This window comes from Bradyrhizobium sp., from assembly GCF_016219575.1.
Lineage (GTDB): Bacteria > Pseudomonadota > Alphaproteobacteria > Rhizobiales > Xanthobacteraceae > Bradyrhizobium.
This window is the reverse complement of record NZ_JACRMG010000005.1, coordinates 110,821-223,658: the sequence shown is the minus strand read 5'-3', so window position 1 is coordinate 223,658 and position 112,838 is coordinate 110,821. Positions and strand designations below refer to the sequence as shown.

Annotated in this window: 112 protein-coding genes, 1 tRNA gene and 3 pseudogenes (2 of these 116 only partly in view); 91 read left to right on the top strand and 25 right to left on the bottom strand. The window is 64.4% G+C overall.

Going from position 1 to position 112,838, the window contains the following annotated elements; genetic code table 11:
- Positions 1–55, bottom strand: the 5' portion of a protein-coding gene (locus HZB49_RS03170; protein ID WP_291609027.1) for a TetR/AcrR family transcriptional regulator. Its footprint begins 617 nt before the window's first position; 55 of the gene's 672 nt are visible here — the first part of the coding sequence; it begins with the start codon at positions 53–55; its stop codon lies off the left edge, out of view.
- Between the two features lie 174 nt (positions 56–229).
- On the opposite strand from HZB49_RS03170, the gene HZB49_RS03165 reads away from it, so the two are divergent.
- The 5 genes from HZB49_RS03165 (at position 230) to HZB49_RS03145 (ending at position 7,133) form a co-directional block, all read left to right on the top strand.
- On the top strand, positions 230–1,465 hold the full coding sequence (locus tag HZB49_RS03165; RefSeq protein ID WP_291609026.1) for an acyl-CoA dehydrogenase family protein: 1,236 nt from the start codon (positions 230–232) through the stop codon (positions 1,463–1,465).
- A gap of 63 nt (positions 1,466–1,528) precedes the next feature.
- Positions 1,529–2,587 (top strand): phosphotransferase family protein, encoded by a 1,059-nt coding sequence (locus HZB49_RS03160; RefSeq protein ID WP_291609025.1) that lies wholly within the window; start codon positions 1,529–1,531, stop codon positions 2,585–2,587.
- 179 nt (positions 2,588–2,766) lie between these two features.
- Positions 2,767–3,684 carry a DMT family transporter gene (locus HZB49_RS03155; protein ID WP_291609024.1) on the top strand — a complete coding sequence of 306 codons (918 nt, stop codon included), beginning with the start codon at positions 2,767–2,769 and terminating at the stop codon, positions 3,682–3,684.
- A 21-nt stretch (positions 3,685–3,705) separates the two neighbouring features.
- Positions 3,706–4,620: a DMT family transporter gene (locus HZB49_RS03150; RefSeq protein ID WP_291609023.1), complete on the top strand. Its 915-nt coding sequence runs from the start codon at positions 3,706–3,708 to the stop codon at positions 4,618–4,620.
- Positions 4,621–4,880: 260 nt separating this feature from the next.
- Positions 4,881–7,133: an NADP-dependent isocitrate dehydrogenase gene (locus HZB49_RS03145; RefSeq protein ID WP_291609022.1), complete on the top strand. Its 2,253-nt coding sequence runs from the start codon at positions 4,881–4,883 to the stop codon at positions 7,131–7,133.
- A gap of 789 nt (positions 7,134–7,922) precedes the next feature.
- On the opposite strand, the gene HZB49_RS03140 is transcribed toward HZB49_RS03145, so the two are convergent.
- Positions 7,923–8,708 carry an SDR family oxidoreductase gene (locus HZB49_RS03140; RefSeq protein WP_291609021.1) on the bottom strand — a complete coding sequence of 262 codons (786 nt, stop codon included), beginning with the start codon at positions 8,706–8,708 and terminating at the stop codon, positions 7,923–7,925.
- Between the two features lie 128 nt (positions 8,709–8,836).
- Here HZB49_RS03140 and HZB49_RS03135 point away from each other — a divergent pair, with 128 nt between their 5' ends.
- Together HZB49_RS03135 and HZB49_RS03130 are read left to right on the top strand one after the other, a co-directional pair.
- Entirely contained in the window at positions 8,837–9,541 is a 705-nt protein-coding gene (locus tag HZB49_RS03135) for a histidine phosphatase family protein (RefSeq protein WP_291609020.1), read from the top strand.
- A 45-nt stretch (positions 9,542–9,586) separates the two neighbouring features.
- On the top strand, positions 9,587–10,354 hold the full coding sequence (locus tag HZB49_RS03130) for an SDR family oxidoreductase (RefSeq protein WP_291609019.1): 768 nt from the start codon (positions 9,587–9,589) through the stop codon (positions 10,352–10,354).
- Positions 10,355–10,510: 156 nt separating this feature from the next.
- On the opposite strand, the gene HZB49_RS03125 is transcribed toward HZB49_RS03130, so the two are convergent.
- Complete coding sequence (locus tag HZB49_RS03125) at positions 10,511–11,734, bottom strand: serine hydrolase domain-containing protein (protein WP_291609018.1); 1,224 nt, start codon at positions 11,732–11,734, stop codon at positions 10,511–10,513.
- Positions 11,735–11,882: 148 nt separating this feature from the next.
- On the opposite strand from HZB49_RS03125, the gene HZB49_RS03120 reads away from it, so the two are divergent.
- A tRNA-Trp gene (locus tag HZB49_RS03120) sits at positions 11,883–11,958 on the top strand.
- A gap of 60 nt (positions 11,959–12,018) precedes the next feature.
- On the opposite strand, the gene HZB49_RS03115 is transcribed toward HZB49_RS03120, so the two are convergent.
- The 3 genes from HZB49_RS03115 to HZB49_RS03105 are packed head-to-tail and all read right to left on the bottom strand — an operon-like array spanning position 12,019 to position 13,312.
- Complete coding sequence (locus HZB49_RS03115; protein ID WP_291609017.1) at positions 12,019–12,246, bottom strand: hypothetical protein; 228 nt, start codon at positions 12,244–12,246, stop codon at positions 12,019–12,021.
- A gap of 7 nt (positions 12,247–12,253) precedes the next feature.
- Positions 12,254–12,445, bottom strand: coding sequence for a hypothetical protein (locus tag HZB49_RS03110; protein WP_291609016.1), 192 nt, complete (start codon positions 12,443–12,445; stop codon positions 12,254–12,256).
- 30 nt (positions 12,446–12,475) lie between these two features.
- A complete protein-coding gene (locus HZB49_RS03105) occupies positions 12,476–13,312 on the bottom strand; it encodes a universal stress protein (RefSeq protein ID WP_291609015.1) in 837 nt (278 codons plus the stop codon).
- Positions 13,313–13,471: 159 nt separating this feature from the next.
- Between HZB49_RS03105 and HZB49_RS03100 the strand changes: the two genes are divergently transcribed.
- Together HZB49_RS03100 and HZB49_RS03095 are read left to right on the top strand one after the other, a co-directional pair.
- Positions 13,472–13,873 (top strand): hypothetical protein, encoded by a 402-nt coding sequence (locus HZB49_RS03100; RefSeq protein WP_291609014.1) that lies wholly within the window; start codon positions 13,472–13,474, stop codon positions 13,871–13,873.
- An 8-nt stretch (positions 13,874–13,881) separates the two neighbouring features.
- On the top strand, positions 13,882–15,690 hold the full coding sequence (locus HZB49_RS03095) for an alpha/beta fold hydrolase (RefSeq protein WP_291609013.1): 1,809 nt from the start codon (positions 13,882–13,884) through the stop codon (positions 15,688–15,690).
- Here HZB49_RS03095 and HZB49_RS03090 read toward each other — a convergent pair.
- Together HZB49_RS03090 and HZB49_RS03085 are read right to left on the bottom strand one after the other, a co-directional pair.
- Positions 15,669–17,225: a bifunctional aminoglycoside phosphotransferase/ATP-binding protein gene (locus HZB49_RS03090; protein ID WP_291609012.1), complete on the bottom strand. Its 1,557-nt coding sequence runs from the start codon at positions 17,223–17,225 to the stop codon at positions 15,669–15,671. The two genes, HZB49_RS03095 and HZB49_RS03090, sit on opposite strands and share 22 nt — an antisense overlap.
- Complete coding sequence (locus HZB49_RS03085; RefSeq protein ID WP_291609011.1) at positions 17,222–18,205, bottom strand: zinc-dependent alcohol dehydrogenase family protein; 984 nt, start codon at positions 18,203–18,205, stop codon at positions 17,222–17,224. Before HZB49_RS03085 ends, HZB49_RS03090 begins: the two co-directional genes overlap by 4 nt.
- Positions 18,206–18,342: 137 nt before the next feature.
- On the opposite strand from HZB49_RS03085, the gene HZB49_RS03080 reads away from it, so the two are divergent.
- Entirely contained in the window at positions 18,343–18,825 is a 483-nt protein-coding gene (locus HZB49_RS03080) for an Hsp20/alpha crystallin family protein (protein ID WP_291609010.1), read from the top strand.
- 62 nt (positions 18,826–18,887) lie between these two features.
- Here the strand turns inward: HZB49_RS03080 and HZB49_RS03075 are convergent, their stop codons facing one another.
- Positions 18,888–19,091: a DUF2892 domain-containing protein gene (locus HZB49_RS03075; RefSeq protein ID WP_291609009.1), complete on the bottom strand. Its 204-nt coding sequence runs from the start codon at positions 19,089–19,091 to the stop codon at positions 18,888–18,890.
- A 403-nt stretch (positions 19,092–19,494) separates the two neighbouring features.
- Between HZB49_RS03075 and secE the strand changes: the two genes are divergently transcribed.
- The 5 genes from secE (at position 19,495) to HZB49_RS03050 (ending at position 22,560) form a co-directional block, all read left to right on the top strand.
- Positions 19,495–19,686 (top strand): preprotein translocase subunit SecE, encoded by a 192-nt coding sequence (gene secE / locus HZB49_RS03070; RefSeq protein WP_291609007.1) that lies wholly within the window; start codon positions 19,495–19,497, stop codon positions 19,684–19,686.
- A 20-nt stretch (positions 19,687–19,706) separates the two neighbouring features.
- The gene (nusG, locus tag HZB49_RS03065; RefSeq protein WP_291609006.1) at positions 19,707–20,237 is read left to right on the top strand and encodes a transcription termination/antitermination protein NusG; all 531 of its coding nucleotides are present in this window, start codon (positions 19,707–19,709) and stop codon (positions 20,235–20,237) included.
- 160 nt (positions 20,238–20,397) lie between these two features.
- Positions 20,398–20,826, top strand: coding sequence for a 50S ribosomal protein L11 (gene rplK / locus HZB49_RS03060; protein ID WP_291609005.1), 429 nt, complete (start codon positions 20,398–20,400; stop codon positions 20,824–20,826).
- 6 nt (positions 20,827–20,832) lie between these two features.
- Positions 20,833–21,525, top strand: a complete 693-nt coding sequence (gene rplA / locus HZB49_RS03055) for a 50S ribosomal protein L1 (RefSeq protein WP_291609004.1) — start codon at positions 20,833–20,835, stop codon at positions 21,523–21,525.
- Between the two features lie 81 nt (positions 21,526–21,606).
- Positions 21,607–22,560 (top strand): 2-hydroxyacid dehydrogenase, encoded by a 954-nt coding sequence (locus HZB49_RS03050; protein WP_291609003.1) that lies wholly within the window; start codon positions 21,607–21,609, stop codon positions 22,558–22,560.
- A gap of 816 nt (positions 22,561–23,376) precedes the next feature.
- Here HZB49_RS03050 and HZB49_RS03045 read toward each other — a convergent pair.
- Positions 23,377–23,976 (bottom strand): hypothetical protein, encoded by a 600-nt coding sequence (locus HZB49_RS03045; protein ID WP_291609002.1) that lies wholly within the window; start codon positions 23,974–23,976, stop codon positions 23,377–23,379.
- Between the two features lie 633 nt (positions 23,977–24,609).
- Between HZB49_RS03045 and rplJ the strand changes: the two genes are divergently transcribed.
- The 6 genes from rplJ (at position 24,610) to HZB49_RS03015 (ending at position 38,823) form a co-directional block, all read left to right on the top strand.
- Complete coding sequence (gene rplJ, locus HZB49_RS03040) at positions 24,610–25,128, top strand: 50S ribosomal protein L10 (protein WP_291609102.1); 519 nt, start codon at positions 24,610–24,612, stop codon at positions 25,126–25,128.
- A 53-nt stretch (positions 25,129–25,181) separates the two neighbouring features.
- Entirely contained in the window at positions 25,182–25,559 is a 378-nt protein-coding gene (gene rplL, locus HZB49_RS03035) for a 50S ribosomal protein L7/L12 (RefSeq protein WP_061876888.1), read from the top strand.
- Between the two features lie 444 nt (positions 25,560–26,003).
- Entirely contained in the window at positions 26,004–30,131 is a 4,128-nt protein-coding gene (gene rpoB / locus HZB49_RS03030) for a DNA-directed RNA polymerase subunit beta (protein ID WP_291609001.1), read from the top strand.
- Between the two features lie 119 nt (positions 30,132–30,250).
- A complete protein-coding gene (gene rpoC, locus HZB49_RS03025; protein WP_291609000.1) occupies positions 30,251–34,450 on the top strand; it encodes a DNA-directed RNA polymerase subunit beta' in 4,200 nt (1,399 codons plus the stop codon).
- A 190-nt stretch (positions 34,451–34,640) separates the two neighbouring features.
- Positions 34,641–36,698, top strand: coding sequence for an FAD-dependent oxidoreductase (locus HZB49_RS03020; RefSeq protein ID WP_291608999.1), 2,058 nt, complete (start codon positions 34,641–34,643; stop codon positions 36,696–36,698).
- Positions 36,699–36,825: 127 nt separating this feature from the next.
- On the top strand, positions 36,826–38,823 hold the full coding sequence (locus HZB49_RS03015; protein ID WP_291608998.1) for an ABC transporter ATP-binding protein: 1,998 nt from the start codon (positions 36,826–36,828) through the stop codon (positions 38,821–38,823).
- A gap of 6 nt (positions 38,824–38,829) precedes the next feature.
- Here HZB49_RS03015 and HZB49_RS03010 read toward each other — a convergent pair whose 3' ends face one another.
- Positions 38,830–40,029: an NAD(P)/FAD-dependent oxidoreductase gene (locus HZB49_RS03010; RefSeq protein WP_291608997.1), complete on the bottom strand. Its 1,200-nt coding sequence runs from the start codon at positions 40,027–40,029 to the stop codon at positions 38,830–38,832.
- Between the two features lie 149 nt (positions 40,030–40,178).
- Between HZB49_RS03010 and HZB49_RS03005 the strand changes: the two genes are divergently transcribed.
- The 33 genes and pseudogenes from HZB49_RS03005 to hisC all read left to right on the top strand — a co-directional run bounded on the left by HZB49_RS03005 (position 40,179) and on the right by hisC (position 62,278).
- The gene (locus HZB49_RS03005; RefSeq protein ID WP_291608996.1) at positions 40,179–41,300 is read left to right on the top strand and encodes a GNAT family N-acetyltransferase; all 1,122 of its coding nucleotides are present in this window, start codon (positions 40,179–40,181) and stop codon (positions 41,298–41,300) included.
- A gap of 620 nt (positions 41,301–41,920) precedes the next feature.
- Positions 41,921–42,292, top strand: coding sequence for a 30S ribosomal protein S12 (gene rpsL, locus HZB49_RS03000; protein WP_006611834.1), 372 nt, complete (start codon positions 41,921–41,923; stop codon positions 42,290–42,292).
- A gap of 15 nt (positions 42,293–42,307) precedes the next feature.
- Positions 42,308–42,778: a 30S ribosomal protein S7 gene (rpsG, locus tag HZB49_RS02995; RefSeq protein ID WP_291608995.1), complete on the top strand. Its 471-nt coding sequence runs from the start codon at positions 42,308–42,310 to the stop codon at positions 42,776–42,778.
- Between the two features lie 30 nt (positions 42,779–42,808).
- Positions 42,809–44,881 carry an elongation factor G gene (fusA, locus tag HZB49_RS02990; protein ID WP_291608994.1) on the top strand — a complete coding sequence of 691 codons (2,073 nt, stop codon included), beginning with the start codon at positions 42,809–42,811 and terminating at the stop codon, positions 44,879–44,881.
- A gap of 39 nt (positions 44,882–44,920) precedes the next feature.
- Positions 44,921–46,111: an elongation factor Tu gene (gene tuf / locus HZB49_RS02985; RefSeq protein ID WP_291608993.1), complete on the top strand. Its 1,191-nt coding sequence runs from the start codon at positions 44,921–44,923 to the stop codon at positions 46,109–46,111.
- An 85-nt stretch (positions 46,112–46,196) separates the two neighbouring features.
- Complete coding sequence (gene rpsJ, locus HZB49_RS02980; RefSeq protein WP_002712302.1) at positions 46,197–46,505, top strand: 30S ribosomal protein S10; 309 nt, start codon at positions 46,197–46,199, stop codon at positions 46,503–46,505.
- A 53-nt stretch (positions 46,506–46,558) separates the two neighbouring features.
- Positions 46,559–47,275, top strand: coding sequence for a 50S ribosomal protein L3 (gene rplC, locus HZB49_RS02975; RefSeq protein WP_291608992.1), 717 nt, complete (start codon positions 46,559–46,561; stop codon positions 47,273–47,275).
- A 1-nt stretch (position 47,276) separates the two neighbouring features.
- Complete coding sequence (gene rplD / locus HZB49_RS02970; protein ID WP_291608991.1) at positions 47,277–47,897, top strand: 50S ribosomal protein L4; 621 nt, start codon at positions 47,277–47,279, stop codon at positions 47,895–47,897.
- Positions 47,894–48,193, top strand: coding sequence for a 50S ribosomal protein L23 (locus HZB49_RS02965; protein WP_291608990.1), 300 nt, complete (start codon positions 47,894–47,896; stop codon positions 48,191–48,193). Before rplD ends, HZB49_RS02965 begins: the two co-directional genes overlap by 4 nt.
- A gap of 12 nt (positions 48,194–48,205) precedes the next feature.
- A complete protein-coding gene (rplB, locus tag HZB49_RS02960; protein ID WP_291608989.1) occupies positions 48,206–49,039 on the top strand; it encodes a 50S ribosomal protein L2 in 834 nt (277 codons plus the stop codon).
- Positions 49,040–49,051: 12 nt separating this feature from the next.
- Positions 49,052–49,330, top strand: a complete 279-nt coding sequence (gene rpsS, locus HZB49_RS02955; protein WP_108518089.1) for a 30S ribosomal protein S19 — start codon at positions 49,052–49,054, stop codon at positions 49,328–49,330.
- 10 nt (positions 49,331–49,340) lie between these two features.
- On the top strand, positions 49,341–49,727 hold the full coding sequence (gene rplV, locus HZB49_RS02950) for a 50S ribosomal protein L22 (RefSeq protein WP_291608988.1): 387 nt from the start codon (positions 49,341–49,343) through the stop codon (positions 49,725–49,727).
- 16 nt (positions 49,728–49,743) lie between these two features.
- Positions 49,744–50,445 carry a 30S ribosomal protein S3 gene (gene rpsC, locus HZB49_RS02945; protein WP_291608987.1) on the top strand — a complete coding sequence of 234 codons (702 nt, stop codon included), beginning with the start codon at positions 49,744–49,746 and terminating at the stop codon, positions 50,443–50,445.
- A gap of 30 nt (positions 50,446–50,475) precedes the next feature.
- The gene (gene rplP, locus HZB49_RS02940) at positions 50,476–50,889 is read left to right on the top strand and encodes a 50S ribosomal protein L16 (protein WP_291608986.1); all 414 of its coding nucleotides are present in this window, start codon (positions 50,476–50,478) and stop codon (positions 50,887–50,889) included.
- A gap of 5 nt (positions 50,890–50,894) precedes the next feature.
- Entirely contained in the window at positions 50,895–51,101 is a 207-nt protein-coding gene (gene rpmC, locus HZB49_RS02935; RefSeq protein WP_291608985.1) for a 50S ribosomal protein L29, read from the top strand.
- A 9-nt stretch (positions 51,102–51,110) separates the two neighbouring features.
- A complete protein-coding gene (gene rpsQ / locus HZB49_RS02930) occupies positions 51,111–51,359 on the top strand; it encodes a 30S ribosomal protein S17 (RefSeq protein ID WP_291608983.1) in 249 nt (82 codons plus the stop codon).
- A gap of 83 nt (positions 51,360–51,442) precedes the next feature.
- A complete protein-coding gene (rplN, locus tag HZB49_RS02925) occupies positions 51,443–51,811 on the top strand; it encodes a 50S ribosomal protein L14 (protein WP_011441195.1) in 369 nt (122 codons plus the stop codon).
- On the top strand, positions 51,811–52,125 hold the full coding sequence (gene rplX / locus HZB49_RS02920; protein WP_291608982.1) for a 50S ribosomal protein L24: 315 nt from the start codon (positions 51,811–51,813) through the stop codon (positions 52,123–52,125). The genes rplN and rplX overlap by 1 nt, the downstream gene beginning before the upstream one ends.
- Positions 52,118–52,675 carry a 50S ribosomal protein L5 gene (gene rplE, locus HZB49_RS02915; RefSeq protein ID WP_291608981.1) on the top strand — a complete coding sequence of 186 codons (558 nt, stop codon included), beginning with the start codon at positions 52,118–52,120 and terminating at the stop codon, positions 52,673–52,675. Before rplX ends, rplE begins: the two co-directional genes overlap by 8 nt.
- 44 nt (positions 52,676–52,719) lie before the next feature.
- Positions 52,720–53,025 (top strand): 30S ribosomal protein S14, encoded by a 306-nt coding sequence (rpsN, locus tag HZB49_RS02910; protein ID WP_291608980.1) that lies wholly within the window; start codon positions 52,720–52,722, stop codon positions 53,023–53,025.
- A 12-nt stretch (positions 53,026–53,037) separates the two neighbouring features.
- Positions 53,038–53,436: a 30S ribosomal protein S8 gene (gene rpsH, locus HZB49_RS02905; protein ID WP_291608979.1), complete on the top strand. Its 399-nt coding sequence runs from the start codon at positions 53,038–53,040 to the stop codon at positions 53,434–53,436.
- Positions 53,437–53,450: 14 nt separating this feature from the next.
- A complete protein-coding gene (rplF, locus tag HZB49_RS02900) occupies positions 53,451–53,984 on the top strand; it encodes a 50S ribosomal protein L6 (RefSeq protein WP_291608978.1) in 534 nt (177 codons plus the stop codon).
- 11 nt (positions 53,985–53,995) lie between these two features.
- On the top strand, positions 53,996–54,358 hold the full coding sequence (gene rplR, locus HZB49_RS02895; protein ID WP_291608977.1) for a 50S ribosomal protein L18: 363 nt from the start codon (positions 53,996–53,998) through the stop codon (positions 54,356–54,358).
- 56 nt (positions 54,359–54,414) lie between these two features.
- Complete coding sequence (gene rpsE, locus HZB49_RS02890) at positions 54,415–54,990, top strand: 30S ribosomal protein S5 (protein ID WP_291608975.1); 576 nt, start codon at positions 54,415–54,417, stop codon at positions 54,988–54,990.
- 21 nt (positions 54,991–55,011) lie between these two features.
- Positions 55,012–55,206, top strand: coding sequence for a 50S ribosomal protein L30 (gene rpmD, locus HZB49_RS02885; protein WP_291608974.1), 195 nt, complete (start codon positions 55,012–55,014; stop codon positions 55,204–55,206).
- Between the two features lie 75 nt (positions 55,207–55,281).
- Complete coding sequence (gene rplO, locus HZB49_RS02880) at positions 55,282–55,767, top strand: 50S ribosomal protein L15 (RefSeq protein ID WP_291608973.1); 486 nt, start codon at positions 55,282–55,284, stop codon at positions 55,765–55,767.
- Positions 55,768–55,917: 150 nt separating this feature from the next.
- Positions 55,918–57,249 (top strand): preprotein translocase subunit SecY, encoded by a 1,332-nt coding sequence (gene secY, locus HZB49_RS02875; protein ID WP_291608972.1) that lies wholly within the window; start codon positions 55,918–55,920, stop codon positions 57,247–57,249.
- A 70-nt stretch (positions 57,250–57,319) separates the two neighbouring features.
- Positions 57,320–58,210 (top strand): adenylate kinase, encoded by an 891-nt coding sequence (locus HZB49_RS02870; RefSeq protein WP_291608971.1) that lies wholly within the window; start codon positions 57,320–57,322, stop codon positions 58,208–58,210.
- A 208-nt stretch (positions 58,211–58,418) separates the two neighbouring features.
- A complete protein-coding gene (gene rpsM / locus HZB49_RS02865; RefSeq protein ID WP_291608970.1) occupies positions 58,419–58,787 on the top strand; it encodes a 30S ribosomal protein S13 in 369 nt (122 codons plus the stop codon).
- A 128-nt stretch (positions 58,788–58,915) separates the two neighbouring features.
- Entirely contained in the window at positions 58,916–59,305 is a 390-nt protein-coding gene (gene rpsK / locus HZB49_RS02860) for a 30S ribosomal protein S11 (protein ID WP_291608969.1), read from the top strand.
- A 135-nt stretch (positions 59,306–59,440) separates the two neighbouring features.
- The gene (locus HZB49_RS02855; RefSeq protein WP_291608968.1) at positions 59,441–60,460 is read left to right on the top strand and encodes a DNA-directed RNA polymerase subunit alpha; all 1,020 of its coding nucleotides are present in this window, start codon (positions 59,441–59,443) and stop codon (positions 60,458–60,460) included.
- A gap of 144 nt (positions 60,461–60,604) precedes the next feature.
- Positions 60,605–61,024: a 50S ribosomal protein L17 gene (gene rplQ, locus HZB49_RS02850; RefSeq protein WP_291608967.1), complete on the top strand. Its 420-nt coding sequence runs from the start codon at positions 60,605–60,607 to the stop codon at positions 61,022–61,024.
- 178 nt (positions 61,025–61,202) lie between these two features.
- Positions 61,203–62,278: pseudogene (hisC, locus tag HZB49_RS02845) on the top strand (histidinol-phosphate transaminase).
- 170 nt (positions 62,279–62,448) lie between these two features.
- On the opposite strand, the gene HZB49_RS02840 reads toward hisC, so the two are convergent.
- Positions 62,449–63,462, bottom strand: coding sequence for a zinc-binding alcohol dehydrogenase family protein (locus tag HZB49_RS02840; RefSeq protein ID WP_291608966.1), 1,014 nt, complete (start codon positions 63,460–63,462; stop codon positions 62,449–62,451).
- 106 nt (positions 63,463–63,568) lie between these two features.
- Between HZB49_RS02840 and HZB49_RS02835 the strand changes: the two genes are divergently transcribed.
- The 3 genes from HZB49_RS02835 to HZB49_RS02825 all read left to right on the top strand — a co-directional run bounded on the left by HZB49_RS02835 (position 63,569) and on the right by HZB49_RS02825 (position 66,745).
- On the top strand, positions 63,569–63,946 hold the full coding sequence (locus HZB49_RS02835) for a helix-turn-helix domain-containing protein (protein ID WP_291608965.1): 378 nt from the start codon (positions 63,569–63,571) through the stop codon (positions 63,944–63,946).
- Between the two features lie 73 nt (positions 63,947–64,019).
- Positions 64,020–65,414 carry a DegQ family serine endoprotease gene (locus HZB49_RS02830; RefSeq protein ID WP_291608964.1) on the top strand — a complete coding sequence of 465 codons (1,395 nt, stop codon included), beginning with the start codon at positions 64,020–64,022 and terminating at the stop codon, positions 65,412–65,414.
- Positions 65,411–66,745, top strand: coding sequence for a replication-associated recombination protein A (locus HZB49_RS02825; protein WP_291608963.1), 1,335 nt, complete (start codon positions 65,411–65,413; stop codon positions 66,743–66,745). Before HZB49_RS02830 ends, HZB49_RS02825 begins: the two co-directional genes overlap by 4 nt.
- On the opposite strand, the gene HZB49_RS02820 is transcribed toward HZB49_RS02825, so the two are convergent.
- Complete coding sequence (locus tag HZB49_RS02820) at positions 66,742–66,942, bottom strand: hypothetical protein (protein WP_291608962.1); 201 nt, start codon at positions 66,940–66,942, stop codon at positions 66,742–66,744. The two genes, HZB49_RS02825 and HZB49_RS02820, sit on opposite strands and share 4 nt — an antisense overlap.
- Positions 66,943–66,969: 27 nt before the next feature.
- Complete coding sequence (locus HZB49_RS02815) at positions 66,970–67,911, bottom strand: alpha/beta hydrolase (RefSeq protein WP_291608961.1); 942 nt, start codon at positions 67,909–67,911, stop codon at positions 66,970–66,972.
- Positions 67,912–68,211: 300 nt separating this feature from the next.
- On the opposite strand from HZB49_RS02815, the gene HZB49_RS30030 reads away from it, so the two are divergent.
- The 7 genes from HZB49_RS30030 (at position 68,212) to HZB49_RS02780 (ending at position 76,114) form a co-directional block, all read left to right on the top strand.
- Complete coding sequence (locus HZB49_RS30030) at positions 68,212–68,376, top strand: type II toxin-antitoxin system RelE/ParE family toxin (protein WP_365856435.1); 165 nt, start codon at positions 68,212–68,214, stop codon at positions 68,374–68,376.
- Positions 68,376–68,666 carry a Fis family transcriptional regulator gene (locus HZB49_RS02805; RefSeq protein ID WP_291608960.1) on the top strand — a complete coding sequence of 97 codons (291 nt, stop codon included), beginning with the start codon at positions 68,376–68,378 and terminating at the stop codon, positions 68,664–68,666. Before HZB49_RS30030 ends, HZB49_RS02805 begins: the two co-directional genes overlap by 1 nt.
- Before the next feature lie 67 nt (positions 68,667–68,733).
- Positions 68,734–69,930, top strand: a complete 1,197-nt coding sequence (locus HZB49_RS02800) for an RluA family pseudouridine synthase (protein WP_291608959.1) — start codon at positions 68,734–68,736, stop codon at positions 69,928–69,930.
- Positions 69,931–70,034: 104 nt separating this feature from the next.
- Positions 70,035–71,252 carry an amidohydrolase family protein gene (locus HZB49_RS02795; protein WP_291608958.1) on the top strand — a complete coding sequence of 406 codons (1,218 nt, stop codon included), beginning with the start codon at positions 70,035–70,037 and terminating at the stop codon, positions 71,250–71,252.
- 374 nt (positions 71,253–71,626) lie between these two features.
- Positions 71,627–73,723, top strand: coding sequence for a methyl-accepting chemotaxis protein (locus HZB49_RS02790; protein WP_291608957.1), 2,097 nt, complete (start codon positions 71,627–71,629; stop codon positions 73,721–73,723).
- 114 nt (positions 73,724–73,837) lie between these two features.
- Positions 73,838–74,143 (top strand): hypothetical protein, encoded by a 306-nt coding sequence (locus tag HZB49_RS02785; protein WP_291608956.1) that lies wholly within the window; start codon positions 73,838–73,840, stop codon positions 74,141–74,143.
- Positions 74,144–74,350: 207 nt separating this feature from the next.
- Positions 74,351–76,114 carry a caspase family protein gene (locus tag HZB49_RS02780; RefSeq protein ID WP_291608955.1) on the top strand — a complete coding sequence of 588 codons (1,764 nt, stop codon included), beginning with the start codon at positions 74,351–74,353 and terminating at the stop codon, positions 76,112–76,114.
- A gap of 10 nt (positions 76,115–76,124) precedes the next feature.
- Here the strand turns inward: HZB49_RS02780 and HZB49_RS02775 are convergent, their stop codons facing one another.
- Entirely contained in the window at positions 76,125–76,571 is a 447-nt protein-coding gene (locus HZB49_RS02775) for a hypothetical protein (RefSeq protein ID WP_291609101.1), read from the bottom strand.
- A gap of 76 nt (positions 76,572–76,647) precedes the next feature.
- On the opposite strand from HZB49_RS02775, the gene HZB49_RS02770 reads away from it, so the two are divergent.
- The 5 genes from HZB49_RS02770 (at position 76,648) to HZB49_RS02750 (ending at position 81,324) form a co-directional block, all read left to right on the top strand.
- Complete coding sequence (locus HZB49_RS02770) at positions 76,648–77,424, top strand: ATP12 family protein (RefSeq protein WP_291608953.1); 777 nt, start codon at positions 76,648–76,650, stop codon at positions 77,422–77,424.
- 123 nt (positions 77,425–77,547) lie between these two features.
- Positions 77,548–79,116, top strand: a complete 1,569-nt coding sequence (locus HZB49_RS02765) for a flagellar hook-length control protein FliK (RefSeq protein ID WP_291608952.1) — start codon at positions 77,548–77,550, stop codon at positions 79,114–79,116.
- Positions 79,113–79,376 carry an EscU/YscU/HrcU family type III secretion system export apparatus switch protein gene (locus HZB49_RS02760; RefSeq protein WP_291608951.1) on the top strand — a complete coding sequence of 88 codons (264 nt, stop codon included), beginning with the start codon at positions 79,113–79,115 and terminating at the stop codon, positions 79,374–79,376. Before HZB49_RS02765 ends, HZB49_RS02760 begins: the two co-directional genes overlap by 4 nt.
- Before the next feature lie 94 nt (positions 79,377–79,470).
- Positions 79,471–80,289, top strand: coding sequence for a penicillin-binding transpeptidase domain-containing protein (locus HZB49_RS02755; protein WP_291608949.1), 819 nt, complete (start codon positions 79,471–79,473; stop codon positions 80,287–80,289).
- Positions 80,290–80,481: 192 nt separating this feature from the next.
- Positions 80,482–81,324: a PilZ domain-containing protein gene (locus HZB49_RS02750; protein ID WP_291608947.1), complete on the top strand. Its 843-nt coding sequence runs from the start codon at positions 80,482–80,484 to the stop codon at positions 81,322–81,324.
- A gap of 82 nt (positions 81,325–81,406) precedes the next feature.
- Here the strand turns inward: HZB49_RS02750 and HZB49_RS02745 are convergent, their stop codons facing one another.
- The gene (locus tag HZB49_RS02745; RefSeq protein WP_291608946.1) at positions 81,407–81,817 is read right to left on the bottom strand and encodes a DUF4260 domain-containing protein; all 411 of its coding nucleotides are present in this window, start codon (positions 81,815–81,817) and stop codon (positions 81,407–81,409) included.
- A 166-nt stretch (positions 81,818–81,983) separates the two neighbouring features.
- On the opposite strand from HZB49_RS02745, the gene HZB49_RS02740 reads away from it, so the two are divergent.
- Positions 81,984–83,516 (top strand): acyl-CoA carboxylase subunit beta, encoded by a 1,533-nt coding sequence (locus HZB49_RS02740; protein WP_291608945.1) that lies wholly within the window; start codon positions 81,984–81,986, stop codon positions 83,514–83,516.
- A gap of 177 nt (positions 83,517–83,693) precedes the next feature.
- On the opposite strand, the gene HZB49_RS02735 is transcribed toward HZB49_RS02740, so the two are convergent.
- The 4 genes from HZB49_RS02735 to HZB49_RS02720 all read right to left on the bottom strand — a co-directional run bounded on the left by HZB49_RS02735 (position 83,694) and on the right by HZB49_RS02720 (position 87,843).
- Positions 83,694–84,185, bottom strand: coding sequence for a hypothetical protein (locus HZB49_RS02735; protein ID WP_291608943.1), 492 nt, complete (start codon positions 84,183–84,185; stop codon positions 83,694–83,696).
- 421 nt (positions 84,186–84,606) lie between these two features.
- Positions 84,607–85,989, bottom strand: coding sequence for a TRAP transporter large permease subunit (locus HZB49_RS02730; protein WP_291608942.1), 1,383 nt, complete (start codon positions 85,987–85,989; stop codon positions 84,607–84,609).
- A gap of 112 nt (positions 85,990–86,101) precedes the next feature.
- On the bottom strand, positions 86,102–86,662 hold the full coding sequence (locus tag HZB49_RS02725) for a TRAP transporter small permease subunit (protein ID WP_291608941.1): 561 nt from the start codon (positions 86,660–86,662) through the stop codon (positions 86,102–86,104).
- Positions 86,663–86,769: 107 nt separating this feature from the next.
- Positions 86,770–87,843 (bottom strand): TRAP transporter substrate-binding protein, encoded by a 1,074-nt coding sequence (locus HZB49_RS02720; protein ID WP_291608940.1) that lies wholly within the window; start codon positions 87,841–87,843, stop codon positions 86,770–86,772.
- 277 nt (positions 87,844–88,120) lie between these two features.
- Here HZB49_RS02720 and HZB49_RS02715 point away from each other — a divergent pair, with 277 nt between their 5' ends.
- Positions 88,121–88,915: a protein-L-isoaspartate(D-aspartate) O-methyltransferase gene (locus tag HZB49_RS02715; protein WP_291608939.1), complete on the top strand. Its 795-nt coding sequence runs from the start codon at positions 88,121–88,123 to the stop codon at positions 88,913–88,915.
- A gap of 235 nt (positions 88,916–89,150) precedes the next feature.
- Here the strand turns inward: HZB49_RS02715 and HZB49_RS02710 are convergent, their stop codons facing one another.
- A complete protein-coding gene (locus tag HZB49_RS02710; protein ID WP_291608938.1) occupies positions 89,151–89,528 on the bottom strand; it encodes a hypothetical protein in 378 nt (125 codons plus the stop codon).
- A gap of 228 nt (positions 89,529–89,756) precedes the next feature.
- On the opposite strand from HZB49_RS02710, the gene HZB49_RS02705 reads away from it, so the two are divergent.
- The 5 genes and pseudogenes from HZB49_RS02705 to HZB49_RS02685 all read left to right on the top strand — a co-directional run bounded on the left by HZB49_RS02705 (position 89,757) and on the right by HZB49_RS02685 (position 93,188).
- Positions 89,757–90,710, top strand: a complete 954-nt coding sequence (locus HZB49_RS02705) for a dihydrodipicolinate synthase family protein (protein ID WP_291608937.1) — start codon at positions 89,757–89,759, stop codon at positions 90,708–90,710.
- A gap of 66 nt (positions 90,711–90,776) precedes the next feature.
- The gene (locus HZB49_RS02700) at positions 90,777–91,739 is read left to right on the top strand and encodes an aldolase/citrate lyase family protein (RefSeq protein ID WP_291608936.1); all 963 of its coding nucleotides are present in this window, start codon (positions 90,777–90,779) and stop codon (positions 91,737–91,739) included.
- Positions 91,740–91,756: 17 nt separating this feature from the next.
- Positions 91,757–92,074, top strand: a pseudogene (locus HZB49_RS02695) (hypothetical protein).
- A 120-nt stretch (positions 92,075–92,194) separates the two neighbouring features.
- Positions 92,195–92,629, top strand: coding sequence for a hypothetical protein (locus HZB49_RS02690; RefSeq protein ID WP_291608935.1), 435 nt, complete (start codon positions 92,195–92,197; stop codon positions 92,627–92,629).
- Positions 92,630–92,858: 229 nt separating this feature from the next.
- The gene (locus HZB49_RS02685; protein WP_291608934.1) at positions 92,859–93,188 is read left to right on the top strand and encodes a twin-arginine translocation (Tat); all 330 of its coding nucleotides are present in this window, start codon (positions 92,859–92,861) and stop codon (positions 93,186–93,188) included.
- A gap of 89 nt (positions 93,189–93,277) precedes the next feature.
- Here HZB49_RS02685 and HZB49_RS02680 read toward each other — a convergent pair whose 3' ends face one another.
- Positions 93,278–93,976 (bottom strand): metalloregulator ArsR/SmtB family transcription factor, encoded by a 699-nt coding sequence (locus tag HZB49_RS02680; protein WP_291608933.1) that lies wholly within the window; start codon positions 93,974–93,976, stop codon positions 93,278–93,280.
- Between the two features lie 73 nt (positions 93,977–94,049).
- Here HZB49_RS02680 and HZB49_RS02675 point away from each other — a divergent pair, with 73 nt between their 5' ends.
- Together HZB49_RS02675 and HZB49_RS02670 are read left to right on the top strand one after the other, a co-directional pair.
- A complete protein-coding gene (locus HZB49_RS02675) occupies positions 94,050–94,358 on the top strand; it encodes an NIPSNAP family protein (RefSeq protein ID WP_291609100.1) in 309 nt (102 codons plus the stop codon).
- 65 nt (positions 94,359–94,423) lie between these two features.
- On the top strand, positions 94,424–95,239 hold the full coding sequence (locus tag HZB49_RS02670; protein WP_291609099.1) for an isocitrate lyase/phosphoenolpyruvate mutase family protein: 816 nt from the start codon (positions 94,424–94,426) through the stop codon (positions 95,237–95,239).
- A gap of 223 nt (positions 95,240–95,462) precedes the next feature.
- On the opposite strand, the gene HZB49_RS02665 is transcribed toward HZB49_RS02670, so the two are convergent.
- Positions 95,463–95,864 (bottom strand): hypothetical protein, encoded by a 402-nt coding sequence (locus HZB49_RS02665; RefSeq protein ID WP_291608932.1) that lies wholly within the window; start codon positions 95,862–95,864, stop codon positions 95,463–95,465.
- 166 nt (positions 95,865–96,030) lie between these two features.
- Between HZB49_RS02665 and HZB49_RS02660 the strand changes: the two genes are divergently transcribed.
- Entirely contained in the window at positions 96,031–96,672 is a 642-nt protein-coding gene (locus tag HZB49_RS02660) for a trimeric intracellular cation channel family protein (protein ID WP_291608931.1), read from the top strand.
- 29 nt (positions 96,673–96,701) lie between these two features.
- Here the strand turns inward: HZB49_RS02660 and HZB49_RS02655 are convergent.
- A pseudogene (locus HZB49_RS02655) lies at positions 96,702–97,475 on the bottom strand (cytochrome c); the annotation flags it as partial.
- Positions 97,476–97,750: 275 nt separating this feature from the next.
- Between HZB49_RS02655 and HZB49_RS02650 the strand changes: the two are divergent.
- The 10 genes from HZB49_RS02650 to HZB49_RS02605 all read left to right on the top strand — a co-directional run bounded on the left by HZB49_RS02650 (position 97,751) and on the right by HZB49_RS02605 (position 109,343).
- Positions 97,751–101,242 carry an indolepyruvate ferredoxin oxidoreductase family protein gene (locus HZB49_RS02650; RefSeq protein ID WP_291608930.1) on the top strand — a complete coding sequence of 1,164 codons (3,492 nt, stop codon included), beginning with the start codon at positions 97,751–97,753 and terminating at the stop codon, positions 101,240–101,242.
- Between the two features lie 248 nt (positions 101,243–101,490).
- Positions 101,491–102,639: a thiolase domain-containing protein gene (locus tag HZB49_RS02645; RefSeq protein WP_291608929.1), complete on the top strand. Its 1,149-nt coding sequence runs from the start codon at positions 101,491–101,493 to the stop codon at positions 102,637–102,639.
- Complete coding sequence (locus tag HZB49_RS02640; protein ID WP_291608928.1) at positions 102,639–103,028, top strand: OB-fold domain-containing protein; 390 nt, start codon at positions 102,639–102,641, stop codon at positions 103,026–103,028. The genes HZB49_RS02645 and HZB49_RS02640 overlap by 1 nt, the downstream gene beginning before the upstream one ends.
- Before the next feature lie 198 nt (positions 103,029–103,226).
- Positions 103,227–104,087: a MaoC family dehydratase gene (locus HZB49_RS02635; RefSeq protein ID WP_291608927.1), complete on the top strand. Its 861-nt coding sequence runs from the start codon at positions 103,227–103,229 to the stop codon at positions 104,085–104,087.
- A 16-nt stretch (positions 104,088–104,103) separates the two neighbouring features.
- Entirely contained in the window at positions 104,104–104,985 is an 882-nt protein-coding gene (locus HZB49_RS02630) for an SDR family oxidoreductase (RefSeq protein ID WP_291608926.1), read from the top strand.
- Positions 104,986–105,081: 96 nt separating this feature from the next.
- Positions 105,082–106,038, top strand: coding sequence for a dihydrodipicolinate synthase family protein (locus HZB49_RS02625; RefSeq protein ID WP_291608925.1), 957 nt, complete (start codon positions 105,082–105,084; stop codon positions 106,036–106,038).
- Between the two features lie 124 nt (positions 106,039–106,162).
- Positions 106,163–106,963, top strand: coding sequence for an NUDIX hydrolase (locus HZB49_RS02620; RefSeq protein WP_291608924.1), 801 nt, complete (start codon positions 106,163–106,165; stop codon positions 106,961–106,963).
- Positions 106,964–107,063: 100 nt separating this feature from the next.
- Complete coding sequence (locus HZB49_RS02615; RefSeq protein ID WP_291608923.1) at positions 107,064–107,987, top strand: alpha/beta hydrolase; 924 nt, start codon at positions 107,064–107,066, stop codon at positions 107,985–107,987.
- Entirely contained in the window at positions 107,984–108,904 is a 921-nt protein-coding gene (locus HZB49_RS02610; RefSeq protein WP_291608922.1) for an EamA family transporter, read from the top strand. The genes HZB49_RS02615 and HZB49_RS02610 overlap by 4 nt, the downstream gene beginning before the upstream one ends.
- Positions 108,905–109,025: 121 nt before the next feature.
- Entirely contained in the window at positions 109,026–109,343 is a 318-nt protein-coding gene (locus HZB49_RS02605; protein ID WP_291608921.1) for a hypothetical protein, read from the top strand.
- Here HZB49_RS02605 and HZB49_RS02600 read toward each other — a convergent pair.
- Positions 109,330–110,376: a cytochrome c peroxidase gene (locus HZB49_RS02600; RefSeq protein ID WP_291608920.1), complete on the bottom strand. Its 1,047-nt coding sequence runs from the start codon at positions 110,374–110,376 to the stop codon at positions 109,330–109,332. The two genes, HZB49_RS02605 and HZB49_RS02600, sit on opposite strands and share 14 nt — an antisense overlap.
- A gap of 60 nt (positions 110,377–110,436) precedes the next feature.
- Between HZB49_RS02600 and HZB49_RS02595 the strand changes: the two genes are divergently transcribed.
- Positions 110,437–112,838, top strand: the 5' portion of a protein-coding gene (locus HZB49_RS02595; RefSeq protein WP_291608919.1) for a PAS domain S-box protein. 280 nt of this gene lie beyond the right edge of the window; 2,402 of the gene's 2,682 nt are visible here — the first part of the coding sequence; its start codon is at positions 110,437–110,439; its stop codon lies off the right edge, out of view.

Below are 112,838 nucleotides of genomic sequence, written 5' to 3'. Positions count from 1 at the left end.
CGTAAAGCCGCTCGGCGGCGGCGAGGATTGCAGAGCGGGTCTGATCTGAGGCCATGGGTCGCCCCCGCATCGGGAGTTGCAATTCAAACAGTTGTATGAAACTATCGTTTGAAGGCGGCGAAATGTCAATGCTGCTGCGAACGATCGGCAAGTTCCGGCTTGCCGGTGCGGGGCGGCGGGCGGACAGTGCGGCCAACGATTTTGAAAAGTGAAAAGCGAGGAGCGTCCGATGGATTTCGAATTGTCCAGCAAGCAGAAGGAATGGCTCGACCGGGTCCGGTCGTTCATGACCAAGCACGTCCGCCCGGCGGTGCCGGTCTACAAGAAGCAGGACGAGGAGGGCGGGCGCTGGAAGGTGATCCCGATCCTGGAAGAGCTCAAGGCCAAGGCCAAGGCAGAAGGCCTCTGGAACATGTTCATGCCGCCGAACGAGCATGAGGACGATGAATTCCGCGGCGCGGGATTGACCAATCTCGAATACGCGCTGCTGGCGGAGGAGATGGGGCACATCTCCTTTGCGTCGGAAGTGTTCAATTGTTCCGCACCTGATACCGGCAACATGGAAGTGTTCATGCGGTATGGCACCAAGGAACAGAAGCGCAAATGGCTGAAGCCGCTGATGAACGGCGAAATCCGCTCCGCCTTCCTGATGACCGAGCCCGCGGTCGCCTCCTCGGACGCGACCAATATCGAGACCAGCATCAAGCGCGACGGCGATCACTACGTCATCAACGGCCGCAAATGGTGGTCGTCCGGCGTCGGCGACCCCCGCTGCAAGATCGCGATCCTGATGGGCAAGACCGATCCCAACGCGGCGCGCCATCAGCAGCAGTCGCAGATCCTGGTGCCGCTCGATACCCCCGGCATCAAGGTGGAAAAGATGCTCCCCGTGTTCGGCTTCGACGATGCGCCGCACGGCCATGCCCAGGTGCTGCTCGAAAACGTCCGCGTGCCGAAGGAAAACATTCTGCTCGGCGAGGGCAGGGGTTTTGAAATTGCGCAGGGCCGCCTCGGTCCCGGCCGCATCCATCACTGCATGCGCACCATCGGCGTGGCCGAAGAGGCGCTGGAGAAGATGGTGCGGCGGTTGTCGTCGCGCACCGCGTTCGGCAAGAAGATCATCGAGCACTCGGTGTGGGAACAACGCATCGGCGAGGCCCGCGCCGACATCGAGATGAACCGGCTGTTGTGCCTGAAGGCCGCCGACATGATGGACAAGGTCGGCAACAAGACCGCGCAGCTCGAGATCGCCATGATCAAGGTAGCTGCGCCCAACATGGCACTGCGGATCATTGACAATGCCATCCAGGCCTATGGCGGAGGCGGCGTCTCCGACGATGCGGGGCTCGCCAAGGCCTACGCCGGCATCCGCACGCTGCGGCTCGCCGACGGCCCGGACGAGGTGCATAACCGCGCCATTGCCAGACTTGAAGTTCGGAAGTATCAAAACGCTCCGAGGCACTAAGGGGAACGCCTAGAAACGCGGCGCTCCCTGATAACCTAGAAGAAACTCGCAGGGAGCGTCAGCGTGAACGACGGCGTCAGGAAAGACGAGGAATTTTCCGGCACCCGGGAAGTCGAGGAGCGCCATCGCATCAACGAGGCGAACCTCGCCAAATGGATGTCGGAAAATGTTGAGGGCTTCGAAGGCCCGCTGACCGTCCTGCAGTTCAAGGGCGGTCAGTCCAATCCGACCTACCGGCTCAATACGCCGAAGCGCTCCTATGTGATGCGCCGCCGCCCGTTCGGTAAATTGTTGCCGTCGGCGCATGCGGTGGATCGCGAGTTCCGCGTCATTTCCGCGCTGGGCAAGCAGGGCTTTCCCGTCGCGCGTGCCTATGCGCTCTGCATGGACGATGCCGTGATCGGCTCGGCCTTCTACATCATGTCGATGGAAGAGGGCCGGGTATTCTGGGATCCGACGCTGCCCAGCCAGACGCCGGATGCGCGGCGCAAGATCTTCGCCAGCAAGATCGAGACGCTGGCGAAGCTGCACATGTACGATCCCGAGAAGATCGGCCTCGGCGACTTCGGCAAGCCCGGCAATTATTTTGCGCGCCAGATCGATCGCTGGACCAAGCAGTATCGCGCCTCCGAAACCCAGCACATCCCGGAATTCGAGAAGCTCGCCGTATGGCTGCCCAAAACGGTGCCGGCGCAGGAGCGCATCTCGATCGTCCATGGCGACTATCGCCTCGACAACATGATTTTCCACCCGACGGAACCGCGCGTGCTCGCGGTGCTGGATTGGGAATTGTCGACGCTCGGCGATCCCATGGCCGACTTCACCTATCTCCTGATGCAGTGGACCATGCCGGGTCTCGCCAATGCCGATCTCAAGGCGCTGAACATTCCGAGTCAGGATGAGGCGGCCAAGATCTATTGCGATTACACCGGCATGGCCGTGCCCGACCTCAACTGGTACTTCTCCTACAATCTGTTCCGCCTTGCCGGCATTACCCAGGGCATCGCCGGCCGGGTCCGCGACGGCACCGCGGCGAATGCCAGGGCGCTCGAGTCGGCCGCCCGCACGGTGCCGCTCTCGCAGGCTTCCTGGGAATACGCGCAAAAGGCCGGCGCGGTGTGAGCGGGCGATGATGCGCCCGCACACCTAGTTCGTCATACCCCGCGCAAGCGGGGTATCCAGTACGCTGCGGCTGCTCCGTTTTTTCGCTGGCGTCTCTGGAATACTGGATCGTCCGCCTTCGCGGACGATGACAAGCGGGAAGCGCGTCGTCGTCCGCCGCCTGGACTCGGAATTCTTATTTGTCTCACCCCCACTCCAACATTCGCGGCAGCCTGTTCATGGTCGTGGGCATGGCGAGCTTCACCATGAACGACGCGATCACCAAGGCCGTGTCGTCGGAGATGAATTTCGGCCAGGTGATGCTGGTACGCGGCCTGTTCGCGACGCTGCTGATTGCGGCGTTCGCGTATCACCGGGGCGCGCTGCGTTCGCCGCGAACGTCCATGATGATGCCGGTGGCGCTGCGCGTGGCGGCCGAAGTCGGCGGCACGATCGCGTTCCTGACCGCGATCGTCAACCTGCCGCTGGCCAATACCGCCGCGATCTTCCAGGCGTTGCCGCTCGCCGTCACCCTCGGCGCGGCGCTTGCGTTTCGCGAACCCGTCGGCTGGCGACGCTGGCTGGCAATCATGGCAGGCTTCGTCGGCGTTCTCATCATCGTCCGGCCGGGCCTCGAAGGCTTCAACGAATATTCGCTGTTTGCGTTGGGCTCGGTGTTCTTTTTCGCCGTGCGGGATCTCGCGACCCGGCCGATTCCTGCGCACATTCCCTCGCTGTTCATCACGCTGGTGACGACCGTGGCCGTGACGGCGGTGGGCGGCATCATCCTTCTTCCGCTCGGCGGCTGGACGCCGCCCTCCGGCCGCGCGCTCGGATTGCTGGCGCTTGCCGCAGTCCTCGTCCTGGTCGGCTATCAATATGTGATCATGGCGCTGCGCGCCGGCGACCTGTCGGCCGTGGCGCCGTTCCGCTACACCGCGCTGCTCTGGGCGATGCTGCTCGGCTATCTCGTCTTCGGCGACCGGCCCGACCGTTTCATGCTGCTGGGCGCAACGTTCATCGTGCTGTCCGGCCTCTACGCCTTCTACCGCGAGCGCAAGCTGGCCAGCCTGCGCCCCGCCGCCACCGCTTCGGCCGTGCCGCCGGAAGGGGTTTGATCTCACATCCCGGATACTCGATTGCACTCCCACCCCAACATTCGCGGAAGCCTGCTGATGGCTGCGGCCATGGCGGCGTTCACGCTCAACGACACCATCACCAAGTCGGTGTCGGCGGAACTCAACATCGGCCAGATCATCGTCGTGCGCGGCTTGTTTGCGATGGTGATGATCGCGGCCTTCGCCGCCTGGCACGGCGCGCTGCGTCCGCTGCGCACGCTGTTCATCAGGCCGGTCGGCATGCGCGTCATCGGCGAGATCGGCGGCACGCTGACCTTCCTGTCGTCGATCGCACATATGCCGCTGGCCAACGCGGCGGCGATCTTCCAGGCGCTGCCGCTCGTCATTACGCTCGGTGCGGCGCTGGCTTTCGGCGAGCCCGTCGGCTGGCGGCGCTGGCTGGCGATTGCCGCCGGTTTCGTCGGCGTGCTCGTCATTGTCCGGCCGGGCACCGCGGGGTTCAACGAGTTCTCGCTGCTGGCGCTCTCGTCGGTTGCCTTCTGCACCCTGCGCGACCTTGCGACGCGAAGAATTCCCACCGAGATCCCGTCGCTGTTCATTGCGCTGCTGACCACCTTCACGGTCACCACCGCAGGCGCCGGCATCATCCATCCGCTCGGCGGATGGGTGCCGCCGTCAGGCCGCACGGTGGGCATGCTGGCGGTCGCCGCCGTGCTGCTGCTGATAGGCTATCAATGCATCATCTCGGCGTTGCGCACCGGCGAAATCTCCGCCGTCGCGCCGTTCCGCTACACCGCGCTGCTCTGGGCCATGCTGCTCGGCTATCTCGCGTTCGGCGACCGCCCGGACGCCTTCATGCTGCTTGGCGCGGCCATCATCGTGCTGTCCGGCCTCTACGCCTTTTATCGGGAGCGCGTGCGCAACCGCCTGCGCCCCGCCGCCACCGCTTCCGGCTCGCCGCCGGAAGGCGTGTGAATTTCCCGAGAGGGGGGCCTTGAGCGGCGCGCAGTATATTGCCGCACCAGGGGTACCTTGACACCCAACTAACGAACCGGTTGCCGAAATCCATCGCGAGTGTCAGATTTGACAACAGTTATCGAAGTCATCCGATTGCCGGAACCACCGAGCCGCCTGATTGTCCGCATCCCAATGACGCGCATCGCTGCAGTGTCCGTGTACGCATCGGTACCGACACGCCTCTCGCCAAAACACTGCCACACGAAGGAAGCCGCCGAATGAGCACGACGCCTCCCACCATCATCTACACGCTGACCGACGAGGCGCCGGCGCTGGCCACGGCCGCGTTCCTGCCCATCGTGCGTGCGTTCGCGGCGCCGGCCGGCATCACCGTCGCCACCAGCGACATTTCGGTCGCGGCCCGCATCCTCGGCGAGTTTCCGGAATTCCTGACTGAGGCGCAGCGGGTGCCGGACAACCTTGCCGAACTGGGGCGGCTGACGCTGTTGCCGGGTACCAACATCATCAAGCTGCCCAACATCAGCGCCTCGGTGGCGCAACTGATGGCCGCCATCAAGGAGCTGCAGGGCAAGGGTTACAAGATCCCGGATTATCCCGAGGCCCCCAAGTCGGACGAGGCGAAGGCGATCCGCGCGCGCTATGCCAAATGCATCGGCAGTGCCGTCAATCCGGTGCTGCGCGAGGGCAACTCCGACCGCCGCGCGCCGCTGGCGGTAAAGACCTATGCACGCAAGAACCCGCACAGCATGGCCGAATGGAGCCAGGCCTCGCGCTCGCACGTCTCGCACATGCATCACGGCGACTTCTATCATGGCGAGAAGTCCATGACGCTGGACAAGGCGCGCGACGTGAAAATGGAGCTGATCACCCGGAGCGGCAAGACCGTCGTGCTCAAGCCCAAGGTCTCGCTGCAGGACAGCGAAGTCATCGACTCCATGTTCATGAGCAAGAAGGCGCTGCTGGAATTCTACGAGCAGGAGATCGAGGATTCTTTCAAGACCGGCGTGATGTTCTCGCTGCATGTGAAGGCCACCATGATGAAGGTGTCGCACCCCATCGTGTTCGGCCACTGCGTGAGGATCTTCTACCGCGAAGCCTTCGCCAAGCACCGCCAGCTGTTCGACGAGCTTGGCGTGAACGTCAACAACGGCATGGTCGATCTGTACAACAAGATCGCCGGCCTGCCGCAAAGCAAGCAGGACGAGATCAAGCGTGACCTGCACGCCTGCCACGAGCATCGGCCGGAACTGGCGATGGTCGATTCGTCCAAGGGCATTACCAACTTCCATTCGCCGAACGACGTGATCGTGGACGCGTCGATGCCCGCCATGATCCGCAATGGCGGCAAGATGTGGGGCGCCGATGGCCGCCTGAAGGACGTCAAGGCCGTCATGCCGGAAAGCACCTTCGCCCGCATTTACCAGGAGATGATCAACTTCTGTAAGTGGCACGGCGCCTTCGACCCCAGAACCATGGGCACCGTGCCCAATGTCGGCCTGATGGCACAGCAGGCCGAGGAATACGGCTCGCACGACAAGACCTTCGAAATCCCCGAGGATGGTGTCGCCAACATCACCGACCTCGCCACCGGCGAGGTGCTGTTGAGTCAGGATGTGGAGCAGGGCGACATCTGGCGCATGTGCCAGGTCAAGGACGCCGCCATCCGCGACTGGGTCAAGCTGGCCGTCACGCGCGCCCGTCATTCCGGCATGCCGGTCCTGTTCTGGCTGGACCCGTACCGTCCTCACGAGGCGCAGCTGATCACCAAGGTCAAGATGTACTTGCAAGAGTACGACACGACCGGCCTGGACATCCAGATCATGAGCCAGGTGCGCGCCATGCGCTACACGCTCGAGCGCGTGGTCCGCGGCCTCGACACGATCAGCGCCACCGGCAACATTCTGCGCGACTACCTCACCGACCTGTTTCCCATCATGGAGCTGGGCACTTCGGCCAAGATGCTGTCGATCGTGCCGCTGATGGCCGGCGGCGGCATGTACGAAACCGGCGCCGGCGGCTCGGCGCCCAAGCATGTGCAGCAGCTGGTCGAGGAGAACCATCTGCGCTGGGATTCGCTGGGCGAGTTTCTGGCGCTGGCTGTCTCGCTGGAAGACCTCGGCCTGAAGTCGGGCAACCAGAAAGCCAAGTTGCTGGCCAGGACGCTGGACGCCGCCACTGGCAAGCTGCTGGACAACAAGAAGTCTCCGTCGCCGCGTACCGGCGAACTCGACAACCGCGGCAGTCAGTTCTACCTCGCAATGTACTGGGCGCAGGAACTCGCTGCGCAAACCGAGGACGCGGCCCTGCAGGCGCAGTTCAGGCAACTGGCCGAGACGCTCGCCCGCAGCGAAGACAGGATTATTGCCGAGCTCGCAGCCGTGCAAGGCAAGCCGGTCGACATCGGCGGCTACTACCTGCCCAATCCGCAAAAATGCGAAGCCATCATGCGCCCGAGTCCGACCTTCAATGCGGCGCTGGCGCAGCTGGGTGGGAGCGTGCAGGCCGCCTAGGGTGCGGCGGACGCTTCGGTGAGGCTGCACCTTGGGCGAGGCCGGCGCCACGGCGTCCGGCCTGCCGCCGAAAGAGCTGTGACATTTTCGGCACGACGGGCAAATCACTTGTTCGGTTTTGCGGAATAAGTGTCAAGCCCTGGTTTGAAAAATATTCTGCTTTACCGAAGACCCAAATCAGGCGCATAATCCGCCTGTCCTGAGCCCGCATGAGGGGCGTTTCGCGATCGTCACGACACGTTGGGCAGAGGATGCGATGGACGCGGCAATCCCAGGCGTAACGGCCCGGTTCCGAAAGGAGTCGGGGTCCGCCGCCCGACGAAGGAGTGCAGCGTACGGCGAAGTCGTGTGGTCCTGGCGCCGCGACCCTGGCGTCTATCCCCGCCGGCCTGTGCTGGCGAGGCAACGGGGGCAAAAGAGGCCGTTCCCCGGGGAGAGCACGAAGTAAGCCGTAAACCCATTGCGCGGGGAAAGCCGGGTTGCCTCGGCTGTACCTGTCAAACCCGTGTGCAGTTTCTGTAGCACTCTTCGCACACGGTGATGCGGGCGCAGCCAGCGCCCGGCTTTCCCTGCGCCCTCTCAGAGAGGGGGCCAACGAGATGCAGGACTCAGGCGAAATCGCGCCGTGAGAACGAGAAGGCGCGTCTGTACTTGCTGCGCGGCCATCCTTCGAGACGCCGCGCCTGCGCGGCTCCTCAGGATGAGGCGGAGCAAGTTGCCAGACCCTCATGGTGAGGAGCGCGGCACGCGCGTCTCGAACCATGAAGGCCCGCGTTGCCGCAAGAGTCCTTATATCGGCTTGCCCGTATACGGCATCGACGCGGTGAGGCCGCCGTCCACCGGAATCGCCTGGCCGTTGACGTAGGAGGCCTCGTCGCTTGCCAGAAACAATCCCATCGCGGCGAGTTCGTGCGGCTGGCCGGGACGCTTGAGCGGGTTGAGCTGGCCGATCTTGTCCTGGGTGCCGCGTTCCTTGGCGCGGTCGAACACCGGCTTGGTCATGCCGGTCTCGATCAGGCCGGGGCAGACCGCGTTGATGCGCACGCCGGTGCCGGACAGCGAATAGGCGGTGGTCTGCACCAGGCTGATGACGCCGGCCTTGCTGGCGCCATAGGGGTGACCGCTGGCGCCGGATTTCAGGCCCGCCACCGAGGCCGTGCAGATGATCGAGCCGTGTCCCTGCCTGGTCATGTGCGGGATCGAATGCTTGATCGCGAGGAACGGCCCGATCAGGTTGACGCGCAACACTTCCTGCCAATGTTCCGGGGTCTGCTCCGACAGCGGAACCAGCCCGCCGCTGACGCCGGCATTGGCCCAGATGACGTCGAGCTTGCCGTATTTCGACACCGCCTTGTCTATGAAGGCCTTCACGTCGGCTTCGTTGCCGGCATCGGCAATCACGGCTTCCACGGTGCCGCCGGCTTCGCTCACGAGCTTCGCGGTTTCCCTGACGGCCTCGGTCTTGTCCACCGCGATCAGTTTTGCGCCTTCTTTCGCAAACAGCAGCGACGCCGCGCGTCCGATGCCGCTGCCGGCGCCGGTGATCACGACAGATTTGCCTTCGAGGCGGCCCATGAGTTTCTCCCTGACATCCATCCGTGCGCTTGCCGTGCAGCGGAATTTCAAACAAGATTTAAAACGGCAAAGTCACTTGAGACGATGTGTGCTCTGACGTAGGACGACACTAGTGAACGGATTTCGCGATGTCCAATAACAACAAGCCGGCTGTGGTGGTGACGCGTTGGTGGTGGGTGCGTCACGCGCCGGTGCGCAGCGACGGCGGCAACATCTACGGCCAGTTCGACATCGAATGCGACACCGGCGATCGCGAGGTGTTCGAGGCGGTCGCGAAAATCCTGCCGCGCAGCGCAGCGTGGTATGCGAGCAATCTGCAACGCACGCATCAGACCGCGGAAGCGATCTGGGCCACCGGATTTCCGAGGCCCGCGAGCATGGCGCGCGAGGCTGCGTTTGCGGAGCAGAATCTCGGCAAGTGGCAGGGCATGAATCGCGCGGCCTTCCTGGCGAGCCGTCCGCCCGGCAGCCACTGGTTCGCCGCCATCGACGAGCCCGCGCCCGGCGGCGAGAGCTTCATGGACCTCTACAACCGCACTTGCAACGCCATCCAGCGCATCACGGCGGCGGAGGCGGGCAGGGACGTGATTGCCGTCGGCCATGGCGGCACCATCAAGGCCGCGGTGGGGCTTGCGCTGGGCGGATTGCCGGAGCGCGGGCTTGCCTTCGACATCGACAATTGCTCGGTGACGCGGCTGGATCATTTTGCGGCCGGCGATCGCAGCGTCTGGCGGCTGCCGATGGTGAACCAGCAGCCCTGGATGGCCGATGCCGCGCATGCGGCGATGCATCAGCCGGCCGGTCCCGAAGTCGTGCAGACCAAACTTGCCTGAACCAAACCGGCGCAATCGCCGCAATCATATCTGGGAGAGAGACACATGAGCTTGTTCGACATGAAGGGAAAAGTCGCCGTCATCACCGGCTCGACGCGCGGCATCGGCCGCGCCATCGCCGAGCGCATGGCCGAGCACGGCGCCAAGGTGGTGATCTCCTCGCGCAAGGCCGACGTCTGCGACCAGGTGGCGAAGGAGATCAACGACAAGTTCGGCAAGGGCACAGCGGTGGCGATCGCCGCCAACATCTCCTCGAAGGAGAACCTGCAAAACCTCGTCGACGAGAGCAACCGCGCCTTCGGCAGGATCGACGTGCTGGTCTGCAACGCCGCGTCGAATCCGTATTACGGCCCGCTCGCCGGCATCTCCGACGATCAGTTCCGCAAGATCCTCGACAACAACATCGTCGCCAACAACTGGCTGATCTCGATGGTGGTGCCGCAGATGATCGAGCGCAAGGACGGCTCGATCATCATCGTCTCCTCGGTGGGCGGCCTGAAGGGCTCGACCATTCTCGGCGCCTATGCGATCTCCAAGGCTGCCGACATGCAGCTCGCGCGCAACCTCGCCTGCGAATACGGCAAGCACAATATCCGCGTGAACTGCATCGCGCCCGGCCTGATCAAGACCGATTTCGCCAAGGCGCTGTGGGACAATCCGGACAACCTGAAAGCCTCGACCGCACGCTCGCCGCTGTTGCGCATCGGCATTCCCGACGAGATCGCGGGTGCGGCGGTATTCATGGGCTCGGCCGCGGGCGACTTCATGACCGGCCAGACCATGGTGATCGACGGAGGGGCTACGATCAGCTGACGCTCTTGCGCGGCAACACACTCAGCATGTCATCACCCGCGAAAGCGGGTGATCCAGTATTCCAGAGGCTTCAGAGATAGACTCGATAATTCCCGGCGTACTGGATGCCCCGCTTTCGCGGGGCATGACCGTGTTGGAGGGGGCGAGCGCTTCGTCTCACTCCACCGCCGCATACACCAGGTTGCGCACCAGCGAGCGGGTGTGCTGCCGCTGGCCCGGGCCCTGCATCATGAAGACGGCGAACAGATCTTCCTTCGGATCGATCCAGAAGAACGTGCCGGCCATGCCGCTCCAGAAGAACTGGCCGGTCGAACCCAGGAACGGCGCGATGCCGGCTTCGGTCCGCACGGCAAAGCCGAGGCCGAAGCGGTGGCCTGCCGGCACCAGGTCGCCCTTGATCACCACGTCCGGGGAGAGATGATCGCAGGCCATCAGCTCCAGCGTCTTGCGGCCGATGATCCTGTTGCCGTCGAGCGAGCCGCCATTGAGCAGCATCTGGCAGAAGCGCGCATAGTCCATCGTGGTCGAGACCAGCCCGCCGCCGCCGGATTCCATCGCGGGCTTCTCGAGCATGTTGAACAGCTTCACCTCATCTCCATTCCAGGGGTCCTTGGCGAAGGGCTCGGCCAGCCGCCCGGCATTTTGCTCGCCGGTGGAGAAGGCAGTCTCCGCCATCTGCAGCGGCGCGAGGATACGCTCGGTGAGGAAGGCGCCGAGCGACTTGCCGCTGACCACCTCGATGATGCGGCCGAGGATGTCGGTGGAGCGGCTGTAGTTCCATTCCGCGCCGGGCTGGCAGACCAGCGGCATGGCCGCGAGCATCGTGGCGTGCTCGGCATTGGTGATCTTGCGGCTGCGCAGCCGAGACTCCTTATAGAGCTGCTGCACCGGGCCGTTGCCGGTGTGGTCGTAGGTGAGGCCGGAGGTGTGGCGGAGCAGGTCCTGCACCGTCATCTGCCGTTTCGCGGCAACGAGCTCGAGCTTGCCGCCGCTTTCGACGCCGACCCTGGTGTCGGCGAATTCCGGAATGAATTTGGCGACGGGATCGTTGAGCAGGAAGTGGCCGTCCTCGAGCAGCTGCATGATGCCGATGGAGACGATCGGCTTGGTCATGGAGAAGATGCGGAAGATGGTGTCATGCGCCATCGGCGCGGAAGCAGCCGGGCTTTGCCGGCCGATGGCGTCGAACCAGCCGATCTGTCCCTTGCGCGCCACCAGCACGGTCGCGCCGGGCAGCGTGCCCTCGTCGACTTCGCGCTTGAAGGCGTCCGACAGCCGCTGCAGGCGGGACGTGGAAAGCCCGATCGCTTCCGGTTTGGCCTGGGGCAGGGAGGGCGTCTGCGGGGCGGATGTCTTGAGGGCGGCCGTTTGCGCGTTCATGGTCTCTCCCGTTGCTCTTGTTGCTTGGGCGAGAGTGTGGCGCAGAAAGAATTGAATGAACAGGGCAGCCCGGGCGCTTCGCACTTGCAATCGGGGCATGGCCTATGCTTGAAACGGCGCGAACCGGCGGCGACGCCAGGTTCCCTGCAGGAGTGTAGCTCAATTGGTAGAGCACCGGTCTCCAAAACCGGGGGTCGCAGGTTCGAGCCCTGCCACTCCTGCCATCTTTTCAATCACTTAGCGCAAAATCTGACCGGCCGAACGCTTTCGACCGCTTGCCTCGATCAGCCGTGCGCAGCGCGGCCGAGCGGTGACGTCGCACGCAGTTCGACGGCGTCGGCAAACACGGTCCAGTCGGACTGCTGCCGGCTGCCGCACACCTGCGCTTCGGCCAGCCGCAACGCCTCATGCGCGGTCGGCGCCTCCACCGTGGTCACGCTCTGGCAGGTGTCATGCTCGTGGCCCGAATCGTCGCAGAGCTTCTTGATGTACCGGATCTCGAAGGTGGGCATCGGCACCTCACTTCGCGGAGCGGTCGGCAGCAACGGATTTTCGCCACCACATCCAGGCCGTTGCGGCGAGCGCAAGGCCGGTGATCAGGACGATGGTCACCAGCATCTCGACAATCCCGAAATTCAGCGCATCGCGCGACACGAACAGCGCGGCGATAGGTGCTGCGAGGAAAAGGAGGAAACGGACGACCCAGACCATGTTGCCGCCTTCCACTCAGCCTATGCTAGCTCAGTGCGACATCAGGGTCGGCACGGTCATCGACTCCAGCATCTCGCGGGTGACGCCGCCGAACACGGTCTCCTTCAGGCGGGAATGGCCGTAGCCGCCCATGACCAGGAGGTTGAGACTCTCGTCGGACGCCAGCGAGAGGATGCTCGACTGGATATTGGCCTTTTCCGTCTTCAGGCTGTCGATCTCCGTCGGCACGCCGAGCCCCGAGAGATAGCGCACAAGATTTGCGGCGGAGGCCTCGGCCGGGACGTTGTTGTCCGCGTTGATGGTGATGATCGTGATCGCTTCGGCTTTCTCCAGCAGCGGCATGGCATCGCGCACCGCACGGGCGGCAACCCGGCTGCCGTCCCAGCAGATGCCGACCCGCTTGGCATGGAACGCGCCTTTGAAGGTATAGGGCATGAACAGAACCGGGCCGCCCGACTGGAACAGGATTTCCTGGGCAAGCGTGTTGTCGAAGGTGTCGCGCTCGAATTCCGGCTGCGCCACCACGTTGAGATCATAGAGCCGTGCGGTGGCGCCGAGGATTGCGGCAGCCTCACCCTGCAGGGCGCTGATGGCGCGGCTGGAATGGACCACGCCGGCTTGCTTGGCCTCCGCCTCGAAAACGGCAAGCGCGGCATTAGCGCGCTCCAGCGCCTTTTCGCGCTCGGCCTCGAAGATGACCGCGACCGCCGCGCCGCCTTCGGCGACCAGGGGCATGCTGGAGGATTCATAGCCGACCGACACCGCATCGAGCTCGGCCTTGCAGCGTGCCGCCAGCGAGATCGCGCCGTCGATCACGGGGCGCGGCGAACGCTCGGTGGGAATGTTGACCAGAATCTTCTTGTACATGGGCCTCTCCATCCGCAAGTCTGCTCGGTTGCTTTTTCTTAACCCTGTCGGCCCGCGCTGGATTGAGCCAAATCAAACGCCAGCCAAGCCAAACGCCTAAATTTTGATCCATAAATGCGGTCGCTTCCTGCGACGCCAATTCGAGGACGGAAAATCACAATGAACAAAACCGACGCCAAACCGGCCGATGTCAAACACGCCCATGCCGTGGTCTGGATCGATCACTTGACTGCAAAGGTCTTTCCGATGGGCCTGGCCGGGGTCGGCGAGGTGGTCGTGCATGCGCATCCTTCCTCGACCCATCTGCACCACAAGGCCAATACCATCGGTTCTGGCCAAGCCGCGGAAGACAAGAGCTTCCTGCCGGCGGTGGCGGAGTCCTTGCGGTTCTGTCGCGACATACTGATCGTCGGGCCGGGAACCGAAAAGGCAGCACTGCTGCATTATCTGAGGGAACATCGCAAAGACCTGGCCCCGACATCGCTGCACGCCGAGGCTGCCGATCATCCCTCCGATCGCGAAATCATCGCGCTCGGACGGCGCCGCTTCGACCTCGAATGAGGGGTACGATGATGACTCCGCGGCCCGCAACCCAAGTCGTGCCATTTCCCGTGCCGGCCGCCGCCGCGCACGAGGCGCCGTGTCCGCCTCCATCAGCACCGCCGACCATTCCCGAGGCGATCGACCGCTCGGTGCACGCCTCCATCGCGCATTTCACCGGCGGCGTTTCGCCGGCTGCGCTGGCTCTGGCCTTTGCCGACTGGCAGCTGCACCTGGTGGCGTCGCCCGGCAAGCAGGTCGCGCTTGCAAGCGAGGCTGCGCGCAGCGCCTATCGCTTCGCCGAATCGCTGGCGTTTCCCAATGCCGGCTTCAAGCCCTGGTCGGTTGCCGCTCCCGCGCCAGCCGACCGCCGCTTCTCGGCGCACGATTGGGAGCTGCCGCCTTTCAACATGATGGCGCAGGCCTTCCTGCTCACCGAGCAATGGTGGCATTCCGCCGCGACCGGCGTGCGCGGACTGTCGCAGTCCAACGCAGCCATCGTCGACTTTGCGATGCGCCAGGTTCTGGACATGGCGGCGCCGACCAATTTCGCCTTCAGCAATCCGGAAGTGCTGCGCAAGACGCGGGAGACAGGGGGCGGCAATCTTGCGGCGGGCCTGCGAAACTGGTCCGAGGACGCTCGTGCGCTGCTCGGATCGGGCCGGCTCGGCGACAGCAGGCCGTTCGTTGTCGGCAAGGACGTCGCGACGGCGCCGGGCAAGGTGGTCTACCGCAATCGGCTGATCGAGCTGATCCAGTACGCGCCGCAGACGGCGGAAGTCCGCCCCGAGCCGGTGCTGATCGTGCCGGCATGGATCATGAAATATTATATCCTCGATCTGTCGCCGCACAATTCGCTGGTGCGCCATCTGGTGGGGCAGGGGTTTACCGTCTTCATGATCTCCTGGCGCAATCCGACGCCGGAAGAGCGCGACCTCGGGATGGAAGACTATCGCACGCTCGGCATCGACGCCGCGATTGCCGCCATCAATTCGATCATGCCGGGGCAGCCGATCCATGCGGCCGGCTACTGCCTCGGCGGCACATTGCTCTCGATTGCCGCCGCGCATCTCGCCACGGCGAGGCCGGACTGCCTGAGCTCGCTGACGCTGCTGGCGGCGCAAACCGACTTTACCGAAGCGGGTGAGCTCACGCTGTTCATCAATGAGAGCCAGGTCGCCTTCCTCGAGGACATGATGTGGGAGCGAGGCGTGCTCGGCACTGAGCAGATGGCGGGCGCATTCCAGATCCTGCGCTCCAACGATCTGGTCTGGTCGCGCGCGATTCGCTCTTATCTGCTGGGCGAGCGCTCCGCACCGAACGACCTGATGTCGTGGAACGCGGACGCCACGCGGATGCCTTACCGGATGCATTCCGAGTATCTGCGCAAGCTGTTCCTCAACAATGAGCTGGCGGAGGGCCGTTACTATGCCGGCTGCGACCTGATCTCGCTGTCCGATCTGCACGCCCCGATGTTCGTAGTCGGGACGCTGCGCGACCACGTCGCACCGTGGCGCTCGACCTACAAGATCAACTACCTCGCTGCCGATGCCGACATCACCTTTGTGCTGGCGAGCGGCGGGCACAATGCCGGCATCGTCGCGCCGCCGGGCGAGGCGGGGCACACCTATCAGGTGCTGGGCAAGGAGGCCGACGCGCCCTATCTCGGGCCCGACGAGTGGCTGAGCCACGCGCCGCGGCACGAGGGATCGTGGTGGCCGGAATGGGTGCGCTTTCTCATCGAGCATTCCGGCGCGCCCGTCGCACCGCCGCCGATGGGTGGACCGAAGCAGAGCGTGCTGGCGGATGCACCGGGTCAGTATGTGTTGCAACGCTGAGATGGAGGCAAATGCGGCGCGGCGTGCGCCAGTGTTTCATCCGGCGTTCCCGAGGCGTCCACGATCGGCCAATCGATCGCGCCGGGATCGATGGCTTCCTGGCTGAGTGCGACGGCTTGGGAGGCATCCGATGCATCGTTGCGGCGCGAGCCGATGCGCTGCACGCGGACTTCGGGCGCGGCCACGAGAAAGATGCCGTGGAAATCGATGCCGGCGGCGCGAGCGATTTCCGCCGCCGCCGTTCGTTCGGCCTCCGTCAGAAAGGCTGCATCCAGCAGGGCGGAGTGTCCCTGTGCGAGCACATGGCGGGCGCGGTCGAACATCTCGCCATAGACCCGATCCGAGCTCTCGCGCGTGTAGGCCGCTTCCGGCAGCCGCGTCAGCGCATCGACACCGGCAAGTTCCTTGCGAATGAGGTCAGAGCGCAGCAGCACGGCGCCGGGCGCCGGCGCGATCCGGCCCGCGATGCTGCGCGCCAGCACGCTCTTGCCCGTCCCCGAGCGTCCGCCGATGGCGAGCAGGGATGGCCTGCGCGGAGCGATCAGGTGCAGCGCGAGGGCAAAATAGGATTTCGCATCGGCGATGCCGGCGGGATCGTCTGGACAAAGTTCGTGTTTGGTGAACGACACCAGCGCTCGGACTGCGGCGCGCATCGAGAGAAACAGCGGCAGCAGCACCAGCGCATCGCCATGCTCGCGCCATCCGGACTGCAAGTAGCCGTTGAACAGGCGGTTCGCCGCATCGGCGTAGCCGAAATGCAGGAAGTCCATGATCGGGAAGGCGAGGTCGTAGAGCAGGTCGGTCGTCGCCATCGCCGCATCGAATTCGATGGCGTCGAACAGGACGGGCTGCTCTCCGATCATGACGATGTTGGCGAGATGCGCATCGCCATGACAGCGGCGCACCTGCCCGGCCGCGGTGCGCCGTTGCAGCAGGGCGAGATGGTCGCGGAAATGCCGGTGGCTGAGCTCGTGCAGCCGACCGACGTCGCCGGCCGGCAACGCGCGCTGCTCAAGGAACTTGTCGGTGTTGCGGTCGATGATGGTCGCGATCGAAGCCGGCCATTGCGATCCCGTGGCGATCGGGGCGCCGGCGTGGGAAGCGCGCATTGTCTCGGCCAACAGGTCAGCCGCTGCAGGCGGAACGGCGCGCGCCGCGGCGAGATGGTCGAGCGTGCGGGTCTCGTCGAAGCGCGCCATTTCCACCGCCCACTCGACCGGCGGCCCCTTGCCGCCGAGCGCAAGCCCGTCCGCTTCGCGCGTGATGGCGACGACCCGGCGATAGATCGCGGGCGCGTGGCGGGCGTTGACCGCGAGTTCCTCCTCGCAGCAGCGCTTGCGCTGCTCCAGCGTCGAGTTGTCGAGGAAAGGTAGCCTCACCGCGCGCTTGATCTTCAGGACGCGATCGGCGGCAAGGAACACGATCGAAATGTGGGTATCGATGCGCCTGGTGGGCACGCCGGTGCCGGCGCCGGCGGCGAGAAACGCCAGCACCTCGTTCTGGCTCGACGCGGTGGATTTCGCCGGCGCGGTCATGGCCGCAGCACCGCGGCGCCGACGAGCTTGCCGTCACGCAATTGCGCCAGCGCCTCGTTGGCGCGTTCGAGCGGGAACGCCGTGGTGTGCGTCCGGATGTCGGCCTGGGCCGCGACCTTCAGAAAATCGAGGCCGTCCTGCCGGGTGAGATTGGCAACCGAGACGAGCTGCCGTTCCTGCCAGAGAATGTTGTAGGGGAAGGCCGGGATGTCGGACATGTGAATGCCCGCGCAAACCACGCGGCCGCCCTTGCGCACCGCGCGCAGCGCGATCGGCACCAGCGCGCCGACGGGCGCATAGATGATCGCAGCGTCGAGCGGGGCCGGCGGCATATCTTCCGATGCGCCGGCCCACACCGCGCCGAGCGCGCGCGCCAGGCCCTGCGCGTCGGCATCGCCCTTGCGCGTGAAGGCATAGACCGAGCGGCCCTGCCAACGGGCGACCTGCGCCACGATATGGCCGGCCGCGCCGAAACCGTAGATGCCGATGTGCTTGCCGGGACCTGCCATCACCAGCGAGCGCCAGCCGATCAGGCCGGCGCAGAGCAGGGGAGCGAGCGCGGTGTCGTCGCCGGCCTCGCCAAGCGGAAAGCAGTAGCGGGCGTCCGCAACCAGATGCGTGGCGAAACCGCCGTCGCGGGTGTAGCCGGTGAATTGCGGGCGGTCGCAGAGATTTTCCTGCCCGTGCTCGCAATAGCTGCAGTGGCCGCAGGTCCAGCCGAGCCAGGGCACGCCGACGCGCATGCCCGGCGCGAGCCCGGAGACGCCTGTTCCCAGCGCATCGATCCGGCCGACGACTTCATGTCCGGGCACGATGGGATAGCCGATATCGGGCAATTCGCCGTCGACGACGTGCAAATCGGTCCGGCAAACGCCGCAGGCACTGACTTTCACGCGCACCTCGCCTGCGCCGGGCACAGGGTCCGGCCGCTCCTGCATCGTGAGTGCCGCTCCCCTGGCAGTGAGAACCATGGCGTGCATTGGGAATTTCCTGACCGCCCAGCATGAGCAATTTTGCGCAATGCGACAAAGCCGGCTTGATCTCGCGCAACGTCACGCTCGCCCGGCACTCTAGCTTGGCGCCGCGCATGGGGCTCAACTTCACCTGGAGGCAAGCAATGAACAAGTCTCTGATACCCGTTGGAACCGATCGCACTGTCTCCCGCCGGGAGGCCAATCCGTTCTCGTTCCTGCAACAGGAGATCGACCGGCTGTTCGAAGGCGTGACCCGCGGCTTCCCCAACTTCCCGGCCTTTACCGGCGCGGGCGCCAACCTGCCGCGGATGGACGTGGCCGAGACCGACAAGGCGATCGAGATCGAGGCCGAACTTCCGGGTCTCGAGACCAAGGATGTCCAGATCAACCTCGCCGACAATGTTCTCACCATTCGCGGCGAGAAGAGGAGCGAGCGTGAAGAGAAGGAGAAAGACTATCATCTGGTCGAGCGCAGCTACGGTTCGTTCTCGCGCTCGGTAGAGCTGCCGCAAGGCGTGAAGCCGGAGGACGTCTCGGCCGAGATCGCCAAGGGCGTGCTCAAGGTGACCGTGAAGAAGCCTGCGCCCGCGCAGAGCAAGCAGATCGAGATCAAGTCGGCGGCCTGAGGCCGTAGCAAATAATGGGCGAGGCGCCGCGGCCGGAGTCGCAGCGCCCCGCTGCACTTGTGTCAGGCACCGGGCTTTGCTGCTGCCTTGCAGGTGTTGAAGCCGAGCAGGGCATAAGGCGGACACCAGCCGACAAGGGCGGTGATGAGCGGAATGAGGCCCAGCAAGCCCCACAGGCTCTTCGGTCCGGCGAATACCAGGCTGAGGATGGCGAGCCCGACAACGGCCCGGATCACGCGATCGATTGTTCCGACATTCTTGGTCATTGAATTGCCTTCCATGGGTGGGTGGCAACTGGCGTTTGCCGAACGCCGGTTGCCCGAGGCAGTAGAGGCCATGTTTGGCGGTCGCCCCTTGATCGTCCGCAAACAGGGAAATAGGGCGCTGTCGCGTGGCGGCGCTCGGCCAAGAGCCACCCACCGTTGCGACGTAGGCAGCTCGTTCCGCTTTTGGTCCTGCCCATACCTTGACCTTTGCCCCGCGGCGCAGTAGATAGCCGCCACCTGCTGCCGGCCCGTTTGATGCGGATATCCGGCGCGGCGTTGAATTCCCCCGAACAATCGAGCTCGCTTTGCGGCTCATCCTTCCAACGAGGGCTGGGCTCATATCGGCTGCTCGGGATTCCCGTAAAATCAAGCATCGTCTCAAGACGGCCTTTGGATCGACAGAATGGCTTTCAGCCCGTTCAAATTTCTCCAGGAAGTGCGTTCGGAGGCCGGCAGGGTCACCTGGCCGACCCGCCGCGAGGTGACCATCACGACTATCATGGTGTTCGTCATGGTGGCGCTGGCATCGATCTTCTTTTTCGTCGCGGACATCATCATCCGCTATTTCGTTACCTTCATTCTGGGCATCCGCTGATGAGCGCCGGAACTCAACTTATGGACAAGCGCTGGTACATCGTTCACGCCTACTCGAACTTCGAGAAGAAGGTCGCTGAATCGATCCGCGAGCAGGCCAAGCAGCGCGGGCTCGAGGAATTGTTCGAGCAGGTGCTGGTGCCGACCGAGAAGGTCACGGAAGTGCGCCGCGGCCGCAAGATCGACGCCGAGCGCAAGTTCTTCCCGGGCTACGTGCTGGTGAAGATGAAGCTGACCGACGAGGCGTTTCATCTGATCAAGAACACGCCCAAGGTGACCGGCTTCCTCGGCGCCGAAAACAAGCCGATGCCGATCTCGGAAGCCGAAGCCATGCGCATCCTGCACCAGGTGCAGGAGGGCGTGGAACGGCCGAAGGCCTCGGTGTCGTTCGAGATCGGCGAGAACGTCCGCGTGGCCGATGGCCCGTTCGCCTCGTTCTCGGGTGTGGTCGAGGAAATCGACGAGGCGCGCTCGCGCCTGAAGGTCGCCGTGTCGATCTTCGGCCGCGCGACCCCGGTCGAACTGGAATTCGCTCAGGTCGAGAAGGTCTGATTGCGAAAGCACGAAGTGCGTCTTCGTGTATATTGAGGGCGCGAGGATCGATCTTCGCGTAGACTGAAGAGGCCGTGGGAGGAGAGGGCGGTAGCCAGCCGCCTCCATCCGAACCACGGAACCTGAAACCGCCGGTTCGCCGGCACAACAGGAGTGATACATGGCAAAGAAAGTGACCGGATACCTGAAACTTCAGGTGCCGGCGGGAGCGGCGAACCCGTCGCCCCCGATCGGCCCCGCGCTTGGTCAGCGCGGCCTGAACATCATGGAATTCTGCAAGGCGTTCAACGCCCAGACGCAGAAGGAAGAGAAGAACACCCCGATCCCGGTGATCATCACCATCTATGCGGACCGTTCCTTCACCTTCGAGATGAAGACGCCGCCGATGTCCTACTTCCTCAAGAAGGCCGCCAAGATCGAGTCCGGTTCGAAGGCTCCGGGCCGCGACAAGGCCGGCAAGGTGACCAAGGCGCAGGTGCGCGAGATCGCCGAGAAGAAGATGAAGGATCTCAATTGCGACACCATCGAATCGGCCATGAAAATGGTCGAGGGCTCTGCCCGTTCGATGGGTCTGGAAGTTGCGGGGTAAGGCGCCATGGCAATCGGAAAGCGTTACAAGTCCGCCCGCGAAGGCGTCGATCCCGAGAAGGCGTACCCGCTCGCGGAGGCCATCAAGATGGTCAAGGCTCGGGCAAAGGCGAAGTTCGACGAGACCATCGAGATTGCGATCAATCTCGGCGTCGATCCGCGCCACGCCGACCAGATGGTCCGCGGCGTCGTCACCCTGCCGAACGGCACCGGCCGCACATTGCGCGTCGGCGTGTTCGCGCGCGGTGCGAAGGCCGATGAAGCCAGGGCCGCCGGCGCCGACGTGGTCGGTGCGGAAGATCTGGTGGAGAAGGTGCAGGGCGGCAACATCGATTTCGATCGCTGTATCGCCACCCCCGACATGATGCCGCTGGTCGGCCGCCTCGGTAAGGTGCTCGGCCCGCGCGGCATGATGCCGAACCCGAAGATCGGCACCGTGACCATGGACGTCACCACTGCGGTCAAGGGCGCCAAGGGCGGTTCGGTCGAGTTCCGCGTCGAGAAGGCCGGCATCGTGCAGGCCGGCGTCGGCAAGGCCTCGTTCTCCGAGGAGAAGCTGGTGCAGAACGTCAAGGCGCTCGCGGACGCGGTCGCCAAGGCCAAGCCCGCCGGCGCCAAGGGCACCTACATCCAGCGCGTCGCGGTTTCCTCCACCATGGGGCCGGGCGTGAAGGTCGAGCCGGGCTCGCTGCACGACTGATGATTCGCCTGAGGGCATGACAATCGAAGGGCGGGATCGGGTCACCGGTTCCGCCCGTTTCATTTGCAAGAAGAGGCCGCGATGCCCGAGAAAGTCCTGATCCTCCACCGCTTCCCGAAATCGCAGATGGCGCGCATCAGCCAGCGCTACGAGCTGATGGATGCGGCGGGGAAGAAGCCCGGCGAGGTGTTTTCGGCGGAACAGCTCGCTTCCGTCCGCGCCGTGCTCGCGGCAGGCGGCCAGCGGCTCGGCGGTGACATCATGGACTTGCTGCCGCAACTGGGGGCGATCGTCTGCTACGGCACCGGCTATGACGGCGTCGACCTGAAGGCCGCAGCCGCGCGCAACATCGCGGTCGGCAACAGTCCCGGCGCCAATGCCTCGTCGGTCGCCGACATGGCGCTGGCCCTGACGCTGGCAAGCGTGAGGCGGATCCTGGTCGCCGACGGCTTTATCCGCGACGGCAGCTGGGCGGCGTCGAAACCGTCGCCGCTGATGCGGCCGCAGAACGGCATGGGCGGACGCAAGGTCGGCATCTACGGCATGGGCGAGATCGGCCGCCGCATCGCCGCGCGCGTGGCCGCCTTCGAGAGCGAGGTCGGCTATTTCAGCCGCAGCCGCCATGACGTGCCCTATCGCTATTTCGACGGTCTGGAGGCGTTGGCCGACTGGTGCAGCGTGCTCATCGTCGCCGTGCGCGCCGGCCCCGAGACGTATCACGTCGTCAACGCCGATATCCTGCGGCGGCTCGGCGAGGACGGCCATGTCGTCAACATCGCGCGCGGTTCCGTCATCGACCAGCGCGCACTGGTTGCAGCGCTCACCGACAAGACCATCGCCGGCGCCGGCCTCGACGTCTTCGAGAAGGAGCCGCACGCGCCGGATGCGCTGACCGCGCTGCCGAACGTCGTGCTCGCCCCGCATGTCGGCGGCCACACGCTGCAAGGCCACGTCGCGATGCAGGACTGCGTGATGGCGAATCTGGAGGCGTTCTTCGCCGGCAAGCCGCTGCCCTTTGCGGTGAAGGCGGGGTGAGAACTGTAGGGTGGGCAAAGGCGCTCTTGCGCCGTGCCCACCTTGCGTGCAGTGCTCTTGAGGGTGGGCACGCTGCGCTTTGCCCACCCTACGGCGCTTTGCTGCCTCATCCTGAGGAGCCGCGCTCGCGCGGCGTCTCGAAGGATGGCCGCGACAAGAATGCAGACATAGCTTCTCGTTCTCACGGCGCGGTTTCGCCTGAGTTTTGCGGTCTCTTCGGCCCTCTTCTGTGAAGAGGGCGCAGGGAAGGCCGGGCGCCGACTGCGCCCGCATTGCCGTGTGCGAAAAGTGCTACAAAAGGTGCACACGGGTTTGACAGGTACAGCCGGGACAGCCCGGCCTTCCCCGCGCAATGGCCTTACGGCTTATGTCGCGCTCTCCCCGGGGAACGGCCTGTCTTGCCCCCGTTGCCTCGCCAGCACAGGCCGGCGGGGATAGACGCCAGGGTCGCGGCGCCAGGACCACACGATTTCGCCGTACGCTGCCGCGTTTTCGTCGGGCGGGAATGACCCCGCCTGACGCGGCAAGCGTCCATCGCAACCCGCACCACGTTCCGTGACGATCGCGCGAACGTCCCTCATGGTGGCGCGGGCTGGGGCATGCATACCGCAAATCAGAATTCTGGTAAAGCGAAATATTTTTCACTCCGGGGCTTGACACGATTCCGTCAAACCGAAGTGACTTGCCCGTCGTGCCGGATTTGCAATGGTGCGCGCCGCTGCTGCCGTGGGAGAGGTCGAGCGCGTCGAAAAACCCATCATTCATCTTTGTTGTTGAAGCATGATGGTTTCGCTTCGCTCTACCCATCCTACGATCCTAGCCCGCCTTCGGCATGATATGCGCGGGATAGCCGAGGCGCCTGGCCAGTTTCGCCATGCCGCCCAGCGCGGCCGCCTGCAGGCCGACGGGCAGATAGGCGATATAGGTGACCGGAAACAGCGTGCTGGTCAGAAGCAGCGCGGCCTGCAAGGGATTGTAGATGTCGCCGCGGCGGTTGGCGCGGCCCTGCTGGCTCAGCGCGGTCAGGGTCTCGAAGAAGCGCTCGACGCCTTCAAGGATTTCGAGGCTCGGCTCCGGCGGAGTGATGCGCTGGCGCACGTGCAATGTCATGGTGCCGGTGTTCCAGGGATGGACATGCGGCGTATTGAAGGGGACCGTGAAGGTGTGGGGTGCGCTCGCCTGCTGCCTGACCCCGCCGATGCTGCAACCGGCGCTGCCCTCGAGCAGGTCGAAATGCTCGATGCTGGCGCCGTCGGGCCCTCCGCCGTGGCAGTGGGGAATCGCCGCCAGCCGCTCGCCGGGCGGGACGAACCAGTCGATGGCGAGTTCCATTCCGCCGGACGACTCAGCCGTCGTGACGAACACCAGCCGCGTCTTGGTCACCGGGTTGAAGTAGCTGTCGGCCGGCTTTGCCATCGAAAATGCCCCCGTAGCGGCCCCATTTTGGCGGGAACCCATTATATGGGCGATATACGGGGCCCGGAGAGGCCGGTTTCAGGGGTTTTGCCCCGCCGGCCGCGGCCCGATTTTTGCTCTTGGCAATCGGTGCCGGAGCGGATAAACAGCCGCCTCCGGACGTGCTGGCGGTCGCTGGCGCGTTCGTGCTCGCATTCCAAAATGCCGAAATGAAGGGAGACTGTTCCTTTTGACGTCCGCTCGGGCCGTTCAAGAGGAAGAGGAAACTTCGTCCCGGTGGAATGGGGCAGGGGCCGTCGGTTCTGCCGATGTGCCTCGATCCTGTCCGAGACTGCAGGCGCCTGCGACGAACGCAAGTTCTTCAAGGGCTTAATCGAACGGCCTGCATAGACGGGTGAAGACCGGATTTTTGTTCGCGCCTGCCATTATTGGCGGCGTGGAGGGAGTTTGGTTCGAACCTCGACACCCCGCGGGCCTGCGAAGGCTTTCGGGAGGGCAGGCTTAAGATGTCGTCTTGCCCTTCGTGTCCTTCGGAAGCTCGCTTCCGAATGTCAGGTGACGGGCGGGACGGCGGGTGCAACCCGGTGGTCCTGCTCCAAGATGAGCAAGGCCGCCAACCGGAGAGAGCTTGCTGTGGAAAGAGCGGCAAAAAAGGACGCGGTCGTAGCGCTCAACGAGGTCTTCAAGACCACGAACGTTGCCATCGTCGCCCACTATTCCGGCCTCACCGTGGCCCAGATGCAGAAGCTGCGCATGCAGATGCGGCAGGCTGGCGCATCGGTGAAGGTCTCGAAGAACCGTCTCGCCAAAATTGCTCTTGAAGGCACTGACGTCGCCGGCATCGGCCCCCTGTTGAAGGGGCCGACCGTGATCGCAACTTCCAGCGATCCGGTCGCCGCGCCGAAGGTTGCCATCGAATTCGCCAAGGCGAACGAACAGTTCGTCATCCTCGGCGGCTCGATGGGTAAAACCGTCCTGAATGTCGATGGCGTGAAGGCGCTTGCCTCGCTGCCGTCGCTCGACGAACTGCGCGCAAAGCTCGTGGGCCTCCTCGTGGCGCCCGCGACCAAGATCGCCCAACTGTCGAACGCTCCCGCGGCCAAGCTCGCGCGCGTCATTCAGGCTCATGCCTCAAAGGGCGAAGCGGCCTGACCCTTCGCAAAACATCAACCTGGTTCGAACCATACGTTTAAGGAAACAGATCAATGGCTGACTTGCAGAAAATCGTCGACGACCTCTCGAGCCTCACCGTGCTCGAAGCGGCTGAACTCGCTAAGCTCCTGGAAGAGAAGTGGGGCGTGTCCGCCGCTGCCGCGGTTGCGGTTGCCGGCCCCGCCGCTGGTGGCGCCGCCGCCGCTCCGGCCGAAGAGAAGACCGAGTTCACCGTCGTGCTGGCTTCCGCCGGCGACAAGAAGATCGAGGTCATCAAGGAAGTCCGCGCCATCACGGGCCTGGGCCTGAAGGAAGCCAAGGACCTCGTCGAAGGCGCTCCGAAGCCGGTCAAGGAAGGCGTCAACAAGGACGAAGCCGACAAGATCAAGGCCCAGCTCGAGAAGGCTGGCGCGAAGGTCGAGCTCAAGTAAGTGCGTAAACCCGGGGCCGAATCCCCGGGATTGTGCAAGAAGCGTGCTTCGGGGCATCCCGGAGCAGGGCGTACACAGAAAAGTGTGGGGATTCGGGAACTTAATCCTCGAATCCCTGCGTTCGCCGCCCCATATCGGGTCGGCAGCAGGAAAACACGGCGCGGTGACGGGGACGGCAGGGTTCCCGGCGCAAGCCGTTGGGAGACAGTCAGATTTCGGGCTTTTTGCAGTCCGTGAAATGAATGGTTGTGACGGGCGGGTGCGCTAGCGCGCCCCGCGCGTCGTTTTGCGTTTTGAAGGTCCGAAGAACGAAATCGGGACGAAAAACCCGCAATCGGGCTTTGGGGGGTCGAAACGAATCGAAATTCAACCCGGATGGCGGTCGCAAACCGCGGTCCGGAAGGTTCGCCCTCACGGCGGGGGCGGCGCAGATGAGAGGCCACGATGGCGCAGCAGACATTCACCGGTCGCAAACGCGTTCGCAAGTTCTTCGGACATATCAAGGAAGTCGCAGAGATGCCGAACCTCATCGAGGTTCAGAAGGCGTCCTATGACCAGTTCCTGATGGTCGACGAACCCACCGGCGGCCGTCCGGACGAGGGCCTGCAGGCCGTGTTCCGCTCGGTGTTCCCGATCTCCGACTTCTCGGGCACCTCGATGCTGGAATTCGTCCGCTACGAATTCGAGCCGCCGAAATACGACGTCGACGAGTGCCGCCAGCGCGGCATGACCTTCGCTGCGCCGCTGAAGGTGACGCTGCGCCTCATCGTGTTCGATATCGACGAGGAAACCGGCGCCAAGTCGGTCAAGGACATCAAGGAGCAGGACGTCTACATGGGCGACATCCCGCTCATGACCATGAACGGCACCTTCATCGTCAACGGCACCGAGCGCGTCATCGTCTCGCAGATGCACCGTTCGCCCGGCGTGTTCTTCGACCACGACAAGGGCAAGACCCACTCCTCGGGCAAGCTCCTGTTCGCCGCCCGCGTGATTCCGTATCGCGGCTCCTGGCTCGACATCGAGTTCGACGCCAAGGACATCGTGTTTGCCCGCATCGACCGCCGCCGCAAGATCCCGGTGACGTCGCTGATGTATGCGCTCGGCCTCGACGGCGAGCAGATTCTCGCGACCTTCTACAAGAAGATCACCTACAAGCGCACCAAGGACGGCTGGCGCGTGCCGTTTGCCGCCGACCGCTTCCGCGGTTACTCGACGGTCAACGACCTGATCGACGCAGACAGCGGCAAGGTCGTGCTCGAAGCCGGCAAGAAGCTCACCGTGCGCGCCGCGCGCCAGCTCCAGGAAAAGGGGCTGAAGGCGCTGCGCCTGTCGGACGAGGAACTGGCGGGCAACTACCTCGCCGAAGACCTCGTCAACGCCAAGACCGGCGAGATCCATGCCGAAGCCGGCGAGGAGATCACCGACAAGCTGCTGAAGGCACTGAACGAGCACGGCTACAAGGAACTGCCGGTGCTCGACATCGACCACGTCAATGTCGGCGGCTACATCCGCAACACGCTGCATGCCGACAAGAACATGACTCGCGAGGACGCGCTGTTCGACATCTACCGGGTGATGCGCCCGGGCGAGCCGCCGACGCTCGACTCCGCGCAGACCATGTTCCAGTCGCTGTTCTTCGACTCCGAGCGTTACGATCTCTCCGCGGTCGGCCGCGTCAAGATGAACATGCGCCTCGAGCTCGATGCGCCCGACACCCACCGCACGCTGCGCAAGGAAGACATCCTCGCCGTCATCAAGACGCTGGTGGACCTGCGCGACGGCAAGGGCGAGATCGACGACATCGACCATCTCGGCAACCGCCGTGTGCGCTCGGTCGGCGAACTCATGGAGAACCAGTACCGCATCGGCCTGCTCCGCATGGAGCGCGCCATCAAGGAGCGCATGTCGAGCGTCGATATCGACACCGTCATGCCGCAGGACCTGATCAACGCGAAGCCCGCCGCGGCGGCCGTGCGTGAATTCTTCGGCTCCTCGCAGCTGTCGCAGTTCATGGACCAGACCAACCCGCTGTCGGAGATCACCCACAAGCGGCGCCTGTCGGCGCTCGGACCGGGCGGTCTGACCCGCGAGCGCGCCGGCTTTGAGGTGCGCGACGTGCACCCGACGCATTACGGCCGCATCTGCCCGATCGAGACGCCGGAAGGCCCGAACATCGGCCTGATCAACTCGCTGGCGACGTTTGCGCGCGTCAACAAATACGGCTTCGTCGAGACGCCGTATCGCAAGGTCAAGGACGGCCGCGTCACCGACGAGGTCGTGTACCTCTCGGCGATGGAGGAGGGCCGCTACCGCGTGGCGCAGGCCAACGTGCCGCTCGACAACCGCGGCCGCTTCACCGAGGACCTCGTGGTCTGCCGCAACGCCGGCGAAGTGCTGCCGGTGACGCCGGACAAGGTCGACTACATGGACGTGTCGCCGAAGCAGCTGGTTTCGGTGGCAGCGGCGCTCATTCCGTTCCTCGAGAACGACGACGCCAACCGCGCGCTGATGGGCTCGAACATGCAGCGCCAGGCGGTGCCGCTGGTTCGCGCCGAGGCGCCGTTCGTCGGCACCGGCATGGAAGGCGTGGTCGCCCGCGATTCCGGTGCGGCGATCGCTGCCCGCCGCTCGGGCGTGATCGACCAGATCGACGCCACCCGTGTGGTCATCCGCGCCACCGAGGATCTCGACCCCACCAAGTCGGGCGTCGATATCTACCGGCTGATGAAGTACCAGCGCTCCAACCAGTCGACCTGCATCAACCAGCGTCCGCTGGTGAAGGTCGGCGACATCGTCAAGAAGGGCGACATCATCGCTGACGGTCCCTCGACCGATCTCGGCGAGCTCGCGCTCGGCCGCAACGTGCTTGTCGCGTTCATGCCGTGGAACGGCTACAACTTCGAAGACTCGATCCTGCTCTCCGAGCGGATCGTGAAGGACGACGTGTTCACCTCGATCCATATCGAGGAATTCGAGGTGATGGCCCGCGACACCAAGCTCGGGCCCGAGGAAATCACCCGCGACATTCCGAACGTCTCGGAAGAAGCACTGAAGAACCTCGACGAAGCCGGCATCGTCTATATCGGCGCGGAAGTGCGCGCCGGCGACATCCTGGTCGGCAAGATCACGCCGAAGGGCGAAAGCCCGATGACGCCGGAGGAAAAGCTCCTGCGCGCCATCTTCGGCGAAAAGGCCTCCGATGTCCGCGACACCTCGCTGCGCGTGCCTCCGGGCGTGCAGGGCACCATCGTGGAAGTCCGCGTGTTCAACCGCCACGGCGTCGACAAGGACGAGCGTGCGCTGGCGATCGAGCGGGAGGAGATCGAGCGGCTGGCCAAGGACCGCGACGACGAGCAGGCGATCCTCGACCGCAACGTCTACAACCGTCTGGCGGAGCTCTTGGAGAACCGCCAGGGCATCGCCGGTCCCAAGGGCTTCAAGAAGGACACCAAGATCACCCGCGCAGTGCTCGACGAGTATCCGAAGTCGCAGTGGTGGCTGTTCGCCTCGCCGAACGACAAGCTGATGGCCGAGATCGAGGCCATGCACAAGCAGTATGACGAGTCGAAGAAGGGCCTCGAACAGCGCTTCCTCGACAAGGTCGAGAAGCTGCAGCGCGGCGACGAGCTGCCGCCCGGCGTGATGAAGATGGTCAAGGTCTTCGTCGCGGTGAAGCGCAAGATCCAGCCCGGCGACAAGATGGCCGGCCGCCACGGCAACAAGGGCGTGGTGTCGAAGATCGTGCCGATCGAGGACATGCCGTTCCTCGAGGACGGCACGCATGCCGACATCGTGCTCAATCCGCTGGGCGTGCCCTCGCGCATGAACGTCGGCCAGATCCTCGAGACGCATCTCGGCTGGGCCTGCGCCGGCCTCGGCAAGCGCATCGGCCAGACGGTCGATGCCTACCTGCACGGCGCCGCCAGGCAGGACACCAAGCCGCTGAAGGAGACGCTGAAGAAGATCTACGGCGACGACGAGACCATCAAGTCGCTGAACGACAGCGAGCTGATCGAGCTCGGGCGCAACCTCAGCCATGGCGTGCCGATCGCCACCCCGGTGTTCGACGGCGCCAAGGAAGCCGACATCGAGGAGATGCTCAAGCTCGCCGGGCTCGATGCGTCCGGCCAGTCGACCGTCTATGACGGCCGCACCGGCGATCCCTTCGATCGCAAGGTGACGGTGGGCTACATCTACATGCTCAAGCTGCACCACCTCGTCGACGACAAGATCCACGCGCGTTCGATCGGACCGTACTCGCTCGTCACCCAGCAGCCGCTGGGCGGCAAGGCGCAGTTCGGCGGCCAGCGCTTCGGCGAAATGGAGGTCTGGGCCCTCGAAGCCTACGGCGCCGCCTACACGCTGCAGGAAATGCTGACCGTGAAGTCGGACGACGTCGCGGGACGAACCAAGGTGTACGAGGCGATCGTCCGCGGCGACGACACGTTCGAGGCCGGCATCCCGGAATCGTTCAACGTGCTGGTCAAGGAAATGCGCTCGCTCGGCCTCAACGTCGACCTGCACAATTCCAAGGTGGGACCGGGGACGACTTCCGAGGCCGCCGAGTAACTTTGACGCCCGGCGTTACTGCCGGGCTATGGCGCTTCGCCCGAGCGGGGCGGGGCGCCCGTGACCAAAAAGAATGTCTTATTGCTGCCGGCCTTTGACCGGCACGCGAGGAGAAGACCATGAACCAAGAGATTATGAATCTTTTCAATCCGACGACTCCGGCCCAGGTCTTCGACCAGATCCGGATCTCGATCGCGTCCCCGGAGAAGATTCTGTCCTGGTCCTACGGCGAGATCAAGAAGCCGGAGACCATCAACTACCGCACCTTCAAGCCCGAGCGCGACGGCCTGTTCTGCGCCCGCATCTTCGGGCCGATCAAGGACTACGAGTGCCTGTGCGGCAAGTACAAGCGGATGAAGTACAAGGGCATCATCTGCGAAAAGTGCTCGGTCGAGGTAACGCTGTCGCGCGTCCGGCGCGAGCGCATGGGCCATATCGAGCTCGCCGCTCCCGTCGCCCATATCTGGTTCCTGAAGTCGCTGCCCTCGCGCATCGGCCTTCTGCTCGACATGACGCTGAAGGATCTCGAGCGCATCCTGTACTTCGAATACTACGTCGTGCTCGAGCCGGGCCTGACCGCGCTCAAGGACCGTCAGCTGCTGTCGGAAGACGAGTACCTCAAGGCGCAGGACGAATACGGCCAGGACAGCTTCACCGCCATGATCGGCGCCGAGGCGATCCGCGAGATGCTGAAGGGTCTCGAGCTCGAGAAGCTCGAGGCGACGCTGCGCGCCGAGATGTCGGAGACGGATTCCGAGATCAAGCACAAGAAGCTCGCCAAGCGGCTCAAGATCGTCGAGGCGTTCCGCCATTCCGGCAACAAGCCGGAGTGGATGATCCTCACCGTCGTGCCGGTGATTCCGCCGGATCTGCGCCCGCTGGTGCCGCTCGACGGCGGCCGCTTTGCGACGTCGGACCTCAACGACCTCTACCGCCGCGTCATCAACCGCAACAACCGCCTGAAGCGGCTGATGGAGCTGCGTGCGCCCGACATCATCATCCGCAACGAAAAGCGCATGCTGCAGGAGGCGGTCGATGCGCTGTTCGACAACGGCCGCCGCGGCCGCGTCATCACCGGCGCCAACAAGCGCCCGCTGAAGTCGCTCGCCGACATGCTGAAGGGCAAGCAGGGCCGCTTCCGCCAGAATCTGCTCGGCAAGCGCGTGGACTATTCCGGCCGTTCGGTGATCGTGGTCGGTCCCGAGCTCAAGCTGCACCAGTGCGGCTTGCCGAAGAAGATGGCGCTCGAGCTGTTCAAGCCGTTCATCTATTCGCGGCTTGACGCCAAGGGCCTGTCCACCACCGTCAAGCAGGCCAAGAAGCTGGTCGAGAAGGAGCGGCCCGAGGTCTGGGACATCCTGGACGAGGTGATCCGCGAGCATCCGGTGCTGCTCAACCGCGCGCCGACGCTGCATCGCCTCGGCATCCAGGCGTTCGAGCCGGTGCTGATCGAGGGCAAGGCGATCCAGCTGCATCCGCTGGTCTGCGCCGCCTTCAACGCCGACTTCGACGGCGACCAGATGGCCGTGCACGTTCCGCTGTCGCTGGAAGCGCAGCTGGAAGCGCGCGTGCTGATGATGTCGACCAACAACATCCTGCATCCCGCTAACGGCCAGCCGATCATCGTCCCGTCGCAGGACATCGTGCTCGGCCTCTACTACGTCTCGATCATGCGCGAAGGCCTGCCCGGCGAGGGCAAGATCTTCGGCGACATGGCCGAGCTGGAGCACGCGCTGCATTCGAAGGTCATCCACCTCCACACCAAGATCAAGTATCGCTGGGAAGGCGTCGGCGAGGACGGCAAGCCGGCCAAGCGCTGGATCGAAACCACCGCCGGCCGCGTCATGCTCGGCAATCTCCTGCCGAAGAGCTCGAAGGTCCCGTACGACATCATCAACAAGCTGATGACCAAGCGCGAGATCTCCGGCGTCATCGACCAAGTCTACCGCCACTGCGGCCAGAAGGAGACCGTGATCTTCTGCGACCGCATCATGGCGCTCGGCTTCTACAACGCGTTCAAGGCCGGCATCTCGTTCGGCAAGGACGACATGGTCGTGCCGCACGGCAAGTGGAAGATCGTCGAGACCACCCGTACGCTGGCGAAGGATTTCGAGCAGCAGTACAATGACGGTCTCATCACCCATGGCGAGAAGTACAACAAGGTCGTCGACGCCTGGTCGAAGGCCACCGAAGAAATCGCCAAGGAGATGATGAAGGAGATTTCTTCGACCAAGAAGACCGCCAAGGGCGCCGATGCCGACATCAACTCGATCTACATGATGGCGCACTCCGGTGCGCGCGGCTCGCCGGCGCAGATGCGCCAGCTCGCCGGCATGCGCGGCCTGATGGCAAAGCCGTCCGGCGAAATCATCGAGACGCCGATCATTTCCAACTTCAAGGAAGGCCTGTCGGTGCTCGAATACTTCAACTCGACCCACGGTGCCCGCAAGGGCCTCGCGGACACCGCGTTGAAGACCGCGAACTCCGGCTACCTGACCCGCCGTCTGGTCGACGTCGCGCAGGACTGCATCATCACGCAGGACGACTGCGGCACCAAGCTCGGCATCAAGATGCGCGCCATCATCGATGCCGGCACGGTGGTGGCCTCGCTCGCCTCGCGCATCCTCGGCCGCACGGCCTGCGATGACGTGCGCGATCCCGCCTCCAACAAGGTGATCATCAAGCGCGGCACGCTGATGGAGGAGACGCATGTCGACGCGCTCCACCAGGCCGGCATCCAGGAAGTGAAGATCCGCTCGGCGCTGACCTGCGAGCTGGTCAACGGCATCTGCGGCAAGTGCTACGGGCGCGACCTCGCCCGCGGCACCCCGGTCAACCACGGCGAGGCGGTCGGCGTCATCGCCGCGCAGTCGATCGGCGAGCCCGGCACGCAGCTGACCATGCGCACCTTCCACATCGGCGGCGCGGCCCAGATCAACGAGCAGTCGTTCGTCGAGTCGAACTTCGAAGGCAAGGTGACCATCCGGAACAAGTCGATCGTCAAGAACAGCGACGGTCAACTGATCGCCACCGTCCGCAACATGGTGGTTGCGATCGTCGACGCCGACGGCACCGAGCGCGCGACTCACCGTATCCAGTACGGCTCGAAAATGCTCGTCGACGAAGGCGACATGGTCAAGCGCGGCACCCGTATCGCCGAATGGGATCCGTTCACCCGTCCGGTGCTCACGGAGGCCGAGGGCACGATCGGCTTCGAGGACCTGGTCGAAGGCCAGTCGATTTCGGAAACGCTCGACGAATCCACCGGCATCGCCAAGCGCGTGGTCATCGACTGGCGCTCGATGCGCGGAGGTGCGGACCTGCGTCCGGCGATCGTGATCAAGGGCAAGGACGGCAAGGTGCTGAAGCTCGCCCGTGGCGGCGATGCCCGCTACATGCTGTCGGTCGACGCGATCCTCTCGGTCGACGTCGGCGCCAAGGTCAAGCCGGGCGATATCCTCGCCCGTATCTCGACCGAAAGCGCCAAGACCCGCGACATCACCGGCGGTCTGCCGCGCGTGGCGGAACTGTTCGAGGCCCGCAAGCCGAAGGACGCGGCGATCATCGCCGAGATCTCCGGCACCATCCGCTTCGGCCGCGACTACAAGAACAAGCGCCGCATCTCGATCGAGCCGGTCGACAAGACCGAGGAGACGCGCGAGTACCTGATCCCGAAGGGCAAGCACATCCACTTGCAGGACGGCGACGTCGTCGAAAAGGGCGACTTCATCGTCGAGGGCAATCCGGCGCCGCACGATATCCTGGCGATCAAGGGCATCGAGGAACTCGCTGCCTACCTGGTCAACGAAATCCAGGAGGTCTACCGGCTGCAGGGCGTGCTCATCAACGACAAGCACATCGAAGTGATCGTGCGTCAGATGCTGCAGAAGGTGGAGATCACCGACCAGGGCGAGACCGACATGATCGCGGGCGAACAGGTCGACAAGATCGAGTTCGACCAGGTCAACGAGAAGGCCAAGGAAGAGGGCAAGAAGATCGCCACGGGAACGCCTGTTCTGCTCGGCATCACCAAGGCGAGCCTGCAGACCCGCTCCTTCTTCTCGGCGGCCTCGTTCCAGGAGACGACGCGCGTCCTCACGGAAGCCGCCGTCAACGGCAAGGTCGACCCGCTCGAAGGCCTCAAGGAGAACGTCATCGTCGGCCGGCTGATCCCGGCGGGCACCGGCGCCTCGATGGCCAAGATCCGCGAAGTCGCCGTCAAGCGCGACAAGCTGATCCTCGACGAGCGCGAGAAGCAGGCCGCGATCGTGCCCACGGCGCCGGAAGCGGAACCTCTGGCTTTGCCGCCGGCGGAATAAGCGTCCCGGTAGAATAGGGAAATATCTTGCGAAAGGCCGGCCACGCGCCGGCCTTTTTGTTTTTCTTTATTGCTGCGGTGCAGGAACCCGCTTTGTTCATCTTTCCTTCAGGGTGAAAAGCGCCTTTTCTAGTTTGGACTTGGACCGCGCGCTTTCCGGGCAGGGGGCGGCGGAAGCGGCGGAACGGAACATGTTGGACCTCGCAATTGTCGGCGGCGGCCCGGGCGGGCTGATGAGCGCCTGGTATCTGAAGAAGAAGCTCGGCGATCAGTGCCGGGTCACCATCTATGAGGCATCCGACCGCCTCGGCGGCAAGATCGTCACCCGCAAGTTCGATACCGCGAACGCGATGTACGAGGCCGGTGTAGCCGAAATCTACGACTACTCGATGACCGGCCCCGATCCGCTGCGCGAGCTGATCCAGCATTTCGGGCTGCAGACTATTCCGATGGACGCCGAGCAGGTGCAGCTCGACGGCGTCCTGCTCAACGACGTGCCGGGCATGCGCCGCAAGTACGGCGAGAAGACCGCGGCTGCGATCGAGGCGTTCCGCAAGCGCTGCGCCGGCCTGATGAGCCCGCTGCAATATTACGAAGGCGTCGGCGCCCAGGACAACGAGCATCCCTGGGCCTGGAAGAACTGCGAGCAACTGCTCGACGAGGAAATCGACGATCCCACGGCAAAGCGCTTCTTCAAGGTGATGGCGCGTTCCGACATCGCGACGGAATCGCACAACACCAACGGGCTCAATGCGCTGAAGAACTTCGTGATGGATATCGACGGCTATATCGGCCTGTACTCCATCCAGAACGGCAACGAGCAGCTGATCGAGTGCCTGCGTTCGGAAGTGAACGCCGACATCCAGCTCAACCACCGTGTGCTCAAGGTCGGCAAGACAGCGGCCGGCCGCTACCGCCTCAACATGATGAACGGCAAGGGGCCGGAGACGCGCGACTTCGACCTCGTGCTGATGTGCCTGCCGCACTCCTGGCTCTCCACCATGAACTGGGAAGGCGAACGGCTGCGCGCCTCGATGGTCAAGCACGTCGCCTATTTCGACCGTCCCGCGCATTATCTGCGCGTCTCCATCCTGTTCGACGAACCGTTCTGGGGCGAGAAGATCCCGGGTTCCTGGTTCATGTCGGAGGCATTCGGAGGCTGCTGCGTCTACAACGAAGGCTCGCGCCACGACGTCGGCAGGCACGGCGTGCTGAACTGGCTGATCGCGGGTTCCGATGCGCTGGCGTTTGCCAACCTGACCGACGAGGAACTGATCGACGCCGCGCTGAAATCGCTGCCGGCCTCGCTCGGCAATGCGCGCGACCATTTCCTCGAAGGCAAGATCCATCGCTGGCTGTCGTCGGTCAACGCGCTGCCCGGAGGCCTGCCGGTTCGCGACGTCCTGACCAATCACCGGCCGGAGCCGAAGGAGCATCCGGGTATCGTCGTGGTCGGCGACTATCTGTTCGACTCCACGCTCAACGGCCTGCTCGATTCCTCGGACGCTGCGACCGACCTCATTCTCACCGAGATGATGCGGCTGCGCCGCGCGCGCGCGCAGACCGAGAAGCCATTCTCCGACAGGATCGATCGCGACTACTTCGAGAACTATCGCGGCGTCGGCCCCTACAACGAGGTCTGGAACCGGTTCACCGATCCCGATTACCTGACGCAGCTGATCCGGATCGTCTGGGGCAGGGCGAAGGGCTACAAGCTGCTGGTCGCCGGCTCCGCCAGCGGCGAACTGGTCGGCGCGCTGCGCGGGCGCGGCATCGATGCCTGGGGCGTTGAGAACAACCGCGCCATCCACGCCCGGACGCCGAAGGCGCTGAAGAAGTACAACAAGCTCGGATCGATCACCGACCTGCCGTTCAAGAAAGGCAGCTTCGATTTCGTGTTCGAGACCAGCCTGTGTCACGTTTCCGACAAGCAGGTGGCGCGTGCCGTGCGCGAGCTCAACCGCGTGGTCAAGGCCGGTGTCGTGTTCGGCTCGGTGACCTCGGACATGGCGCCGGCGATCATCGACCGCTACGACCTGCTGCGCGGTGTGAAGAAGCTCGGCACCTGGTGGGAGTGGTCGGAATTGTTCTTCGGCAACGGCTTCGACCTGTCGATGCACCGTCGCGACACCATGGACGAGGTGTGGACCGCGACCCTGGCCGCCAACAAGGGCCCGGGGCACTGGTATGCCGACGCCGACAGCCTTCGCTACTCATTCTTCGACAAGATCGAAGACGAGGACGAATAGTCGCGTTTACGTGCTGTTCCATTTGCTTTGCCGAATGCCCCCTGATCGCCTAGGATTGGGACGGTAGCGATTTGCCGCTATCGCCTCGCGTTGCGGTCATGCCGGCCGTGCGACATCGGTTGGTTTTATGGCGCCCAGACCTCCTTCACCGGACGACCCGACACACGCCCAGACGGACGAGTCCGAGCTGAAGAAGCTCGCGGCCGATCCGGATGCGCCGCCGCCTTCCACCGACGAGGCGGAGAAGGAAGAGGACGACGAAATCGAGCTCGACGACGACGAGGAGGACGAGGATCTCGTCGTCTTTACCGCCCGCGAGGCTGCCGGCGCGTTTGCCACCATCTATGGTTTTGTCCGGCCCTATTTCGGCAACTACAAGAAGCTGATCGCCTTCGTCAGCTTCGGCGTCATCGTCGAGACGCTGTTCAACGTCATCATGCCGCTCAGCCTGAAGTTCCTGATCGACGATGCGCTCGGCGAGGAGGATTTCCAGGCCCTTTACAAGATTCTCGGCGTGCTGGCGGTGGCCGGCATCGTGACCTCGATGGTTGCGGTCTGGTACGAGCGCCACGATGCGCGGCTGGCGGCGGGACTGATCGCCGACGTGCGCACGCGCATCTTCGAGCACGTGCAGAACCTGCCCTCATCATACTTCGCCAAGACCAAGCGCGGCGAGATCCTGTCGCGCTTCTCGATCGACCTCACGGCCTTCGAGAGCTCGATCAAGAGCTTTGCCAACAGCGCGGCGCTCCCGTTCCTCGAGCTGATAGCCGGCATAATCCTGATGGTGTTCCTGAACTGGCAGCTCGCCGCGGTGGCGCTCCTGGTGTTCCCGATCACGCTGATCGGGCCGCGCATCCTCACGCCCAAGGCGGTGCAGGCCAACTACGAGCAGAAGCTGAACGAAGCCGCGCTGCTCGGCATGGTGCAGGAGAATGTCGCTGCCCAAGCGGTGGTGAAGGCGTTCAGCCTGCAGCGCCGCGCCTTCGGCTGGTTCACGTTCCGCAACCAGGATGTGCGCATCAAGACGGCCTCCGCCGTGTTCCTTTCCACCATGGTGGAGCGCACCGTCACCATCTCCGTGCTGCTGCTGCACCTCGTGGTGCTCGCCATCGGCGCCTATCTCGCCACCACGGGCCAGATCACCATCGGCACCTTCGTCACCTTCGAGAGCGCGTTCTGGGAGGTGTCCTACAACATCGCCCATCTCATGCACTTCATCCCGGTGTCGATCCAGTCGGCGGCCGCCGTGCGCCACATCCAGGAACTGCTGGACGAGCCGACCCGCGGCTCCGACCGGCCCGGCGCGCCGGACCTGCCGCGCGTCGAGAACGACATCACGTTCGACCGCGTCACCTTCCAGTATGAAGGCGCGCAGACGCCGGTGCTCGACAACCTCACGCTCAAGCTCAATGTCGGCAAGAGGATCGCGATCGTCGGCCCCTCGGGTTCCGGCAAGAGCACGCTGCTCAACCTGATCCTGCGCCTTTACACGCCCGACGATGGCAAGGTCACCATCGACGGCGTCGACATCCGCCGCGTCACGCTGGAATCGCTGCGCAGCCGCATGGCGGTGGTGTTCCAGGAGAACATGCTGTTCAACATGTCGATCCGGGAAAACATCCGTCTCGGCAAGGAGGGCGCGACCGACGAGGAGGTCGAAGAGGCCGCGAAGAAGGCGGAGATCCACAGCTTCATCATGAGCCTTCCGGATGGCTACAACACCCAGGTCGGCGAACGCGGCGACACGCTGTCGGGCGGCCAGCGCCAGCGCATGGCGATCGCGCGCGCGATCATCCGCAATCCCTCGATCCTGCTGCTGGATGAAGCGACCTCGGCACTCGACCAGACCACGGAAGCCGCGATCAACCGCACGCTGCTGAAGGTCGCCGAAAATCGCACCATGATCTGGTCGACCCACCGCCTGACCTCGGTGGTCGAGATGGACGAGATCATCGTGATCTCGGGCGGCCGCGCCATCGAGCGCGGCTCGCATGCGGAATTGCTGGCGAAGGGCGGCGTCTACCGCAAGCTCTGGGACGACCAGAGCCACGGCTCCCATCACGCCGGTCAGGCCGATGACGACAATGAAGACGACGACGAGGATGACGACGACGAGGAGTGATCGCGCTCAGGCGATCCGGCCCTGCTTGGGATAACCGGAGGCCCGGGGGGCGACCCCGTCCGCGGAAAGGCGCTTCCGGATCGCACCGGTAACGCCCCCCGAAAGCCGAACTGCAAACCGCGCCCATCTCTGCGCTCGCCACGCCAGGCCGCTGTCGGTCGAGAGCGAGCGCAAGTGAAAGGCCTTCGCCAGGCACTCCGCTTCGCACGCCACCTTCTGGGGATCGCCGTAGAACATGGCAATCTTGTCGCTGCCCATGCCCTCGCTGGCCAGCCAGCGCGGGATGTGCGTATTGCACAACAGCTCGACGTCGTTGAACACCTTGGTGGTGCCGGTGCCTGCGGCGGGACACGAGGTCGAGAAGGCGTCGCCCGCCAGCACAACGCCCGGCTGCAGGTAATTGTCGTTGACGCAGAGATCGGCCGGCCGGACCTTGACCGGGCCGCTCACCCTGAATTCGCCAAGCAAGCGCTCCAGGCGGGGCATGACTTCGCACATCTTCCGTTCGGGCGACTTGCGGAAGGCCGTCAGCCAGGGATCGTCGATGTCGCGGTACACCATCAGGTTGGCGCGCATTGCGTTTCCGATCGGGAAGATGGAAAGATAGGCCATGCGGGAACTGGTGCGCCCCGGCCAGTAGGTCAGCGCGGGGAAATCGAAGGCGGGGCGCCCGGCCGGCTCGACGTCGAACCCGAAGGTGACGGAATGGCAGGGGCTGATGACCCTCCGCCTGATGCCGAGCAAATGGCGCAGGCCGAGGTTCAAGCCATTTGCCAGGATGACCAGGCGTGCCGAGATTTCCTCGTCGTTGGACAGCACGAGCTTCTGACGTTCCGCGTTGTTGGAAACAGCGACGACCTTGGCATGGATCGTCGCGACGTCGCACGGGATCTGCGCGCGCATGGTGTTGACCAGCGTGTCGTACATGATGCCGTGCTGGTCGCTCGGCTTCTTTGTGACCAAGTATCCGAAACGGGCTTCCCAGACTTCGCCGTCGAGAGTCGTTGCGCGCAAGGTCGCGTCCGCCAGACCCGTCCTGCGCAACAAAGTGAGCTGGTTGCCGCCGAGCTTCTCGCACCTCAGTTCCGGCGGATAGGTCACGTGGGGATCGATCAGGACCGCCGGGATGCCGGCGCGGCCCAGCATCGCCGCAGCCGTTGAGCCGGCGAGGCCGCCGCCGACGATCGCAACATCCGTATAGCGCATGGCTTACCGGTCCCTTTGGCCCCATCCTTGCGCCCGGAAACGCAAAGAAAGCCTGAAGGCGATTGCGCAAAGCCCGGCGGCCCGGACTTAACCGAAAAACAATGGCGGGCGGCCAAGATCGCCGCGGGGCGCGCCGCATTTGAGCTGGAATGATTACGGTAACGATTGATTCACCAAAGCCTGACCTCGGCCCGGATTGGGACGATCTGGTCGCGCGCGCCTCGCCGAACGTCTTCATGAATCCGGCGGCGCTGATGGCGGCTGTCGCGACTGGGTTTGCCGCCATACGCGTGCTCATGGCCTGGGAGGAAGATGCAGCCGGGCGAAAGCTGGTGGGGCTTTGGGCGCTGCGCTTGCGCAAGTTCGCGCCGCTGTGGCCTGTCGTCCTCGACGCCTTGCCCTTCAATTACGCCTTTGTGTCGAGCCCGGTGGTCGACCCCGACTATGCGGAGGCCGTGATCGCGGCGTTCTTCTCGGCGATCGAGAAGAGCACGTTGCCCAAGGTGTTGAATCTTCCTGCGCTGGATGCAGAAGGTCCCGTGTTCGCCGCCATGTTGATGTCGCTTGCCAAGCGCGGCACCGTACCCCTTGTTCTGTCGAAGCTCTCGCGGCCTTACGTCACCCGAGAGGCCGGCGTGAAGCGGTCCGGTTCGACCCGCAAGAAGCTGCGGCAGGACTGGAACAGGCTTTCCGCGCTCGGCGCGGTCGAGATCGTCAACGACAGGACGCCGGCCGGCGTGCAGCAGGCGTTCGAATCGTTCCTCGCGCTCGAGAAGGCGTCATGGAAGGGCGAGCAGGGCACGGCGTTGCTTTCGCAGGAGGCGGATGCTGCCTTCGTGCGGCGACTGATCCGGGATCTCGCAGCCAGGGGCGACGCCTCCGTGGCGCAACTGCGCGTCAACGGAGAGGTGGCAGCCGCCCAGGTGCTGATGTATTGCGGCGATACGGCCTACACCTGGAAAACGGCCTTTGACGCGGCTCATGCCAGGTACTCGCCCGGGGCGCTGCTGGTCGACAAGATCACCGAAGAATTGCTGGCAAGCGCGGACATCAGGGCCATCAATTCCTGCGCGGCCGAATCGAGCTTCATGGGCCAGCTGTGGGAAGGGCGCCGGGCGATGGCGGATATGCTCGTCGACATCGGGCCCGGAAAATCCCTCGGCTACCGAATCGAAGCCCTACGGCTGACCGGCTATCAGCGCCTGCGCGATTTGAGGGACCGGCTCCGCAAGGGCCCGGCCGCTCCAGCCAAGCCGAAAAAGGCTGCTTGATAGTATTATAATACCCCTTTTGTTCTGCCGGCCGGCCTTGTCGACCGCTCGATGGTGGGGCGGGGAAAGATGATGCTCGCGAAGGCGCTTCCGGCTTGCCTTTTGTTGCCGCGACATGCCTTGCAGCGAACCCCTCGCGACCCCAGATTTTGCAAGCGCCAGAAGCCTTTCCAAGCCTCTGTTTCGCCTTGACTTGACTATGTGGGGCTTATACAAGGCGCCCACTTCACGACAGGCGGTGAGCAACGCCAAGCGTCGGAACGGAACACCCCGAACGGTTTTTTTGGCCGGGACGGGCACCAACCTCGACGAATGCCGCTCAAACGCTGTCGATCATAGCTAGGCAATGCCAGTGCGATTTTTGTTCTCTTGAGCAAGTGCTCTTGAGATCGATTTCGGATGCATGACCTCGGTGCCGGACCGGAAAGCGAACGCTTCGAGGTCTTGATCCGCGGTCCTCTGTGGCGTCGAAGCGCTTTCCACTCAGGGAATGAGTGGTTGGCGTGTTTTCGTTTTGCGTGAACGTTTTCACGCGAGGCGGCCGGACAGGGCGGCTAGTCCCGAACAAGAATTTGCGCTGCCGGTCATCGGTTGCGCGTGAATAAGAGGGTGAAGGCTACATGCCGACGATCAACCAGCTGATCGCAAATCCGCGCGAAGTGCAGAAGTCGCGCAAGAAGGTGCCGGCGCTGCAGCAGTCGCCGCAGAAGCGCGGCGTTTGCACGCGCGTCTACACCACGACCCCGAAGAAGCCGAACTCGGCGCTTCGCAAGGTCGCCAAGGTGCGCCTGACCAACGGCTTCGAGGTGATCGGCTACATCCCGGGCGAGGGCCATAACCTTCAGGAGCACTCGGTGGTGATGATCCGCGGCGGCCGCGTCAAGGATTTGCCCGGCGTGCGCTACCACATCCTCCGCGGCGTGCTGGATACCCAGGGCGTCAAGAACCGTAAGCAGCGCCGTTCGAAGTACGGCGCCAAGCGTCCGAAATAATCGGGAAGAGATCAGATGTCGCGTCGCCATTCTGCCGAAAAGCGTGAAGTGCTTCCGGACCCCAAGTTCGGGAACATCATCATTACGAAGTTCATGAACTCGGTGATGTACGCCGGAAAGAAGTCGGTTGCCGAAAGCATCGTCTACGGCGCGCTCGGCATGATCGAGACCAAGACCAAGCAGAATCCGCTCGGCGTGTTCGAGCAGGCGCTCGAGAACGTGATGCCGACCATCGAGGTCCGCTCCCGTCGCGTCGGCGGCGCCACCTACCAGGTGCCGGTGGAAGTCCGTTCGGTGCGCCGTCAGGCGCTCGGCATCCGCTGGCTGATCGCTGCAGCGCGCGAGCGCAACGAAAAGACGATGACGGAGCGGCTCTCGGCCGAGCTGCTCGACGCGTCGAATAACCGGGGGAACGCGGTCAAGAAGCGCGAAGACGTGCACCGGATGGCGGAAGCCAACCGTGCCTTCTCGCACTATCGCTGGTAACGGCGAAAATCGGAATCAAGGGAACAGACCATGCCCCGCCAACATGCCATCGAGGACTACCGTAATTTCGGTATCATGGCGCATATCGACGCCGGCAAGACCACGACCACCGAGCGCATCCTCTATTACACCGGCAAGAGCCACAAGATCGGCGAAGTGCACGAAGGTGCCGCGACGATGGACTGGATGGAGCAGGAGCAGGAGCGTGGCATCACGATCACCTCGGCTGCCACCACCGCGTTCTGGAACGGCAAGCGTCTGAACATCATCGACACGCCCGGCCACGTCGACTTCACCATCGAGGTCGAGCGTTCGCTGCGCGTGCTCGACGGCGCCGTGTGCGTGCTCGACAGTAACCAGGGCGTCGAGCCGCAGACCGAGACCGTCTGGCGCCAGGGCGACAAGTACAAGGTTCCGCGCATCGTCTTCGCCAACAAGATGGACAAGACCGGCGCCGACTTCTTCAAGTGCCTCGCCGACATCGTCGACCGCCTCGGCGCCAAGCCGATCGCGATCCAGCTGCCGATTGGCGCGGAGAACAACTTCAAGGGTCTCGTCGACCTCGTGAAGATGAAGGGCATCATCTGGAACGACGAATCGCTCGGCGCGAAGTTCGACTATGTCGACATCCCGGCCGACCTCGTCGACCAGGCCAAGGAATACCGCGAGAAGATGGTGGAAGCCGCCGTCGAGCTCGATGACGATGCCTTGACCGCTTTCCTCGACGGCAAGGAGCCCGATGAAGCGACGCTGAAGCGGCTGATCCGCAAGGCGGTGCTGACCGGCGCGTTCTTCCCTGTGCTGTGTGGCTCGGCGTTCAAGAACAAGGGCGTGCAGCCGCTGCTCGACGCGGTGGTGGATTATCTGCCGTCGCCGGTCGACGTGCCAGCCATCAAGGGCGTCGACGAGGACGGCAACGAGCTCGTCCGCCTTCCGAACGACAAGGAGCCTCTGGCGCTGCTGGCGTTCAAGATCATGGACGATCCGTTCGTCGGCACCATCACGTTCTGCCGCATTTATTCCGGCACGCTGGTGTCGGGCACCGGCGTCGTCAATTCGACGCGTGACCGCAAGGAACGCATCGGCCGCATGCTGCTGATGCATGCCAACAACCGCGAAGACATCAAGGAGGCCTATGCCGGCGACATCGTCGCGCTGGCGGGCCTCAAGGAAGCGCGCACCGGCGACACGCTGTGCGATGCGAACAAGCCCGTGGTTCTCGAAAAGATGGAATTCCCGGAGCCGGTGATCGAGATCGCGATCGAGCCGAAGACCAAAGCCGACCAGGAAAAGCTCGGCATTGCGCTCGCCAAGCTCGCCGCCGAGGATCCGTCCTTCCGCGTCTCGACAGACCAGGAGTCCGGCCAGACCATTCTCAAGGGCATGGGCGAACTGCATCTCGACATCAAGGTCGACATCCTCAAGCGTACCTACAAGGTAGAGGCCAACATCGGTGCGCCGCAGGTGGCGTTCCGTGAGCGCGTCACCAAGAAGGTCGAGCAAAGCTACACCCACAAGAAGCAGACCGGCGGTACCGGCCAGTTCGCGGCCGTCACCCTGATCGTCGAGCCGAACGAGCCCGGCAAGGGCTACGAATTCGAGTCGAAGATCGTCGGCGGCGCGGTGCCGAAGGAATACATCCCCGGCGTCGAAAAGGGCATCGAGAGCGTGCTGACATCTGGCGTGGTCGCCGGCTTCCCGATCGTGGACGTCAAGGTCCAGCTGATCGACGGCAAATACCACGACGTCGACTCCTCGGCGCTGGCGTTCGAAATCGCCACGCGCGCCTGCTTCCGCGAAGCGCTGCAGAAGGGCAAGTCGGTCCTGCTCGAGCCGATCATGAAGGTCGAGGTCGTGACCCCGGAAGACTACACCGGCTCGGTCATCGGCGACCTCAACTCGCGGCGCGGCCAGATCCAGGGCCAGGACATGCGCGGCAACGCCAACGTCATCAACGCGATGGTGCCGCTCATGAACATGTTCGGCTACGTCAATAACCTGCGCTCGATGAGCCAGGGACGCGCCACCTTCACGATGCAGTTCGACCACTACGCCGAAGCTCCCGCCAACGTGTCGGCGGAAGTCCAGAAGAAATTTGCTTGATTATCGTTGATGCCAGTCAACGATTGAACGGAGAGTCAAATGGCCAAAGCAAAGTTTGAACGTAATAAACCCCACTGCAACATCGGCACCATCGGTCACGTCGACCATGGCAAGACGTCGCTGACGGCGGCGATCACCAAGATCCTGGCCGAAACGGGCGGTGCAACGTTCACGGCATACGACCAGATCGACAAGGCGCCGGAAGAGAAGGCGCGCGGCATCACGATTTCGACCGCACACGTCGAGTACGAGACCAAGAACCGCCACTACGCCCACGTCGACTGCCCCGGCCACGCCGACTATGTGAAGAACATGATCACCGGCGCCGCCCAGATGGACGGTGCGATCCTGGTCGTGTCGGCTGCCGACGGCCCGATGCCGCAGACCCGCGAGCACATCCTGCTCGCCCGCCAGGTCGGCGTGCCGGCGCTGGTCGTGTTCCTCAACAAGTGCGACATGGTGGACGATCCGGAACTGCTCGAGCTCGTCGAGCTCGAGGTCCGCGAACTCCTCTCCAAGTACGAATTCCCGGGCGACAAGATCCCGATCATCAAGGGCTCGGCGCTCGCCGCCCTCGAAGATTCGGACAAGAAGCTCGGCCATGACGCCATCCTCGAGCTGATGAAGAATGTCGACGAGTACATTCCGCAGCCCGAGCGTCCGATCGATCAGCCCTTCCTGATGCCGGTCGAAGACGTGTTCTCGATCTCCGGCCGCGGTACCGTCGTGACCGGTCGTGTCGAGCGCGGCATCGTCAAGGTCGGCGAGGAAATCGAGATCGTCGGCCTGCGTCCGACCCAGAAGACCGTCGTCACCGGCGTCGAAATGTTCCGCAAGCTGCTCGATCAGGGCCAGGCCGGCGACAACATCGGTGCGCTGCTCCGCGGCACCAAGCGCGAGGAAGTCGAGCGCGGCCAGGTGCTGTGCAAGCCCGGTTCGGTCAAGCCGCACACCAAGTTCAAGGCCGAGGCCTACATCCTCACCAAGGAAGAGGGCGGCCGCCACACCCCGTTCTTCACCAACTACCGTCCGCAGTTCTACTTCCGCACCACCGACGTGACCGGTGTCGTGCACCTGCCGGAAGGCACCGAGATGGTGATGCCGGGCGACAACATCGCCATGGAAGTGCACCTGATCGTGCCGATCGCGATGGAAGAGAAGCTGCGCTTCGCGATCCGCGAAGGCGGCCGCACGGTCGGCGCCGGCGTCGTCGCCTCGATCATCGAGTAAGAAGCGAATAGGGAATGGCGAGTAGCGAGTGGATCATCCATTCGCTATTCGCTACTCGCCACTCACTAAAGAAAGACAAACGGCAATGAACGGCCAAAACATTCGCATCCGGCTCAAGGCGTTCGACCATCGAATCCTCGATACGTCGACCCGCGAGATCGTGAACACGGCGAAACGTACCGGTGCCCAGGTGCGCGGACCCATTCCGCTGCCGACCCGCATCGAGAAGTTCACCGTCAACCGTTCGCCGCACGTTGACAAGAAGAGCCGCGAGCAATTCGAGATGCGCACCCACAAGCGCCTCCTCGACATTGTCGACCCGACCCCGCAGACCGTCGATGCCCTGATGAAGCTCGACTTGGCCGCCGGTGTCGACGTCGAGATCAAGCTCTAAGTTTTTGGATCAAGTTCGCAGGTAGCGGACAGTAAGGAACAGGAAGCACGACGATGCGCTCCGGAGTGATCGCACAGAAGGTCGGGATGACGCGGGTCTTTACGGAGACCGGCGAGCACATCCCTGTGACCGTGCTGAAGCTGGGTAACTGCCAGGTGCTGGGCCACCGCACGACCGAGAAAAACGGTTACGTTGCGCTGCAGCTCGGCTCCGGCTCCCGCAAGACCGTCTACATGCCGAAGGCCGAGCGCGGCCAGTTTGCCGCGTCCAAGGTCGAGCCGAAGCGCAAGCTCGCGGAATTCCGCGTTTCGCAGGATGCTCTGATCCCGGTCGGCGCCGAGATCCAGGCCGATCACTTCGTGCCCGGTCAGTTCGTCGACGTCACCGGCACCTCGGTCGGCAAGGGTTTTGCCGGCGGCATGAAGCGCTGGAATTTCGGCGGCCTGCGCGCCACCCACGGCGTGTCGGTCTCGCATCGCTCGATCGGTTCGACCGGCGGCCGTCAGGACCCCGGCAAGACCTTCAAGAACAAGAAGATGCCCGGCCACATGGGCGTCGACCGCATCACCACGCTGAACCTGCGCGTGGTCTCGACCGACGTCGAGCGCGGCCTGATCCTCGTCGAAGGCGCCGTTCCCGGCTCCAAGGGCGGCTGGATCCGTGTCCGCGACGCCGTCAAGAAGCCGCTGCCGAAGGAAGCGCCGAAGCCCGGCAAGTTCAAGGTCGCGGGCGAGGCTGCGGAAGCGCCGGCCGAGAAGGAGGGCGCGTGAGATGGAACTGAAAGTCACAACCCTTGAAGGCAAGGACGCCGGCTCCGTCCAGCTGTCCGACGCCATCTTCGGCCTCGAGCCGCGCGCCGACATCATCGCGCGCTGCGTGCAGTGGCAGCTCAACAAGCGCCAGGCCGGCACGCACAAGACGCAAGGCCGCGCCGACGTCTGGCGCACCGGCAAGAAGATGTACAAGCAGAAGGGCACCGGCGGCGCCCGTCACGGCTCGGCCCGCGTGCCGCAGTTCCGCGGCGGCGGCCGTGCGTTCGGTCCCGTCGTGCGTTCGCACGCCACTGATCTTCCCAAGAAGGTCCGCGCGCTCGCGCTCAAGCATGCGCTGTCGGCGAAAGCCAAGGACGGCGGGCTGGTGGTGATCGACAGCGCGCAGCTCAAGGAAGCCAAGACCAAGGCTCTGGTCGGCAGCTTCTCGGGCCTCGGGCTCACCAACGCGCTGATCATCGACGGCGCCGAGCTCAATGCCGGCTTTGCGAGCGCCGCGCGCAACATTCCTAACATCGACGTGCTGCCGATCCAGGGCATCAACGTCTACGACATTCTCCGCCGTCAGAAGCTCGTGCTGACCAAGGCGGCGGTCGATGCGCTGGAGGCGCGCTTCAAATGAAGACCATCGATCCGCGCCATTACGACGTCATCGTGGCTCCGATTGTGACCGAAAAGGCGACGCTCGCCTCCGAGCACAACAAGGTCATGTTCAAGGTTGCGGCCAAGGCGACGAAGCCGCAGATCAAGGAAGCCGTCGAGAAGCTGTTCGACGTCAAGGTCAAGAGCGTGAACACGCTGGTCCGCAAGGGCAAGACCAAGATGTTCCGCGGCAATTTCGGTTCGCAGTCGGACGTGAAGCGGGCGATCGTGACCCTCGAAGAGGGCCACCGTATCGACGTCACCACCGGTCTATAGGGCGTAACGTCAATGGCACTGAAAAAATTCAACCCCACGACGCCGGGCCAGCGCCAGCTGGTGATGGTCGATCGTTCGGCGCTCTACAAGGGCAAGCCCGTCAAGGCGCTGACCGAGGGCAAGCAGTCGACCGGCGGCCGCAACAATAACGGGCGCATCACCGTGCGTTTCCGCGGCGGCGGCCACAAGAAGGCCTACCGCATGGTCGACTTCAAGCGCGACAAGGTCGACGTCGCCGCTGTCGTCGAGCGCCTGGAGTATGATCCGAACCGCACCGCGTTCATCGCGCTGGTGAAGTATGCCGACGGCGAGCAGGCCTACATTCTGGCGCCGCAGCGCCTGGCCGTGGGCGACACCGTGATCGCCGGCAGCCATGTCGACGTGAAGCCGGGCAACGTCATGCCGCTCGGCAACATGCCGGTCGGCACCATCGTGCACAACATCGAGCTCAAGATCGGCAAGGGCGGCCAGCTGGCGCGCTCCGCCGGCACCTACGCCCAGCTCGTCGGCCGCGACCAGGACTACGTCATCGTCCGCCTGAACTCGGGTGAGCAGCGCCTCGTGCACGGCCGTTGCCGCGGCACCATCGGCGCGGTGTCGAACCCCGACCACATGAACATCTCGATCGGCAAGGCCGGCCGCACCCGCTGGCTGGGCTGGCGCCCGCATAACCGCGGCGTCGTCATGAACCCGATCGACCATCCGCACGGCGGCGGCGAAGGCCGCACCTCGGGCGGCCGCCACCCGGTCACCCCGTGGGGCAAGCCGACCAAGGGCAAGAAGACCCGGTCCAACAAGTCGACCGACAAATTCATTCTCCTAAGCCGCCACAAGCGGAAGAAGTAAGGAACACCGGACATGGTTCGTTCAGTCTGGAAAGGCCCGTTCGTCGAAGCTTCGCTGCTGAAGAAGGCAGATGCGGCGCGCGCGTCCGGCCGTCACGACGTGATCAAGATCTGGAGCCGCCGCTCGACCATCCTGCCGCAGTTCGTGGGCCTGGTGTTCGGCGTCTACAACGGCCAGAAGCACGTGCCGGTGTCGATCAACGAGGAAATGGTTGGTCACAAGTTCGGCGAGTTCTCGCCGACCCGCACCTTCCACGGCCATTCGGGCGACAAGAAAGCCAAGAAGGCTTGAGGATTAGACGATGAGCAAACCAAAGCGCGAACGGAGCCTCGCCGATAACGAGGCCAAGGCAGTCGCCAGGATGCTGCGGGTTTCTCCGCAGAAGCTCAATCTTGTCGCGCAGCTGATTCGCGGCCGCAAGGCTGCGGCCGCGCTTGCCGACCTGCAGTTCTCGCGCAAGCGGATCGCGGTCGACGTCAAGAAGTGCCTGGAGTCGGCGATCGCCAACGCCGAGAACAACCATGACCTCGATGTCGACGATCTCGTCGTTGCCGAGGCCCATGTCGGCAACGGCATCGTGATGAAGCGTTTCGCCCCGCGCGGCCGTGGCCGTTCGGGTCGTGTCTACAAACCGTTCTCGCACCTGACCATCGTGGTTCGTCAGGTCGAGGCCGAGGCTGGCGCTTAAGGCGCAGGAGAAAACGATGGGTCAAAAGATCAATCCGATCGGGCTGCGTCTCGGCATCAACCGGACCTGGGATTCCCGCTGGTTTGCCGGCAAGAACGAGTACGGCAAGCTGCTGCACGAAGACGTCAAGATCCGCGAGATCCTGCACAAGGAGCTCAAGCAGGCGGCCGTCGCCCGCATCGTGATCGAGCGTCCGCACAAGAAGTGCCGCGTCACCATCCACTCGGCACGTCCGGGCGTGGTGATCGGCAAGAAGGGCGCCGACATCGACAAGTTGCGCAAGAAGGTCGCCGAGATCACCGATTCCGACGTCGTCATCAACATCGTCGAAATCCGCAAGCCCGAGCTCGACGCCACCCTGGTCGCCGAATCGATCGCGCAGCAACTCGAGCGCCGCGTCGCGTTCCGCCGCGCCATGAAACGCGCCGTGCAGTCGGCGATGCGCCTCGGCGCCGAGGGCATCCGCATCAACTGCTCGGGCCGCCTCGGCGGCGCCGAAATCGCCCGCATGGAGTGGTACCGCGAGGGCCGCGTGCCGCTGCACACGCTGCGCGCCGACGTCGACTACGGAGTTGCCACCGCGTTCACCACCTTCGGCACCTGCGGCGTCAAGGTCTGGATCTTCAAGGGCGAGATCCTCGAGCACGATCCGATGGCCCAGGACAAGAAGATGGCCGAGGGCGAGGGCAGTTCGCGTCCGCGTCGCGACGCTGCCTGAACCGAACAGAGAGTTTGAGGGCGTAAAGCCATGATGCAACCAAAGAAAACGAAGTTCCGGAAGGCGCATAAGGGCCGTATCCACGGCACCGCGACTTCGGGCGCAACGTTGTCGTTCGGCCAGTACGGCCTGAAGGCGATGGAGCCCGATCGCGTCACCGCGCGGCAGATCGAGGCCGCCCGCCGTGCGCTGACCCGCCACATGAAGCGCGCCGGCCGCGTCTGGATCCGCGTATTCCCCGACGTTCCCGTGTCGAAGAAGCCCGCCGAAGTCCGCATGGGCTCCGGCAAGGGCACGCCGGAATTCTGGGTGGCGCGGATCAAGCCCGGCCGCGTGATGTTCGAGATCGATGGCGTCACCGTGCAGATCGCCAAGGAAGCGCTTGCGCTGGCCGCCGCCAAGCTGCCGATCAAGACGCGCTTCGTCGCGCGCATCGCGGAGTAACCGACATGGCCGAGATGAAAGTCGAAGACATTCGCGCGATGACCGACGATCAGAGGGAGGACGCCGTCCTCAATCTGAAGAAGGAGCGCTTCAACCTGCGTTTCCAGCGTGCCACCGGGCAGCTGGAGAACACGTCGCGGCTGCGCGAAGCCCGCCGCGACATCGCCCGTATCAAGACCATCGCTGCCCAGCAGCGCGCGAAGAAGAAGTAAGAGGCCGATATGCCGAAACGTACGCTTCAAGGCGTGGTCGTCAGCGACAAGCAAGCCAAGACGGTGGTGGTGCGCGTCGATCGCCGCTTCACCCATCCGATCTACAAGAAGACGATCCGCCGCTCCAAGAACTACCACGCGCACGACGAGAACAACCAGTTCAAGCCGGGCGACACGGTGTGGATCGAGGAGAGCAAGCCGATCTCGAAGTTGAAGCGCTGGACCGTGGTCCGGGGCGAACACAGGAAAACGGCCTGACGATAGGCCTGGCCGCGAGGCCGGACTTTCAGTCAGGGAAATTTTGGGCGCAATAGAGCGCAGAAAGAGGACGAGGTGCATCAATGATTCAGATGCAGACCAACCTCGACGTGGCCGATAATTCAGGCGCACGCCGTGTCATGTGCATCAAGGTGCTTGGAGGCTCCAAGCGCCGCTATGCCACGGTGGGCGACGTTATCGTTGTGTCGATCAAGGAAGCCATTCCGCGCGGCAAGGTGAAGAAGGGCGACGTGATGAAGGCCGTGGTGGTGCGTGTCCGCAAGGATATCCGCCGTCCCGACGGTTCGGTCATCCGCTTCGACCGCAACGCCGCCGTGCTGATCAACAACCAGTCGGAGCCGGTCGGCACCCGTATCTTCGGGCCCGTGCCGCGCGAGCTTCGCGCCAAGAACCACATGAAGATCATTTCGCTCGCGCCGGAGGTGCTGTGATGGCTGCCAAGATCCGCAAGGGCGACAAGGTGATCGTGCTGAACGGCCGCGACAAGGGCCGGACCGGCGAGGTGTTCGAGGTGCGCCCCGACGAGAACATGGCGCTGGTGCGCGGCGTCAACATGGTGAAGCGCCACCAGAAGCAGACCCAGAACCAGGAAGGCGGCATCATCTCCAAGGAAGCGCCGATCCATTTGTCCAATATCGCCTATCTCGGCAAGGACGGGAAACCGACCCGGGTGGGTTTCAAGATTCATGCTGATGGCAAGAAGGTTCGCGTTGCCAAGAGCACGGGAGCAGAGATCGATGGCTGAGACCGCTTACGTACCGCGCCTTCGCACGGAATATGACAAGAGCATCCGCGCCAAGCTGACCGAGAAGTTCGGCTATGCCAACGTCATGCAGGTGCCGCGGCTGGACAAGGTCGTGCTCAACATGGGCGTCGGCGATTCCGTCAACGACCGCAAGAAGGCCGAAACCGCCGCTGCCGAGCTGTCGCAGATCGCCGGCCAGAAGGCGATCGTGACCTATTCGCGCATCGCCATTGCGACCTTCAAGCTGCGCGAGAACCAGCCGATCGGCTGCAAGGTCACGCTGCGCAAGGCCAGGATGTACGAGTTCGTCGACCGCCTCGTCACCGTTGCGCTGCCCCGCGTCCGCGACTTCCGCGGCCTCAACCCGAAGAGCTTCGACGGCCGCGGCAACTACTCGCTCGGCATCAAGGAGCACATCATTTTCCCCGAGATCGACTTCGACAAGGTCTCGGAAGCCCGCGGCATGGACATCACCGTCTGCACCACGGCCAAGACCGACGACGAGGCGCGAGCCTTGCTGACCCTTTTGAATTTCCCGTTCCGGCAGTGAGCGGCCGACCAAGCCTCTCAAACGCGGATACCCAGGAGCCCTAGATGGCAAAGAAGAGTTCGATCGAGAAGAACAACCGGCGCAAGCGCATGACGAAGAACGCCGCGCCGGCGCGCGCCAAGCTGAAGGCGATCATCGCCGACAAGAAGCGGCCGATGGAAGAGCGGTTCGCCGCCACGCTGAAGCTCGCCCAGATGCCGCGCAATTCGTCCGCGACCCGCATCCGCAACCGCTGCGAGATGAGCGGCCGTCCGCGCTCGACCTATCGCAAGAACAAGCTCAGCCGCATCGCGCTGCGTGAACTCGGCTCCAAGGGCCTGGTTCCGGGCCTGGTGAAGTCGAGCTGGTAAGGAGGATCGGACATGTCGACGCACGATCCTATCAGCGATCTGATCACCCGCATCCGCAACGCGCAGATGCGTTCCAAGTCCAAGGTCTCGAGCCCGGGCTCGCGCATGCGCGCCAACGTGCTCGAGGTGCTGAAGTCGGAAGGCTACATCCGCGGCTATGCCAGCGTGGAGCATCCGTCCGGCCGCAGCGAGCTCGAGATCGAGCTGAAATATTTCGACGGCGAGCCGGTCATCCGCGAGATCGAGCGGGTGTCCAAGCCGGGCCGCCGCGTTTACGCCTCGGTGAAGAACCTGCCGCGCGTGAACAACGGTCTCGGCATTTCGGTGTTGTCGACGCCGAAGGGAATCATGGCCGACCACGACGCGCGCGACGCGAATGTGGGCGGCGAAGTTCTCTTCACGGTGTTCTGAGAAGGGATTGAGCAATGTCACGTGTTGGCAAACGGCCTGTGACTGTCCCGTCCGGTGTGACGGCGACGGTCGAAGGGCAGACGGTGAAGATGAAGGGGCCCAAGGGCACGCTTTCCTTCGTCGCGCATGACGATGTCGAGGTGAAGTTCGAGAACGGCCAGGTCAAGGTCGCTCCGCGCGCCGAGACCAACCGTGCACGGGCGATGTACGGCACCGCGCGCGCCCAGGTCGCGAACCTCGTCGAGGGCGTCACCAAGGGTTTCGAGAAGAAGCTGGAGATCACCGGCGTCGGCTATCGCGCCGCGATGCAGGGCAAGAACCTGCAACTCGCGCTCGGCTACAGCCACGACGTGGTCTATGCGATCCCGGAAGGCATCACGGTTACCGTGCCGAAGCCGACCGAGATCACGATCACCGGCAGCGACTCGCAGCGTGTCGGCCAGGTCGCCGCGGAAATCCGCGCCTACCGTCCGCCGGAGCCCTACAAGGGCAAGGGCGTGAAGTACGCCGGGGAATTCATCTTCCGCAAGGAAGGCAAGAAGAAGTAACGGAGCCGGTCATGTCGCAATTGAAAGTTACGAATGCCCGGCGCAAGCAGCGCGTGCGCATCTCGCTGCGCCGCTCGGCCAACGGCCGTCCGCGCCTGTCCGTGTTCCGCTCGTCGAAGCACATCTACGCCCAGGTCATCGACGACCTGAAGGGCGAGACGGTGGCTTCCGCCTCGTCGCTGGAGAAGTCTCTGCGGGACGGCGGCAAGACCGGCGCCAACATCGACGCGGCCAAGGCGGTCGGCAAGCTGCTTGCCGAACGCGCCGTGCAGAAGGGTGTCAAGGAAGTCGTGTTCGACCGCGGTAGCTATCTCTACCACGGGCGCGTCAAGGCGCTTGCGGACGCTGCGCGCGAGAGCGGGCTCAGCTTCTAAGGTTTGGATATTTACGAGGACAGGGGCGCTTGGCCCTCTAGAGATTGGAAAACACCATGGCAGGTGAACGCGAACGCGGCGGACGCGAACGGAGCAGGGAGCGCGAGGAGCGCGACAGCGAGTTCGTCGACAAGCTCGTCCACATCAATCGCGTGGCGAAGGTCGTCAAGGGCGGCAAGCGCTTCGGCTTTGCGGCGCTGGTCGTGATCGGCGACCAGAAGGGCCGGGTCGGTTTCGGTCACGGCAAGGCGCGCGAAGTGCCCGAAGCGATCCGCAAGGCGACCGAATCGGCCAAGCGCAATTTGACGCGCGTGGCTCTTCGCGAGGGCCGCACGCTGCACCACGACATCTTCGGCCGTCACGGCGCCGGCCGCGTCTACCTGCGTGCGGCTCCGGCCGGTACCGGCATCATCGCCGGCGGCCCGATGCGCGCGGTGTTCGAGACGCTCGGCATCCAGGACGTGGTTGCCAAGTCGATCGGCTCGTCGAACCCCTACAACATGGTTCGCGCCACCTTCAACGCGCTGAAGCACCAGGATTCGCCGCGCTCGGTCGCAGCGCGCCGCAACATCAAGGTTTCCACCCTGCAGTCGCGCCGCGTCGGCGGTGACGCCGAAGCAGCGGCGGACTAATCGGCTGATCGGAGTTAAGTCATGGCCAAGGCCGCAAAGACGATCAAGATCGAGCAGACCGGCAGCGCAATCCGCCGCCATCACTCGCAGCGCTCGACCCTGATCGGCCTCAAGCTCAACAAGATCGGCCGCACTGCCGAACTGCCGGACACCCCGGAAGTTCGCGGCATGATCGCCAAGGTTCAACATATCGTCCGCGTCGTCGGCGATAAGTAATTAGACAGGAGCTGATCCCGAAAAACGGGGACCGGTTTTCGGTCAAGATCAGCTTCAGGAACAAGGAAGCGAACGATGAAGCTCAGCGATATCGCCGACAACGCCGGCTCGCGCAAGAAGCGCATGCGCGTCGGCCGCGGCATCGGTTCCGGCAAGGGCAAGACCTCGGGCCGTGGCGGCAAGGGCCAGACCGCGCGTTCGGGCGTCCGCATCAAGGGCTTTGAAGGCGGCCAGATGCCGCTGCATCGCCGGCTGCCCAAGCGCGGCTTCAACAACATTTTCCGCGTCGAGTTCGCCGAGATCAATCTCGACCGGATTCAGCAGGCGGTCGATTCCAAGCTGATCGACGTCAAGGAAACCGTCAACGCGGAATCGCTGGTCAAGTCGGGCGTCGTTCGCCGCGCCAAGGGCGGCATCCGGTTGCTCGGCCGCGGCGAGCTCAAGGCCAAGCTGAATATCGAGGTGCACGGCGCCTCCAAGTCCGCCATCGCGGCGGTCGAGAAGGCCGGCGGTTCGGTGAAGATCCTGGCGCCGGCCAAGGAAGAAGGCGAAGCGGCGTAACATCTGCGTCATTGCCCGCACCCTGCGGGCAATTTGCTTTCCGGAACAATGGACTTATCGAAGCCGGATACCAGATAATGTCCGGCGGCTGCTGAGGGTCCGGAATCCGGAACAGCGGCAGCAGGGGGCGCGCGGGAGAAAGCTCAAGACATGGTCTCGGCAGCAGAACAACTTGCGGCAAACCTCAATTTCTCGGCGCTCGGCAAGGCCGAAGAGCTGAAGAAGCGCATCTGGTTCACCCTGGGTGCGCTGCTCGTTTATCGGCTCGGCACCTACATCCCGCTGCCCGGCATCGATCCCGCCGCTTGGGAGCAGGTGTTCAGATCGCAGGCCGGCGGTATCCTCGGTATGTTCAACATGTTCGCCGGCGGCGGTATCAACCGCATGGCGATCTTCGCGCTGAATATCATGCCGTATATCTCGGCCTCGATCATCATTCAGCTCCTGACCACGGTATCGCCGCAGCTCGAAGCCCTGAAGAAGGAAGGCGAGGCGGGCCGCAAGACGCTCAATCAGTACACCCGCTATCTCACGGTGATTCTGGCGGCGTTCCAGTCCTACGGCATCGCGGTCGGGCTTCAGGGTGCCGGCAACGTCGTCAGCGAACCCGGCCTGTTCTTCCTGTTGTCGACAGCGATCACGCTCACCGGCGGCACCATGTTCCTGATGTGGCTCGGCGAGCAGATTACCTCGCGCGGCATCGGCAATGGCATCTCGCTGATCATTCTCGCCGGCATCGTAGCCGAGCTGCCGTCCGCTCTGGCCAGCATGCTCGAGCTCGGCCGTCAGGGTGCGCTGTCGACCGGTCTGATCCTGATCGTGATCATCATGGCGGTCGCCGTGATCGCCTTCATCGTCTTCATGGAGCGCGCGCAGCGCCGCCTGCTGATCCAGTATCCGAAGCGCCAGGTCGGCAACAAGATGTTCGAGGGCCAGTCCTCGCATCTGCCGCTGAAGCTCAACACCTCCGGCGTCATCCCGCCGATCTTCGCCTCGTCGCTTCTGCTGTTGCCGACCACGGTCGCCAACTTCAACGCCGGCAAGGGACCGGAATGGATGCAGTGGCTGACCACGCAGCTCAGCCATGGCCGGCCGCTGTTCCTGTTCCTGTATCTGGCACTGATCGTGTTCTTCGCCTTCTTCTACACCGCGATCGTGTTCAACCCGACCGAGACCGCGGACAATCTGAAGAAGCATGGCGGCTTCATTCCGGGCATCCGTCCGGGCGAGCGCACCGCCGAATACATCGACTATGTGCTGTCGCGCATCACGGTCCTGGGCGCGATCTATCTGGCGATCGTCTGCTTGATCCCGGAAATCCTGATCTCCTACGCTTCGGTGCCGTTCTACTTTGGTGGTACGTCGCTTTTGATCGTGGTCAGTGTCACCATGGACACGGTGGCGCAGGTTCAGGGCTATCTGCTGGCGCATCAGTACGAAGGACTGATCCGCAAATCCAAACTGCGCGGCCGCCGCCGCTGAGAGGGGACGGCGCGTCGTAAACTTGCAAGCGGGTGTGCGGGTTTCGCTCACCAGGCCGGGGGGCGAAACCATGAGACTGATTCTTCTCGGACCGCCGGGCGCGGGCAAGGGAACGCAGGCCCAGCGCCTGGTGGATAAGTACGGCATCGTCCAGCTCTCGACCGGCGACATGTTGCGCGCGGCCGTGGCCGCCGGCACGCCGGTGGGGTTGAAGGCCAAGGACATCATGGCGTCGGGCGGACTGGTGCCGGACGATATCGTCATCTCGATCATTGCGGACCGCATCGAGCAGCCGGACGCGGCCAACGGTTTTATCCTCGACGGTTTTCCCCGCACGGTGCCGCAGGCGGCGGCGCTGGACGAATTGCTGAAGCAGAAGAAGATGAAGCTCGACGCCGTGGTCGAGCTCAAGGTCAATGAAGGCGCGCTGCTGCAGCGTGTCGAGAATCGCGCCGCCGAGACGCGGGCGCGCGGCGAGGAGGTCCGGGCCGACGATACGCCGGAAGTGCTGGCCAAGCGTCTTGCCAGCTACCGCGCCCAGACCGAACCGCTGATCGACTATTATTCGGAGCGGCGCAGCCTGCTCACGGTCGACGGCATGATGAGCATCGACGGCGTCACCGAGGAAATCAGTCGGGTGCTGTCGGCGATCGGCGCGGGCGCCAAGGGAACTGGCAAGGGAACTGCCAAGGGCCCTGTGAAGGCCGCCAGGGCTCCCCGCAAGCCAGCCAAGGTCAGCCGGAAGCCTGCCGGGGCGGCGAAAAAGGCCGGGAAGAAGACCGCCAAAAAGGCCAAAAAGCCCGCCAAGGCAGCCCGCAAGGCCGCCAAAGGAGCCAAAAAGGCGGCCAAAAGGACGGCAAGGAAGCCCGCCAAGAGGTCTGCCAAGCCGGCCGGGGGGAAGGGGGCTAGGAAGGCCTCAAAACCCGCGAAAAAGGTCACGAAAAGGCGAGCTAAGCGTTAGAATCGGTTGACGAAACCCGCTGGAATCCCCTAATAAGCCCCGCATCCAGATCGGATAGTTATCAGACGATGCCGGGCCCCCGGAGAACCAAGGGGTTAGGGCGTCGTGTTCGCGTTTGTGGACACCTGCCCGAGCTAACCAACACGAAGCGCGACGGCGCTTTAGACGAAATGTCCGGCCGCGACGGCCGGTGACAGGAGAGAAGTCAGTGGCCCGTATTGCCGGCGTCAACATCCCGACCAACAAGCGCGTGCTGATCGCGCTTCAATACATCCATGGCATCGGCCAGAAGAACGCTGGCGAGATCATGGAGAAGGTGAAGATTCCGCTCGATCGCCGCGTCAGCCAGCTCTCCGACCAGGAAGTGCTGCAGATCCGCGAAGTGATCGACCGCGACTATCTCGTCGAAGGCGATCTTCGTCGCGAAGTCGGCATCAACATCAAGCGTCTGATGGACCTCGGCTGCTATCGCGGCCTTCGCCATCGTCGCGGTCTGCCGGTGCGCGGCCAGCGCACCCACACCAATGCGCGCACGCGCAAGGGTCCGGCCAAGGCGATTGCCGGCAAGAAGAAATAATTGGCGAGTAGCGAATGGCGAATGGCGAGTAGGGCAGACCCTATTCGCTATTGGCCACTCACCATTCGCCCATATCGGTGTAGCCGCTGGCATTACGGCGGCGTTTGAGATCACAGGAAAGGTAGTCAATGGGCAAGGAAGCCACCCGCGTCCGCCGTCGCGAACGCAAGAACATCGCCAGCGGCATCGCGCATGTGAATTCGTCGTTCAACAACACGACCATCACCATCACCGACGCGCAGGGCAACGCGATTGCCTGGTCGTCGGCCGGCACGATGGGCTTCAAGGGCTCGCGCAAGTCGACCCCCTATGCCGCGCAGGTCGCCGCCGAAGACGTCGCCAAGAAGGCGCAGGAGCACGGCATGCGCACGCTGGAAGTGGAAGTGGCCGGTCCGGGCTCCGGCCGCGAGTCGGCGCTTCGCGCGCTGCAGGCTGCGGGCTTCACCGTCACCTCGATCCGCGACGTGACCACGATCCCGCACAATGGTTGCCGTCCGCGCAAGCGCCGGCGCGTTTGATTTGTTGAAGTCGCGGGGCGCGGCCGCTCCGGTCCCGCGATGGTTTTTGGAATTGTACGACGCGGACTGATCCGCGATCTCTCCAACGCCGGCGGTTTGAAGCGCAAATCGGCCGGCCCGTATGGGTGAAAAACAGTGACGATCCAGAAAAATTGGCAAGAACTGATCCGACCGAACAAGCTGCAGGTCACGCCGGGTTCCGACGCGACCCGCTTCGCGACGCTGGTGGCTGAGCCGCTCGAGCGCGGCTTCGGCCAGACGCTCGGCAACGCGCTGCGCCGCATCCTGCTTTCCTCGCTGCAGGGCGCCGCCGTGCAGTCGGTGCACATCGACGGCGTGCTGCACGAGTTCTCCTCGATTGCCGGTGTCCGCGAGGACGTCACCGACATCGTGCTCAACATCAAGGACATCTCGATCAAGATGCAGGGCGAAGGCCCCAAGCGCATGGTCGTGAAGAAGCAGGGCCCGGGCGTCGTCACTGCCGGCGACATCCAGACCGTCGGCGACGTCACCGTGCTCAATCCGGACCTTCAGCTCTGCACGCTGGACGACGGTGCCGAGATCCGCATGGAGTTCACGGTCGCGACCGGCAAGGGCTACGTGCCCGCCGAGCGCAACCGTCCCGAGGACGCGCCGATCGGCCTGATCCCGGTCGACAGCCTGTTCTCCCCGGTCCGCAAGGTCTCCTACAAGGTCGAGAACACCCGCGAGGGCCAGATCCTCGACTACGACAAGCTGACCATGACCATCGAGACCAACGGCGCCGTCACGCCGGATGACTCGGTCGCCTATGCCGCGCGCATCCTGCAGGACCAGCTCAACGTCTTCGTCAATTTCGAGGAGCCGCGCAAGGAAGTCGCGCAGGAGATCATCCCCGATCTCGCCTTCAACCCCGCCTTCCTCAAGAAGGTGGACGAGCTCGAGCTGTCGGTGCGTTCGGCCAACTGCCTGAAGAACGACAACATCGTCTATATCGGCGACCTCGTGCAGAAGTCGGAAGCGGAAATGCTCCGCACCCCGAACTTCGGCCGCAAGTCGCTGAACGAGATCAAGGAAGTGCTGGCCCAGATGGGTCTGCACCTCGGCATGGAAGTGCCGGGCTGGCCGCCGGAGAACATCGACGAGCTCGCCAAGCGCTTCGAGGATCACTACTGAGCGAATAGGGAATGGCGAATAGCGAAGGGAAAGAATCCATTCGCTACTCACTATTCGCCACTCGCTACCCAGGGCGAACGCAGGAAGCCCACCTGATTACTTGTCGCTGAACCACCGCGACAGAATTGAAAAAGGAATAGTCAAATGCGTCACGGCAAGGTTCACCGCAAGCTCAACCGCACCGCCGAGCATCGCCGCGCGATGTTCGCCAACATGGCGGCAGCGCTGATCAAGCACGAGCAGATCGTCACCACGCTGCCGAAGGCCAAGGAGCTTCGCCCGATCGTCGAGAAGCTGGTCACGCTGGGCAAGAAGGGCGGGCTGGCGCTGCGCCGCCAGGCCATCTCCGAGCTGCGCGACGTCGACCAGGTCAGGAAGCTGTTCGACACGCTGGCCACCCGCTACAAGGACCGCCAGGGCGGCTACACCCGCATCATCAAGGCCGGCTTCCGCTACGGCGACAACGCCGCAATGGCCGTGATCGAGTTCGTCGACCGCGACGTCGACGCCAAGGGCAAGGACTCCGGCCCGGTGCAGGAGAAGGCCGAAGCCGAAGCGGCGTAAGCCCAACGGCACGAAACTCAAAAGCGGCGCCATCGAGCGCCGCTTTTTTGTGGGCGCGACGGCTGCCGGAATTGTAGGGTGGGCAAAGCGAAGCGTGCCCACCAATCAAGGCACGCTCGCGAAGGTGGGCACGGCGCTGCGCACCTTTGCCCACCCTACGGAGCTATTGGACAGAAGCATGAGCCGGTTCTGGAGCAGCCTGACGCACGACCTGAAGCCGTACGTGCCGGGCGAGCAGCCGCGCATCGCGGACCTGGTCAAGCTCAACACCAATGAAAATCCGTTCGGGCCTTCGCCGCGCGCGCTGGAAGCGATCCGCGGCGAGGCGACCGATACGCTGCGCCTATACCCGGACCCGCAGGCCACCGAATTGCGGGCTGCGCTGGCAGACTATCACCGGGTGGAACCGGCGCAGGTCTTCGTCGGCAACGGCTCGGACGAAGTGCTGGCGCACGCCTTCGCCGCGCTGCTCAAGCACGATGCGCCGCTGCTGTTTCCGGACATCACCTACAGTTTCTACCCGGTCTATTGCCGCCTGTTCGGTATCGCCTTCGACACCGTGCCGCTCGATCGGGCGATGCGAATCCGCGTGGCCGACTATCGCCGGCCGGCCGGGGCGCTCGTCATCCCCAATCCGAATGCGCCGACGGGGATTGCGCTCTCACGCGCCGAGATCGCGACGCTGCTGGAGGAACACAAGGACGCTCCCGTGGTGATCGACGAGGCCTATGTCGATTTCGGCGCGAGACCGCGATTCCGCTGGTCGCCTTGCATCCAAATCTCCTGGTCGTTCAGACCATGTCCAAGTCCCGCGCGCTGGCCGGGCTGCGGGTCGGCTATGCCATCGGTGATGTGGATTTGATCGAGGCGCTCACCCGCGTGAAGGACAGCTTCAATTCCTATCCGCTCGGACGGCCCGCGCAGGCCGGCGCCGTCGCTTCGCTTGCGGACGAAGCCTGGTTTCAACAGGGCCGGACGCGCGTGATCGAAGGCCGCGAGCGGCTGAACCGCGGACTGCAGCAGCTCGGCTTCGACGTGCTGCCGTCCTCCGCGAACTTCGTCTTTGCGCGTCATCCCGCGCATGAGGGCGAAGTCCTTGCCGCCGCGCTGCGCCAGCGAGCTGTGATCGTCCGCCATTTTTCCGCGCCCCGCATCTCCGACTATCTGCGGATCACCGTGGGCACGGACGAGCAGATCGATCGGCTGTTGTCGGCGCTGTCGCACATCCCGGGCCGCGCAAGGGCGAAGGCGTAACCGCCTCAGTCGAACGCGCCGCGCTTTCCCGTGGAAACGTCATTGCGAGGAGCCAACGGGTCGCGCGAACGCGCGCCAGATGACAGGCTCCGCGACGAAGCAATCCATCGTGCCGAAGTCGAAGCATGGATTGCTTCGCTTCGCTCGCAATGACGGGGAGAGAGTGGTGCCTACCACCCCTCCAGCACGATCTTGCCGCGCGACTTGCCGCTTTCCAGCAGCGCATGTGCGCGCTTCAGGTTCGCGGCATTGATCGTGCCAAAACTCTGGTCGAGGGTCGTGCGCAGCACGCCCTTGTCGATGAGGTCGGCGACGTCGTTGAGCAGATGATGCTGCGCGATCATGTCCGGCGTCTGGAACGAGGAGCGCGTGAACATCGATTCCCAGTGCACCGAGATCGCCTTGCCCTTGAAGGCGCTCATGGTGAATTCCGGGGGATCGTCGATCAGGCCGAACTTGCCCTGCGGCGCCATGAAGTCGGCGATTGCTTTGTAGTGCTGGTCGGTGAAAGTGAGGCTGGCCACCAGTGCGACCGGCGGCAGCTTGAGTGCCTCGATCTGCTCCTTCATCGGCTTGCCGTGATCGATCACCGCATGCGCGCCGAGATCGCGGCACCATTGCTGCGACTCCGGCCGGGTCGCGGTGGCGACGACGGTGAGGCCCGTCAGCCGGCGCGCCAGCTGGACCAGGATCGAGCCGACGCCGCCGGCGCCGCCCGTGATCAATAGCGTGCGCGGATCGAGGCTCTTGCCGGGCACCGCGCCGAGCCGGTCGAACAGCAATTCCCAGGCGGTGATGGAGGTGAGGGGAAGGGCTGCGGCCTGCGCGAAGGACAGCGATTTCGGCTTCTGGCCGACGATGCGCTCGTCGACCAGGTGAAACTGCGAATTGGTACCCTGGCGCAGGATCGAGCCGGCGTAGAACACCTCGTCGCCCGGCTTGAACAGGCTGACATCGGGCCCGACCGCATCGACCACACCGGCCGCATCGAAGCCGAGGATCTTGGTTTCGCCCGCCGGCGGCGCGGCGCGCTTGCGCACCTTGTAATCGACGGGGTTGGCGGAGATCGCCTTCACGGCGACGCGGATGTCGCGCCCCCTGGGTTCCGGCTTGGCAGCTTCGAAATCGATCAGGGAATTGGCGTCCTCGACGGGCAGCGACTTCTGGTATCCGACGGCCTTCATTCATGCCTCCTGTGGGTGGCGAATAACTGTCGGGCTGGCATCAACTTGGCAAGTACTGTAAATTTGGGGAACTAGTCCCTGTTTGGATACTATTGGAAAATCACCGATGAAGCGGCGGAATTTTGCGCACCGGCCGGGCTGTGCGGTCGAGGCCACGCTCGACCTGATCGACGGCAAGTGGAAGGGCGTGATCCTTTATCACCTGCAGGGCGGCACCCAGCGCTTCGGCGAGCTGCGCCGGCTGATGCCGGGGATCACCCAGCGCATGCTGACCAAGCAGTTGCGCGCGCTGGAGGACGACAAGCTGATCGTCCGCACCGTCTATGCCGAGGTGCCGCCGCGGGTCGAATACCGCCTTTCCGAGGTCGGCGAGAGCCTGCGGCCGGTGATCGATATCCTGAAGGCCTGGGGCGAGAGCCACCGGGAACGGCTGTCTTGCGGGCCCGATCCCGCGACCGTGCAACTGCCCGGCCGCGCGGCGTGATCGCTGCCGTTTGACTTCTCCGGCCCGGGCGCCGCGACTATATCTGACGTTGGGATTCACAAGGTTTTTGACGATGCTGAACCGCTTCATCGCCGCCACTCTGATCACTGCCGTGCTGGCCGCACCGGCTTTCGCGCAGGATCGCCGCGCGCCGTCCTCGGCGGCCGAACTGCGGCTGTCCTATGCGCCGATCGTGCAGCGCGCGCAGCCGGCGGTGGTCAACGTCTATGCCGCCAAGACCGTGCAGAACCGCAACCCGCTGCTCGACGATCCGATCTTCCGCCGCTTCTTCGGCGTGCCCGGCAACAAGCAGCCGGAACAGATGCAGCGCTCGCTGGGCTCCGGCGTGATGGTCGACGCCTCCGGCCTCGTCGTCACCAACAACCACGTCATCGAGGGCGCCGACCAGGTGAAGATCTCGCTCTCCGACAAGCGCGAGTTCGAGGCCGAGATTGTGCTGAAGGACAGCCGCACCGATCTCGCCGTGCTGCGCGTCAAGGACGGCAGGGAGAAATTCGCCACCCTCGACTTCGCCAATTCCGACGAACTCGTGGTCGGCGACATCGTGCTCGCGATCGGCAATCCCTTCGGCGTCGGCCAGACCGTCACCCACGGCATCATCTCGGCGCTGGCGCGCACACAGGTCGGCATCACCGACTACCAGTTCTTCATCCAGACCGATGCGGCGATCAATCCCGGAAATTCCGGCGGCGCGCTGGTCGACATGACCGGGCGGCTGGCCGGCATCAACACCGCGATCTTCTCGCGCTCCGGCGGCTCGCAGGGGATCGGCTTTGCCATTCCTGCCAACATGGTTCGAGTGGTGGTGGCTTCCGCCAAGAGCGGCGGCAAGGCGGTCAAGCGGCCCTGGCTCGGCGCAAAGCTGCAGGCGGTGACGCCGGAGATTGCGGAGACGCTGGGTCTTCGGGCGCCGAGCGGCGCGCTGGTCGCCAATGTCGCCCCGGGCAGCCCGGCGGCGCGGGCAGGGCTCAAGCTGTCCGACCTGATCGTTGCGATCGATGGACAGACCGTCGAGGACCACAATGCGTTCGACTATCGTTTTGCCACCCGTCCGATCGGCAGCAGCGCGCAGATCGACGTGCAGCGCGGCGGCAAGAGCGTCAGGATCACCATTCCGCTGGAAGTCGCGCCCGACACCAACCGTGACGAGATCACCATCTCCGCGCGCTCGCCGTTCCAGGGCGCGCGCGTTGCCAACATCTCGCCGGCGGTCGCCGAGGAGCTGCGCATCGACAGCAATGCCGAAGGCGTCGTCGTGGTCGAGCTCGAGGACGGCGCGCCGGCCGCCAGTGTCGGCTTCCAGAAGGGTGACATCATTCTGGCGGTGAACAACCAGAAGATCGCCAAGACCAGCGATCTCGACAAGGCGGCGAAGGCATCGTCGCGGCTGTGGCGCATCGTCGTGGTGCGGGGCGGCCAGCAGATCAACGTCACGCTCGGCGGATGAGCCCGAAACGACCCCAGGCGTCGCCGAGCCTCTTTGCCGCGGCAGGGATGGAGCAGGATGCGCCGCATCCGCTGCCCGACCGCCTGCGGCCGAAGAAACTTTCCGAGGTCGTCGGCCAGGATCACATTCTTGGGCCCGACGGCGCGCTGACGCGGATGCTGGAGACGCGCACGCTCGGCTCGCTGGTGTTTTGGGGGCCGCCCGGCACCGGCAAGACCACGGTGGCGCGGCTGCTGGCTGACGCCACCGAGTTGCATTTCGAGCAGATCTCCGCGGTATTTTCCGGTGTCGCGGACCTCAAGAAAGTGTTCGACGCCGCGCGCGCCCGCCGCGAGACCGGCAAAGGCACGCTGCTGTTCGTCGACGAGGTGCACCGCTTCAACCGCGCGCAACAGGACTCTTTTCTGCCCGTGATGGAGGATGGCACGGTGGTGCTGGTGGGCGCCACCACGGAAAATCCCTCCTTCGAGCTCAATGCGGCGTTGCTCTCGCGCGCCCGCGTGCTGGTGTTCCACTCGCTCGATCCGGCTGCGATCGAGAAACTCTTTGCGCATGCGGAGGCAATCGAGGGCAGGAAGCTGCCGCTCGATGCCGAGGCGCGCGCCGCACTTGCCCGCATGGCCGATGGCGACGGCCGCGCCGCGCTGACGCTCGCCGAGGAGGTCTGGCGCTCCGCGCGCAAGGACGAAATCTTCAACGCCGCGCAGTTGCAGGACATTTTGCAGCGCCGCGCCCCGATCTACGACAAGTCCGCCGACGGCCACTACAACCTGATTTCGGCCCTGCACAAATCGGTGCGCGGCTCCGATCCCGATGCTGCGCTGTATTATCTCGCCCGCATGCTCGACGCCGGCGAGGACCCGCTGTTCCTGGCGCGACGCGTGGTGCGCATGGCGGTGGAGGACATCGGGCTAGCCGACCCGCAGGCGCTGGTGATTGCCAACGCCGCCAAGGACGCCTTCGACTTCCTTGGGTCTCCCGAAGGCGAACTCGCGATCGCGCAGGCCGTGGTCTATTGCGCCACCGCCCCCAAGTCGAATGCGATGTATGCCGCCTTCGGTGCCGCGATGCGCACGGCGAAGGAGGCCGGCTCGCTGCTGCCGCCGAAGCACATCCTCAATTCGCCCACGAAGCTGATGAAGTCCGAAGGCTACGGCGCCAACTACGAATACGACCACGACGCGCCCGACGCGTTCTCGGGCCAGGACTACTTTCCGGAAGCGCTGGGACGGCGGACCTTTTACGATCCGCCCGAGCGCGGCTTCGAGCGCGAGATCAGGAAGCGGCTGGACTATTGGGCCAAGCTGCGCCGCGAGCGGGGCGGGGACTAGGACTGGCCGTCCTTCGCGCGCTTTCTCAACTCGGCGAAAGCGCGGCCGGCGAAGCGGCCGAGCTTGGTCGCGGTGGAGTCGAGTTCGTCGGCGTGGTTGGTACGGCCCGACTCGAACGCGGTAAACCAGCGGCGGAAGCGTGCGAACTCTTCCGGCGGCAGCTTGGCAACGGCTTCGGCGATTTCTTCGACCTTCATGAGTATCCTCTCGGCGGCGGTCTTGCGCTATTTCCCCGTCTTCACGAACTCCAGGATCTGGTCCGTCAGCCGCGTATCGGCGGTGTTGATGGCATAGACTTCCGACATGTGGCTGTGCTGCGGCAGCATGAAGCTTTTCGCGCAGCCATTGGCGCCCTTGCAGGTCGCCTGCTTCATCATTTCGTACTGCTCGATGAAGCGCGGCGGATCGAGTTCGGCTGCCGTGATCATGAGCGGTGTCTTGCTCTCGACCAGCCCCTTCAGCGAGGAACGCTCGGCATGGCGCGACGGGTCGGAGCCGAAATAGGCGATCTCGGGATCGCCGAGCGGCGAGCCGGTGAGGTCGTAGATGCCGGATACCATGATGGCGCCGGCGAGTCCGCCGCCTTTCACCTTGTGCAGTTCCGGATGCGAGACGTAGCCCGCGACGTGGACGGCGCCGGCCGATTGCCCCATCAGGTAGATGCGCGCGGGATCGCCGCCGCGCTCGGCGATCTTCTCGCTCACCCATTTGACCACGGAGGCGAGGTCTTCGGCGCCGGCCGGCCAGGGCGAGGCAGGTGCGAGGCGATAGGTGGTGTTGACGCCGACGAAGCCGTTCTTCGCCGCCCACAGCATGATGTTGTCGTAGAACGGGCTGCCGGGATTGCGCTTGTTGCCGCCGACGAATGCGCCGCCGTGGACGAAGATCAGCACGGGCCGTGCAGCGGCGCTTGTGTCGGGCACGAAGACGTCGAGGAGATGCCGCTCGGCCGGACCGTATTTGACGTCGCGCTCAACCTTGACGCCGGCATATGGCTCCTTCTCCTGCATCGGCGCGTACAGCGCAGCCGTCTTCGGGGGATCGATGACGCGGCCGAGTTCAAGCAGCTTCCAGGCAAGGTCTTCCGGCATCGGGCCCTGCTGGGCCGATGCGGTGCCGGTGAGGAGGATGGCTGTGATGGCAAGCCAATTCTTCAACCCGACCATTCCGGCATCCTCCGCTTCTTGTGTGCTTTGCCACAGCATGGCCGATCCGGCCTGCGATTGGTACTGGTCGGAGGCCTTGCAAATATGTGCCAAAAATGGCACATAATCGACGGATCAGATGATTGATCGTACGAAAAAGCTCCCTGCGCGGTTCTATGTCAGCCAGACAGGCCGCAATCCGGTCCGCGAATGGATATTGGAGCTACCTCCTGAGGACCGGCGCACGGTTGGCAAGATGTTCAGAAGGTCGAATTCGGCTGGCCGATCGGTCGCCCGTACTGCGCTCCGCTCGGTCACGGATTGTGGGAGGTCCAAAGCGATCTCGACAGCAACCGGATTGCGCGAGTTATCTTCTGCATGGGCAACGGCGAGATGATTCTGTTGCACGCCTTCATCAAGAAGACGCAGAAAACGCCGAGGCAGGATATAGAACTCGCGCTGAAGCGAAAACGAGAGGTGACGTGATGGTCAGGAAAAAGGCGCGGGTCAGCAAGGAAACGTTCGATGAATTCCTCGCCGAACAAGGCATGCTTGGAACGTGCGAGGAGCGCGCCATCAAGGAGATCATTGCCGAGCAACTGGTAGATGCGATGAAGGCGCAGGGCCTCACCAAGAGCGCGATGGCGGAGCGCATGAAGACCAGCCGGCGTCAGCTCGATCGTCTGCTCGACCCGTCCACGCCTTCGGTCACGCTCGAAACGTTGCGCCGCGCTGCAAATGCCGTCGGTCGCACGCTGCGGGTGGAACTGACTTAACTCAAGCACGATTGTGGGCCGATCGCTCACACACTATGCCCAATCACCCAGAAGGCCCGGGATTGCAATGAGCCGCCGTATCAAGAGATCACAACCGAAGCAGCGTGCTCGCACCGAGCGTTCGAGCGACGCACGGCCGCATCGCGCCGCGCCGAAGGGCGACCGCGTGCCGGGCCACCGGCCGGGCGGAAGCCAGCCGCCGCGCCTTGCCGAACCGCGGCGCGAGAAGCCCGCGCCTGCTCGGGCCGAGGCAAAGCCCGAGCCGCAGCTCCCCACAAAAGTGCAGACCGTGGTGGTGACATCAGACGAGAACAACATGCGCGTCGACCGCTTCCTCGAAGCACGCTTCCCGGGCCTTTCGTTCTCTCACATCCAGCGCATCGTCCGTAAAGGCGAGCTTCGCGTCAACGGCAAGCGCGCCGACAGCAAGGACAGGCTCGAGGAGGGACAAAGCGTGCGCATCCCGCCGCTGCGGCTCGATGCGCCGAAGGTGGCTGGTGCACTTTCGGAGGCCGCGCAGAAGACGCTGACCGCGCTGAAAGAGATGACGCTGTTCGAGGACGACGACGTCCTCGTGCTGAACAAGCCGGTGGGTCTCGCCGTGCAGGGTGGCTCCGGCATCACGCGAAACGTCGATGACATGCTGGAGGTGATGCGCGACGCCAAGGGGCAGAAGCCCAGGCTGGTGCACCGCATCGACAAGGAGACCTCGGGCTGCCTGCTGGTGGCCAAGACGCGCTTTGCCGCCACGCATCTGACGGGTGCGTTCCGCCAGCGCTCGGCGCGCAAGATCTACTGGGCGCTGGTCGCCGGCGTGCCCAAGCCGAAGCAGGGCCGCATCTCGACTTATCTCGCGAAGGAAGAGAGCGAGGACGACACCATCATGCGCATCGCCGAGCATGGCGACGAGGGGGCGAGCCATGCGGTCACCTACTACGCCGTTGTCGAGACCGCCGCGCAGAAGCTGGCGTGGGTCTCGCTGAAGCCGGTCACCGGACGCACGCATCAACTGCGCGCGCATATGGCGCATATCGATCACGCCATCGTCGGCGACCCCAAATATTTCAACAAGCAGCAATGGGATCTGCCGGGCGGCCTGCAGAACCGGCTGCACCTGCTGGCGCGGCGTATCGTGATCCCGCATCCCCGCGGCGGCGTGATCGACGCCACCGCGCCGCTGCCGCCGCACATGCAGCAGTCCTGGAATCTGCTGGGCTTCGATGCCAAGCGATTCGATCCGATCGAGAACGCGCCGGAGGAGTGACGGGAACGGCGTTCGCCACGCCTTGAGTGCAGCAATATCGGTCAAGGCAGCGTCGTGCAATTCCTTTAGCTTCCGTGCCGCAGTCGTTCGAAAAGGTCTTGCTCATGCCCCGGAATTGGCTCCGCGCCGCGCTTCTCTGTTGTCTTGCCGCTTTGCCGGGCGCTGCCGCGCACGCCCAGGTGCTGGTGCTGAAAGGCGGCAGCGTCTACGCCTCGCCCGAGGCAGCGCCAATCTCCGATGCGGTGATCGTGACATCGTCGGGCGCCATCGCGGCAATCGGCCGCTCCGGAGAAGTCCAGATTCCGGCGGATGCGCTCGTGATCGATTGCACGGGAAAGACCATCGTCGCCGGCTTCTGGAACAGCCACGTCCATTTCACGGAAGCGCCGTGGAAGAACGCCGCCAACGCACCGGCCGGACCGCTCACTGCGCATATGCAGGCGATGCTGACGCGATGGGGTTTCACCGCCGTGTGGGATCTCGGTTCCAACCCGGCCGATCTGCTGCCGTTGCGCCAGCGCATCAACGCAGGCGAAGTGCCCGGCCCCGCCATTTTCTTCGCCGGCAGCATCTTCCCCAAGGACGGTCATCCCGCCTATCTGCCGCCCGAAATCCAGCTCCCGGAGGCCGCCACGCCCGAGCGGGCAGCGCAGCTGGCGCGCACCTACGGGCAGATGGAGCTCGACGGCGTCAAGCTGTTCACCGGTTCCTACAAGGGTGAGGACAAGCCGGTCGTCAACATGGACGCAGCCATCGCCAAGGCTGCCGTCGATGTCGCGCATGCCAAGGGAAAGCCGGTGTTCGCCCATCCGCAGAATACGGCCGGCATTGACGCCGTGATCGCGGCCGGGGTCGACGTGATGGCGCACACGGTCACCCGTCAGCCCGGTTACACGGCGGAACAGCTCGCCCATTTCAAGCAGCAGAACGTCGCGCTCACGCCGACCTTGTCGCTATTTGCCAAGCTCCCGGTGCCTGCGGCGATCAGCGCCCGCATCGTCGATAACGTCGTCGGCCAGCTCAAGGCTTTTGCCGACAATGGCGGGACTGTCCTGTTCGGCACCGACGTCGGCTTCACCCAGATCTACGACACTACGCTCGAATACGAGTTGATGCGCCGCGTGCTCACCGAACGGCAGGTGCTGGCCTCGCTCACCACTGGTCCCGCGGGCTATTTCAAGGCCGCGAAGAAGGGACGGGTGGAGCAGGGTTTCGATGCCGATCTCGTGGTCCTCGACGGCGACCCGATTTCGGATGTGCGCAATCTCGCCAGGGTCACCGCGACCATCCGCGCCGGACAGGTGATCTACCGGAAGCCTTGATGCGCCGCCGGCGAGCAAAGAGCGCACCGCAACCCGCAGTCGCAATAGGCATCAAATCGGGTTGATCCCGGACAAGCCGGCTGTCGAATTTTCGAAGCCGGGTCCGCAATAACACGGACTTTGGCAGGCGCGCATTAAGCCTTGGCAAAGCGTTTCACGAATAGATTCTCGGTGCTCGCTCCCGAGAAGGCTTGCGCCGATGAGTCGATGACTCCCGGCGTGCGTTCGCCAGCGTCGGGTGCCTGCATCGGACTTCGCGCAACGGCGCGCGAGGACTTTTCATTCGAAATCTCCATTTCGCTTGACGGAAGCGCTTGTCCCCGTGGGTTGCGGGCCGCTCCGCGTCCGAAGCCTCGCAACCGGGGACTGGTTACATGAATCTGAGAATTGGAACTGTGCTCCCTTCGATCATCTCGGCGCTGGCCATCATGGCGGTGGTGTCTGCCGGATTTGCCGCCCGGGAAGCATGGGTTCGCCGAGAGAAGTCCGACGAATTCCTCAAGGTCAACCGGATCTCCCAACTGTTGTTGCGCAGTGCCGGCCAATGGGCGGTCGAACGCGGGCTGACCAACGCCCCCCTGAAATCGCCCGATCTGGTTCCCGCGGAGCGTCGCGCCGAGATCGTCAAGACCCGTGCCGTCGCCGATGAGGCGTTTCGCGAGGCGGTGAAGCTGCTGCGAACCGTCCCCGCGATAAAGAGTGCCGAGACCCAGATTGCCGGGGCCGAAACAGCCATGCGGGCATTCGAGGCATTTCGCGTCAAGGTCGATGCGAGCTTCGACAAGCCCGGATCGGAACGGCCGGCGGAAGTCGTGGATGGTTTTGCACCTGGTATCACCAGCCTGATCGAGGTTGCCGCCAACAGATTGCGGCTGACTCTGGAAACGCTGACCACGCCGCCGACGGCGAGCCTGGCCCAACTCGTGAGCAACCGGCATCTGACGGCGCTGATGGCGGAAAATGCGGGACGGGAGCGCGCCTTCGTCGGCGGCATCATTTCTTCCCGCGCCAAGCTGACGATGGACAGGATCCGGGTGATCGCGCGCGCCCGCGGCCAGGTCGAGCTTGCCTGGGAGACCGTATCGGCGATGCGCCAGCGCAGCGGCGTTTCCGGCAAAGTCGCCGAAGCGCTCGCAGGCGTGGATGGCGAGTATTTCACCAAGTATGGGGTGGTCCGCGATGGCGTCTTTGCCGCCGGGGAAAGCGGAGACTACAAGATCTCCGCCGGCGAGTTCGTCGCGCGTGCGACCACTGCCATCAATTCCATCCTCAAGCTGGCGGAAGCGCTGGGCAGTGCGGCCGATCAGGAAGCCGCAAACGAGGCGTCGGAAAGCGCAACCAGCCTGATCATCAACGGCGCCGTGCTGCTTGCCAGCATCGTCCTTGCGCTCGTGAGCTTCTGGGTGGCGTTCCGCCGTATCGTGGGGCCGCTGTCCGGATTGACCCGCGGCATGAAGGAGCTTGCCGCTGGGAATTTCGGCGTGGTCCTTCCCGGACTCGGCCGCAAGGACGAAATCGGCGACATGGCGGAGGCGGTCGAGACCTTCAAGATCAGGGCCGAGGAGAAGGCGCGCGAGGAAGCCGACGCAAAGATGAAACAGGACCAGATCGCCGCGCAACAGCGAAAGGCGGACATGAACAGGCTTGCCAACGAGTTCGAACAGGCGGTCGGCCGTATTGTCGAGACGGTGTTCTCCGCCTCGAGCGAGCTCGAGACTTCGGCCGGCTCGCTGACAGCCACGGCCAATCGCGCCCAGCAGCTGAGCACGACGGTTGCAGCAGCTTCCGAGGAAGCCTCGACCAACGTGCAGTCGGTTGCGTCGGCGACCGAGGAGCTGTCCTCGTCCATCACCGAGATCAGCCGGCAGGTTCAGGAGTCGGCGCGCATGGCGGGCGAGGCCGTCGGCCAGGCACGTACGACGAGCGAGCGCGTCAGCGAACTGTCCGTTGCGGCCGCCCGCATTGGCGACGTCGTCGAGCTGATCAACACCATCGCCGGGCAGACCAACCTGCTGGCGCTCAACGCGACCATCGAGGCTGCGCGTGCCGGCGAGGCCGGCCGCGGTTTTGCGGTGGTTGCCTCGGAAGTGAAGGCGCTTGCCGAGCAGACCGCCAAAGCGACAGGCGAGATCGGCCAGCAGGTTTCCGGCATCCAGGCCGCAACCCAGGAGTCGGTCGGAGCGATCAAGCAAATATGCGACACCATCGACAGGCTGTCGGAGGTCTCTTCGACGATTGCGGCCGCGGTGGAAGAGCAGGGCGCGGCCACCCAGGAAATCGCCCGCAATGTGCAGCAGGCGGCGATGGGAACGCAGCAGGTCTCGTCCAACGTGGTCGACGTCCAGCGCGGCGCGGTGGAGACCGGATCGGCGTCGTCACAGATCCTGACCGCGGCACAGTCGTTGTCCGGCGACAGCAACCGCCTGAAGCGCGAAGTCGTCCAGTTCCTGGATTCGGTGCGGGCCGCCTAGCGCACGAGCGGTATCGCCCGGCGGATCAGGTTCCGTCGATCGATCCCGGACGCAGCCGGTTCCCGGCAATATGAAGCGCTTGCGACTTGGCCGTGTCGTCACGACATAGACGGCATGAAGTGGTCTTTGATCTATTGCGGCGTTGTCATGCTGACGCTGGGCGCGGGAAACGCGCCCGCGCAGATGATCCCGCCCGGCAGTTCTCCCTACAATCCGCCGCCGCCTGCACCTCCGCCTCCGCCGACGATCGAGGTGCCCGCCATCCCCAAGGCGGGCGAACTGCCGAAGCGTTCCTACGCGCCGATCGCGCCGCAAAAATCCTTCGGCGAACGCATCGAAAAATGCCTCGATGACGCCGCGGCCTCCGGCCTCGGTCCCAACGAGCGCGCAGCATACTCACGAAACTGCGCCACACGATAGGACGCCGCGCCGGGGCGAGTTGAACGGGGCGCGCGAAGGTCGAGCCACGATAGCGCGCAAATGCCGCAGCGCTGCCAGGGTCGAGGCTGCCGCCCCCCTTCCAAAAGTCCGGTCCGAGCCCCTAAGATACCCCGGTTTGAGCCGGTCAGGATCGGGCTGAAGATTTTTTTGGGAACGGCGCGCATCACGGCCGCCGCGGCAAATTGATTGAAGGACAAGGTCGTGCTGTCCAGCATTGCTCTTGCCGTTCGTGCAGTTCTGTTGACGGTGGCGTTCGCGGCCGCGTTGCCCGTTGACGCAAACGCGGACAAGCGCATTGCGTTGGTGGTCGGCAACAATGCCTATGAGAGCGTGTCCAGGCTCGAGCGGGCCGTGAACGATGCCAGGGCCGTATCCTCCACGCTGGAGGCGCTCGGATTCAAGGTTCGCTTCGCAACCGATCTGAGTCGCCGCGATTTCATTCGGCAGCTTTCCGCCTTCATGGACCAGGTGGAGCAGGGCGATCTTGCCCTTCTTTATTATGCCGGCCATGGCATTGAAATTCGCGGCGTCAATTACATCCTGCCGACCGACATACCGCCGGTCAGGCAGGGCCAGGAAAGCCTGCTCACCGGAGAGGCCATTCCGACCGACAAGGTCATCTCGGATTTGCAGGACCGCGGCGCCCGCGCCACGGTTTTTGTCCTGGACGCGTGCCGCGACAATCCGTTTCAGCCTGGCGGAACCCGAAGCCTCGGCGGCGCACGCGGGCTCGCCATGGGAACCCCGCCCGAGGGCGTTTTTGTTCTCTACTCCGCAGGAGTAGGGCAATCCGCGCTCGACCGCATGTCGGGTGACGACGCAGATCCGAATTCGGTCTTCACGCGGGTGTTCCTCAAGGAGATCAGGAAAAGGGACTACCCGCTCGTCGCCGTGGCAAAGTCAGTTCAGGTCGCGGTGCGCGATCTCTCGCAAACGGTCGGCCACACCCAGGTGCCGGCATATTACGATCAGATCATAGGACAGCTCTATCTTGCGGGTGTTGGCCCGGCACCAGGGGCCGACCAGAATGTGCCTGCTGCCGGAAGCGCGCCGCCGGCGAGCGTTGCCAGCATCCCGCCGCAGCCGCCGCCTGCTTCCCGCCCGGTGTTCAGCAATCGTGCCTTCAGCGAATATCTCGGCCGGCGATCGCAATTCGTGAGCGCCGCCGCCAACTGGGCCAATCCCAACGCGACCGCCAGCTGCGATCGTCTTGCCAGCTATGGATCCGATGTTCCGGACTCGCGGGCCCCTCGCGTCGAACTGAAGAACATCAACGTCAAGGAGGCCGTGCCGGCCTGCATTGCCGCCATCCTGCAGGATCCATCGACGCCCCGCCTGCGGGCGCAGATGGCGCGGGCACTGTTGTGGTCTTCGGCCAAAGCCGACAACATCGCCGGCATCGATATCCTGCTCGAGTTGGCGAAGGACGGTTATCCCGCGGCCATGTGGCGGATCGGCATCGCCTATTACTCGGGCAATACGATCAAGGAAGACAAGCGCGCGGCGGCGCAGTGGTTCCGCAGTGCCGCGGACAAGGGCCTGGGGGTGGCGATGTCCGACCTCGCCTATCTCTACGAGAATGGCGAGGGCGTGCCGAAGGACAAGGTCGAGGCGGCCCGCTGGTTCGAGCGCGCGGCAGCCAGCGGCCATCCCGGTGGAATGCGGAATTACGCCCTCGTCCTGGATCAAGGCGAGTTCGTCGGCCGCAACCCGAAGCAGGCGGCGGAATATCTACTGACGGCGTTCCGCATGGGGTCCGACGATGCGCGAAAGAGCCTGTTTGAGCTGAGCAGCTCCTGGCATGCGGACACCAAGGGACAGGTTCAGGTCCTGCTGAGAGAATTCGGATTCTACAGGGGGCGTACCGACGGCGAATTCGACGCCGACACGTTCGCCGCCCTCAAGGCGCTCCAGTCGGCGAACCCCGTCGCGAGCGGTCGCACGCAATAGTCCGTTGTACCTAGTTGCGGTGCTGCGCCAGGAACATGCGCAGGGAATCGTGCGGGCTTTCCACGTCGGAGATCAGCCAGCCCTCCGGCCCGTCGACGACGATGAAGTTCAGCGTCACCCCGCGGCCCTGATTGTCGAAGGTCACTGCGACATGGGTCTTGTCGAATTGCCGGCGCAGGATCGAGATCGAGACGGCGCCGAGCTTCCAGCTCGAACCCTGCACCAGGAAATCATAGGGTTCGCGGCGCGGCGCACTCCAGGCCTTGCGCAGGGTGGGATCGAAATATCTTGCCGCGGTCTCGCTGTCGCGCGGCAAGCCTCGGGATAGCTCGGGCGTGCCTTTGCCGTAGTGGGCATAGACGTTGCGGATCAGCGATTCCGGCGACTTGAACCCGGCCACGGCAGCAAGCGGGCCGGGCAGCAACAGCGCCAGTGCGGCTGCGATCGCGATCTTCATCGGCTTTATTTGCATCGGTCGATATCGTACTGTCAGACCTCAGGATATCACCGATCTGCCGAGACCCGAAAAACGCATGCGTGAACTGTTCGAAGAAGTTGCCGGCCAATCCCCGCTCGACCCCGGGGAGGCGGTGCGCCGCACGTCTCGGACGCCGCAGCGCAAGCGGTTCTACAGGGAAGCCGGCGTCGGCGAGAGCGACGGCGGCTTCACCGTCACGCTCGATGGCAAGCCGATCAAGACGCCGTCGGGCAGGCTAGTGCTGGTGCCGAAGCGCGCCATTGCGGAGGCTATCGCCGCGGAGTGGCGCGCGCAGGGGGAGACCATCGCCCCCCTGACCATGCCGCTGACGCGCTTTGCCAACAGCGTCGTGCAAAGCGTTGTGGACCGGGCCGAACTGGTCGCCGACGACATCGCCAAATATCTCGGCTCGGATCTGCTGTTCTATCGCGCCGGCCATCCCGAGGCGCTGGTGGCGAAGGAGGCGGCACATTGGGACCCCATCGTGTTCTGGGCGGCCGAGACGCTGGGGGCGCATTTCATGCTGGCCGAGGGTATCAACCACGTGCGCCAGCCGGATGCCGCGATTGCCGCCGCCCGCGCGGCCTTGCCTGGCGATCCCTGGTCGATCGCGGCGCTTCACGTGGTGACGACCCTGACCGGCTCGGCGCTGCTTGCGCTGGCGCTGACCCACGGCGTGCGTGAGCCCGCCGACATCTGGGCTGCCGCCCATGTCGATGAGGATTTCAACACGGAGCAGTGGGGCCTGGACGAGGAGGTGGCTTCCCGCCGGGCCGCCCGCGCGGTCGATTTCGAGGCCGCCACCCGGATTCTCAACGCGATGAAAGCCTGAACGGGCCTCATTTCGGCCGTGCCCGGACGCAAAACCGGCCTCCACTCTTGCCGGTCGCGGCCACCGGTTAACAAGACGTTTACGGCACTGGTCTAGCTTGCCCTGCGAAACGAGACGTTGCGCATGGCGATTTCAGTCACCCCGGTACTTCCCGTACTGCCGGCCCAGGAGGTCGCCGCGGTATCGCCGGAGCTCCTGCTGCGGCCGGGCTCGACGATCGACGCCACCGTGCTGAAGGTGCTCTCCGCCGATCTCGTCCGCATCGCCATTGCCTCGCTCTCGATCGACGTGAAGACGGAAATCCCGCTGCAGCAGGGCCAGGCGCTGAAGCTCGCGGTGTCGCAGGCCGGAAACGGCATCCGCCTCACCAACGTCACTGATGCTGCAGGTGCGGCGGCCGACGCCGTGACGCTGTCGCCGGACGCGCTGCTCGATGCACCCACGGCGCCTGCAACCAGCGTTGCAGCAAAGGCGGTGCTGACGCCGCTCGAGAAGGCCACCGTCACTATTGCCGCGCAAGCTGCGGCGACGGAGCAGGGCGGCCAGGCGCCGCTGTTCGCCAATCTCGCCAGCGTGATCAATTCGCCCGCGCTGCCGCCAAAACTGCTGCAAGCCGTGCGGCAGGTGCTGGCGCAGCAGACCGGCCTCGATCCCGGTCTCGACGGCGCCGGAATCAAGGCGGCGTTCGAAAAATCCGGCCTGTTCCTCGAAGCCTCGCTCGCTGCGGGTGCGGTGCCTTCCAACGGGACTGTTCCCGATTTGAAGGCGGCGCTGCTCGTGCTGCGGCAGACGCTGCAGACCGTGCTGGGCGGCCAGTCCGCCCAGTCCGCGCCGCTGCTCAAGGGCGAGACGACACCGGCGCTGGCGCCGAATGCCGCGCAGGAGCTCGAGCTGCAGGAGATCTTGCTGCCGCAGGCGAGGGTGCCGGTTGCGGAAGATGCCGGCGAAGCCATCATTCCGCTTCGCACCGGATTTGCCGGCGTGCTGAAGGACGCGCCCGCCGGCACAGCCACGCTCAACCTCCTGCAGGAAGCAGCAGCCGATCCGGCGCATGTCGCGAAGGCGGCGAGCGCATTCAAGGCTGCCGTCTCCGGTGAGGAGGCCCACACCAACACGCCGGCTCCGCCGTTCCGCGGCGCCTTGCCCTCGGCGCAACCGGTCTCGCCGCCTTCGATCCCGCCCGGCACGCCGCTGGCGCCGGCCGCGCATCATCTGCTTGCCGATACCGATGCGGCGATCGCGCGCCACACGCTGCTGCAGGTTGCCTCGCTGCCGGACCGGATCGATGCGCTGCCGCAGCCTGCGCAGAACGATCCCGCCGGGCCGCGCTGGAACTTCGAGATTCCCTTTGCCACGCCGCAGGGCACGGCGATGGCGCAGTTCGAGATTTCCCGCGACGGCGGCAACGATACTGTCGAAGCGGCCAAAAAAGTCTGGCGCGCGCGCTTCACCATCGACGTCGAGCCGAGCGGGCCGGTCCACGCGCTGATTTCCCTGGTCGGCGAAAAGACCTCGGTGCGGATGTGGGCGGAACGGCCGCTGACTGCGGAAAAGCTTCGCGCCGGAAGCGCCGAGCTCAGCCGCGCGCTGGCCCGCGCCGAGCTGAAACCCGGCGACATCGTGGTCCGCGACGGCACGCCGCCGCAGCCGCAGGGCGCGCCCCACGGCCATTTCCTGGATCGCGCGCTGTGAGCACGGACATCAACCAGCTCGCGGTGGCGCTGCATTACGACCGCACCGGCGCGCCGCGCGTCGTCGCCAAGGGCAAGGGCGCGATCGGCGCCAAGATCGTCGAGATCGCGAAGGCCCACGACATTCCGATCGAGGAGAACGAGGTGCTGGCGGGCGCACTCTCCAAGGTCGAGATCGGCGACGAGATTCCGGCCGAGCTCTACAAGGCGGTCGCCGAAGTCCTGATCTTCGTGCTGCGGCTGTCCGGCCGGGTGCGCTAGGATCCGCGCAGATCCCGCGCGATTCGTCATTGTTTCACCATGATGAAACAGGCATCTTGCCGCCGCGTCCCAACCCGTCCTGCCGGTGCCTTCCGTGATCCATCGCCGCTACGCGCTCGGTCTTCTCGCCGCCGCAACGCTGCTGCCTGCCCGCGGCTTCGCCAACGTCTCCTACCAGCGCAACGAGTTCCGCAGCGATCTCGCCAAGCGCTTCTTCGACCTCGGCACCGAGGGCACGTTCGTCGGCTACAAGGTCGACGACTACCTCGTCATCGCCAGCGACAAGATCCGCTCGGGCGAGGATCGCCTGCCGGCGTCGACCTTCAAGGTGCCGAACTCGCTGATCGCGCTGGAGACCGGCGTCGTCGCCGACCCCGACAAGGACGTGTTCAAGTGGGATGGCGTCACGCGCAGCATCGAGGCCTGGAACGGGGATCACACGCTGCGTTCGGCGATCGCGGCTTCTGCCGTGCCGGTCTACCAGGAGATCGCGCGGCGCATCGGCACGGAGCGGATGCAGAAATATGTGGGCCTGCTCGAATACGGCAACCGCAACATCGGCGGCGGCATCGACCAGTTCTGGCTGACCGGCGACATGCGCATCGATCCGGTGCAGCAGGTGGATTTCCTCGACCGCCTGCGCCGCGGCGCGCTGCCGGTCTCAAAACGCAGCCAGGAGCTGGTTCGCGACATCCTGCCCGTGGTGAAGGCGGGCGATTCCGTCATCCGCTACAAGACCGGGCTGTTGGGCGCCGAGCGCGGCCAGCCGTCGCTCGGCTGGGTGGTCGGCTGGGCCGAGAAGGGCCCTCAGCACACCGTGTTTGCCATGAACATGGACTGCAAGACGCCGGAGCACATCCCGGCCCGCCTGACGGCCACGCAGCAGTGCCTCGCCGACATCGGCGCGATTTGACTTGGCTGGGCAATCTCAGCCCGCCAATCGACCGGCATCCTTACCTCCCGGAAACCATCTTTCGCGGAACTGCCCGCAACGCGCCCGGCTCACACCCGGTATGCGCGCATGGCGTCCGACTGGTCTGCCGTCTTAGCCCTAAGTTAAGCGGTTTGCCGTCAGATTCCGCCGGAAACCGTTGGCGATTGCAACATGTCTTTCAGGTTTGCGTCGGTGCACACCATCAGGTCGCCGAGCCAGCGCGCGCTCGCCGAGCAATGGGACCGGCTTGCCGCCGGACGGCCGTTTCCGGCCTTCACCGAGTATCGGCCCGACCCCGCCATCCACGACCCCAAGCAGCTCGTGGTCTGGAACATCGAGGGCTCCGGTCGCCTGCGCAAGTTCCGCGCGCTCTACCAGGGCGAAAACGTCGCGGATGCCTTCAACACGGCCTGGGCCGGCAAGACCATGGAGCAGGTGGTGCCGATGTCGCTGCGCCGCCCGGCGCTCGATGCTGCCAAGGAATGTGCGAACAGCGGCTGCATCGTCTACATGGTGCTGTCCACCTGGGACTCCTGGGACAATCGCATCGATTGCGAACGGCTGCTGCTGCCGTTCGGGACCAACGGCAAGGTCGAGCATCTGCTCGGCTCGCTGCAGCTCACCAACGTGCCGAACGCCGCCCGCCGCAAGCGGGCACTCGGCCATTTCGAGATCCACACCGAGATCATCAAGTCCGGCAGGATCAAGTCGGGCTTCACTCAACCGCAGCTGGAAGAAGCCGCGGCGAAGAATGGCAACGCGGCCGGCCAGCCCTCGACCGACAGCCGCCGCGCCTCGCGCCGCAACGTCCGCCGCGCCGCGCGCATCAATTTCGCCCGGCAAAGCCTGACCTGCATGGTGCGCGACATTTCTGCCACCGGCGCTTCGATCGAGGCCAAGGATATCGCCGGCATCCCCGACCAGTTCAGGATGCGCATCGAGATGGAAAGCGCCGAGCGCCGTTGTGCCGTGGTCTGGCGCAAGCCGACGCGGATCGGGATCGAGTTTCGATAGAAGCTTTCTCAAAAACTTCGAAAACAACCCCATGCAAAGTAGCGTGCGGTGCCCGGCTGACGCCGACATGCCCTACGAAGCATCATCCCACCGCGCCCTTGCCGATCCGCCCGAGATGGGTGAAGGCGAACCCCGCCTGGTATTTCAGCCCATAGCCGAGCGCGCGGTCGATGCCGATATGGGCGAGCCAGATCATGGCGAGCGACAGCACCAGCGGCGAGGCCATTGCGAGGCCCGCCGTCATCAGCGCGACCGGCAACAGATACGAATGCGCGGCGTTGTAGATGATGGCGCCGGCCTTGGGACCTGCGAGATAGGCGGCAAAGCTCAGGTCCGGCGCCAGGAACAGGATGGCGTAGACCCACCACGAGCCTTCCCACAGGCCGTAGAGCAGGGTCATGCCGGCGAACAGCACCACGCCCTCGAGGCGCAGCAGGAGGCGCACCCCGCCGGTGGCGGCGCCGGTGTCGGGGTTTGCCGTGGTCTCGCTCATGGCCTGCCTTCCCATTGATTTGTCTGGATTATTGTACCGCCTCGGTCCGGCTTATCGGTCCGCGAAGCCGGTTTCCGCTTCCGAAAGGAGCGTGTTAGAAACCCGCCAAATCGGGCAGGGCGCAACCCCGCTCGGGGCAAATAGTATCGGAAGCGGGCGGAAGCAAATGAAGCACATCCTGGACACCCTCGAAGAGCGTCGCGCGGGCGCAAAACTCGGCGGCGGCGAGCGGCGCATCGAGGCGCAGCACGCGCGCGGCAAGCTCACGGCGCGCGAGCGCATCGAGCTCCTGCTCGACAAGGGCTCGTTCGAGGAGTTCGACATGTTCGTCGAGCACCGCTCCACCGAATTCGGCATGGAGAAGACCAAGGTGCCCGGCGACGGCGTCGTCACCGGCTGGGGCACCGTCAACGGCCGCAAGACCTTCGTGTTCGCCAAGGACTTTACCGTGTTCGGCGGCTCGCTGTCCGAGACCCACGCGCTGAAGATCACCAAGCTGCAGGACATGGCGATGAAGGCGAGGGCGCCCATCATCGGTCTCTATGACGCCGGCGGCGCGCGCATCCAGGAAGGCGTGGCGGCGCTTGCGGGCTATTCCTATGTGTTCCGCCGCAACGTCATTGCGTCCGGCGTGATCCCGCAGATCTCTGTCATCATGGGCCCCTGCGCCGGCGGCGACGTCTATTCGCCCGCGATGACCGATTTCATCTTCATGGTGAAGAACACCAGCTACATGTTCGTCACCGGCCCTGACGTCGTGAAGACCGTGACCAACGAAGTCGTCACCGCCGAAGAGCTGGGAGGGGCCTCCGTGCACGCCACGCGCTCCTCCATTGCGGATGGCGCCTTCGAGAACGACGTCGAGGCGCTGTTGCAGATGCGCCGGCTGATCGACTTCCTGCCCTCCAACAATTCAGACGGCGTGCCGGAATGGCCGAGCTTCGACGATATCGAGCGCGTCGATGAGTCCCTCGACACGCTGGTCCCCGACAATCCCAACAAGCCCTACGACATGAAGGAGCTGATCCTGAAAGTCGTGGACGAGGGCGACTTCTTCGAGATCTCCGAGACCTTTGCCAAGAACATCGTCACCGGCTTCGGCCGTATCGCCGGCCGCACGGTGGGCTTCGTCGCCAACCAGCCGATGGTGCTGGCGGGCGTGCTCGACAGCGACGCCTCGCGCAAGGCGGCGCGCTTTGTCCGCTTCTGCGATGCCTTCAACATCCCGATCGTCACCTTCGTCGACGTGCCGGGCTTCCTGCCGGGCACCGCGCAGGAATATGGCGGCCTGATCAAGCACGGCGCGAAACTGCTGTTCGCCTATTCGCAGTCGACGGTGCCGCTCGTCACCGTCATCACCCGAAAAGCCTATGGCGGCGCCTTCGACGTCATGGCGTCCAAGGAAATCGGCGCCGACATGAACTACGCCTGGCCGACCGCGCAGATCGCCGTGATGGGCGCCAAGGGTGCGGTCGAAATCATCTTCCGCGCCGACATCGGCGACGCCGAGAAGATCGCCGCCCGCACCAAGGAATACGAAGACCGCTTCCTGTCACCCTTCATCGCGGCGGAGCGCGGCTACATCGACGACGTCATCATGCCGCACTCGACCCGCAAGCGCATCGCCCGGGCGCTGGCGATGCTGCGGGACAAGAAGGTCGAGACGCCGGCGAAGAAGCACGACAATTTGCCGTTGTGAACGGCTATGTAGCGGATTAGCGAAGCTAAATAAATTTCTGTCTCGCGGTGAGACGCCGCGAGACAGTTTGAAACAGTATGCAACGAGCAAGCGCCTGTGGCAGCAGGCGCGACCTATGCCGCGCGATTCACCCTGACGATGAGATCAAGACATGGAGCTATGAAGGCGGTGCCGCCCTTATTCGATCTTGCACTTTACATCAAACGGCTGAATTTTACTGAAGTAGGCCATCTGATCCAGTTGCGCGGAATGTATATAGTACTCCTTCTGCCCAGCATGTAGCGCGTAACTCACTTCTGCCGCGCAGGATTTCCCCTTCACAATCACCTTCACCACGTAGTCGTGGTTCTTTTCAATAGACCTTCTCTCTAGCGTATACTGATCAATGACGCGCCACCGCCCGGTGAACTGCGTCTGGCTGCCGAGCCTTCGGTCCTTTTGTTCGTATTTCTTTTTGTTGTTGCCGCCCTTCGCCTCGATGACATCATCAACGGTGCCGTCAGCGTGAAGAACAGCGCGAAGTGTTAGAGAGCCAACGCCAGCAACCGGCTGCGGCTTTATTCGGACAGAATTTACCTTATACGCGACGAAAATGAAGGTATCGCCGCTAGCAGCAATCGCGTCAGGGACGAAAAGCAATACCGATAGACTAACAAGCAGCGCCCGCATTCTACGCTCTCCTGAAAGATCAAATCCTTGGCGTCAGAATAGAGTGCGGGCTTGATCTGGTCTACGGCTTCCTGGCAACAGCCCGACAGCGAAGAGGGCTGGCAATCAGGCGCAGCGAAGCCCGCACTTGAGCTATGTTGCGTAAACCTATCGAATTGCCGCAAAGGCATTCGTCCGTGACATGCGGGCTTTCTTTAAAGCAAAGGACCAAGCCGTCCGCGGTAGCCAACCCAGTGTGGACGACCAGCAAGAACTCATTTTTGGTGATTGTCCGCTTGCCCTTTATCGTTGACGAATTAGACGATGATCGATGAAGCGCAATCCGCCATTCCACCGCATCCGGCGACGGCAGCGGCGGATTACGGCTTCCGCCTTCGCTCTACGAGCTACGGCGGACAAGTCGCCTGATCCGCGCTACGGCCTATTCGAGAAAACCGGCCAGTCTCGGCAGCCACAGGCTGATGCCCGGAAAATAGATGCACAATGCCAAGCCGATCACCTGCAGCGCCACGAACGGATACATGGCGGTGAACACGTCGTTCATGGTGACACCCGGCGGCGCCGTTCCCTTCATGTAAAACAGCGTCGCTCCGAACGGTGGCGTCATGAACGCGGTCTGCAGATTGACCGCAACCAGGGTGCCGAACCAGGTCATCAGAGCCGTATTGCTGCCGATGTGGTCGGAAAAGTCGTACCTCGACAGGATCGGCCCGAACACCGGCAGGACGATCAGGCAGATCTCGATCCACTCGAACGGGAAGCCGAGCAGGAAGATCAGGACCATGACGAAGCCGAGCATTTCCCACTTGGTGTCGATGCCGAAATGGGTGAGCGTCGAGATCATCAGGTCGTCGCCGCCGAGCACGCGGAACACATAGGAGAAGCCGGTCGCGCCGAGGAAGATCAGGAATACCAGCCCGTTGGCGCGGCAGGAGGAGAAGATCGCCTCGTTCATCATCTTGAACGTCAAGCGCCTGTTGAGCGCGGCGATGAACATCGAGCCGAGCACGCCGACGGCACCGCTCTCGGTGGGGGTGGCCCAGCCGGCGAAGATCGAGCCGAGCACGATCACCAGCAGCGCCGTCATCGGGAACAGACCCCGCCAGAGCGCGTACCAGAACGCAGTGCGGGTCTGCGGCCCGTAGCCGGGCGGCAACTTGGGCGCGGCGCCCGGTTTGAAGATGGCGACGAGTATGATGTAGACGAGGTAGAGGCCGGAGAGCAGGAAGCCGGGCATGATGGCGGCCAGAAACAGATTGCCTGCCGAGGTCGCCAGCATTTCCGCCATCACCACCAGCATGATCGCCGGCGGAATCAGGATGCCGAGCGTTCCGGCCGAGGCGATGGTGCCGATGGCAAGCCGCTTGTCGTAGCCGGCGGCCAGCATCTGCGGCAGCGCAATCACCGACAGCGTGATCACGGCGGCGCCGACCACGCCGATCGGCGCCGCCAGGATCGTGCCCATCACCATCACCGAGACTGCCAGCGCGCCCGGGCACCGCTTGAGCAGGACTTCGGTTGCATCCAGCATGTCCTTGGCGGAGCCCGATCGCTCCAGGATCGCGCCCATGAAGATGAACATGGGGATCGACGCCAGCACCGGATCGTTGGCGACCCCGCCCCACATGCGCAGCACGATATCGGACAGGCCGAGCAGGTTGAACGTACCGAGCCAGGCGCCGAACACCGCAAAGGCCAGCGCCAGTCCGCCCATGATGAAGGCGACCGGGTAGCCGACGAAGATGAAGAAGAACATCGACACGAACATGATAAGAGCGAGATTGTCGGCCAGCCAGTCGAGCACGTTGCAATCCCCCGATTGGGGAGCATGATCCGGAAAAGTGGAAACCGGTTTTCCGAAAAGATCATGCTCAAACAAAGAGATGAGATCGTGATGCGGTTCCTCGCATCATGATCTAGACGTCCGTGATCACGTGTCCGATTTGCAGATTGACTTCCCGTTCCGACTTCCTGCCGAACAGGAAGACGATTACCCGGAGCAGCACGCTGAGAATGCCGAGCACCACCATCCACAGGCCGGCGGCATAGATGCCCTTGATGATCCAGCGGTGGGTCAGCCCGACCGTGCTGTCGGACTGTTCGCCGAGCCGGTAGGACTGCGCGACGAAATCAAGGCTGTAATAGGCGACCAAGGCCATGTAGGGCAGCGCCAGCAAGAGGCATCCGGCGAGTTCGATCCATGCCCTGCGGCGATACGACATCATCTCGGTGAAGGTATCGACCCGCGGATGTGCGTTGATCGTGTAGCAATAGCCCAACCAGAGCGAGAAGATCGCGGCGTGGAAGTGCCATTCCAGCTCCTGCAGCTTGGTGTACGGCAGCTGCAATCCGAACTTGCGCGCGACGACGTCGAACGTGGTCACGCACGCCATGATGACGAGCAGCCAGCCGGACGCCAGGGCAACAAATTCGAGCGCCCGCCGCATACTCTCAGCCAACTTCAGCAAAGCATTCATCGCGACAAATCCTGCGGTGGCGCAATTGGCGGTGGCGCCCCGTGCACAACCGGCCGGCGGGGCGACAGGGGAGCCGGCGCAGCCGCGCGCCGCACCGGCTGCCTCCGTTAGTCCTTCTGATAGGTGGCTTTCATCGTTTGCGAGGAGCCCCACACCGCGAACTTCTTGCGGTAGTCGAGGTAGTGGTCGGCAACCTTCTTGAACAGCGGGTCCTTGGCCGACTCCTCCGCCAGCACTTCCAGCCAGGCCTTCTCCAGCTTGGCCAGGTCCTCGTCGCTCCAGCGCTTGACCTGAACCTTGTGCTTGTCGCGCATCTCGGCCATCGCCGCGAACTGGGCGTGGTCGCTCTCGACGTAGGTGTGCATGGTGGATTCGCCGAGGGCGATCTCGATGATCGCCTTGTTCTGATCCGACAGCTTGTCCCATGCCGCCTTGTTCATCAGAAGCTCGCTGACCGAGGTCTGCTGATGCCAGCCCGGGAAGTAGTTGAACTTGGCGATCTGATGGAAGCCGAGCTTGGTGTCCATCGTCGGCATGGAGAACTCGGTCGCGTCGATCACGCCGCGCTCCAGCGCAGGATAGATGTCAGCGGCCGCCAGCAGCTGGGTGGAGACACCGAGCTTCTGCATCACCTGGGCACCGAGGCCGAAGAACCGCATCTTCAGTCCCTTCAGCTCATCGACCGACTTGATCTCGTTGCGGAACCAGCCTGAGGTCTCTGGCGCGATGGCGAAGGAGTCGATCGCGATCAGGCCGTGCTTGGCGTAGATCTCATTACGCAACTCGTTGCCGCCGCCGAACCATTTCCAGCCGAGGAACTCGCCGACGGGCGGGCCGAATGGCACGGTGGTGAAGAAGGCGAGCGCGGGGTACTTGCCGGTATGGTAGCCCGGAGTCGTCCAGCAGGATTCGATCGATCCCTTCGACACCGCATCGAAGCACTCCAGCGGCGGGATCAGCGCGCCGGGCTCGAAGAACTTGATCTCGAGCTTGCCGCCGGACAATCGCTCGACGTTCTTCGAGAAACGCACCGCTGAAGTGCCGAGGTGCGGCAGCTGGCTGCCGAACGCGCTCTGCATCTTCCAGCGGACTTTTTCCTGTGCATTTGCAGCCGTGGTCGCCGCCGTGAGAGCCAAGGCGGACAGCCCGACGAATCCGAATACAAGTTTGGATTTGATCATTGCAGCTCCTCCCTTTCGTTGTACGCGATACCGGCACCCGCAGCTCTGACGGCCGCTTCGGTTGCTCGACGCTACGTTCGATGAGGTGGCTACGTTTCTTTTTGCCCTTGGAAGGTGCCGGGACGGACTTTGTCTCACCCCATTGCCGGCAGCGTGACATGACGGCGCACCGCTGTCAAAAAAGATGCACAGGGAGAGGCAATTTGCGGCCTCGCCACCTCAGCGTTCGAGGCCTGCACAGCCGGGGTGAACTCTCCATGCGTTGCGGTGCACTACGATGCATCAGCTTACAAGCCGGATGCCGGCATGGTATCAAGACCTGCCGGAAGACCGCGCGATCATGAAGACCTTGCTGCCGCTGTTCCTTTCCTTGGTTGCCATCGGCTCGGAAGCGACGGCACAGGAGGCGGAATGCGCCCGCGAGCGCGCCGCCATGGTTGTAACCATCCGCGGCCATGCCCGGTCCTACGCCAGTGTCCTGGGACCGCGGGGCATGTCGGAGAGGGTCATGCAGGCGATGGGGCAAACCAGGCGCCATCTGTTCATATCCGAGCGATCCTGTTCCATCGCCTACGCCGACACACCGCTTTCGATCGGCCGCGGCCAGACCATCTCGCAGCCCTTCATCGTGGCCTTCATGACCGAGCTCGCCGAAGTCGCGCCCGATCATGTCGTGCTCGAGATCGGCACGGGGTCGGGCTACCAGGCCGCCATCCTTGCGCATCTCGCGCGCAAGGTCTGCACCATCGAGATCGTCCCGCAACTGGCGGAAGCCGCCGCGAATACGTTCAGGAATCTCGCCTATGACAATGTGAGCGTGAGGGCCGGCGACGGTTATGCCGGCTGGCCGGAATGCGGTCCCTTTGACGCAATCGTGGTGACCGCCGCACTCGGTCACGCGCCGCCGCCGCTGATCGAGCAGCTCAAGGTGGGCGGGCGGCTCGTCATGCCCATGGGGTCCGCCTACGCCACCCAACAGCTCACGGTCATCGAGAAGATCGGTCCCGACAAGACGACGACGCGCGAAGTCGGCCTCGTGCGCTTTGTGCCCTTTACGCGTTCAAGGGAGTAAGCCCGCGGGACGGCAACAGCCGCTGCTGCGCGCCAAGGCCGGTCAAGCCGGCTGCATTAGGGCGACAATTCCACCGGCGGAAAATAGCGGTCTGTCGCATCGATGCGTTCAAAGCCCTTCCGCGTTGCGGATGAGCTGCACGTAGAATCGAACGCCATTGGCGAGGGCTTGCACTGAAATGCGCTCGTTCGTTCCATGGGCTCGCGACATCCAGTCCTGCTCATAGGCGAAGGAATCAGGGATCGCCGGCCTGTTGCGCGCGAAGGATCGTCAGACTGCCGGCATTCGGGCAGAATTGCGCGTAGTCGGATGCGGCGGTGCCGCGGTCTATCGCGTATTTGCATCTGCCGATCACCGTGCATTGCTCGCAGACGTCCTCCAAGGCGCTGAGCAGGGTTGGCCGGGCGCGGCGCAGCGCCGCCTCGTCGATGCCGAGAGCCCGCAGCATGTCAGGCAGTTGCAGGGGATCGCGCGCGGAGTTGACGAGATAGCTGAGCTCGTTGGCGCTGACGCCGAGGTCTTTCGCGAGCTGGTCGAACTGATCGGTTCCGGGCACGCCGAGGACGGTGCGCTCGCGCTGGTGGGTAAGCCACAGGGCCAATGCTTCGAGCATCTGTCCTCCAGGAATCCTGCAAGGCGGGTGACGGGGACGATGCAGTCTATCGAGGCCGAATTGCCCGGATTTGCGCCAGATCAAGCCGGGATCAGAAGGTGGTCCGCCGGTCAGTGCGCTCGTCTTCCAGGTAGCCGTCCCGCCTCTGCGTCCCCGCCAGCTTGAGATGTTGGCGGATTGCGCTACGCTGATACGCTCTGGCGAAAGAACCCAAGGGAGACGAACCCCATGCCGCGCCATCCCGATTTCGTGCCCCAAGGTGTGATCCCCGCGGTTCTGCTCCCGTTCCATACGGATTTGTCGATCGACGAGCCGAGCTTCCGCGCGCATCTGCGCGATGTCGCCTCCGTGCAGGGGCTGTCGGCGATCACGGTCAATGCACATTCCACGGAAGTCGCGTCCTGCACCCCGGATGAGCAGCGCCGCGTCATGGAGATCGCGGGCGAGGAGGCCGGCGGCAAGCTGCCGATCATTCATGGCGTCTGGGCCGATGGCAGCCTGGAGGCGGCGCGGATCGCGCGACAGGCGCAGAACGGCGGTGCCTCGGCTCTATTGGTGTTTCCGCCGGCGCCGTTCACGATCGGCCAGACGGCCGAGATGGCGCTGACCCATTTCAGAACCATTGCCGATGCGACCGACCTGCCGCTGATCGTGTTTCAGTATCCGCTCGCCACGGGGCAGGGCTATCCGGCCGCGACCCTGGAGCGGCTGTTCGAGGAGGTGCCGACCATCCGCGCCATCAAGGACTGGACGCCGCTGGTGCCCCAGCACGAGAGCCATATCCGCACATTGCAGGGCCGCAAGCGGCCCATCAACGTGCTTTCCACCAACAGCGCCTGGCTGTTGAGCTCGCTCGTGCTCGGTTGCAACGGACTGTTGTCGGGCAGCGGCAGCGTCATCGCCGATCTTCAGGCCCGGCTCTATCGCGCGGTGAAGGCCAACGATCTTGCGGAAGCCCGCCGGCTCAACGACCGGATCTATCCGACCGCGCGCGTGTTCTACGCCGATCCCTTCGTCGACATGCACAACCGCATGAAGGAAGCGCTGGTGCTGCTCGGCAAGCTGCCGCGCGCGGTGGTGCGTCCACCCCTGGTCAAGATCGCGGATGCGGAGATTGCAAGGATACGGGCGGCGCTCGTCGAGGCGGGGCTGCTTGCTGCCGGTGCGCGCGACGCGGCATAGCGCGCAGGACGGATTGGCGGAGCGTAATCCGCCGTAGTCGGCACGCGGCCGTCGGGACAGGCCTTCATGGGTAAGCGGATCAGTCGCTGTGTCGAACTCCTGGAGCAGGACCAGGCGATCTACTACGACGGTCCGCACAGCGGGCATGTGCTGACGCACGGACAGGGCGTCATCGATGCCGGTACCTGGGCCGACTACATGAATGTGGGCATGGAGCATGGCGCGTTCGATATGACGGGCCTGTCCGAATACATGCGCGGCATGGCCGATGCAGGCCCAACACGGTCGGGGCATCGCACGCCGACCGTCATCGTCGAGGCGCCGGTGAACGGGATCGACGCCGCGCATGTGCGGTACAACGCATGGCAATTCCGCCAGATCCTCGGACGCGGGGTGCACGGCATCCTGCTGTGTCAGGCGGAGACGGCCGGCGCGGTGCGCGCCTTCGTTGAATCCTGCCGCTATCCGCACAACACGATCGGCGTCGATCCCGCGATCCCCTCGCCATTGGCGCGGATGGAAGGTGCGCGGCGTGCGGCGGATGGCGGAACGGACTCCGCCGGCCGCAAGGCACTGGGCATCGGCACGCGCGGACGCGGATCGGAAAGCACGGCTGCCCCGGTGTGGGGCCTGTCGACGGAAGAATATATGGATCGCTGCGATCCATGGCCGCTCAATCCGAGGGGAGAGCTGTTGCTGGGCGTGAAACTCGAAAGCCCGGAAGGCGTCGCCAATTGCGAGGACATACTGGCGGTGCCGGGGCTGGGCTTTGCCGAGATCGGGCCGGGCGATTTGAGCCTCTCGCTCGGCTACCGCAGCATTCCGCGCGAACCTTACCCGCCCGAAATGCAGAGGGCGCGCGACCGCATCCTTGCGGCGTGCCGCAAGAACGGCGTTGCCTTCCTGCAAGGCTGCACGCCGGATGACATCGTCGAGCGGATTGACGAGGGCGTCCGCGTCATCGCAGGCCATAGCGAGCAAGCCGCGCTTCGGGGCAGGGCGCACCAGAAACGACAGATGCCCGTGTAAGAAGAATGGAGGAAACCATGCCAGCCGCCTATTTCATCGTCCGCGCCACCGTCAGCGATCCCGCCAAGCGCGCGGCCTTCGACACCTAGTATTCGCGCGAGCATCTGCCGGATGCGACCCGATCGTTCGGCGTGCAGAAGGCGTGGCGGTTCTGGAGCGCCACCGATCCCTCGCTGCACCAGGCGATGCACCGGTTTGCCGACAAGGCCGCGCTCGAGCGCGCCACCGGCGGCGAGGAGATGAAGCGCCTGATCGCCGACTTCAACCGCGACTGGCCCGACGTCACCCGCACGCGCGAGGTGCTGGTGCTGGCGGAGGAGTTTGCGGGGACGTGAGTGGCGCCGTCATTAGGGGCTCGCGCCAAGAGGCGCGCCTCGGAATGACGAGGCGAAGGCATCGAACCCTTCTCTCCACCACGGCGACCAAGGGCATCGCTGGTGAGAGAAGGGGGCTTCATGAAATTCCGGATCGGTACCGCCGCGGCAATGCTGATTGCCGGGCAAGCCTGTGCCGCCGACGTTGCGACCTGCACACTGGGCGCCGACAGGAAGACGGTCACGGTCACCGCCAGCAATCCCTATTCGCAAGTGATGGCCTGCGAGGTGAATTGCGACATGGCGCTGCCGGGCGGCATTTCCACCGTTGTCTGCGTCAAGCCGGTGCCGTCAGGCGCGAAGGATTTCGTGATGTGTACCGAGAAGGCCGCCGAAGGCCACAGCTGGACCCGCGTCAAGGGCGTCACCGCCAATTGCCCCGACCCATCGGCGCCGCCCAAGGGCGCTGACAAGGCTGACAAAGCCGACGATGACGACGACGCCAAGGCTGACGAGATGATGCAGAAGATGATGAAGCAGGGCCAGGAAATGCTGGACCGGATGAAGAAGAAGTAGATTTCGTGGGATGGGTAGGGCGAAGCCTGTCGCTCTTGTTGTCCAAGCTGACTCCGCAAATTCCGTTGTCGTCCCGGCCTGCGCCGGGACGACTCGTTGGAACAAGACTCTCGCTCGCGACTTTTCCTCCTGGCCACGCGTGCCACAAACATGAACGCACGGTTCAGCACGCATTCATCACGGCGCGGTGAAACTCGTATCGCATCACGCGCGACTGGAGGAGCAAATCATGGAACGCCGGGAATTTCTCAGGATCGCTGCAGGCCTGGCCGCCGGTGTCGCGGCGTTCGCCGCGACCGCGCAGGCCGCACCGCTGATGCCGCAGCCTCTCAACGAGGACGCGAAACTGCCTCAGAATCCCGCGCAGCCCGCCGTGACGTCGAAGGACGAGACCGATCAGCTCCAGCCGGAAGAAGTGCGATGGGGCCGCGGCCGTCATCGCGGCTGGGGCCGCCGTTGGGGGTATCGCCGCCGGCATTGGGGCTGGCGCCGCCGCCGCTGGTGGGGCTATCGCCGCCGTCGTTGGCGCCGTCGCTATTGGCGCCGCCGTTACTGGTGAGCCGCGGTCCGGTAACGGGTTCGCCACCAGCCGGAGAAGGCAGGGATCGAACGATTTCTGCCTTTCCCCTTTTCCTTGATCCTTGAATGCTAACCCGCAGCCGCACCGAACAGCGCGGCAAAGCGCTTTTCGCCGTTGCGGGTGAAATTGACGACGCGGCTGCCGGGCGCAGCGTCGCGCGCCGCCCAGTTCAGTTCGGTGAAGCGCGTCATGATCGCAGCGCCCAGCGTGCCTGCCAGGTGATGGCGCCGCTCGCTCCAGTCGAGGCACGCCTTGCACACCGGCCGGCGCGGATGGGCGAGGGCATCGGCATCGATCTGCAGGCTCTGGGCCATGAAGCGCCGGCCTTCGCCGGTGAGTTCGATTGTCTCCTTGCTTTGCCGCACCAGGCGCTGCTTGCGCAGGCTATCCAGCATCTGCACGCCGAGATCGCCGGCGAGATGGTCGTAGCAGATGCGGGCGCGGCGCAGCGCCGGATCCTTCGGCCCCGTCCGCACGCGCATGTGGCCGGCGCGCGCGGCGAGCCCCGCCAGCCCCTCGAGCACGAGGGCGACGTCGGGACCGGTGAGGCGGTAGTAGCGGTGGCGGCCCTGCTTCTCCGGCTCGATCAGCCCGCCGGCCTCGAGCTTGGCCAGATGCGAACTCGCGGTCTGCGGCGTGATGCCGGCCTCCTGCGCCAGCTCGCTGGCCGTCAGGGCCCGGCCGCTCATCAGCGCCGTCAGCATGTTGGAGCGCGCGGGATCGCCGACGAGGGCGGCGACCATGGAAATATCGGGACCGACTTTCATAGTTCGATGATAGACGAAGCATTGATGTCAGGCAAGGGGATAGGATCGAGTGAGTTCGGCAATCGAGGCGCTCATGACCGTCACCGTCTTCATCCGCTATCAGCTCGACCCCTTCAAGCGCGCGATGTTCGAGCAGTATTCGAAGAACTGGCTCAGCATCATCCCGAAATGCGGCGGCGACCTGATCGGCTACTGGATGCCGCACGAGGGCACCAACAACATCGCCTTCGCGCTGATCTCGTTCGACAGCCTGGCATCCTACGAAAGCTATCGCGCGCGGCTGCGGGCGGACGCGGACGGTTCGGCGAATTTTGGTTTCGCCGAGGAACACAAATTCATCCTGGCGGAAGAGCGCACTTTCCTGCGCAAGGTCGTGGCGTGAGGCGGCTGGCGAAGGCGGCATCGCATTCCTATCTTCCCCGCGCCAACAAACGACAATGGGGAGAGATCATGCTGACAACTGCTGACAAGCGCGCCGCCTTCCGGAAGCTCCACGAGTCCGGGTGCTTCATCATCCCCAATCCCTTCGACGTCGGCAGCGCCAAGGCGTTGCAGCATCTCGGCTTCAAGGCGCTGGCCTCCACCAGCGCCGGCTTCGCCTGGACCATCGGCAAGCCGGACAACCGCGTCACCGTCGATGACGTCTGCGACCATCTCGCCGCGATCTCGGCTGCGGTCGATATCCCCGTCAACGCCGACTTCGAGGACGGCTTTGCGCATGAGCCGGACAAGGTCGCCGTCAACGTCGCGCGCGCCGTGAAGACCGGCCTCGCCGGCCTGTCGATCGAGGATTTCACCGGCGATGCCGCCAAGCCCTTGTTCGACCGCGCGCTCGCGGTCGAGCGTATCAAGGCGGCGCGCAAGGCGATCGATGCCGACAATTCCGGCGTGCTCCTCACCGGCCGCTGCGAAGCGTTTTTGCGCGGCGTGAAGGACCTCAATCTCGTGATCGACCGGCTGACCGCCTATGCCGAGGCGGGCGCGGATTGCCTGTACGCGCCAGGCATCTCGACCAGGGAGGAGATTTCCGCCGTCGTGAAGGCGGTGCATCCACGGCCGGTCAATCTGCTGGTCGGCGCCGCCGGCCCGTCGCTTGCGGATGCAGGCAGCCTCGGCGTGCGCCGCATCAGCGTCGGCGGCTCGCTTGCCCGCATGGCCTGGGCCGGCTTCATGAAGGCGTCGAAGGAAATGGCCGAGAAGGGGACGTTCACCGAATTCGCCAGCGGCTATCCCGGCGGCGAATTGAACAAGATGTTTGGTTGAGCTTCCAGTTCACCTCTCCCCGCGCGCGGGGAGAGGTCGGATTGCGAAGCAATCCGGGTGAGGGGGACTCACGACGAGTTCGCGTGTTGAGGCAACCCCTCACCCCAGCCCTCTCCCCGCAAGAGCGGAGCGAGGGAGAAGAAAACAAGAAAACGCCGCGGGCAATTTGCCCGCGGCAGTTGCTCTCGCTGCTTGCGCGTTACGCTACGTGCTACTCCATACCCTACTTGGCACCTGGATTGTCAGTCTGCGGTGTGCTCGGCGAAGGCGCCGCCGGACGGGCCGGGGCCGCACCGGTGGTCGTGCCGGGCGCGCTGTTGGCCTTCGGCGTGACGTCGCGCATGCCCGGAGGCGCGGCCGGATTGGCCGGCTGGGTCTGGGCGGTGCGGGCGCTCGGCTCAGTGCCGGCCTGGTTCACGCTGGTGTTGTTCAGCCCATAGAACAGGGCGCCGAGCACCACGGCGATGGCGACGGCAAACATCGCGACCTTGGTGCCGCTCGGCCCGCCCTCGTCGAGCATCGGGTTCGGCTGGATCTCGGTGTCGAGGCTGTTCAGCCTCGCCTGCCGGGCGATCTCCTCCTCCGACAACGGCGCGCGGTAGGGATCGGTGGGTTGGTAAGCCATGATCGGGTTCCTCCGTTATTGCCGCGAGACAACCTCCGGGGGCCGCGGATGTTCCGGGAACCGCGGTGCGTTCATTGCAGGCTGTTCATTGCAGGCTGTTCATTGCAGGCTGTTCATGGCGGAACCCGCGACGTAGGTTCCATGGAAATGAATCGAAGAGGGTTCGATGTGGGGCCTGCCATCCGGTGATTTCATGCTGCAGGGGCTGTCGCTCATCGCGATTGCCGCCCAGGCGATGACGGCGGCGCTGGCGGCCGGGCGGCGCAGCATGGATTGGGCGGGTGTGTGCATGCTGAGCTGCATTACCGCGCTCGGCGGCGGCACCATCCGCGACGTGCTGCTCGGTCATTATCCGCTTGCATGGGTGGAGCGGCCGTGGCTGCTGGGGCTGATCTCGGTTGCCGCCCTGCTCACCATCCCCATTGCGCGGCTGGTGCACCGGCTCAACGCGGCATTTCTCGTCCTCGACGCGATCGGGTTGGTCGTCTTCACCATGGCCGGCTGCGATGTCGCCTGGCAGATGAATGCCTCGCTGCCGATCGTCATCGTCGCCGGCATGGTCACGGGATGCGCGGGCGGCGTGCTGCGCGACGTCCTCTGCAACGACGTGCCGCTGCTGTTCCGCTCCGAGCTCTACGCCAGCGTCTCCGTGGTCACCGGGCTGTTCTATGCGACTGCCTTCGGGCTGAAGCTGAACGACGAAATCTGGACGGCGCTGACATTCGTGCTGGGCATCAGCTTCCGCCTGCTCGCGATCCGCTACAAATGGGAGATGCCCAAATTCGTGTTCAGTGAGGACAGGAAGTAGTATTTTCCCCTGAACCGTCAGCGCGCATAGAGGGACTTCAGGTAGACGGCCATGGCGCGAATGTCGCCGTCGCTCATCTTCGACGTCGAATTGGCGATGACCTCCCGCATCAGGGAACCGGCGTCGGGCCTTGGGTCGCTCCGGGGACTACGTCCACTGCGCAGATATTCGGCGACGTCGTCTGCGCTCCAGTTGCGTAGCCAGGTGGCGAACCCGGGTGGTCCCTTGTCGCCGCCGAGGAGATTCTTCGAGGCATGGCAGGTGCCGCAGTGACCGATGCCCTCGACGAGGTAACGGCCGCGGTTCCATTCGGTGCCCCTGGACTGGTCGGGCATCATGATGCCGGGCTGCAGGTACAGCCAGTTCCACAGCCGCATGCCGGCGCGGAAGTTGAAGGGAAAGCGCGGCTCCGGCGGGGCTACCTTGTTGCGCACCGGCTCGATCGAGCCGAGATAGGCGCGGATCGCCAGGATGTCGTCGCGGATCAGCTTCGTGAAATAAGGGTAGGGGAAGGCCGGATAATAGCGCGAGCCGTCGGGCGCGATGCCCTGGCGCAGCGCGCGCAGAAAATCCTCGTCGCGCCATTTGCCCAGCCCGGTCTCGTTGTCCGGCGTCAAATTGGGCGCGTAGATAGCGCCAAAGGCAGAGTCGATGCGCTTGCCCCCGGCAAAGGGCTTTGCGGGATCGGCGGTGTGGCAGCCTGCGCAATCGCCCGCCACCACCAGCGCCTTGCCGCGGGCGATGGTCTCGGCCGACGGCTCGGCGGCCTCGCTGCGGAATGCACCGCACAAAACGAGGCTCATGAGAATCGCAACGAGGCCGTGGCGGCGTCTTGGCATCCATCCTCCAGTCCGGCGCATTATAGCGGCGTCACGCCGTTTCGCGCCAAGCCCTTTGCACGACACAAAGTGAAATGGCTTGCCGACCTTCCCGGCACGAAATTGCGATTTTCACGAAGCCGGCATTCTGGCCGAGATTTGTGCTGCGTGGGATGAAAAAACCGACATAGACTGGCTCTAACCAGCTTGGATGACTAGCTAAAAATCAGTCGTCGCGACCAAGGCTTACGAGGGCACCAATGGGAATCAACCAGGGTCCGATCAGTCTCGACCAGAAATACACGCAAGGCACCGGCCACGTCTTCCTGACCGGCATCCAGGCGCTGGTCCGCCTGCCGATGGCCCAGATCCGGCGCGACCGCGCGATGGGGCTGAATACCGCAGGCTTCATTTCCGGCTACCGTGGCTCGCCCCTGGGCGGCTACGACCAGCAGCTCTTCGCAGCGCGAAAGCACCTCGAGCAGTACAACATCAAGTTCCAGCCCGGCGTGAACGAGGATCTGGCGGCAACCGCGATCTGGGGCTCGCAACAACTCAGCCTGTCGCCCGGCGCGCAATATGATGGTGTGGTCGGTATCTGGTACGGCAAGGGTCCCGGCGTCGACCGCTGCGGCGACGTCTTCCGCCACGCCAACACGGCGGGTTCCGCCAAGAACGGCGGTGTGCTTGTGCTTGCCGGCGACGACCACGGCGCAAAATCCTCGACCGTTCCGCATCAGTCCGACCACGCCTTCATCTCCGCGCTGATGCCTTATCTCTATCCCTCCAGCATCCATGAAATGATCGAGATGGGCCTTCTGGGTATCGCGATGTCGCGTTACTCCGGCTGCTGGATCGGCATGAAGGTGATCACCGAGACCGTGGAGACCACGGCCGAGATCGACCTCACCGACGAGATGAAGCCCTTCATCATCCCCAGCGATTTCGAGATGCCGCCGGGCGGCCTCAACATGCGCTGGCCGGACGATCGCTATCAGCAGGACCTGCGCCTGCAGGATTACAAGGGCTATGCCGCGATCGCCTTCGCGCGCGCCAACAAAATCAACCGTGTCACCATGGATTCGCCGAACGCCCGCTACGGCATCATGGCGTCCGGCAAGAGCTATGAGGACATCCGCCAGGCGCTGCGCGAGCTCGGCATCACCGAGGACATCGCCGCCAGGATCGGCATCCGCCTGTACAAGATCGGCATGCCCTGGCCGCTGGAGCCGGAAGGCGTGCGCAATTTCGCCGTTGGCCTCGAGGAGATCTTCATCATCGAGGAACGGCGCGAGATCGTCGAGAACCAGGTCAAGCAGGAGCTGTTCAACTGGCGCGACGACGTCCGCCCGCGCATCGTCGGCAAGATGGACGACCATGACAAGCGCTTCCTGACCTTCGCCGCCGAACTCAGCGTTGCCTCGCTTGCGAGCTCGCTGACCGAACGCCTGCTCCGGCTCAATCTCAATCCCGAAATCGCGCAGATGCTTCGCGCCAAGGCAGACTGGTTCAACGGCCGGCAGGCGACACAGATGCAGGCGGTCGCTCCCGTCACCCGCACGCCGTATTTCTGCTCGGGTTGCCCGCACAACACCTCGACCAAGGTGCCGGAAGGCAGCCGCGCCTTTGCCGGCATCGGCTGTCACTTCATGGCGCTGTGGATGGACCGCAACACCGAAACCTACACCCACATGGGAGGCGAGGGCGTGCCGTGGGTTGGTGTCGCGCCCTTCACCAAGGAAAAGCACGTCTTCGCCAATCTCGGCGACGGCACCTATTTCCACTCCGGCTCGCTGGCGATCCGCCAGGCGGTCGCCTCCGGCGCGAACATCACCTACAAGCTGCTCTATAACGACGCGACCGCAATGACCGGCGGCCAGCATGTCGACGGCGAATTGTCGCCGCAACAGATCACCTTCCAGATGCACGCCGAGGGCATCCGCAACATCTATCTGGTCTCGGAAAATCCGCACCTCTATCCCGCTTCCGACATCGCACCCGGCGTCATCACGCGTCATCGCGACGAGTTGGATGCGGTCATGAAGGAGTGCCGCGAGCTCAAGGGCACCTCGGCCATCGTCTTCGTGCAGACTTGCGCGGCCGAGAAACGCCGCCGCCGCAAGCGCGGTCTGATGGAAGACCCGGCGCGCCGTGTGCTGATCAATCCGGCCGTCTGCGAAGGCTGCGGCGACTGTTCGGTGCAGTCGAACTGCATCTCGGTCGAACCGCTGGAGACAGAGCTCGGGCGCAAGCGCACCATCAACCAGTCGACCTGCAACAAGGACTATTCCTGCCTCAAGGGTTTTTGCCCGTCCTTCGTCACCGTCGACGGCGCAAAGCTGCGCCATCGCGCGCCGCCGGACCTCGGCAGCATCGGCGAGCTGCCGGAGCCTGCGTCGCGTCCTTCGCTGGACCGGCCCTATAACATCGCCGTCGGCGGTGTCGGCGGTACCGGCGTGCTCACCATCGGCGCGCTGCTCGGCATGGCCGCGCATATCGAAGGCAAGGCCAGCATGATCCTCGACATGTCCGGCTTGGCCCAGAAGGGCGGCGCGGTGCTGAGCCATGTCCGACTGTCCGAACACACCGCGGACGTCACCTGTTCGCGTATCGTCACCGGCACGGCTGATCTCGTGCTCGCCGCGGACGAGGTCGTGGCGGTATCGAAGGACATGGTCACACTCTGCGAATCCGCCCGCACCGTCGGCATCATCAACAGCCACGTCATCCCGACCGCGGACTTCATCCTCAACCGCGACTTCAATTTCCAGACCCGCAAGCTCAATTCCGTTCTCGAGACCGAGCTCAGGAAGGAATCTTCCTTCTTCGATTTCACCACGCCGGCCGAAGCGCTGCTCGGCGACTCCATCGCCACCAACATCATGATGCTCGGCTACGCCTACCAGCGCGGCCTGCTGCCGCTGTCGGCGAAGGCGATCGAGCAGGCGATCGAAGTCAACGGTGTCGCGATCAAGATGAACACGCAGGGCTTCCAGCTCGGCCGGCTGGCCGCCGTCGATCCGGCGCGGTTCAAGGAGATGATGAAGGATCACGACGAGGTCGTTCCCGCGAAGACGCTGGATGCGATGACGCTCGACGAGATCATCGCCCATCGCACGGCCATGCTGACCGACTACCAGAGCTCGCGGCTTGCAAGACGCTACCGCAAGCTGGTCGATCAGGTTCGCGATGCCGCGAACCGGGGCGGCTTTGGCGACGCACTGCCGCGCGCGGTCGCGATCAACTACGCAAAGCTGCTGGCCTACAAGGACGAGTATGAAGTGGCGCGGCTCTACACCGACGGCCGCTTCGAGAAGCAGCTGCGCGACCAATTCGAGGGCGAGTTCAAGTTCAGCTTCAATCTCGCGCCACCGATCCTTAGCCGCGGCGTCGATGCGCTGGGCCGTCCGAAGAAGCGCGCGTTCGGCTCCTGGATGATGGGCGTGTTCCGTGTGCTCGCCAAATTCCGCTTCCTGCGCGGCACGGCGCTCGACGTGTTCGGCCACAGCGCCGACCGCAAGCTGGAGCGCGAGCTGATCGCGGATTACGAAAAGGACGTCGCCAAGGCGCTCGACCTGCTGTCGCAGGCGACGCACGACACCGCGGTTGAGCTGTTGTCGCTGCCCGATCGCATCCGCGGCTACGGCCCGGTGAAGGAGAAGGCGGTGAAGGACGCGAAAGCGCGCCACGAGCAGCTCACGGCCGATCTCGTCAATCCGCCGCCGGCGCCGCGGCAGATGGCGGCGGAGTAGAACCTCTCGATCCTCATGGTGAGGAGGCGCGCCAGCGCCGTCTCCGGACGATGCTTCGCATCGCCGAGAGAACCATGAGGCCACAGCCGGGCCTTTGTCCTTCGAGACGCGGCCTGACGGCCGCTCCTCAGGATGAGGAGTGGCATACGCATAGCCCTCTCACCGGGCGGAATATCTCGGCGCTTGCCAAGGCCGCCCGTACAGGCCAAGAAATCCACTGGATACAAGAAACGCCAGCGGAGAAACAATTGACCATCAAGGGGAAGGCCTACATTGCCGGGATCTATGAGCATCCCACCCGGCATGCACCCGACAAATCCACCGCCCAGCTCCACGCCGAGGTCGCCAAGGGCGCCCTGGAGGATGCCGGGCTCACCAAGGACGACATCGACGGCTATTTTCTGGCAGGCGATGCGCCTGGTGGCCTGTGGCCGATGGTCGATTATCTCGGCCTCAAAGTCCGCCATATGGACTCGACCGAGACCGGCGGCTGCTCCTATCTGATCCATCTCGGCCATGCCGCCGAAGCCATTGCGGCCGGTAAATGCTCGATCGCGCTGGTGACGCTCGCCGGCAAGCCGCGCACCGGACCGATGCCGCCGCGCGCGGCCGGCGCCGAGGCTGATTTCGAGGCGGCCTACGGGGCCACTACGCACAATGCCTATGGCATGTGTGCCATGCGCCACATGCACGACTATGGCACCACCAGCGAGCAGCTCGCCTGGATCAAGGTCGCCGCCTCCCATCACGCGCAATACAATCCGCATGCGATGCTCAAGGACGTCGTCACCGTCGAGGACGTGCTGAACTCGCCGATGATCTCCGATCCCCTGCATCGCATGGATTGCTGCGTCGTCACCGACGGCGGCGGCGCGATGATCGTCACCACGCCTGAGATCGCAAAGAGCCTGAAGAAGCCGCTGGTGCGGCTGATCGGTCATGGCGAGGCGATGAAGGGGCCGCGCGGCGGCAAGGATCTAGACCTCACTTATTCCGCCGGCGTCTGGTCCGGCCCGCGCGCGTTCGAGGAAGCCGGCGTCACGCCAAAGGACATCAAGTACGCCTCGATCTATGACAGCTTCACCATCACGGTGCTGATGCAACTCGAAGACCTCGGCTTCTGCAAGAAGGGCGAGGGCGGCAAGTTCGTCGCTGACGGCAATCTGATCTCCGGCGTCGGCAAGCTGCCGTTCAACACCGACGGCGGCGGGCTGTGCAGCAACCATCCCGTCAACCGCGGCGGCATGACAAAGATCCTCGAGGCCGTGCGGCAGCTGCGCGGCGAGGCCCATCCCAAGGTGCAGGTGAAGAACTGCGATCTCGCGGTCGCGCACGGTACCGGCGGACTCCTCGGCGTGCGTCACGCCGCCTCAACCTGCATTCTGGAGCGCGTGTGATGGCCGAAGCGAAGAAATACAATGCCCCGGTGACCAATCCGGAAACCGCCCCGTTCTGGGAAGCGGCCAAGGCCGGCAAGTTCATGATCAAGCGCTGCACCGCCTGCGGCGAGCCGCATTATTTTCCGCGCTCGATCTGCCCGTTCTGCTTCTCCGACAAGACGGTGTGGGAGGAGGCTTCCGGAGAGGGCACGATCTATACCTACAGCCTGATGCGGAAGTCGCCGACCGGCCCGTATGCGATCGGCTATGTCACGCTGAAGGAAGGTCCGTCGCTGCAGACCAATTTCGTCGACTGCGACCTTGAGAAGCTGAAGATCGGCCAAAAGGTGAAGGTGGTGTTCAAGCCGACCGACGGCGCGCCGTTGCCGTTCTTCACGCCGGCCTGAGAGTACCTTCTCCCCTTGTGGGAGAAGGTGGCAGCGAAGCTGCCGGATGAGGGGTTCTATCCGCGAATGCGGTACTTGCGGAGCCAACCCCTCACCCAAGTGAACTTGCGGCGCCGCCGTTCTTGCCCTCTCCCACAAGGGGAGAGGGCGCAGCAGCGAACAGCGCCAACGAAAAATACTTCGGGAGGAAATCGGAAGATGTCGGCAAGGTACGAAGAACTGAAGGGGCTGAAGAACCTCGGTCAGAAATACAGCTACACCGACCGCGAGGTGATGCTCTATGCCTACGGCATCGGCCTCGGCGCGGATCCGATGGACGAGAAGGAACTCGCCTTCGTCAACGAGGGCACGCTGACGCCGCGTCCGCTGAAGGTGGTGCCGACCTTTGCATCGGTTGCGGCGTGGGGCGCCGGTCCCGGCGAAATGAACCTCAATCGCGTGATGGTGGTGGATGGCGAGCGTGACATTACCTTCCATCAACCACTGCAGACGGCAGCCCAGATCACCGCCGACTCCACGGTGCGCGAGGTCTATGACAAGGGCAAGGACAAGGGTGTGGTGATCAGCCACCAGACCGTCCTGAAGAACGAGAAGGGGGAGCCGCTTGCAACGATCGTCGCGTCGCGCTTTGCCCGCGGCGACGGCGGGTTCGGCGGCCCCAGCATCGCGCAGCCGGATCCGCACGGCATGCCGTCACGCGCGCCGGACAGGACGGTCGACATCTCCACGCGTCCGGATCAAGCGCTGATCTATCGGCTTTGCGGCGACCGCAACCCGCTGCACTCGGACCCGGAATTCGCCAAGAAGGCGGGCTTCCCGCGCCCGATCCTGCACGGCATGTGCACCTACGGCATCACCTGCCGCGGCGTGCTGCAGACCTATGCCGATTACGATCCGTCCGCCTTCAAGCAGCACGCGGTGCGGTTCTCCTCGCCGGTCTATCCCGGCGAGACCGTCACCATGGAAATGTGGAAGGACGGCAACGTGGTCTCGTTCGAGGCCAAGGTGAAGGCGAGGGGCGTCACCGTGATCAAGAGCGGCAAGACGGTGCTGGCGTAAGCGGGAGGAACCAACAATGGGATTGCTCGACGGCAAGGTGGCCATCATCACGGGCGCGGGCGGCGGGCTCGGTGAAGCCTACGCAAAGCTGTTCGCGCGCGAGGGTGCAGCCGTGGTGGTCAACGACCTCGGCGGCCCGCGCGACGGCACGGGTTCCGACAAGTCGATGGCGCAGAAGGTAGTGGACGCGATCAAGGCCGAGGGCGGGCGCGCAGTGGCCAACGGCGCCGACATCTCGACCATGGCCGGCGGCCAGGCGGTGTTCGACGACGCCATCAAGAACTTTGGCCGCGCCGACATCCTCGTCAACAATGCGGGCATCCTGCTCGACGAGACCTTCGCCAAGGCCAACGAAGCCAACTGGGACAAGGTGATCCGGGTGCACCTCAAGGGCACCTTCTGCTGCACCCAGCCGGTGTTCAAATGGATGCGCGAGAACGGTGGCGGCGTCATCGTCAACACGTCGTCGACTTCGGGCCTCATCGGCAATTTCGGCCAGACCAATTACGGCGCGGCCAAGGGCGGCATCTGGGGCCTGTCCAACGTGCTGGCCATCGAGGGCCGCAAGTACAACATCCGGATATGGACGTTGGCCCCGGGCGCCTTGACCCGCATGACCGCAGACCTGCCCCGCTACAAGGAGAACCCCGGTGCGGCGCTCGGTCCGGACGGAATCGCGCCGGCCGTGCTATACATGGTCTCGGACCTCTCCGGCGACCAGACCGGCAAGGTGCTCGGCGTCTCCGGCCCCCGCGGCGTGCGCGAGATGCGGATGATGGAAATGGAAGGCTGGACACCGCCGTTCACGGGATGGAAGGCCGAGGATATCGTCACCCACGCCAAGGAAATCTTCTTCTCCGAAGAGGACATCAAGAAGTCGGCGCGGAGATTCAAATGACCGTCGTTCCGGGGCGCGCGAAGCGCGAACCCGGAACCTCGAGGTTCCGGGTCTGGTCCTTCGGACCATCCCGGAACGACGCACACGGAGAAGCACATGACAAAGCTCACCGCCAAGGCCGCAGGCACCTTCGCGATCGCGCCGACGCCGTTCCATGATGACGGCGGGATCGACGAGAAATCGATCGACAAGCTGACCGACTTCTATGCCTCGGTGGGCTGCGACGGCGTCACCGTGCTCGGCATTCTCGGCGAGGCGCCGAAGCTGGATGCGGCCGAGGCCGAGCAGGTGGCGGTCCGCTTCGTCAAGCGTGCGAAAAACATGCAGGTGATCGTCGGCGTCTCCGCGCCGGGCTTTGCCTCGATGCGCTCGCTGGCAAGAGCGTCGATGGATGCGGGCGCGGCCGGCGTCATGATCGCCCCACCGCCGTCGTTGCGCACCGACGACCAAATCACGGGCTATTTCAAGCAGGCACAGGAAGCGATCGGCGAGGACATTCCCTGGGTGCTGCAGGATTATCCGCTGACGCTCTCGGTGGTCTTCACGCCGGCGGTGATCCGCAAGATCGTGATGGACAATCCGTCCTGCGTGATGCTCAAGCACGAGGACTGGCCGGGCCTTGAGAAGATTTCCACGCTGCGCGGATTCCAGAAGGACGGCTCGCTGCGCGAGCTGTCGATCCTCGTCGGCAATGGCGGCCTGTTCCTCGATTTCGAGATGGAGCGCGGCGCCGACGGCGCGATGACCGGCTATGCCTTCCCGGAACTGTTGATCGACGTGGTGAAGCTGTCGAAGGAAGGCAAGCGCGACGCCGCGCACGACCTGTTCGACGCGCATCTGCCGCTGATCCGCTACGAGCAGCAGCCGGGCGCGGGTCTTTCCGTGCGCAAATATGTGCTGCAGAAGCGCGGCATCATCGCCTCCAGCGCCCAGCGCAAGCCCGGCGCGACCATCACGGTGACCGCGAAAGCGGAAGTAGATTATCTCCTCTCGCGCGTGGCGCGCTACGACCGCCGCGCCAATCTGCAACCGCAATCGAGTGCAGCAGGCTAGCAATTCCCTCATGGTGAGGAGCGCGGCTTCGCGCGGCTCGAACCATGAGGCCCCGATCGTGCCATTCATCCTTCGAGACGCGGCCTGACGGCCGCTCCTCAGGATGAGGTTCTTAGGAGTGTATATGGCTGAAATGGTAAAACCGCGTCCGGCGTCCACCATCCTGTTGCTGCGCGACGCCTCGGCGCAGAAGGAAATCGAGGTCTTCATGATGGTTCGCCATTATGAGATCGACTTCAATTCCGGCGCGCTGGTGTTTCCCGGCGGCAGCGTCGACAAGGGCGACAACGACATCATCGCTAACCCGTCGCTCTATTCCGGCGGCGAGGGGATGGATGCGGGCGAGCTCAGCTTCCGTATCGCCGCGATCCGCGAAACGTTCGAGGAAAGCGGCATCCTGCTGGCGCGGCCGAAGGGATCGAAGGCGCTGGTCGATGCGAAGCGCGCCGGCGAGATCGAGACGGCGCACCGTACCGCGCTGTGCGATAACCAGGTCAGCTTCTTCGACGTGCTGACCGCGACCAGTATGGTGCTCGCGCTCGACGAACTCGTGCCCTACGCGCACTGGGTCACGCCCGAAGGCATGCCGAAGCGTTTCGACACCTGGTTCTTCCTGGCCGCTGCGCCGCCGGACCAGCTCGGCGCCCACGACGGCAAGGAATCCACCGACTCGATCTGGGTCTCGCCGCGCGAGGCGCTGGAAGGCGGCGTGACCGGCCGCTTCAAGCTGCCGTTCCCGACCACGCGCAACCTGATCAAGCTCGGCAAGCAGGCGAGCGTAAGGGCAGCGCTCGACGACAGCCGCGGCAAGAAGGTCGTCACGGTTACGCCCGTCATGACCAAGACCGCCACGGGCCGTGTGCTCCGTATTCCCCTGGAAGCGGGCTATGACGGCGATGTGTTCGAGGTCGGCGCCGCCGGTTGACATAGTTCGGCGAGCACCGAAGTATCGAGGCAGGATGACTGCCTATATTCCGCGTCAGTAACCTGGCCGGGCGCGACCGCCCGGCGCAAAGGAAATTGACGTGCAATCCATTCGATCTTGCCTGACGCTGCCCGGCAGCGATGGCGTCGTCGCGCTGCGGCGCTGGCCGGAGGCGGGCGCCCCCGTTCTCTATGTTCACGGCGCGACGTTCCCCTCGGCGCTGTCGGTGGGATATCGATTCGCCGGGCGATCCTGGGCGGACGATCTCAACGCCCGCGGCTTTGATGTCTGGGCATTTGATTTTCTCGGTTTCGGCGGCTCGACGCGGCCAAGGCAGATGGAGGCGCCAGCTGCGGATGTCGCGCCCATCGGCCGCACGCGCGATGCCGCTTGCCAGATTGCTGCGGTGGTCGACGAAATCAGAAGGGAACGCGCCGGCGCGCGTGTTCACATCGTTGCCCACTCCTGGGGGACCATGGCGGCCGGCCGTTATGCCGGCGACCGGGCCGATAATGTGGGTCGCCTCGTCATGTTCGGGCCGATCGGCCAGCGGCGAGTCGCAGGATTGCCGCCTGCCGACCGCATCGGCGCATGGCGCGACGTCTCGGTCGCCGATCAGTTGAAGCGCTTTGTCGAGGACGTGCCGCCCTCACATCCGCCGGTGTTGATCGAGCCCGATCTTGCGGAATGGGGACCGGCCTACATCGCAACCGATCCCGGAGCTGCCGGGCGCGATCCGCCCGCCGTCAGGATACCGAACGGGCCGCAGGCCGACATCATCGCCGCCATGACGGGCGAGCTTGCCTATGACCCACGGCGCGTGGTGGCCCCGACCATGATCGTCCGGGGCGCATGGGACAGCCTCTGCCAGAATGCCGATGCGGCCTGGCTGATCGGTGCGTTGGGCGCCACCGAAAAGGCCGACGTCGTCATTCCCGAGGCGACCCATCTGATGCATCTGGAGCACGGGCGCGAAGGATTGCTGGCGGCAACGGGGGATTGGCTGGCGAGGAGCCCGTCATGACGCCGGCCGCCGCAGGCAATGCACGCCAGCCCAATCCCGCCTTTGAACTGACCTTGCTGCTCGTGCTCGCCACGCTGTGGGGCGGGTCCTATACCTTCATCAAGCTCGGTGTCGCCACCATTCCGCCGGTCACGCTGATCGCGGCACGTACTGCGATTGCGGGCGTGCTGTTGCTGGTCGTGATGAAGCTGCGCGGAATAGAAATGCCGCGGGATCTCGCGACCTGGAAACGCTTCACGTTCCAGGCTTGTCTGAACAGCGTCATCCCCTGGACGCTGATCGCCTGGGGCGAGCGCCATGTCGATGCCGCTCTGACCACGATCCTCAATTCGGCCTCGCCGATCTTCACCTTCCTGATCACGGCCGTGATCACCCGGCACGAGGCGGTGACGCCGCGAAAGCTGTTTGGCGTGGTGGCCGGCATGGCCGGGATTTGCCTGATCGTCGGTGTCGATGCTGTCAGCGGCATCGGCCACGGCCTTGTCGCAGAGGTCGCGATCGTCGCCGCCACCATCTGTTACGCCTGTGCGGCGATCTTCAGCCGCGGCTTTGGGAATCTCGACCCGATGGCGCCCGCCGCAGGCTCATTGATTGCTGGTGCGGCGATCCTGACGCCGGTCAGCCTTGCCGTCGAGCAGCCATGGACCGTTGCGCCGTCGACCAGTTCGCTGCTCGCCTTGCTGGCGCTTGCCGTATTCTCCACAGCGGCTGCCTTTGCGATCTACTTCCGCCTGATCCACACCTTGGGATCGGTCGGCACGACGGCGCAGGCCTATTTGCGGGTGCCGATCGGCGTGCTGCTCGGCGTCGTCCTGCTCGGCGAGAGCGTGAGCTCGAGGGCCTGGATCGGGCTGGCCTGCGTCGTTGCTGGCGTCGCCGCGATGACCATCCCGCAACGCAAGGCCGCGGTGGCCTGAGCCGGTATCCCCGCAGCGACAAAATCAGGGATTGTGCCGGTCAAGGGGCCGCCCGGGTGCTGGCGTTTGGAGCCGGATTCCGCTACGCCTGCGCCGGTTTCAGGCGACGACCTTTCGAGCCATGCGCATTCTTGCTCCCATCATTGTTCTCGGCCTTGGAGTGGGCGCAGCCATCGGCGCCGAATTCGAGGTGCGCCAGTCGGAGAAGGCCTTCCTGCCGGAGCGGCTGAGCGTTTCCAAAGGCAGCCGGGTGCGCTTCGCCAATGACGAGAAGTTCGTCCACCACGCCTTTGTCGACTCACCGCAATTTGCCGCCGATACCGGCGACATCCCGCCCGGCGAGGCGCGCGACATCGTGTTCGCCAAGACGGGGGCGTTCATCGTCCGCTGCGCCATCCATCCGCAGATGAAGATGACGGTCGAGGTCAGCGAGGAGTGACGGCAGCGGGGTCGCGTGCGGCCTCGCCCGTCAGCGCCTCCAGGAAGGCGAGGAGGTCGGCGCGCTCCTTCGCGGTCAGGCCAAGCGGGCGGATGTGCGGATCGCGGCTCGGCCGGTCCACGCCGCCGCGGTTGTAGAGATCGATCACGGCCAGGAGATCGGGCAGCGAGCCGTCATGCATGTAGGGCGCGCGCTTGGCGACGTCGCGCAGCGTCGGCACCTTGAACGCATATTGCAGTGACGGCGAGTTCGGGAACAGTTTTCCGCGACCGATATCGTCGCCGCCGCCGGTGCCGATGTCGTGGAAGGAGTCGTCGGTGAAGCGCCAGCTCGAATGGCATTCGCTGCATTGCGCCCGCCCGGTGAAGAGATCGAAGCCGCGCTTGGCCGATTCCGGGATCGCCGCCTCGTCGCCCCCGATCCAGCGGTCGAACGGCGCAATGGCAGGCACGATGGTGCGCTCATAGGTCGCCAGCGCCCGCTCGACGGTGGAGCGCGAGACGCCTTCGCCGGGAAAGACCTTTTCGAAGGCCGAGCGATAGGCGGGATCCCCGGCAAGGTCGCGCAGCAGTTCGGCCTCGTTGCGCCCCATATTGGCGGCGGTGCTGATGGGGGTGAAGGCGACGCCCTCCAGGGTCGGGAACTTGCCGTCCCAGCCAAAACCTTCGAGCCAGGCCGCTCCCAGCAGGGTGGGCGAGCGGAACGGCAGCGGCATGCGGGCCTCGCCGATCGCCCGCGGCAGGCCGTCCCCCCATGCCAGGCGCGGGTGGTGGCAGGTGGCACAGGCGATGGTGCCGGAGGCCGACAGGAGGGGATCGAAGAACAGCCGCCGCCCCAGCTCGGCCTTTTCGGGCGAGTAGGGGTTATGGGCGGGAAACGGCACGGTGGAGGGCCGGGCGAATTTCGCCATCCGCGCCGCACGGCCGGCCTCCGCCGCGTCGGCGGCCGGCTGGCCACAGGCCAGAATCAGCAGGGCCGCGCCGAGCCGCCCGGCCCAGCCGCCGATTGCCGGATTTGTGACAAATTTCAACATGTTCCCCCAGCCCCGGAAGACGTCGTATATTAGGGCCGATTGGAGACCGGTCTCAACCACATGACTGCCGAAACGCCGCCGAATCCGCCGAATAACCGGGTGCGCTCGCTCTCGATCGGCCAGATGACGTTCGGCAGCTTCATGCTGGTGCTGGCGGTGATCGTCGTGACCGGAGCGGCCAGCGTCATCGCCATCCGCCACATCGACCAGACCTTTGTGGAGCTGCAGCGGCTGCAGGCCGTCGGCGACCTCGCCGAGGACATCGACCGGCGCATGAACGAGCTGCGGCTTGCGGCGCGCGACTTCGTCACCGATCCCGGCGGCCAATCGGCTCAGATCGCGGAAGCCACGACCGCGCTCAGCGACGTGCTGAAGAAGACCCGCCTCGAGCTCGCGCCCGAGCAACAGGACATGATCGACGGCGTCACCGAGCGGCTTTCGACCTACCGCACCGGTATCGAGCGGATTTCCGTGTTGATCGCCCGCCGCGCCGATCTCATCACCGGCCTGCCTCCGTTGCGCGACAAGCTCGACGCGGCGATTGCGGCCAGTTCGGATGCGAACGTCACCGCGCAGCTGTTCCAGTTCCAGAACCGCATCTCCGCGGGGCTGCTTGCCCGCAACCCTTCGGCCGCCGAGGTCGCCGCGCAAGGCATCCGCGCGATGGCGATCCCCGATCCGAAGTTGCGCGAGGCTGCCAACGACTATGCCGAGGCGGTCGTTGCGATTTCGGTCCGCGAGCGGCAGATCGCCGAGATCGACAAGGAGGTGCTGGGCACCGAGGGCCGGCTGATCCAGCGCGTCACAGAACTGTTGCGCGAAGTCAGCGCGCGGCGCGGCCATGTGCTGGCGCGGGAGTTCGCCCGCACGCTGGCGGAAGCCAAATGGCAAAGCATCGTGCTCGGCAGCATGGGCGTGCTGATCGGGTTGTTCGCGGCGGCGCTGGTGGTGAGGCGTACCGTTCGCCCGCTGGCGCGCATTGCCGCCGCGATCCGTTCGGTCGCCGGCGGCGAGCCGAACGTGCCGATTCCGCAGACCGACGTCGACAACGAGATCGGCGACATCGCGCGCGCCGCCGAAGTGTTCCGCACGACCCTGATCGATGCCGACGCCGCACGCGAGGCCGCGGTGCGCGCGCTCGCCGAGCAGCGGCAGGCCGAGGAAAGCTATCGCAAGCTGTTCGAATCCTCCGTCGACGGCATTTACGTGACGACGCCCGGTGGCGAGCTGCTCGACGCCAACCCGGCATTGGCGCGCATGATGGGCTACGCCACGCCGCAGGACCTGATCGCCGGGATCAACGACGTCGCCGAGAGCGTCTATGTGCACAAGTCAGCGCGCGAGGAATATCAGCGGCTGATGCAGCGCGACGGCATGGTTCGCGAGTTCGAGTACCAGGTCCGCGCGCGCGACGGGACCGTGCTGTGGCTGTCGGACTCCGCCGGCGCGGTCCGCAACGAAGCCGGCGAGATCGTCCGCTACGAAGGCGTGGTGCGTGACATCACCGAGGAGAAGCGCGCGGAGGACGCCATCGCCGAGGGCAGGCGATTGCTGCAACAGGTGATCGACACCGTGCCCGCGGTCATCAACGTCAAGGACAAGAACCTGCGCTACGTGCTGATGAACCGCTACATGGCCGGCATTTTCGGCATCGAGCCGCAGGACGCCATCGGTCGCACCACCGGCGATCTGATGTCGCGCTACGGGGCGGCGAAGACCGACGAGCACGACAAGCGCGTGCTCACGGCGGGCAGGGAGCTCGGCTTCTACGAGGAGGAATACAAGGATTCCGCCGGCAACATGCGGCAATGGCTGGTCAACAAGCTGCCGCTGCTCGATGCCGAAGGCGAGATCGAGAACATCGTCACCGTGGCGCTGGATATCGGCGAGCGCAAGCGCGGCGAACAGGAAATGCGAAAGGCCCGCGACGCCGCCGAACTGGCGCTGCGCAATCTGCGCGAAACCCAGAATTCGCTGATCGAGGCGGAAAAGCTCGCCGCTCTCGGCCGGCTCGTCGCCGGTGTCGCGCACGAGGTCAACAATCCCGTCGGCATCAGCCTGACGGTGGCCTCCGCGCTGGAGCGCAAGACCGCGAATTTCACGGCCGAAGTCGCGCGCGGCGAGTTGCGCCGCTCGAGCCTCAACGAATATCTCGACACCAGCCGCGACGCGTCCTCGCAGCTGGTCGCCAATCTCAACCGCGCCGCCGAGTTGATCCAGTCGTTCAAGCAGGTGGCCGCCGACCGCAACTATTCCGACAAGCGCGTGTTCGACCTCGGCGATCTCACCGAGCAGGTGGTGATGAGCCTGCGCCCGGGCCTGCGCAAACACAACCTCACGCTCAACGTCGAGTGCCAGCCCAATCTCTCCATGAACAGCTATCCGGGCCCCTACGGCCAGGTGCTCACCAACCTGTTCCTCAACGCGGTCGCGCATGCCTTCCCGGACGGCCGCGCCGGCAC

Coding starts and splice junctions, on each gene's coding strand:
- HZB49_RS02805 (WP_291608960.1), top strand. CDS start 68,376: ATGGTCAGGAAAAAGGCGCGGGTCAGCAAGGAAACGTTCGATGAATTC.
- HZB49_RS02625 (WP_291608925.1), top strand. CDS start 105,082: ATGACAAAGCTCACCGCCAAGGCCGCAGGCACCTTCGCGATCGCGCCG.
- HZB49_RS02830 (WP_291608964.1), top strand. CDS start 64,020: ATGCTGAACCGCTTCATCGCCGCCACTCTGATCACTGCCGTGCTGGCC.
- HZB49_RS03075 (WP_291609009.1), bottom strand. CDS start 19,091: ATGACCAAGAATGTCGGAACAATCGATCGCGTGATCCGGGCCGTTGTC.
- HZB49_RS02820 (WP_291608962.1), bottom strand. CDS start 66,942: ATGAAGGTCGAAGAAATCGCCGAAGCCGTTGCCAAGCTGCCGCCGGAA.
- HZB49_RS02630 (WP_291608926.1), top strand. CDS start 104,104: ATGGGATTGCTCGACGGCAAGGTGGCCATCATCACGGGCGCGGGCGGC.
- rplC (WP_291608992.1), top strand. CDS start 46,559: ATGCGCTCCGGAGTGATCGCACAGAAGGTCGGGATGACGCGGGTCTTT.
- rpsG (WP_291608995.1), top strand. CDS start 42,308: ATGTCGCGTCGCCATTCTGCCGAAAAGCGTGAAGTGCTTCCGGACCCC.
- rplV (WP_291608988.1), top strand. CDS start 49,341: ATGAGCAAACCAAAGCGCGAACGGAGCCTCGCCGATAACGAGGCCAAG.
- HZB49_RS02825 (WP_291608963.1), top strand. CDS start 65,411: ATGAGCCCGAAACGACCCCAGGCGTCGCCGAGCCTCTTTGCCGCGGCA.
- HZB49_RS03115 (WP_291609017.1), bottom strand. CDS start 12,246: ATGCCCACCTTCGAGATCCGGTACATCAAGAAGCTCTGCGACGATTCG.
- HZB49_RS02640 (WP_291608928.1), top strand. CDS start 102,639: ATGGCCGAAGCGAAGAAATACAATGCCCCGGTGACCAATCCGGAAACC.
- HZB49_RS03165 (WP_291609026.1), top strand. CDS start 230: ATGGATTTCGAATTGTCCAGCAAGCAGAAGGAATGGCTCGACCGGGTC.
- HZB49_RS03125 (WP_291609018.1), bottom strand. CDS start 11,734: ATGAACGCGCAAACGGCCGCCCTCAAGACATCCGCCCCGCAGACGCCC.
- rpsH (WP_291608979.1), top strand. CDS start 53,038: ATGTCGACGCACGATCCTATCAGCGATCTGATCACCCGCATCCGCAAC.
- HZB49_RS02800 (WP_291608959.1), top strand. CDS start 68,734: ATGAGCCGCCGTATCAAGAGATCACAACCGAAGCAGCGTGCTCGCACC.
- HZB49_RS03135 (WP_291609020.1), top strand. CDS start 8,837: ATGTCCAATAACAACAAGCCGGCTGTGGTGGTGACGCGTTGGTGGTGG.
- HZB49_RS03100 (WP_291609014.1), top strand. CDS start 13,472: ATGAACAAAACCGACGCCAAACCGGCCGATGTCAAACACGCCCATGCC.
- rpsJ (WP_002712302.1), top strand. CDS start 46,197: ATGAACGGCCAAAACATTCGCATCCGGCTCAAGGCGTTCGACCATCGA.
- HZB49_RS03145 (WP_291609022.1), top strand. CDS start 4,881: ATGAGCACGACGCCTCCCACCATCATCTACACGCTGACCGACGAGGCG.
- HZB49_RS02610 (WP_291608922.1), top strand. CDS start 107,984: ATGACGCCGGCCGCCGCAGGCAATGCACGCCAGCCCAATCCCGCCTTT.
- HZB49_RS03045 (WP_291609002.1), bottom strand. CDS start 23,976: ATGGCAAAGCCGGCCGACAGCTACTTCAACCCGGTGACCAAGACGCGG.
- HZB49_RS02710 (WP_291608938.1), bottom strand. CDS start 89,528: ATGCTCGAAGCATTGGCCCTGTGGCTTACCCACCAGCGCGAGCGCACC.
- HZB49_RS02690 (WP_291608935.1), top strand. CDS start 92,195: ATGAAATTCCGGATCGGTACCGCCGCGGCAATGCTGATTGCCGGGCAA.
- HZB49_RS03105 (WP_291609015.1), bottom strand. CDS start 13,312: ATGTACAAGAAGATTCTGGTCAACATTCCCACCGAGCGTTCGCCGCGC.
- HZB49_RS02680 (WP_291608933.1), bottom strand. CDS start 93,976: ATGAAAGTCGGTCCCGATATTTCCATGGTCGCCGCCCTCGTCGGCGAT.
- HZB49_RS03010 (WP_291608997.1), bottom strand. CDS start 40,029: ATGCGCTATACGGATGTTGCGATCGTCGGCGGCGGCCTCGCCGGCTCA.
- HZB49_RS03095 (WP_291609013.1), top strand. CDS start 13,882: ATGATGACTCCGCGGCCCGCAACCCAAGTCGTGCCATTTCCCGTGCCG.
- rpsL (WP_006611834.1), top strand. CDS start 41,921: ATGCCGACGATCAACCAGCTGATCGCAAATCCGCGCGAAGTGCAGAAG.
- rplK (WP_291609005.1), top strand. CDS start 20,398: ATGGCAAAGAAAGTGACCGGATACCTGAAACTTCAGGTGCCGGCGGGA.
- rpsC (WP_291608987.1), top strand. CDS start 49,744: ATGGGTCAAAAGATCAATCCGATCGGGCTGCGTCTCGGCATCAACCGG.
- HZB49_RS03050 (WP_291609003.1), top strand. CDS start 21,607: ATGCCCGAGAAAGTCCTGATCCTCCACCGCTTCCCGAAATCGCAGATG.
- HZB49_RS02765 (WP_291608952.1), top strand. CDS start 77,548: ATGGCGATTTCAGTCACCCCGGTACTTCCCGTACTGCCGGCCCAGGAG.
- fusA (WP_291608994.1), top strand. CDS start 42,809: ATGCCCCGCCAACATGCCATCGAGGACTACCGTAATTTCGGTATCATG.
- HZB49_RS02715 (WP_291608939.1), top strand. CDS start 88,121: ATGCATCAGCTTACAAGCCGGATGCCGGCATGGTATCAAGACCTGCCG.
- HZB49_RS02700 (WP_291608936.1), top strand. CDS start 90,777: ATGGGTAAGCGGATCAGTCGCTGTGTCGAACTCCTGGAGCAGGACCAG.
- HZB49_RS02815 (WP_291608961.1), bottom strand. CDS start 67,911: ATGGTCGGGTTGAAGAATTGGCTTGCCATCACAGCCATCCTCCTCACC.
- HZB49_RS03020 (WP_291608999.1), top strand. CDS start 34,641: ATGTTGGACCTCGCAATTGTCGGCGGCGGCCCGGGCGGGCTGATGAGC.
- HZB49_RS02685 (WP_291608934.1), top strand. CDS start 92,859: ATGGAACGCCGGGAATTTCTCAGGATCGCTGCAGGCCTGGCCGCCGGT.
- HZB49_RS02705 (WP_291608937.1), top strand. CDS start 89,757: ATGCCGCGCCATCCCGATTTCGTGCCCCAAGGTGTGATCCCCGCGGTT.
- HZB49_RS02840 (WP_291608966.1), bottom strand. CDS start 63,462: ATGAAGGCCGTCGGATACCAGAAGTCGCTGCCCGTCGAGGACGCCAAT.
- rplB (WP_291608989.1), top strand. CDS start 48,206: ATGGCACTGAAAAAATTCAACCCCACGACGCCGGGCCAGCGCCAGCTG.
- rpsK (WP_291608969.1), top strand. CDS start 58,916: ATGGGCAAGGAAGCCACCCGCGTCCGCCGTCGCGAACGCAAGAACATC.
- rpsQ (WP_291608983.1), top strand. CDS start 51,111: ATGCCGAAACGTACGCTTCAAGGCGTGGTCGTCAGCGACAAGCAAGCC.
- HZB49_RS03085 (WP_291609011.1), bottom strand. CDS start 18,205: ATGCACGCCATGGTTCTCACTGCCAGGGGAGCGGCACTCACGATGCAG.
- HZB49_RS02635 (WP_291608927.1), top strand. CDS start 103,227: ATGTCGGCAAGGTACGAAGAACTGAAGGGGCTGAAGAACCTCGGTCAG.
- HZB49_RS02725 (WP_291608941.1), bottom strand. CDS start 86,662: ATGAATGCTTTGCTGAAGTTGGCTGAGAGTATGCGGCGGGCGCTCGAA.
- rplL (WP_061876888.1), top strand. CDS start 25,182: ATGGCTGACTTGCAGAAAATCGTCGACGACCTCTCGAGCCTCACCGTG.
- HZB49_RS02775 (WP_291609101.1), bottom strand. CDS start 76,571: ATGAAGATCGCGATCGCAGCCGCACTGGCGCTGTTGCTGCCCGGCCCG.
- HZB49_RS02660 (WP_291608931.1), top strand. CDS start 96,031: ATGTGGGGCCTGCCATCCGGTGATTTCATGCTGCAGGGGCTGTCGCTC.
- HZB49_RS02605 (WP_291608921.1), top strand. CDS start 109,026: ATGCGCATTCTTGCTCCCATCATTGTTCTCGGCCTTGGAGTGGGCGCA.
- rpoC (WP_291609000.1), top strand. CDS start 30,251: ATGAACCAAGAGATTATGAATCTTTTCAATCCGACGACTCCGGCCCAG.
- HZB49_RS03140 (WP_291609021.1), bottom strand. CDS start 8,708: ATGGGCCGCCTCGAAGGCAAATCTGTCGTGATCACCGGCGCCGGCAGC.
- HZB49_RS02750 (WP_291608947.1), top strand. CDS start 80,482: ATGTCTTTCAGGTTTGCGTCGGTGCACACCATCAGGTCGCCGAGCCAG.
- rplR (WP_291608977.1), top strand. CDS start 53,996: ATGTCGCAATTGAAAGTTACGAATGCCCGGCGCAAGCAGCGCGTGCGC.
- HZB49_RS02790 (WP_291608957.1), top strand. CDS start 71,627: ATGAATCTGAGAATTGGAACTGTGCTCCCTTCGATCATCTCGGCGCTG.
- HZB49_RS02675 (WP_291609100.1), top strand. CDS start 94,050: ATGACCGTCACCGTCTTCATCCGCTATCAGCTCGACCCCTTCAAGCGC.
- HZB49_RS03015 (WP_291608998.1), top strand. CDS start 36,826: ATGGCGCCCAGACCTCCTTCACCGGACGACCCGACACACGCCCAGACG.
- HZB49_RS03090 (WP_291609012.1), bottom strand. CDS start 17,225: ATGACCGCGCCGGCGAAATCCACCGCGTCGAGCCAGAACGAGGTGCTG.
- rplA (WP_291609004.1), top strand. CDS start 20,833: ATGGCAATCGGAAAGCGTTACAAGTCCGCCCGCGAAGGCGTCGATCCC.
- HZB49_RS02600 (WP_291608920.1), bottom strand. CDS start 110,376: ATGTTGAAATTTGTCACAAATCCGGCAATCGGCGGCTGGGCCGGGCGG.
- rpsS (WP_108518089.1), top strand. CDS start 49,052: ATGGTTCGTTCAGTCTGGAAAGGCCCGTTCGTCGAAGCTTCGCTGCTG.
- HZB49_RS02740 (WP_291608945.1), top strand. CDS start 81,984: ATGAAGCACATCCTGGACACCCTCGAAGAGCGTCGCGCGGGCGCAAAA.
- rplD (WP_291608991.1), top strand. CDS start 47,277: ATGGAACTGAAAGTCACAACCCTTGAAGGCAAGGACGCCGGCTCCGTC.
- HZB49_RS02770 (WP_291608953.1), top strand. CDS start 76,648: ATGCGTGAACTGTTCGAAGAAGTTGCCGGCCAATCCCCGCTCGACCCC.
- HZB49_RS02620 (WP_291608924.1), top strand. CDS start 106,163: ATGGCTGAAATGGTAAAACCGCGTCCGGCGTCCACCATCCTGTTGCTG.
- rpmD (WP_291608974.1), top strand. CDS start 55,012: ATGGCCAAGGCCGCAAAGACGATCAAGATCGAGCAGACCGGCAGCGCA.
- secE (WP_291609007.1), top strand. CDS start 19,495: ATGGCTTTCAGCCCGTTCAAATTTCTCCAGGAAGTGCGTTCGGAGGCC.
- tuf (WP_291608993.1), top strand. CDS start 44,921: ATGGCCAAAGCAAAGTTTGAACGTAATAAACCCCACTGCAACATCGGC.
- rplF (WP_291608978.1), top strand. CDS start 53,451: ATGTCACGTGTTGGCAAACGGCCTGTGACTGTCCCGTCCGGTGTGACG.
- rpoB (WP_291609001.1), top strand. CDS start 26,004: ATGGCGCAGCAGACATTCACCGGTCGCAAACGCGTTCGCAAGTTCTTC.
- HZB49_RS03110 (WP_291609016.1), bottom strand. CDS start 12,445: ATGGTCTGGGTCGTCCGTTTCCTCCTTTTCCTCGCAGCACCTATCGCC.
- HZB49_RS02720 (WP_291608940.1), bottom strand. CDS start 87,843: ATGATCAAATCCAAACTTGTATTCGGATTCGTCGGGCTGTCCGCCTTG.
- rplN (WP_011441195.1), top strand. CDS start 51,443: ATGATTCAGATGCAGACCAACCTCGACGTGGCCGATAATTCAGGCGCA.
- rplE (WP_291608981.1), top strand. CDS start 52,118: ATGGCTGAGACCGCTTACGTACCGCGCCTTCGCACGGAATATGACAAG.
- HZB49_RS02965 (WP_291608990.1), top strand. CDS start 47,894: ATGAAGACCATCGATCCGCGCCATTACGACGTCATCGTGGCTCCGATT.
- HZB49_RS02745 (WP_291608946.1), bottom strand. CDS start 81,817: ATGAGCGAGACCACGGCAAACCCCGACACCGGCGCCGCCACCGGCGGG.
- rpsN (WP_291608980.1), top strand. CDS start 52,720: ATGGCAAAGAAGAGTTCGATCGAGAAGAACAACCGGCGCAAGCGCATG.
- HZB49_RS02665 (WP_291608932.1), bottom strand. CDS start 95,864: ATGGCTTACCAACCCACCGATCCCTACCGCGCGCCGTTGTCGGAGGAG.
- rplP (WP_291608986.1), top strand. CDS start 50,476: ATGATGCAACCAAAGAAAACGAAGTTCCGGAAGGCGCATAAGGGCCGT.
- nusG (WP_291609006.1), top strand. CDS start 19,707: ATGGACAAGCGCTGGTACATCGTTCACGCCTACTCGAACTTCGAGAAG.
- HZB49_RS03130 (WP_291609019.1), top strand. CDS start 9,587: ATGAGCTTGTTCGACATGAAGGGAAAAGTCGCCGTCATCACCGGCTCG.
- secY (WP_291608972.1), top strand. CDS start 55,918: ATGGTCTCGGCAGCAGAACAACTTGCGGCAAACCTCAATTTCTCGGCG.
- rpmC (WP_291608985.1), top strand. CDS start 50,895: ATGGCCGAGATGAAAGTCGAAGACATTCGCGCGATGACCGACGATCAG.
- HZB49_RS02795 (WP_291608958.1), top strand. CDS start 70,035: ATGCCCCGGAATTGGCTCCGCGCCGCGCTTCTCTGTTGTCTTGCCGCT.
- HZB49_RS03005 (WP_291608996.1), top strand. CDS start 40,179: ATGATTACGGTAACGATTGATTCACCAAAGCCTGACCTCGGCCCGGAT.
- HZB49_RS02650 (WP_291608930.1), top strand. CDS start 97,751: ATGGGAATCAACCAGGGTCCGATCAGTCTCGACCAGAAATACACGCAA.
- rplO (WP_291608973.1), top strand. CDS start 55,282: ATGAAGCTCAGCGATATCGCCGACAACGCCGGCTCGCGCAAGAAGCGC.
- HZB49_RS02785 (WP_291608956.1), top strand. CDS start 73,838: ATGAAGTGGTCTTTGATCTATTGCGGCGTTGTCATGCTGACGCTGGGC.
- rplX (WP_291608982.1), top strand. CDS start 51,811: ATGGCTGCCAAGATCCGCAAGGGCGACAAGGTGATCGTGCTGAACGGC.
- HZB49_RS02835 (WP_291608965.1), top strand. CDS start 63,569: ATGAAGCGGCGGAATTTTGCGCACCGGCCGGGCTGTGCGGTCGAGGCC.
- rplQ (WP_291608967.1), top strand. CDS start 60,605: ATGCGTCACGGCAAGGTTCACCGCAAGCTCAACCGCACCGCCGAGCAT.
- HZB49_RS02735 (WP_291608943.1), bottom strand. CDS start 84,185: ATGCGGGCGCTGCTTGTTAGTCTATCGGTATTGCTTTTCGTCCCTGAC.
- HZB49_RS03080 (WP_291609010.1), top strand. CDS start 18,343: ATGAACAAGTCTCTGATACCCGTTGGAACCGATCGCACTGTCTCCCGC.
- HZB49_RS02870 (WP_291608971.1), top strand. CDS start 57,320: ATGAGACTGATTCTTCTCGGACCGCCGGGCGCGGGCAAGGGAACGCAG.
- rpsE (WP_291608975.1), top strand. CDS start 54,415: ATGGCAGGTGAACGCGAACGCGGCGGACGCGAACGGAGCAGGGAGCGC.